The sequence below is a fragment of the Nonomuraea sp. NPDC049486 genome, assembly GCF_040676925.1.
Taxonomy (GTDB): Bacteria; Actinomycetota; Actinomycetes; order Streptosporangiales; family Streptosporangiaceae; genus Nonomuraea; species Nonomuraea ferruginea.
Genome location: NZ_JBFAPV010000006.1, coordinates 331,456 through 446,798 on the forward strand (window position 1 = coordinate 331,456; position 115,343 = coordinate 446,798).

The 115,343-nt window shown below is 73.4% G+C and carries 87 protein-coding genes (2 of these 87 only partly in view); 51 read left to right on the top strand and 36 right to left on the bottom strand.

Translation table 11 applies throughout. The features are described 5' to 3' along the window. Both AB0K05_RS20335 and AB0K05_RS20340 read right to left on the bottom strand, forming a co-directional pair. Positions 1–132 carry the beginning of a bifunctional polysaccharide deacetylase/glycosyltransferase family 2 protein gene (locus AB0K05_RS20335; protein WP_345483123.1) on the bottom strand. 1,962 nt of this gene lie to the left of the window's left edge, so only the first 132 of its 2,094 coding nucleotides appear in the window; the start codon lies at positions 130–132; its stop codon lies off the left edge, out of view. Positions 133–305: 173 nt separating this feature from the next. Further along, complete coding sequence (locus AB0K05_RS20340; protein ID WP_345483122.1) at positions 306–902, bottom strand: hypothetical protein; 597 nt, start codon at positions 900–902, stop codon at positions 306–308. Positions 903–1,140: 238 nt separating this feature from the next. Here AB0K05_RS20340 and AB0K05_RS20345 point away from each other — a divergent pair, with 238 nt between their 5' ends. Both AB0K05_RS20345 and AB0K05_RS20350 read left to right on the top strand, forming a co-directional pair. Beyond that, positions 1,141–1,809, top strand: a complete 669-nt coding sequence (locus AB0K05_RS20345; RefSeq protein ID WP_271278878.1) for a nitroreductase family protein — start codon at positions 1,141–1,143, stop codon at positions 1,807–1,809. 111 nt (positions 1,810–1,920) lie between these two features. Further along, the gene (locus tag AB0K05_RS20350; RefSeq protein WP_271278877.1) at positions 1,921–2,829 is read left to right on the top strand and encodes a hypothetical protein; all 909 of its coding nucleotides are present in this window, start codon (positions 1,921–1,923) and stop codon (positions 2,827–2,829) included. A 22-nt stretch (positions 2,830–2,851) separates the two neighbouring features. Here AB0K05_RS20350 and AB0K05_RS20355 read toward each other — a convergent pair whose 3' ends face one another. Continuing rightward, positions 2,852–3,847 carry a sulfotransferase gene (locus AB0K05_RS20355; protein ID WP_364230794.1) on the bottom strand — a complete coding sequence of 332 codons (996 nt, stop codon included), beginning with the start codon at positions 3,845–3,847 and terminating at the stop codon, positions 2,852–2,854. Positions 3,848–3,901: 54 nt separating this feature from the next. Between AB0K05_RS20355 and AB0K05_RS20360 the strand changes: the two genes are divergently transcribed. The 14 genes from AB0K05_RS20360 to AB0K05_RS20425 all read left to right on the top strand — a co-directional run bounded on the left by AB0K05_RS20360 (position 3,902) and on the right by AB0K05_RS20425 (position 15,878). Continuing rightward, on the top strand, positions 3,902–5,218 hold the full coding sequence (locus AB0K05_RS20360; protein ID WP_271278876.1) for a lanthionine synthetase LanC family protein: 1,317 nt from the start codon (positions 3,902–3,904) through the stop codon (positions 5,216–5,218). Positions 5,219–5,252: 34 nt separating this feature from the next. Next, positions 5,253–5,378: a hypothetical protein gene (locus tag AB0K05_RS20365; RefSeq protein WP_271278875.1), complete on the top strand. Its 126-nt coding sequence runs from the start codon at positions 5,253–5,255 to the stop codon at positions 5,376–5,378. After that, positions 5,375–5,893, top strand: a complete 519-nt coding sequence (locus tag AB0K05_RS20370) for an NAD(P)H-dependent oxidoreductase (protein WP_271278874.1) — start codon at positions 5,375–5,377, stop codon at positions 5,891–5,893. The genes AB0K05_RS20365 and AB0K05_RS20370 overlap by 4 nt, the downstream gene beginning before the upstream one ends. 74 nt (positions 5,894–5,967) lie before the next feature. Further along, entirely contained in the window at positions 5,968–6,897 is a 930-nt protein-coding gene (locus AB0K05_RS20375) for a sulfite exporter TauE/SafE family protein (protein WP_148031489.1), read from the top strand. A gap of 72 nt (positions 6,898–6,969) precedes the next feature. Then, positions 6,970–7,356 carry an Rrf2 family transcriptional regulator gene (locus AB0K05_RS20380; RefSeq protein ID WP_271278873.1) on the top strand — a complete coding sequence of 129 codons (387 nt, stop codon included), beginning with the start codon at positions 6,970–6,972 and terminating at the stop codon, positions 7,354–7,356. Positions 7,357–7,464: 108 nt separating this feature from the next. Beyond that, positions 7,465–9,090, top strand: a complete 1,626-nt coding sequence (locus tag AB0K05_RS20385; RefSeq protein WP_271278872.1) for a TIGR04028 family ABC transporter substrate-binding protein — start codon at positions 7,465–7,467, stop codon at positions 9,088–9,090. Next, positions 9,091–10,023, top strand: a complete 933-nt coding sequence (locus AB0K05_RS20390) for an ABC transporter permease (RefSeq protein WP_364230800.1) — start codon at positions 9,091–9,093, stop codon at positions 10,021–10,023. Further along, positions 10,020–10,817, top strand: a complete 798-nt coding sequence (locus tag AB0K05_RS20395) for an ABC transporter permease (protein ID WP_364230802.1) — start codon at positions 10,020–10,022, stop codon at positions 10,815–10,817. Before AB0K05_RS20390 ends, AB0K05_RS20395 begins: the two co-directional genes overlap by 4 nt. Then, a complete protein-coding gene (locus AB0K05_RS20400; protein ID WP_364230806.1) occupies positions 10,814–12,367 on the top strand; it encodes an ABC transporter ATP-binding protein in 1,554 nt (517 codons plus the stop codon). The genes AB0K05_RS20395 and AB0K05_RS20400 overlap by 4 nt, the downstream gene beginning before the upstream one ends. Continuing rightward, the gene (locus tag AB0K05_RS20405) at positions 12,364–13,356 is read left to right on the top strand and encodes a putative FMN-dependent luciferase-like monooxygenase (protein ID WP_271278868.1); all 993 of its coding nucleotides are present in this window, start codon (positions 12,364–12,366) and stop codon (positions 13,354–13,356) included. The genes AB0K05_RS20400 and AB0K05_RS20405 overlap by 4 nt, the downstream gene beginning before the upstream one ends. A gap of 68 nt (positions 13,357–13,424) precedes the next feature. Next, positions 13,425–14,063 (top strand): CMD domain protein, encoded by a 639-nt coding sequence (locus AB0K05_RS20410; protein ID WP_271278867.1) that lies wholly within the window; start codon positions 13,425–13,427, stop codon positions 14,061–14,063. 91 nt (positions 14,064–14,154) lie between these two features. Continuing rightward, the gene (locus tag AB0K05_RS20415) at positions 14,155–14,721 is read left to right on the top strand and encodes an alkylhydroperoxidase domain protein (protein ID WP_271278866.1); all 567 of its coding nucleotides are present in this window, start codon (positions 14,155–14,157) and stop codon (positions 14,719–14,721) included. Beyond that, on the top strand, positions 14,718–15,332 hold the full coding sequence (locus AB0K05_RS20420) for a VOC family protein (RefSeq protein ID WP_271278865.1): 615 nt from the start codon (positions 14,718–14,720) through the stop codon (positions 15,330–15,332). Before AB0K05_RS20415 ends, AB0K05_RS20420 begins: the two co-directional genes overlap by 4 nt. A 15-nt stretch (positions 15,333–15,347) precedes the next feature. Then, a complete protein-coding gene (locus tag AB0K05_RS20425; protein WP_271278864.1) occupies positions 15,348–15,878 on the top strand; it encodes an OsmC family protein in 531 nt (176 codons plus the stop codon). Between the two features lie 604 nt (positions 15,879–16,482). Here the strand turns inward: AB0K05_RS20425 and AB0K05_RS20430 are convergent. Genes AB0K05_RS20430 through AB0K05_RS20445 form a run of 4 tightly spaced genes read right to left on the bottom strand, consistent with a single transcriptional unit; the run spans position 16,483 to position 22,505 of the window. Then, positions 16,483–18,927 (bottom strand): hypothetical protein, encoded by a 2,445-nt coding sequence (locus AB0K05_RS20430; protein WP_271278863.1) that lies wholly within the window; start codon positions 18,925–18,927, stop codon positions 16,483–16,485. Then, positions 18,924–20,621 (bottom strand): ABC transporter permease subunit, encoded by a 1,698-nt coding sequence (locus tag AB0K05_RS20435; protein ID WP_271278862.1) that lies wholly within the window; start codon positions 20,619–20,621, stop codon positions 18,924–18,926. Before AB0K05_RS20435 ends, AB0K05_RS20430 begins: the two co-directional genes overlap by 4 nt. Beyond that, entirely contained in the window at positions 20,618–21,829 is a 1,212-nt protein-coding gene (locus tag AB0K05_RS20440; RefSeq protein ID WP_271278861.1) for a hypothetical protein, read from the bottom strand. Before AB0K05_RS20440 ends, AB0K05_RS20435 begins: the two co-directional genes overlap by 4 nt. Beyond that, positions 21,816–22,505 (bottom strand): ATP-binding cassette domain-containing protein, encoded by a 690-nt coding sequence (locus AB0K05_RS20445; RefSeq protein ID WP_148031502.1) that lies wholly within the window; start codon positions 22,503–22,505, stop codon positions 21,816–21,818. Before AB0K05_RS20445 ends, AB0K05_RS20440 begins: the two co-directional genes overlap by 14 nt. Positions 22,506–22,623: 118 nt before the next feature. On the opposite strand from AB0K05_RS20445, the gene AB0K05_RS20450 reads away from it, so the two are divergent. Continuing rightward, positions 22,624–24,951 carry a rhamnogalacturonan lyase gene (locus tag AB0K05_RS20450; protein ID WP_271278859.1) on the top strand — a complete coding sequence of 776 codons (2,328 nt, stop codon included), beginning with the start codon at positions 22,624–22,626 and terminating at the stop codon, positions 24,949–24,951. Positions 24,952–25,000: 49 nt separating this feature from the next. Here AB0K05_RS20450 and AB0K05_RS20455 read toward each other — a convergent pair whose 3' ends face one another. The 7 genes from AB0K05_RS20455 to AB0K05_RS20485 all read right to left on the bottom strand — a co-directional run bounded on the left by AB0K05_RS20455 (position 25,001) and on the right by AB0K05_RS20485 (position 34,543). Beyond that, positions 25,001–27,145, bottom strand: a complete 2,145-nt coding sequence (locus tag AB0K05_RS20455; protein ID WP_364230812.1) for a hypothetical protein — start codon at positions 27,143–27,145, stop codon at positions 25,001–25,003. Between the two features lie 567 nt (positions 27,146–27,712). Next, on the bottom strand, positions 27,713–28,531 hold the full coding sequence (locus AB0K05_RS20460) for a thioesterase family protein (protein ID WP_271280370.1): 819 nt from the start codon (positions 28,529–28,531) through the stop codon (positions 27,713–27,715). 150 nt (positions 28,532–28,681) lie between these two features. After that, positions 28,682–29,473 (bottom strand): carboxypeptidase-like regulatory domain-containing protein, encoded by a 792-nt coding sequence (locus AB0K05_RS20465; RefSeq protein ID WP_271280371.1) that lies wholly within the window; start codon positions 29,471–29,473, stop codon positions 28,682–28,684. 11 nt (positions 29,474–29,484) lie between these two features. After that, complete coding sequence (locus AB0K05_RS20470) at positions 29,485–31,863, bottom strand: aminotransferase class V-fold PLP-dependent enzyme (protein ID WP_271280372.1); 2,379 nt, start codon at positions 31,861–31,863, stop codon at positions 29,485–29,487. A 52-nt stretch (positions 31,864–31,915) separates the two neighbouring features. Next, entirely contained in the window at positions 31,916–32,929 is a 1,014-nt protein-coding gene (locus AB0K05_RS20475) for an NAD(P)/FAD-dependent oxidoreductase (protein ID WP_345483120.1), read from the bottom strand. Beyond that, positions 32,926–33,453 carry an isoprenylcysteine carboxyl methyltransferase family protein gene (locus AB0K05_RS20480; RefSeq protein ID WP_219546631.1) on the bottom strand — a complete coding sequence of 176 codons (528 nt, stop codon included), beginning with the start codon at positions 33,451–33,453 and terminating at the stop codon, positions 32,926–32,928. Before AB0K05_RS20480 ends, AB0K05_RS20475 begins: the two co-directional genes overlap by 4 nt. A 4-nt stretch (positions 33,454–33,457) precedes the next feature. Beyond that, on the bottom strand, positions 33,458–34,543 hold the full coding sequence (locus AB0K05_RS20485) for a 3-oxoacyl-[acyl-carrier-protein] synthase III C-terminal domain-containing protein (protein ID WP_271278592.1): 1,086 nt from the start codon (positions 34,541–34,543) through the stop codon (positions 33,458–33,460). A 173-nt stretch (positions 34,544–34,716) separates the two neighbouring features. On the opposite strand from AB0K05_RS20485, the gene AB0K05_RS20490 reads away from it, so the two are divergent. Then, positions 34,717–35,694: a UbiA family prenyltransferase gene (locus AB0K05_RS20490; protein ID WP_271278591.1), complete on the top strand. Its 978-nt coding sequence runs from the start codon at positions 34,717–34,719 to the stop codon at positions 35,692–35,694. A 19-nt stretch (positions 35,695–35,713) separates the two neighbouring features. Here the strand turns inward: AB0K05_RS20490 and AB0K05_RS20495 are convergent, their stop codons facing one another. Genes AB0K05_RS20495 through AB0K05_RS20510 form a run of 4 tightly spaced genes read right to left on the bottom strand, consistent with a single transcriptional unit; the run spans position 35,714 to position 40,074 of the window. Further along, positions 35,714–36,874 (bottom strand): NAD(P)/FAD-dependent oxidoreductase, encoded by a 1,161-nt coding sequence (locus AB0K05_RS20495; protein WP_271278590.1) that lies wholly within the window; start codon positions 36,872–36,874, stop codon positions 35,714–35,716. A 32-nt stretch (positions 36,875–36,906) separates the two neighbouring features. Next, a complete protein-coding gene (locus tag AB0K05_RS20500) occupies positions 36,907–37,803 on the bottom strand; it encodes a carbohydrate ABC transporter permease (RefSeq protein ID WP_271278589.1) in 897 nt (298 codons plus the stop codon). A 1-nt stretch (position 37,804) separates the two neighbouring features. After that, positions 37,805–38,734 carry a sugar ABC transporter permease gene (locus AB0K05_RS20505; protein WP_271278588.1) on the bottom strand — a complete coding sequence of 310 codons (930 nt, stop codon included), beginning with the start codon at positions 38,732–38,734 and terminating at the stop codon, positions 37,805–37,807. Then, positions 38,731–40,074, bottom strand: coding sequence for an extracellular solute-binding protein (locus AB0K05_RS20510; protein WP_271278587.1), 1,344 nt, complete (start codon positions 40,072–40,074; stop codon positions 38,731–38,733). The genes AB0K05_RS20505 and AB0K05_RS20510 overlap by 4 nt, the downstream gene beginning before the upstream one ends. A gap of 285 nt (positions 40,075–40,359) precedes the next feature. Between AB0K05_RS20510 and AB0K05_RS20515 the strand changes: the two genes are divergently transcribed. The 7 genes from AB0K05_RS20515 to AB0K05_RS20545 all read left to right on the top strand — a co-directional run bounded on the left by AB0K05_RS20515 (position 40,360) and on the right by AB0K05_RS20545 (position 48,868). Continuing rightward, positions 40,360–42,774 carry a glycoside hydrolase family 3 N-terminal domain-containing protein gene (locus AB0K05_RS20515; RefSeq protein ID WP_271278586.1) on the top strand — a complete coding sequence of 805 codons (2,415 nt, stop codon included), beginning with the start codon at positions 40,360–40,362 and terminating at the stop codon, positions 42,772–42,774. 2 nt (positions 42,775–42,776) lie between these two features. After that, the gene (locus AB0K05_RS20520; protein WP_219546636.1) at positions 42,777–43,790 is read left to right on the top strand and encodes a LacI family DNA-binding transcriptional regulator; all 1,014 of its coding nucleotides are present in this window, start codon (positions 42,777–42,779) and stop codon (positions 43,788–43,790) included. A gap of 294 nt (positions 43,791–44,084) precedes the next feature. Further along, on the top strand, positions 44,085–46,118 hold the full coding sequence (locus AB0K05_RS20525; protein WP_364230818.1) for a M14 family zinc carboxypeptidase: 2,034 nt from the start codon (positions 44,085–44,087) through the stop codon (positions 46,116–46,118). Between the two features lie 93 nt (positions 46,119–46,211). Beyond that, positions 46,212–46,733, top strand: a complete 522-nt coding sequence (locus AB0K05_RS20530) for a snapalysin family zinc-dependent metalloprotease (protein WP_364230820.1) — start codon at positions 46,212–46,214, stop codon at positions 46,731–46,733. A gap of 106 nt (positions 46,734–46,839) precedes the next feature. Further along, positions 46,840–47,985, top strand: a complete 1,146-nt coding sequence (gene manA, locus AB0K05_RS20535; protein WP_364230822.1) for a mannose-6-phosphate isomerase, class I — start codon at positions 46,840–46,842, stop codon at positions 47,983–47,985. An 87-nt stretch (positions 47,986–48,072) separates the two neighbouring features. Beyond that, positions 48,073–48,504 (top strand): Hsp20/alpha crystallin family protein, encoded by a 432-nt coding sequence (locus AB0K05_RS20540; protein WP_148031517.1) that lies wholly within the window; start codon positions 48,073–48,075, stop codon positions 48,502–48,504. Between the two features lie 49 nt (positions 48,505–48,553). Beyond that, the gene (locus AB0K05_RS20545; RefSeq protein WP_219546639.1) at positions 48,554–48,868 is read left to right on the top strand and encodes a MerR family transcriptional regulator; all 315 of its coding nucleotides are present in this window, start codon (positions 48,554–48,556) and stop codon (positions 48,866–48,868) included. Between the two features lie 14 nt (positions 48,869–48,882). Here the strand turns inward: AB0K05_RS20545 and AB0K05_RS20550 are convergent, their stop codons facing one another. Then, the gene (locus AB0K05_RS20550; protein ID WP_364230825.1) at positions 48,883–51,009 is read right to left on the bottom strand and encodes an alpha-galactosidase; all 2,127 of its coding nucleotides are present in this window, start codon (positions 51,007–51,009) and stop codon (positions 48,883–48,885) included. 121 nt (positions 51,010–51,130) lie between these two features. Here AB0K05_RS20550 and AB0K05_RS20555 point away from each other — a divergent pair, with 121 nt between their 5' ends. Then, positions 51,131–51,904, top strand: a complete 774-nt coding sequence (locus AB0K05_RS20555; protein WP_364230827.1) for a hypothetical protein — start codon at positions 51,131–51,133, stop codon at positions 51,902–51,904. On the opposite strand, the gene AB0K05_RS20560 is transcribed toward AB0K05_RS20555, so the two are convergent. The 7 genes from AB0K05_RS20560 to AB0K05_RS20590 all read right to left on the bottom strand — a co-directional run bounded on the left by AB0K05_RS20560 (position 51,861) and on the right by AB0K05_RS20590 (position 57,023). Then, a complete protein-coding gene (locus AB0K05_RS20560; protein WP_364230830.1) occupies positions 51,861–53,087 on the bottom strand; it encodes an FAD-dependent oxidoreductase in 1,227 nt (408 codons plus the stop codon). The two genes, AB0K05_RS20555 and AB0K05_RS20560, sit on opposite strands and share 44 nt — an antisense overlap. Further along, positions 53,084–53,641, bottom strand: a complete 558-nt coding sequence (locus AB0K05_RS20565; RefSeq protein ID WP_148031522.1) for a TetR/AcrR family transcriptional regulator — start codon at positions 53,639–53,641, stop codon at positions 53,084–53,086. The genes AB0K05_RS20560 and AB0K05_RS20565 overlap by 4 nt, the downstream gene beginning before the upstream one ends. Positions 53,642–53,726: 85 nt before the next feature. Next, positions 53,727–54,767 (bottom strand): PP2C family protein-serine/threonine phosphatase, encoded by a 1,041-nt coding sequence (locus tag AB0K05_RS20570; RefSeq protein WP_364230833.1) that lies wholly within the window; start codon positions 54,765–54,767, stop codon positions 53,727–53,729. Between the two features lie 211 nt (positions 54,768–54,978). Continuing rightward, positions 54,979–55,323, bottom strand: coding sequence for a TraR/DksA C4-type zinc finger protein (locus AB0K05_RS20575; protein WP_364230836.1), 345 nt, complete (start codon positions 55,321–55,323; stop codon positions 54,979–54,981). 57 nt (positions 55,324–55,380) lie between these two features. Then, a complete protein-coding gene (locus AB0K05_RS20580; protein ID WP_364230838.1) occupies positions 55,381–56,145 on the bottom strand; it encodes a rod shape-determining protein in 765 nt (254 codons plus the stop codon). Next, on the bottom strand, positions 56,142–56,582 hold the full coding sequence (locus AB0K05_RS20585) for a TraR/DksA C4-type zinc finger protein (protein ID WP_364230840.1): 441 nt from the start codon (positions 56,580–56,582) through the stop codon (positions 56,142–56,144). The genes AB0K05_RS20580 and AB0K05_RS20585 overlap by 4 nt, the downstream gene beginning before the upstream one ends. Before the next feature lie 81 nt (positions 56,583–56,663). Further along, positions 56,664–57,023, bottom strand: a complete 360-nt coding sequence (locus AB0K05_RS20590) for a hypothetical protein (RefSeq protein WP_148031526.1) — start codon at positions 57,021–57,023, stop codon at positions 56,664–56,666. Between the two features lie 392 nt (positions 57,024–57,415). Here AB0K05_RS20590 and AB0K05_RS20595 point away from each other — a divergent pair, with 392 nt between their 5' ends. The 4 genes from AB0K05_RS20595 (at position 57,416) to AB0K05_RS20610 (ending at position 62,410) form a co-directional block, all read left to right on the top strand. Continuing rightward, positions 57,416–57,763, top strand: coding sequence for a hypothetical protein (locus AB0K05_RS20595; protein ID WP_148031527.1), 348 nt, complete (start codon positions 57,416–57,418; stop codon positions 57,761–57,763). Between the two features lie 45 nt (positions 57,764–57,808). Further along, a complete protein-coding gene (gene secD, locus AB0K05_RS20600) occupies positions 57,809–60,067 on the top strand; it encodes a protein translocase subunit SecD (RefSeq protein ID WP_345483119.1) in 2,259 nt (752 codons plus the stop codon). A gap of 199 nt (positions 60,068–60,266) precedes the next feature. Next, positions 60,267–61,502: a PP2C family protein-serine/threonine phosphatase gene (locus tag AB0K05_RS20605; protein WP_364230844.1), complete on the top strand. Its 1,236-nt coding sequence runs from the start codon at positions 60,267–60,269 to the stop codon at positions 61,500–61,502. A 50-nt stretch (positions 61,503–61,552) separates the two neighbouring features. Continuing rightward, a complete protein-coding gene (locus AB0K05_RS20610; protein ID WP_364230846.1) occupies positions 61,553–62,410 on the top strand; it encodes an FRG domain-containing protein in 858 nt (285 codons plus the stop codon). Here AB0K05_RS20610 and AB0K05_RS20615 read toward each other — a convergent pair. Next, complete coding sequence (locus AB0K05_RS20615) at positions 62,341–63,141, bottom strand: alpha/beta hydrolase (protein ID WP_364230848.1); 801 nt, start codon at positions 63,139–63,141, stop codon at positions 62,341–62,343. The two genes, AB0K05_RS20610 and AB0K05_RS20615, sit on opposite strands and share 70 nt — an antisense overlap. 963 nt (positions 63,142–64,104) lie before the next feature. On the opposite strand from AB0K05_RS20615, the gene AB0K05_RS20620 reads away from it, so the two are divergent. The 8 genes from AB0K05_RS20620 to AB0K05_RS20655 are packed head-to-tail and all read left to right on the top strand — an operon-like array spanning position 64,105 to position 91,354. Next, positions 64,105–65,298 carry a thioesterase domain-containing protein gene (locus tag AB0K05_RS20620; protein WP_364230850.1) on the top strand — a complete coding sequence of 398 codons (1,194 nt, stop codon included), beginning with the start codon at positions 64,105–64,107 and terminating at the stop codon, positions 65,296–65,298. Between the two features lie 4 nt (positions 65,299–65,302). Continuing rightward, on the top strand, positions 65,303–71,074 hold the full coding sequence (locus AB0K05_RS20625) for an amino acid adenylation domain-containing protein (RefSeq protein ID WP_364230853.1): 5,772 nt from the start codon (positions 65,303–65,305) through the stop codon (positions 71,072–71,074). Next, complete coding sequence (locus tag AB0K05_RS20630) at positions 71,071–76,569, top strand: SDR family NAD(P)-dependent oxidoreductase (RefSeq protein ID WP_364230856.1); 5,499 nt, start codon at positions 71,071–71,073, stop codon at positions 76,567–76,569. Before AB0K05_RS20625 ends, AB0K05_RS20630 begins: the two co-directional genes overlap by 4 nt. Before the next feature lies 1 nt (position 76,570). After that, positions 76,571–76,765, top strand: a complete 195-nt coding sequence (locus AB0K05_RS20635; RefSeq protein WP_364230858.1) for an MbtH family NRPS accessory protein — start codon at positions 76,571–76,573, stop codon at positions 76,763–76,765. A gap of 13 nt (positions 76,766–76,778) precedes the next feature. Continuing rightward, complete coding sequence (locus tag AB0K05_RS20640) at positions 76,779–79,871, top strand: amino acid adenylation domain-containing protein (protein WP_364230860.1); 3,093 nt, start codon at positions 76,779–76,781, stop codon at positions 79,869–79,871. Next, a complete protein-coding gene (locus AB0K05_RS20645; RefSeq protein ID WP_364230863.1) occupies positions 79,868–86,203 on the top strand; it encodes an amino acid adenylation domain-containing protein in 6,336 nt (2,111 codons plus the stop codon). Before AB0K05_RS20640 ends, AB0K05_RS20645 begins: the two co-directional genes overlap by 4 nt. Then, positions 86,200–90,105: an amino acid adenylation domain-containing protein gene (locus AB0K05_RS20650; protein WP_364230866.1), complete on the top strand. Its 3,906-nt coding sequence runs from the start codon at positions 86,200–86,202 to the stop codon at positions 90,103–90,105. The genes AB0K05_RS20645 and AB0K05_RS20650 overlap by 4 nt, the downstream gene beginning before the upstream one ends. After that, complete coding sequence (locus tag AB0K05_RS20655) at positions 90,086–91,354, top strand: MFS transporter (protein ID WP_271279467.1); 1,269 nt, start codon at positions 90,086–90,088, stop codon at positions 91,352–91,354. Before AB0K05_RS20650 ends, AB0K05_RS20655 begins: the two co-directional genes overlap by 20 nt. 3 nt (positions 91,355–91,357) lie before the next feature. Here AB0K05_RS20655 and AB0K05_RS20660 read toward each other — a convergent pair whose 3' ends face one another. Together AB0K05_RS20660 and AB0K05_RS20665 are read right to left on the bottom strand one after the other, a co-directional pair. Then, positions 91,358–92,395, bottom strand: coding sequence for an LLM class flavin-dependent oxidoreductase (locus tag AB0K05_RS20660; RefSeq protein WP_271279466.1), 1,038 nt, complete (start codon positions 92,393–92,395; stop codon positions 91,358–91,360). A gap of 110 nt (positions 92,396–92,505) precedes the next feature. Further along, positions 92,506–92,838, bottom strand: coding sequence for a metalloregulator ArsR/SmtB family transcription factor (locus tag AB0K05_RS20665; protein WP_271279465.1), 333 nt, complete (start codon positions 92,836–92,838; stop codon positions 92,506–92,508). Between the two features lie 59 nt (positions 92,839–92,897). Here AB0K05_RS20665 and AB0K05_RS20670 point away from each other — a divergent pair, with 59 nt between their 5' ends. From AB0K05_RS20670 to AB0K05_RS20685, 4 genes are all read left to right on the top strand, one after another. Continuing rightward, positions 92,898–94,031: an NAD(P)/FAD-dependent oxidoreductase gene (locus AB0K05_RS20670; RefSeq protein WP_364230869.1), complete on the top strand. Its 1,134-nt coding sequence runs from the start codon at positions 92,898–92,900 to the stop codon at positions 94,029–94,031. A 110-nt stretch (positions 94,032–94,141) separates the two neighbouring features. Then, complete coding sequence (locus AB0K05_RS20675) at positions 94,142–95,539, top strand: FAD-dependent oxidoreductase (RefSeq protein WP_364230871.1); 1,398 nt, start codon at positions 94,142–94,144, stop codon at positions 95,537–95,539. Between the two features lie 33 nt (positions 95,540–95,572). Continuing rightward, entirely contained in the window at positions 95,573–96,889 is a 1,317-nt protein-coding gene (locus AB0K05_RS20680; RefSeq protein ID WP_271279462.1) for an MFS transporter, read from the top strand. After that, positions 96,886–97,305 (top strand): metalloregulator ArsR/SmtB family transcription factor, encoded by a 420-nt coding sequence (locus AB0K05_RS20685; RefSeq protein ID WP_271279461.1) that lies wholly within the window; start codon positions 96,886–96,888, stop codon positions 97,303–97,305. Before AB0K05_RS20680 ends, AB0K05_RS20685 begins: the two co-directional genes overlap by 4 nt. Positions 97,306–97,334: 29 nt before the next feature. Here AB0K05_RS20685 and AB0K05_RS20690 read toward each other — a convergent pair whose 3' ends face one another. The 3 genes from AB0K05_RS20690 to AB0K05_RS20700 form a co-directional block, all read right to left on the bottom strand. After that, a complete protein-coding gene (locus AB0K05_RS20690) occupies positions 97,335–98,081 on the bottom strand; it encodes an MBL fold metallo-hydrolase (RefSeq protein WP_364230874.1) in 747 nt (248 codons plus the stop codon). A 254-nt stretch (positions 98,082–98,335) separates the two neighbouring features. Beyond that, positions 98,336–98,509: a hypothetical protein gene (locus tag AB0K05_RS20695; RefSeq protein WP_364230877.1), complete on the bottom strand. Its 174-nt coding sequence runs from the start codon at positions 98,507–98,509 to the stop codon at positions 98,336–98,338. 46 nt (positions 98,510–98,555) lie between these two features. Further along, entirely contained in the window at positions 98,556–99,317 is a 762-nt protein-coding gene (locus AB0K05_RS20700) for an SDR family oxidoreductase (protein ID WP_271279458.1), read from the bottom strand. 136 nt (positions 99,318–99,453) lie between these two features. Between AB0K05_RS20700 and AB0K05_RS20705 the strand changes: the two genes are divergently transcribed. After that, positions 99,454–101,724, top strand: a complete 2,271-nt coding sequence (locus AB0K05_RS20705) for an ATP-binding domain-containing protein (RefSeq protein WP_364230879.1) — start codon at positions 99,454–99,456, stop codon at positions 101,722–101,724. Positions 101,725–101,782: 58 nt separating this feature from the next. Here AB0K05_RS20705 and AB0K05_RS20710 read toward each other — a convergent pair whose 3' ends face one another. Then, positions 101,783–102,232 carry a MarR family transcriptional regulator gene (locus AB0K05_RS20710; RefSeq protein WP_271279456.1) on the bottom strand — a complete coding sequence of 150 codons (450 nt, stop codon included), beginning with the start codon at positions 102,230–102,232 and terminating at the stop codon, positions 101,783–101,785. A 110-nt stretch (positions 102,233–102,342) separates the two neighbouring features. On the opposite strand from AB0K05_RS20710, the gene AB0K05_RS20715 reads away from it, so the two are divergent. Further along, the gene (locus AB0K05_RS20715) at positions 102,343–105,552 is read left to right on the top strand and encodes an efflux RND transporter permease subunit (RefSeq protein WP_364230881.1); all 3,210 of its coding nucleotides are present in this window, start codon (positions 102,343–102,345) and stop codon (positions 105,550–105,552) included. Positions 105,553–105,601: 49 nt separating this feature from the next. Here AB0K05_RS20715 and AB0K05_RS20720 read toward each other — a convergent pair whose 3' ends face one another. Continuing rightward, positions 105,602–106,291, bottom strand: coding sequence for a TetR/AcrR family transcriptional regulator (locus AB0K05_RS20720; protein ID WP_148031547.1), 690 nt, complete (start codon positions 106,289–106,291; stop codon positions 105,602–105,604). Positions 106,292–106,337: 46 nt separating this feature from the next. Further along, positions 106,338–107,333 carry an aldo/keto reductase gene (locus AB0K05_RS20725; protein ID WP_364230883.1) on the bottom strand — a complete coding sequence of 332 codons (996 nt, stop codon included), beginning with the start codon at positions 107,331–107,333 and terminating at the stop codon, positions 106,338–106,340. A 139-nt stretch (positions 107,334–107,472) separates the two neighbouring features. Between AB0K05_RS20725 and purB the strand changes: the two genes are divergently transcribed. Together purB and AB0K05_RS20735 are read left to right on the top strand one after the other, a co-directional pair. After that, complete coding sequence (purB, locus tag AB0K05_RS20730) at positions 107,473–108,903, top strand: adenylosuccinate lyase (RefSeq protein ID WP_364230885.1); 1,431 nt, start codon at positions 107,473–107,475, stop codon at positions 108,901–108,903. Then, positions 108,900–109,664, top strand: coding sequence for a GNAT family N-acetyltransferase (locus AB0K05_RS20735; RefSeq protein WP_364230887.1), 765 nt, complete (start codon positions 108,900–108,902; stop codon positions 109,662–109,664). Before purB ends, AB0K05_RS20735 begins: the two co-directional genes overlap by 4 nt. Before the next feature lie 55 nt (positions 109,665–109,719). On the opposite strand, the gene AB0K05_RS20740 is transcribed toward AB0K05_RS20735, so the two are convergent. Beyond that, on the bottom strand, positions 109,720–111,195 hold the full coding sequence (locus tag AB0K05_RS20740; RefSeq protein WP_364230889.1) for an aldehyde dehydrogenase family protein: 1,476 nt from the start codon (positions 111,193–111,195) through the stop codon (positions 109,720–109,722). Positions 111,196–111,308: 113 nt separating this feature from the next. On the opposite strand from AB0K05_RS20740, the gene AB0K05_RS20745 reads away from it, so the two are divergent. From AB0K05_RS20745 to AB0K05_RS20765, 5 genes are all read left to right on the top strand, one after another. Continuing rightward, positions 111,309–112,136, top strand: coding sequence for an IclR family transcriptional regulator (locus tag AB0K05_RS20745; RefSeq protein WP_261808545.1), 828 nt, complete (start codon positions 111,309–111,311; stop codon positions 112,134–112,136). A 173-nt stretch (positions 112,137–112,309) separates the two neighbouring features. Beyond that, a complete protein-coding gene (locus AB0K05_RS20750) occupies positions 112,310–113,647 on the top strand; it encodes an ABC transporter substrate-binding protein (RefSeq protein WP_364230892.1) in 1,338 nt (445 codons plus the stop codon). Then, positions 113,647–114,396: an ABC transporter ATP-binding protein gene (locus tag AB0K05_RS20755; protein WP_271279814.1), complete on the top strand. Its 750-nt coding sequence runs from the start codon at positions 113,647–113,649 to the stop codon at positions 114,394–114,396. Before AB0K05_RS20750 ends, AB0K05_RS20755 begins: the two co-directional genes overlap by 1 nt. Further along, a complete protein-coding gene (locus AB0K05_RS20760; RefSeq protein WP_364230895.1) occupies positions 114,393–115,124 on the top strand; it encodes an ABC transporter ATP-binding protein in 732 nt (243 codons plus the stop codon). Before AB0K05_RS20755 ends, AB0K05_RS20760 begins: the two co-directional genes overlap by 4 nt. After that, positions 115,124–115,343 carry the beginning of a branched-chain amino acid ABC transporter permease gene (locus AB0K05_RS20765; RefSeq protein ID WP_148031555.1) on the top strand. The gene runs 647 nt beyond the window's last position, so 220 of the gene's 867 nt are visible here — the first part of the coding sequence; it begins with the start codon at positions 115,124–115,126; its stop codon lies beyond the right edge, outside the window. The genes AB0K05_RS20760 and AB0K05_RS20765 overlap by 1 nt, the downstream gene beginning before the upstream one ends.

The following is a 115,343-nucleotide window of genomic DNA, read 5'->3' on the forward strand; positions in this document are numbered from 1 at the left end:
GCCTCGCTGGGGCCCGGTCTCGCCGACCACGTTCTTGACGAACCCGTCGAGCGTCAGCGCGCACCCCGCCAGCGCCACCCCGGCCAGCAACATCAGCCAGTGCCCCGAAGGCTCCACACCCCGCCCGGCCACCCGCCTCCTGCCCCGCCGCCGCCCACCCCGACGGACGTCACGCCCGTACGCCGGACCGGGCACCCGATCCGCCGCCTGCCCGATCGTCCTGCCGAGACCCGGGTCGTGTGCCTGCCCCCATCCGGGCGCGGGCGCGCTGTCCGGTTGTGGGACGGGGCGTCTGCGGCGGGGGGTCATGAGGGGGTTCCGGGGGTGGTGGGGTTCCGGGTCTGGGAGGGCTCGTCGCTGGAGTCCGGGGAGGGGGTCGCGGCGGGCTCCGGTTGCTGGGTGGGGGTGGTCTCGCCGGGGGGTGTGGTGTCGCGGGCCGTCTCGGGTTCCACGGCCACGCCCGTGTCCGGGGGCTCGGACGTACGGGACGGCCGCGCGGACGGTGAGGCGGGGCGGGCGGACGGGCTCTTGGCTCGCGTACGGGAGGGCGCGGCGGTGGTGCGCCGGCCGGAGGCGCGCGTGGGCGCTGACCGGGTCGGCGCCCGCCGGGACCTGGACCGGGAGAGGGACGGCTCCGGCTCGGCCTGCTCGCTGCCGGGAGCGGCGTCGTCGGAGGGCGTGCCGCCGGGCGGCGGGCTCGCGTGCCGGCTCGGCCAGCCGCCGGCCGGCAGCGGCGTGTCCGCGAGCACCGCGCCCACGAGCGTCACCGTCGCCGCCAGGGTGAGCGTGCTGACCAGGACCGCGCCCATCGTGAACCACCTCCTCCGCCGGCCGCTGTGGTCGACGAAGACCGCGCCGCTGGGCGGCGAGGGTTGCTCTCGGGCGGGGGTGAGGGGCGACATGGCCTGCTTCTGGGAAACCGGGGGGTGGGGACAGCTGATCATGTATAGACGATCATGCTGACGTCAAGTTGATGCTCGAACACAAGTTCGTAAAAATCAATCTATGTATAACCGTTGACCGACGCCGTCGTGGGCGACCGCGTGCGCGGCCTGTACGCCGACCCCGGCAAGATCCACCAGGTCGACCACACGGGCGAGCACTTCGCGCTGCGGACGTCGTTTTTGACAGGATGAGATCATGACGATCCTGCCGCTGAGCCCCGACGAGCTGCTCACCACCACCCGCAGCGTCCGCAAGCGCCTCGACCTGCGCCGGCCCGTGCCGGCGGAGCTCGTACGCGAATGCCTGGAGATCGCCCTGCAGGCGCCGAGCGGCGGCAACCGCCAGGGCTGGCACTGGATCGTGGTGACCGATCCCGGCCTGCGCGCCCGGATCGGCGACTACTACGGGCGTTCCGTACGCGCCTACCACGCGTCGGGGTCGTCCGCCGGGAAGCTGTTCCAGGACGACCCGGACCGGGCGGCGACGCAGCGGCGCATCTCCGACAGCTCCGCCTACCTGGGCGAGCACATGGGGGAGGTGCCGGTGCTGGTCATCCCGTGCATCGAGGTGCCCGGCGGCGGGTTCCCCGAGGGAAACCAGGCGGGGCTGTGGGGGTCGCTGCTCCCCGCCGCGTGGAGCTACATGCTCGCGGCGCGGGCGCGCGGCCTCGGCACCGCCTGGACCACCCTGCACCTGGCGTACGAGAGCGAGATCGCCGAGCTGCTCGGCCTGCCGGCGGAGGTCCGGCAGGGCGCCCTCATCCCGACCGCCTACTACACCGGCGACACCTTCAAGTCCGCCCCCCGGGTCCCACTCGACCAGGTGCTCCATCTGGACGGCTGGTCGCGTCCCGGGCCGTCCTGATCCCGCGCTCCGCGGCCGGTTCTATGGCAAAGTAATCGGAAATACATAGATTGGCCAAGGAGAGGGTGGATCCACATGAGCGCCTCCGGTACGGGGCCTAGTCTCGGGCGCATGCCGATCGATGAGAACGCCGCCGCAGCCTGGCTTCCCGACCCCGCCCGCTCGGTGGTCGCGGTCGTCCCGCCGGGCGCCGGCGACGGCCACTGGGCGGGTGCGCCCTGCGCGGTGGTCGCCGACGGGTTCGTCTACCTCGCCTACCGGCTGCGCAGGCCGGTCGGGGAAGGGCGCGGCCACGCCGTCGTAGTGGCGCGCTCCGCAGGCGGCGAGCGGTTCGAGACCCTGCTGACGATCACCAGGGACGAGATGGACGCCGAGTCCCTGGAGCGCCCGTGGCTGACGACGACGGAGGACGGGCGCTGGCGGCTCTACCTGAGCTGTGCCACCTACGGGAGCAAGCACTGGCGGGTGGAGGTGCTGGAGGCCGCGGCCCCGGCGGCCTTCGACCCCCGGCTGCGCGCCACGGTGCTGCCCGGCGACCCGAAGACCGGGGTCAAGGACCCGGTGATCGTCCGCCGGGGCGGCACGTGGCACCTGTGGGCCTCCTGCCACCCGCTGACCGGGCCGGGGGAGGAGGACCGGATGGTCACCGACTACGCCACCAGTGCCGACGGCCTGGCCTGGACCTGGCACGGCACCGCGCTGACCGGCCGTCCCGGCTGCTGGGACGCGCGCGGCGTCCGGGTGAGCGCGGTGCGTTTCACCGATGACGGCGTGCTCGCCTTCTACGACGGGAGGGCGAGCGCGGCGGAGAACTACGAGGAGCGCACCGGCGTCGCGGCCGGGACGGACCCGGCGGCGCTCACCCCGCTCGGGTCCGAGCCGTTCGCCGCCTCGCCGTACGCGGGCGGCGGGCTCCGCTACCTGGACGTGGTCGACCTGCCGGACGGCGGCGTCCGCCTCTACTACGAGTACACCCGCTCCGACGGGGCGCACGAGCTGCGCACCGAGCTGCGGCGCTGACCGGCGTGGCACCGGCCCATGATCAGCCGATCACCGGGCGGCCGTTGCGGGCCTGGCGCTGGCCGTCCGGCCGCACGCCGACCTGCCCGCCCGAACGCTCCCTGGGCCGCACCCAGTCGCCGAAGTCCTCGCCGGTGACGCGCTGCAGCAGCTCGATGTCGTCGGCGAAGCGCGGGATGAGCTGCTGCCGCTGCTCCCAGGTCAGCGGGCGGCGGGCGGCGGACCGCCGTTGCAGCAGGTGCTCCACCGGCTCCGTCAGCGCCCGCGCCAGCCCGTAGGGGAGCGCGCGGCCGGTGCGGGCCAGCGCCCGCAGGGCCGCGGAGAGCAGCAGGTGCCTGCCGCCCGCGTCCGGGTGCGCGGTCACGTTCTCCCTCGGCGCCTCGGTCAGCAGGCCCTGCTCCACGCCGAGGAAGGCGCAGATGCGGTCCAGCGTGTGCGCCGGCCGGTCGACCAGGTCGCGGTAGCGGAAGACCAGCACCTGCTCGCGCGGGAACAGGGTGAACAGATGGGCGAGCTGCTCGCCGTACCTGCCCAGCCGGACGTAGTGCCAGAAGTGTGCCCAGCCGTCCGCGACGCGCCGCTCCTCGGCGGCGCACGCGCGCACCACGTCGCCGATCGGCTCCAGCCCCGCCGACCACAGGTGGGTCCAGTTGGAGTGCGGCCGCTCCACCGGGTCGCGCAGGATCGCGATGAGCCGCGCGTGCGGGATCGCCGCGTGGATGCGGCGCTGCGCGTCCAGGTCGTAGAGGTAGAAGGGGGTCGCCTCGCCGCGCGCCGCGCCCGGCGGCGCGGCGGCGAACAGCGCCTCGTAGTCGGCTCTGCGCCACACGTGCTCCCGGTAGGTCTGCTGGTCGCCGGGCCCGCCGCGGTCCGGCGGCGGGCCGTCCGTGAGGAAGAACTTGGGTTCCTTCACGGGCGGCAGGTAGAGCCCGGGGTGCTCGCGGAGCGCGGCGTGCAGGGCGGTGGTCCCGGCCTTCGGAGCGCCGATCACCAGGAAGTCCGGCAGGGGCATCGTCATCGTCCTTCCGTCGGTAACCTTATTTTCCTACCAAAAGTATGGGATAATCTAGCCGTGAGCCTGGATGAGATGCGCCCGCAGAGAACCAGGGCCGACTCCCCGCTGACCGCCGCCATCTCGGCGGGCCGGTGGATCCGTTCCGCCGCCGTGGACGACGACCACGGCAGGCACTGGCTGGCCAACCCCGACGCGCGCGGCAGATCGGCCGTCACCCCGGAGCCGTCCTCCCTCTATTCGGGAGCGGCCGGCATCGTGCTGTTCTTCCTGGAGCTGGCCGCCGCCACCGGGCACGAGGCGTACCTGGAGGACGCCCGGGCCGGCGCCCGCAGGCTCGCCGCCACCTGGCGCGAGCAGCGCGACCCCACCCTGTACCACGGGCTGACCGGCACCATGGTCGCGCTCATGGAGGCCGGGTGGGCGCTCGGTGACGACCTGTTCGAGGTGGAGGCGGCGGCCATCGCCGACGAACTCGTCCGCAGAGGGCGCGAAGGCGGCGACGGCGTCGGCTGGTCCCGCGAGCCGGCCCAGCGCGGCGACGGCGGCATCGTCCTCGGCCTGCTGCGCGCCGCCGCCCACTTCGGCGCGCCCGCGTACGAGGAGGCGGCCGTCGAGGCCGGGCTGCGCATCGCCGCGCTGCCCGTGCCGGGCCACCGCTTCGGCGACTGCGCCGACCTGCCGCTGGACGCGGTCACGCCGGGCTTCCTGGCCGGCACCGCGGGCACCGCCTTCCTGCTCGCCCGCCTGTACGGGGTGACGGGGGAGGAGGTCTTCCTCCGGGCCGCGCGCCGGGGCGCCGGCTTCGTCCGCGAGCTCAGCGTCGTGACCGGTCAGTGCGCGGTCGTCCCGCACCACGTGCCGCAGGCCAGGCAGCTGCACTACCTCGGCTTCTGCTCGGGGTCGGCCGGCGTGGCGCGGATGTTCTACGAGCTGCACCGGGTGGACGGCGACCCGGGCGACCTGGAGTGGGTGGAGCGGCTCGCGAACGGCGTGGTACGGAGCGGAGTGCCGCGCCGCCGCACCGACGGGTACTGGAACGTGGCCTGCCAGTGCTGCGGCACGGCGGGCCTGGTCGAGCTCTTCGTCGGCCTGTGGGCGGCGACCGGGCGGCGCGCGCACCTGACCTTCGCCCGCTCGCTGGCCGACGACCTGATCAGCCGGGCCACCGACCACGACGGGCGGGGCTACCGCTGGTATCAGGCCTACCGGCGGCTGCGGCCCGCCGAGGTGACGGCCGACACCGGTTACCTGGTCGGCGGGGCCGGCATCGGGGCCGCGCTGCTCCATCTGGACGCCGTCGAGCACGCGCGGCGCGTCATCCTCCTCCCCGACAACCCGTTCCCCGCCATCCCGGTGCCGCCCGCGGCCCTATAGCTTCTATTCCATGTATTTCAGATAGGAATAACTCATGCCAGAGCACGACTACCCCGGCGACGTCCACTGGTACGACCTGCCGGACGACGAAGTGGAGCTCGACGAGGCCCCCGCGCCCCGGAGCCGGCTGAGTCGCCTCATCCCCTGGAGGGCCGCATGAGCCTCGTCGTCCTGGTCGGCAACCCCCGGGAGGGCTCCCGTACGCGCGGCGTGGCCGTCGAGGCCGCGCTGGCGGTCGGCGAGCGGGTCGAGCTGCCGGCGCCGCACGACGTCATCGACCTGGCGGCCCTCGGTCCACACCTGCTGTCGCCGATCCCGTCGGCCGACGTGGAGGTGGCGCTGGAACTGGTCACGGAGGCGAGCGTGCTGGTGGTGGCCAGTCCCACCTACAAGGGCACCTACACCGGCCTGCTCAAGGCGTTCCTGGACCGGCTCCCGCCCCGGGCCCTGGCCGGCACGGTCGCGCTGCCGCTGCTGGTCATGGGGGATCCGGCCCACTCGCTGGCGGTGGAGGTCCACCTGCGGCCGCTGCTGGTGGAGCTGGGCGCCACCGTGCCGACCCCCGGCCTGGCCGTGCTGGAGTCCCGGCTGCCCGATCTTCCGGAGATCCTCGCGGGCTGGGCGGAGCGGGTCGCCCCCCAAGCCAGTATCCAGTCCAAGAAAGTAGGGATTTAGGGCTTGACCGAGCCCCGTCCCTGCTTCAGGATTAACCCTACAAGTTAAGTAGGATTTATCGGAAAGGGTCGATCGTGCGAGCACTCCTCCTGCTCGGGCTGGTCGGTTTCGCCGCCCAGCTCGTCGACGGAAGCCTGGGCATGGCCTATGGCGTCACCTCCACCACACTGCTTCTGGCGATCGGCACCAACCCCGCCGCGGCCTCGGCGACCGTGCACCTGGCCGAGATCGGCACCACGCTGGCCTCGGGCATCTCCCATTGGCGCTTCGGCAACATCGACTGGAAGGTCGTCGGCAAGATCGGCGTACCGGGCGCGATCGGCGCGTTCGCCGGCGCGACGTTCCTGTCCAGCCTCTCGACCGAGGTGGCGGCCCCGGTCATGTCGCTCATCCTGCTGACCCTGGGCGTCTACATCCTGGTCCGCTTCACCGCCTACGGGCTGCCTCGGGGCAACCTGGGCAAGCCGCTGCGCAAGCGGTTCCTGGCCCCGCTCGGACTGGTCGCCGGGTTCGTGGACTCGACCGGTGGCGGCGGCTGGGGCCCGGTGGGCACCCCCGCCATCCTGGCCAGCGGCCGGCTGGCGCCGCGCAAGGTGATCGGGTCGATCGACGCCTCGGAGTTCCTGGTGGCGATCGCGGCCAGCGTGGGCTTCCTCGTCGGCATCGGCTCGGAGAACATCGACTTCGCCTGGGTGGCCGTGCTGCTGGCCGGCGGCGTGATCGCCGCGCCGATCGCCGCGTGGCTGGTCCGCCACATCCCGCCGCGCATCCTCGGCTCGGCGGTGGGCGGCCTCATCATCCTGACCAACGTGCGCACGCTGCTGCGCAGCGACTGGATCGACGCCTCCGGCGGCGTGCAGACCGTCGCCTACCTGGCCATCGCCATCCTCTGGGCCGGCGCGATCACCTACTCGGTGCGCGAGTACCGCAAGGACAAGGCCAACGAGTCGGTCGACGCGTACGAGGCCGAGCTCCGCAAGGAGGAGCCCACCGCCTCCGCCTGACCCACCGGACCGCCCGCAGGGCCCGGCCCCCGCCTCCGGGAGCCGGGCCCTTTCCGACCAGCACGGGAATCCATGAGAATCTCCGCACGCACCCAGTACGCCCTCGCCGCCATGATCGCCCTCGCGGAGGCCGGCGGCCCGGTGCACGCCGAGCGGGTCGCCGACTCGCAGGAGATCCCCCGCAGGTTCTGCGACAACATCCTGCTCCAGCTGCGCCGCGCCGGCCTGCTGCACAGCCAGCGCGGGCCCGACGGCGGCTACTGGCTCGCCCGGCCCGCCGCCGAGATCTCCCTGGCCGACGTCATCCGCGTGACCGAGGGGGTCGAGCAGGCCACCCGGCAGTTCCCCCGGGCGGCCGCGCCCCTGGACGCGATCTGGGCCCGCCTGCGCGACCACGAGAACTCCCTGCTCAGCGAGGTCACCCTCGCGGACGTCATGTCCCGGTCCGCGCCTTCCTAGAGCATCCACGCCCACTTACCCGGGGGCACCCCCATGGTTATTTCATGCTTTTCCAGTAGGTTATACTTGATTTTATCCCGTTTCGTTCCCTCGAAGGGCGATTTCCCCATGTCACGATCCAGACTGCGATCCACAGCCGTGGCCGGCGCCGCCATGCTCGCCGTCGTGGGGCTGCTCGGCGCCTGTGGCGGTGCGGGCCCCGCCGGGGCGGCCAGGGCGGCGGGCGAGCCGGTCTACGGCGGCACCCTCACCTACCTGGAGCACCAGCCGCCGACCTGCCTCTACCTGCCGGCCGCGGGCTTCTATCCCAACGGCGGCATCCTCAACCAGATCACCGACAAGCTCACCTGGCAGAACCCGGAAACCCTGGAGATCGAGCCGTGGATCGCCACCAGGTGGGAGGTCAGCGAGGACGCCACCTCCTACACCTTCCACCTGCGCGACGGCGTGACGTTCAGCGACGGCACCCCGCTCGACGCGGAGGCCGTCGCGGCCAACTTCGACGTGTACGGCCTCGGCGACGAGAAGCTGAAGCTCCCGGTGGCCGAGTTCGTCAACAACTACGAACGCAGCGAGGTCGTCGACCGGCTGACCGTGCGGTTCCACTTCGCCAAGCCCTCGCCCGGCTTCCTGCAGGGCACCTCCGTCATCGGCGCGGGCCTGGTCTCCAAGAAGACCATCTCGCTGCCGTACGAGGAGCAGTGCCAGCTCAAGAACATCGCCGGCTCCGGCCCCTTCACCGTCAAGCACCAGGTCGTCGACAAGGAGGTGCACCTGGCCGCCCGCGAGGACTACGACTGGGCGCCGCCCTCCTCCGAGCACCAGGGCCGGGCGTACCTGGACGAGATCAAGATAATCGTGACGCCGGAGGACAACGTACGCGTCGGCGCCCTCACCTCCGGGCAGGCCGACTTCGTGCGATACGTCCAGGCGTACGACGAGGAGACCGTCAAGAGCGCCGGCTTCACCATCTACGCCGAGCCCACCAGAGGCGTCAACAACGGCCTCTACCTGCGGCCGGGCAACAGCATCCTGAAGGACCCCGACGTCCGCCAGGCCCTGCTGGCGGGCACCGACGCCCGCGAGGTCGTCGACACCCTGTTCACGCCGAGCTACCCGGTCGCCACCTCGGTGCTCAGCCAACTCGCCCAGGGCTACGTGGACCTGTCGCCGCGGCTCGCCCACGACCCGGACAAGGCCAACGCGCTGCTCGACAAGGCCGGCTGGGCCCGCGGCGCCGACGGCGTCCGCGAGAAGGACGGCAGGAAGCTGCGGCTCGGGGTGTTCGTCGCCGGCCCGCAGCCGCTGTCGAAGCAGACGCTGGAGCTGATCGGCCAGCAGTGGGCCGAGCTCGGGGTCAAGCTGGAGATCCGCCCCGCCGACGCCGGCACCCAGGCCGTCGACATCAAGGACGCCGAGAAGACGCCCCTGCAGCACTCCATGGTGGGCCGCGCCGACCAGGACGTCATCAAGAGCCACTTCCACAGCGAGAACCGCGACGCCATCCTGTCCGACGACGAGAAGCTCGACCGGCTGCTGGCCGAGCAGTCCGCCGAGCCCGACGTCGCCGCGCGCAACGCCAAGGTCGGCGAGATCCAGCGTTACGTGATCGACCAGGCCTACGCCATCCCCCTGTTCGAGGAGCCGCAGGTCTACGGCGGCGCCCCGCACGTGCACGGGATCGCCTTCGAGGCCGTGGCCAGGCCCTGGTTCTACGCGACCTGGAAAAGCTAGATGACCAGATACGTCCTGTTCAGGGCAGGTCAGGCGGTCCTCGTGCTGTGGGCGGCCTTCACCGCCGCGTACGTCCTGCTGCGGCTGCTGCCCGGCGACTCCATCCTGATCAAGTTCCAGAACCCCGAACTGGGGCTGTCGCCGCAGCAGATCGCGGAGATCCGCGCCCACTACGACGGCGGCGCCTCCGCCCTGGCGACCTATCTCGACACCCTGTCCGGCTTCCTGCGCGGCAGCCTCGGCTACTCGATCGACACCGGCACGCCGGTGACCGAGCGGCTGGCCGAGGCGCTGCCGGAAACGGCCAAACTCGCCTCGGCCGGATTCGGGCTGGCGGTGCTCATCGCGGTCGCCATCGCCTTCGGGGCCGCCTCCAGCAGGTCCTCGTGGATCAGGGGCGCGCTGCTGTCGGTGCCGTCGCTGTTCGTGTCCGTGCCGGTGTTCTGGCTGGGCATCCTGCTCATCCAGGTGTTCTCGTTCCGGCTGGGCCTGGTGCCCGTCATCGGCGGCAGCGCGGCCCAGCAGCTCATCCTGCCGGTGCTGACCCTCGCGGTGCCCATCTCGGCGCCGATCGCCCAGGTGCTCGCCCGCGCCGTCGACCAGGTCAGGGCCCAGCCGTTCGTGCCCGTGGTGGCGGCCAAGGGCGCCTCGCGGCAGTGGATCCTGTGGCGGCACGTCGCACGCAACGCGACGCTGCCCGCCCTCACCATGGCGGGGCTCGTCTTCGGCGAGCTCATCGCCGGCTCCGTCGTCACCGAGACGGTGTTCGGCCGCAACGGCATCGGCCGGCTCACCGAGCAGGCCGTCAACGCGCAGGACACGCCGGTGATGCTCGCCGTCGTGGTGCTCGCCGCCGTCGTGTTCGTGCTCGTCAACCTGGTCGTCGACCTGCTCTACCCGGTGCTCGACCCGCGGCTGAAGGCGGCGCCGTGAACCGCGTCGGCCTCGGGCTCGCCGCCGCCTGGCTCGTGATCGCCGTCGCGCTGCTCTGGGCCGTCGTCCCGGGGCTGTTCACCGGCTACGACCCGATCGCGGGCGTGCCGGCCGAGAAGCTGCGGCCGCCGGGCGGACCGCACCTGTTCGGCACCGACCCGGTGGGCCGTGACCTGCTCGCCCGCGTGGTGCACGGCTCGGCGCACTCGCTGTCGGGAGCGTTCACCGCCGTCGCCGTCGGCCTCCTGCTCGGCACCCTGCTCGGGGTGCTGGCCGGCTCGGCCGGCGGGCTGGCCGACGACGCCATCATGCGGCTGGTCGACGTCCTGCTGTCGGTGCCGGGCCTGCTCCTGGCGCTCACGGTGATCATCCTGCTCGGTCCCGGCACGGTCAACGTGGCCATCGCGGTCGGCGTCGGATCGGTCGCGGCCTTCGCCCGCCTCACCCGGTCCGAGGTGGTACGGGTGCGCCGAACCGACTATGTGGAGGCCGCGTTCGGCAGCGGTGGACGCTACCCGGCCGTGCTCTGGCGGCACGTGCTGCCCAACTCGCTCGGGCCGGTCGTCGCCCTGGCCGCGCTGCAGTTCGGCCTGGCCATCCTCGCCATCTCCACGCTCGGCTTCCTCGGCTACGGCGCCGAGCCGCCCACCCCCGAATGGGGGCTGCTCATCGCGGAAGGACGCAACTACCTGGCGACGTCGTGGTGGCTGACCACGCTGCCGGGCGCCGTCGTGGTCGCCGTCGTGCTCGCGGCCGGCCGAATCAGCCGCTCGATCGGAAAGGACACCCCATGAGCCTGCTCGACGTACGCGATCTCGCCGTCTCCTACGACGGGCGGCGCGCGGTGGAGGGCATCTCGTTCACCGTCGATCCGGGCGAGGTCGTGGCCCTCGTCGGCGAGTCGGGCTCCGGCAAGTCGACCACCGCGCACGCCGTCATCGGCCTGCTGCCCGGCAACGCCACCGTCGACCGGGGGCGGATCCTGCTCGGCGACGCCGACCTGGCGACCTGGTCCGCGCGGCGGATGGAGGCGCTGCGCGGCGCCCAGATCGGCCTGGTGCCGCAGGACCCGGCCAACTCGCTGAACCCCGTCAAGACCATCGGCGCCCAGGTCGGCGAGGTCATGCGCATCCACGGACGGGGAGACCGGCGGGAGATCCGGCGGCAGGTCGTCGAGCTGCTCAACCGCGTCGGCCTGCCCGACCCCGAGACGCGGGCCCGCCAGTACCCGCACGAGCTGTCCGGCGGCATGCGCCAGCGGGTGCTCATCGCCATCGCGATCGCCCTGCGGCCCCGGCTCGTCATCGCCGACGAGCCGACCAGCGCGCTGGACGCCACCGTGCAGCGGCGCATCCTGGACCTCGTCGACGACCTGCGCGCCGAGTTCGGCACGGCCGTGCTGCTGGTGACGCACGACCTCGGCGTGGCCGCCTCCCGCTCCGACCGGCTCGTCGTGATGAGGGCCGGCCGCGTCGAGGAGCAGGGCCCCACGGCCGCCGTCCTCGCCGCCCCCGAGGCCGCGTACACGGCGAAGCTCCTGCGGGACGCGCCCGCCCTGTCCGTACGCGAGTACCGCGAGGCGGAGCCGGCCCCGCGCGAGCCCGCGATCGTGCTCCACGACCTGGTCAAGGAGTTCCGGCTCGGCCGGCGGCCGTTCCGCGCCGTGGACCGGGTCTCCTTCGAGGTGCCGCGCGGCACCACCCACGCGCTGGTGGGGGAGTCCGGCTCCGGCAAGACCACCACGGCGCGCATGGTGGTGCGCTTCACCGAGCCCACCTCCGGCACCGTGACGATCCCCGGAGCCGGCGAGGGCCGCCGGTTCCGCCGCCACGTGCAGCTCGTCCACCAGAACCCGTACGGCTCGCTCGACCCGCGCCAGTCCGTGGCCGAGATCGTCGCCGAGCCGCTGCGCAACTTCCGGCTCGGCGACCGCGCGGCCCGCGCTGCCCGGGTCGCCGAGTTGCTGGACCGGGTGGCGCTGCCGCGCGACCTGGCCGGGCGCCGGCCCAGGGAACTGTCGGGCGGCCAGCGCCAGCGGGTCGCCATCGCCCGCGCGCTGGCCGTCGAACCCGGCGTGCTCGTCCTCGACGAGGCCGTCTCCGCCCTCGACGTCACCGTGCAGGCCCAGATCCTCGACCTGCTCGAACAGCTCCAGCGGGACCTGGGGCTGACCTACCTGTTCATCTCGCACGACCTCGCCGTCGTGCGGCAGATCTCGCACACCGTCTCCGTCATGAGCGAAGGACGAATCGTGGAATCAGGCACCACCCGGCAGGTCTTCACCGAGCCCGGCGACCCCTACACCCGTGAGCTGCTCGCCGCGATCCCGGAGCCGGTGCGATGAGGCTCGGATTCTTCACCCGGCTGCTCGACGACGTGCCGCCGGGTGAGCGCTACCGGCTCGCCGCCGAGCAGATCCGGCACGCCGAGGCCGCCGGCTTCGACACCGCCTGGGTCGCCCAGCACCACTTCGACGGCGACGAGGGCGGCCTGCCCGCGCCCCTGGTCTTCCTCGGCCACGTGGCCGCCACTACTAGCCGCATCCGGCTCGGCACCGGCATCATCACGCTGCCGCTCGAACACCCGGTGCGGGTGGCCGAGGACACCGCCGTGCTCGACCAGCTGACCGGCGGCCGGCTCGAGGTCGGGGTGGGCAGCGGCGGCACGCCCGCGTCGTTCACCCCGTTCGGCCACGACAGCGCCGACCGGGCCGCCCTCTACGCCGAGCACCTCGCCGTGCTCATCGCCGCCTGGTCGGGCGCGGACCTGGGCGGCGGCAACCGGCTCTACCCGCCGGCGTCGCGACTGCCCGGCGCGGTCTGGGAGGCGACGTTCTCCGCCGCCGGCGGCGCCCGCGCGGGCCGGGCCGGGCACGGGCTCATGCTGTCGCGCACCCAGCCCAGGCCCGCCGACCGGCCGCAGGCGACCCTCGCGGAGATCCAGCGGCCCATCGTGGACGCCTACCACGACAACCTGCCGCCCGGCGCCGTCCCGCGGATCATGGCGTCACGGACCGCGTTCGTGGCCGACAGCAGGGCCGAGGCGCTGCGCTGGGCCGAACGCGGGCTCGGCCGCGGCAGGCTGCCCTTCGAGCTGCCGGACGGCGGCCTCGACACCCGGATCGCCGCCTTCGACGTGCACGTCGGCACCCCGCAGGACGTCATCGAAAGCCTGCGGGCCGACCCGACCCTCGACCGGGCGACCGACCTGGTCCTCCAGGTCCACTCGGTCGACCCGCCGCACCCTCTCATCCTCCGCTCCATCGAGCTCCTCGCGACCGAGGTCGCCCCGGCGCTCGGCTGGACCCCCGCCCAGGAAGCGAGCCGCACATGACCGCCGAACCACCCTTGAGCCCGCAGCCGCAGGTGAACACCGGGCCAAGCTTGAGCTTGGAGCCGCAGGTGACCATCGAGCCGCGCCTGAGCGGGGAGCCGCGCTTCGGCACAGAGCCACACATGATCACCGACGTCATCGACCATCTGGCCGGGGTCGCGCCCGGGTCGCCGCTCGACGGGCTGCGCCGTCGGCGGCCCGCCGCCCGTGAGCACGCCCAGCGCTCTTTCGACGCGTTGTTCGCGCCCGGCTCGGAGAGCGAGGTCAGGCTCGTCGAACGGGACGCGGTCGCGGCCTTCGTGGCCGGGCTGCACCGTGACGACCCCGCCGTCCGCTTCTACGCCGACCGGCTGGCCGAGCTGGCGCCTCGCCTGGCGGACACCGTACGGGCCGAGACCGCGGCCGGACTCACCACCGGACCGTACGGGATCGACCCCGCCCTGCCCGCCGACGGCGCCGAGGGACTCCGCTATCGCGTACGGAACCCCGGCGCGCTGGGTGTCCGCCTCACCGCGGCGTTCGAGCACACCCACCTGCTCGTGTTCCGGCCGCGCGAGGCGAGCCGGGAAGCTCTCGGCGCGCTGGAGAAGGCGGGCTGGAGCACCACCGGCATCGTGACACTCTCACAGCTCGTCGCCTTCCTCAGCTTCCAGATCCGGGTGGCGGCCGGGCTGCGTCTGCTCGGCCGTACGGAGGTGGCGGCGTGAGTGTCGTAACGAAGAACCGGGTCGATCGTGCGGGGGTGGCGGGCGTGGATGTCGTGACGCTGGAGCGGCTCGATCGTACGGAGGTGGCGGTATGAGCGGTTTCACGCTGGAGAGGCTCGGGTGGGCGCCGTGGCTGGCGCCGCTGAGCGCGGAGGAGCTGACCGACGAGCACCATGAGGCGCTGGTCGACCGGGCGCGCGCCGCGTCGCCGTACTTCCTGCTGCTCGCACGTGACCCGCACGTGCTGCAGGCGCGTACGCACACCGACAACGACATCTTCCACAACACCGACGGCGGGCTGCCGCGCGCCGAGCGTGAGCTGGCGGCCACCGCCACGTCGCGCCGCAACGGGTGCGTGTTCTGCGCGTCGGTGCACGCGCGGTTCGCCGCCCACTACGCCAAGCGGCCGGACGACGTGCGGCGGCTGCTCGACGAGGGCGTGCAAGCGCCGCAGGACGGCAGATGGCGGGCGATCATCGACGCCTCGGTGGCGGTCGCGGCCACCCCGGGCGAGTTCGACGTGGCCCACGTCGAGGCGCTGCGCGCGGCCGGCCTCGACGACCTGGCCATCAGCGACGTCATCCACGCCGCCGCGTTCTTCAACTGGGCCAACCGGCTCATGCTCTCGCTCGGCGAACCCGTCAAGGAGGACCGGTGACCATCGACCACCTCGTCTACGCGGTGCCCGACCTGAAGGAGGGCGTCGCCGCCTTCGCCGCGCTGACCGGCGTCGAACCGGTGGCGGGCGGCAGCCATCCCGGCGGCACGGCCAACCACCTCGTCGGCCTCGGCTCCGGCCGCTACCTGGAGATCATCGGCCCCGACCCGGACCGGCCGGGCGCCCGGCCGCGCGCGTTCGGCCTGGAGAACCTGCGTGAACCCCGCCTGGCCGCCTGGGCGATCAGGCCGGACGACCTCGACGAGGCCGTCCGGAGGGCGCGCGAGAAGGGCTACGACCCCGGCGAGGTCCAGCCGCTGTCCCGGCGCACCCCCGGCGGCGTCCTGCTGGAGTGGCGGCTCACCAGGCGGGACGTTCCGGCGGCGGTCAGGCCGGTGCCGTTCCTCATCGACTGGGGCGGCACCCCGCACCCGGCGGACTCCGGGCTGCCACAGCTGGAGCTGGAATCCCTGACCGCCTCCCACCCCGACCCGGACGCCCTCCGCCGCGACCTGGCCGCCGTCGGCGCCCCGCTCGACGTCGCACAAGGCCCCGAGCCCGCGCTCCGCGCCGTCCTCACCACCCCGCTCGGCCCCATCACCCTGCACTGAACCGGAAACGAGAGCATGAGCACCCTTCGCGAGTACCTGTCCCAGAAGCGCGCCGCCCTGCTGGCCCGCCGCGCCGCCCCGGCCGGCGGCCCGGTGCCCCTCCACGCGCATGTCACGGCCGAGGGCCGGAGCGGCGTGCGGCGCATCCGCATCCGCGACCACCGGATCCTCAGCGACAGCGGCCCCGACTTCGCCGGCTACGACCTCGGCCCCGGGTCACCGGAGCTGCAGGCGGGCGTGCTGGGCAGTTGCGTCACGCACATCTTCCTGATCAAGGCAGCCGAGCTGGAAGTGCCTCTGGACGCCCTGGAGGTGGACGTACGGGCCTCGTACGATCCCAGAGCCCAGCAACCGGGCGAGAGCGGCGTCCCGGTCCACCCGTACGACTTCCGCTACGAGGTGCTGATCGACTCGCCCGCCTCCGACGAGGAACTGGGCCGGCTGCACGCCGAGGTTGAGCGCGTGTGCCCCATACTCAACCTGCTCCGCGCCCCACAGCAGATCACCGGCACGATCGTACGATCACACCCCACCGCGGCGGCATGACCATCTCCCGATCGCCTCACCCAGACGGCACGCGACCGTGAGACCGGCACCCGCGCACCCCGAGCGCTGACCACGCCCCCGGAGCACCTGCCGGTCCAGAGGACCAGACGCGTTCCCGAACGCGACCGCGCCTGCTGATCCCGAGGATCAGGCGCGCCCCTTAGCGCGACCGCGCCTCCAGTCGCGCCTGCTGATCTGAGGGCTAAGGCGCGTTTCCGAGCATCACCGCGCCTGCGGAAGCGCTTGCTGGCCCCGAAGGTCCGGCGCGCCCGGCCCGGGCCGAGCGTTCGCAAGCGCTCGCGGACGTCCCCCGCTCGATCTGCCTCGCCTGCGGGAGAGCCTGCCTGTCACGAGGACCAGGCGTGCTCCTGAGTGCCACCACGCCTCCAGGCGCCTGTTGATCCAGAGGATCAGGCGCGTCCGGCCTGGGCCGAGCCCTCACGGGTGCTCGCGGACGCCGCCCGCTCGGTCTGCCTTCTCAGATCTCCTGTGCCAGTTTGTGGCTGTCGTAGGGCCCGATCGAGGTTCCGGTGTGTGCGGGTGTTTGTGGCTGTGGTGGGGCTCGCTCGAACTGTCCCCGCAGATGCCCGGCGACGGTAGGGGGTCACGATGGGGCTGGCGGATGGGGTTCGGGTGGTTGGAGGCGGTTGCGGATCTCGGTCACCTGCCGGGGTTCGGCGATCCCGTCCCATGGCGCGAGAGCCGCCAGGCCCGCCGCGCGGTGCGTCGCCGCCTCGGCGCGGCAGAGGGCGGCCAGTTGCAGGTGGGCGAGTGCCGTGGTGAGGCCTTCCGGTGGCAGTCGCGGCTCGGCTTCCCGCAGGAGCGCGACCGCTTCCCGTTCCAGCGCGGCCGCCTGGGCCGGCAGGGCGGACGCCTCCTCCAGCACCGCCACGGCCTCACGTTCCAGCCGCGCCGCCCGGTCCGGGTGCGCCGCCGCCTCCCGTCTGAGCCGCGCCGCCTCTCCGGCCAGCGCCGCGGCCCGGTCCGGGAGGGCGGCCGCTTCCGCCGCACAGGCCGTCGCCCGCTGCACCCGGCAGCGGGCCCGGCCGATGTCGTCCGCGGTCCGCTCGTACAGCCGCTCGGACTCCTTCCAGTGCTTCATGGCGTCCCGAGCGTGGTCCAGCTGCCAGTGGGCGAGCCCCAGCAGCTCGTGGGCGTGCGCCCGCGTGCGCTCGTCGGCGCTCTGCTCGGCCTGGTGCAGCGCCTCGAACAGGACGGCCCGCGCGTCCGCGTACAGGCGCCGCGCCTCACCGCCGTCCAGCGGCTGGGCGCGGCGCATGAGCAGCGCGGCCACGTTGACCAGCCTGATCGCGTGGCCGGCCGTGTCACCGTGGGCGAGCGCCTGACCGTACTGGACCAGGGCGGACTCCACGGCGGTGAACTCGTCGCCGGAGGCGAGCAGGATCGTCGCGTGCGTCAGGTGCAGCTCGGGCGGCCACGCCTCGACCGCGCCCCACGCCGCCGCGGCCCGGTTGAAGTGCTGGCGCGCCTTCTCCGGATTGCCGAGCGTGATCAGCGCCTTCGCCTGGCGCAGCTCGGCCGCCGCCCGTACGCGCTCGTCGCCCAGCTCCCACGCCGCCCAGGCGAGCAGGGCGGCGGCCCGCAGCCGGTCCTCGTGCCGCTGCTCCAGCGCGAACCAGGCCTCCAGCGCCGCGCCGATGCGGCCGAGCGCGCGTGCGGTCTTGCGTACGGGCTGCTCGCGGGCCAGCACCTGCAGCAGCACCCGGTCCTCGGCGGCGAACCAGGCGCCCGCGCCCGGATCGTCGGGCAGCAGGGAGGCGTACGCCTCGGCCTGGGCGGCGAAGTGCTCGACCAGCCGCCGCCAGGCCGCGTCGTCGGCCGAGCCGCTGTCGTGGAACGCGCCGATCACCCGGACGCGCGTCATGCGCACGTTCTCCACCAGGCCGCGCCCGGACAGCTCGGCGATGGCGTCGTCCGCGGACGGCACGCCGAGCAGGGCGGCCGCCGCCCGGTGGTCGACCTCGGCCACCGGCAGGCCCGCCAGCAGCACGAACAGCCGCTTGGCGGCCGGGTCCACCCCCTGCATGCTGCGCTGGAGCACGAACCCCAGCCTCTCGTCCACCGGCAGCCGGCTCAGGTCGTCGACCAGGGCGGCGAGCGTCACGCCCGGGTTCCGCTCCAGCCACCGGCCGAGCTTGACGATCTCGGCGGGGCTGCGCACGCACGCCTCCACCAGTGACCGCAGCGCCAGGGGGTCGCCGGTCACCCGGTCGTCGCGGACCTGCGCGGCCAGCAGCGCCTCCCCGTCCTCCGCAGAGAGCGGGCCCACCTGGACCGGTTTGATGTGCTGGGGCAGCTCTCCGGCCAGCTCGCCCGCGATCACGATGTGCGCGTCCGGCACCCGGGGCGGCAGCCACGCGACCTGGCTCCAGGTGCTCACGTTGTCGAGCAGCAGCACCCGGTCCCTGCCGGAGAGCGCCTCCTTGATCAGCGGCGCGGCGTCGTGCGGCTCCTGGATCAGGCCGGGCTGGCTGCCGAGCGCGCGCAGCACCCGCTGGGCCACGCTCAGCTCGGTCTCCGGCCGGTCCCGGTCGGGGCCGCGCACGTCCACGTACCGCTGCCGGCTCTCCTCCGGGGCCAGCTCCCAGGCGGCGTGCACGGCCAGCGTGGACGTGCCGGTGCCGGTCCCGCCCTGCACCACCACGACGCCGCTGTCGTGCGACCGGTCCACCACCTCGCGCACCTTGTCCCCCCGCCCGAGCAGCGGCTCCACCCGGTCAGGGAAGGACATCTGCCCGCCGACGGGCAGCGGCGGCGGCGTCTCGCGGGCGCGCAGGCGCCGGGTGAGGTGCGTGCCGAGCCCCGCCACGACGGGCGCGACGATCGCGAGCGGGATGAGCAGCGGCGCGGGGAGCACCGCCACCACGGCGTCGATCGCCTTCCCGCGTAACTCGTCCTGCAGGAGGAGCACCAGCTCACCGGCCGTCACCAGCCCGGACAGGCCGAGCTCGGGCAGGTGCGCCCGCGCCTGCCGGGAGGTGCGGTCCAGCCAGAAGCGCAGCCGCTCCTTACGCGACATCCCGGTCATGCGCGCACCCCGCCCGTCAGCCCGCGGTACAACAGGCGCCTGGTGACGATCACCAGGGCCACCGGCACGGCGGTCGCGATCACCGACTGGGCCGCCAGCGTCCCTGCCGTGCTCATGAAGTGGCGATTCTGCTCCAGCAGGATCAGCGGCAGATGGTCGCCCGCCGGCCAGTTGAGCAGCAGCCCGACCAGCGTGTCGTTCCACACCAGCACGAACGCCAGCACCCCGGCCAGCACCACCGACGGAGACCCCTCGCGCACCGCGTGCACGAGCGCCCACCGGTGCCGGGCCATCACCGGCGCCCGCACCCGCGCGAACCCCCGGTGCAGCACCAGCACGGCCAGCGGGATGACCAGCGCCGCGTGCACGGTGACCAGCGCCAGGGTGGAGCCGACCAGCCGGCTGAGGGACTCCTGCAGCGGCACCGCGAACGCCTGCGGCGGCAGCGCCGCCAGCGCCACCGCCACCAGGAGCACCGGGCGCCAGGCCCTGCGGGGCACCAGGTGCTCCTGCGCGAGCACGTACGCGGCCGGGACCGCGGCCAGCAGCACCAGCGCGACCACCACCACGGTGCGCACCAGCGTCGTCAGCAGGGCGCCGGTGAACCCGCTGTCGGCGAGCGCGTCCCCGTACGAGCGGAGGTCGGCCTGGATGTGCCACCATCCCGACACGGCCGCCGCCTCCGGAGCGCGCAGCGAGGTGAGCACGAGCACGACGAACGGCAGCAGCCAGAGCGCCGCCAGCGGCCCCATCAGCAGCCGCCGGCGCGAGCGCCGCCCGTGCGGGACGGCCCGCTGTTCCGGCCAGGTCACCTGCCGGCGCAGCCCGGCCAGCGCGGGCAGCGCGAGCAGCCCGACCAGCACCGACAGCAGCACGGCGAGCGCGGCGGCGGGCCCGGTGCCCAGGTCGCTGTGGTGCCGCCACCAGAACTGACCGCCGGGCTCCACCCACGGCTGCATCGAGCCCGGCGCCCCCATCAGCACCAGGTCGAACACCCGGGCCGCGGCCACCACCGCCAGCAGGTACGCCAGCGACGCCGCCCCGGCCAGCGACGGCAGCACGATCGACCAGATCTGGCGGCGCCGCTCCAGGCCGAACGCCTGCGCCATCCGCAGCAGGCTCGCCGGCATCCTGGCCAGCGCCTCGTGGAAGACCAGGAACGCCACCCCCGACCACTGCCACAAGAACGCCAGCCCCAGCACCAGCCAGATCCAGCCGAGCCCGAGGAAGGCCACGTCGGCGCCGAACGCCGCCAGCACCGCGTTGACCGCGCCCCGCTGCGGGTTGGTGTCGAACAGCAGGCGGAAGATCGCGCCGGTGGTGAGCGGCGAGACCACCGCCGGCAGCACCAGGACGACGCGGAGCACGCCGCCGAGCCGTCGGCCGACGTCACGTGCCAGCCAGGCGAGCCCGAACCCGGCGGCGCACACCAGCACGGCCAGCCCCAGCCACACCAGCGAGTTGCCGAGCGCCCGCAGCACGTCGGGGTCGGTGAGCACCCGGTAGTGGCCGAGCCCGTCCGACAGGCTGATCAGCACCGTGGCGGCCAGCGGCGCGAGCAGCACCCCCGCCGCGAGCAGGACCGCCAGGAGCAGGTAGCGGGCCGCCCGCCAGCGGCCGATCCCGTGCTGGGCGGCCGGGGCCCGGGTGTCGTGGTGCGGCGCCACCTCGTACAGGAACGCGTCCTCGCTCACGCCGCCCCCTTGCGGGCCGTCGCCACCAGCCGGGCGGCCGCCGCGGCGGCGGCCGCCGCCGGACGCTCCCGCGTCACGGTCGCCGCGGTGAACAGGTCGGTGAGTATCAGCCACAGCCCTCGCCCGTCGCCCCCGGCGAGCGGGCCGGTCAGCCGGTCGGACAGGTCGTACCGGGCGTTCCGCGCCTGGACGAGCTCGCCCGCGGGTCCCCGGAGCCCCGGCGGGGACACCTCCGGCGGGATGTGCGGAGCGAGGAACCCGCCCTCGCCGGCCCACGCCTCCAGCGCAGCGGGCCGTTCGGGGCCCGTCAGCCAGGTGACGAACGCGGCCGCGTCCGGGTCGCCCGCGTTCAGCGCGAGCGCCACGTCCCCGCCCACGACCAGCGGCGGCCCGGCGGCGGCCGAGGCGGCGGGGAAGCGGAAGTGCGCGGCCGTCACGCCCGCCGCGCCGTAGCGGGCGATGACGGGCCAGGCGAAGTCGGGCGCGGCCACCAGATCGGCGGTGCGGTAGGTGAACACGTCCAGGATCGAGTCGTGGAACTGCAGGGTCAGCGCCCGGCGGCCCTGCTCCGCGGTCATGCCGGCCTGCCAGACGGCCGCCAGCAGCTCCAGCGCCTCCGCCACCTCGGCGGACCCCCACAGCTCCGCCTGGGAGCCGAGCCCGGGGTACGTGCCGGGGCTGCGGGCCAGCAGCACGTTCTCGAACCAGTCGCTGAGCATCCACCCGTCGGCCGCGCCGATCGACAGCGTGCCCCGGGGCCGCGTCCACGCGTCGAGCGTCTCGGGAAGCGGGAGACCGTGGTCGTCGCGGTGCCAGACCAGCGACTTGTGCGCGATCTTGAACCAGGCGCCGAGCACCCGGCCCGGCACCGGCGACACCAGCCGCCGCCAGAACTCCGGCTGGGGCGGCGGGTCCTCCAGGGGCCTGATCCCGGCCCGGATCCCCGGCTCGTACAGCATGCCGAGCCGGGGGATGACGGCCACGTCCGGCGCGACCTCCGTCGACGGCCCGCGCAGCAGGGCGGCGATGTTGTCGCCCGCCGAGTAGACGGTGACCGTCCGGTGCGGGTAGTCGCGCGCCACGGTGAGGAACCGGCGTAACTCGTCGCCGCTCCACACCACCGCGACCCGCAGCGGCCTGGTCCCGGCGCACCCGGCGGCCAACCCGGCGGCGGGGATCGCCGCGAGGAACCGTCTACGGCTGAGCACCCGCCACCTCCTCGTCGGTCACGTCCCAGTCGGTGACATCCCAGAACAGCGTGGGAGGCGCGAGGCTCGCCACGCGGGTGCGGTCGTCGGTGATCACCAGCACCGCCAGCCCGGGGTCGGCGCTCAGCGCGGCGCTCACCGCCGCGTGGCACGGCCCGAACCCGGTACGGTCCTCGATCACCACCACCTTGACCGGGCGGTGCCGGCACAGCACCCGGGTCAGCGCGACGGCCAGCCGCTCGTCGTGCGCCAGCTCGTGCGGCCGGGCGTGCAGGAATCCCTCGATCTGCGTCCGCCTGGCCATGTACGCGACCCGGCCCTGGACCCGGGCGCTGGCCCGCTCGTCGAAGGAGGTGAGCACGAGGTTCTTCTCGACGGTCAGGTGGGGGAGCAGCCCCGCGCCGGCGGGCACCAGCCCGATCTCGCGCTCCCACGTCGCCTGCGTGACCTGCTCGCCGCCGATGGTGATCACGCCGTCGTGGCCCCAGGACAGGCCGAGCAGGAAGTCGGCGACCAGGTCGGCCTCCTCGGCGTCGTGCGCGACGAGCACCGCCGTCTGCCCGGACCGCACGGCCAGCGGGTCGGGCGTCAGGCCGCGCGGCCGGCCGTCGGCCTCCCAGTGAAGACCTTTCACCCGTACGAGCGGCTCCCGGGCACTGCTCTCTGTCCCGTCCACCAATTGACATTTACCCGAACGAAATCCAAGGGAGAAGCCGAACAGCGATTCCTGCGGAAAAGTCGCCGCGAGGAATCCCGCTCTTGACAAACGGTTGTTATATCGATTCAATCCGGGCATGTCTCCCCCCAGCAGCGCCCGCCGGTTCCTGGCGGCCGCCTCCGCCGCCCTGCTCTCGCTGACCCTCGCCGCCCAGCCCGCCGAGGCGGGCCGCGACGGTCATGGCCGCCACGGCGGCGTCCAGCTCGAACGCCTCGACCGCGGCCTGGTCGCGGTCCCGACAGGTCAGGGCGTGTTCCTGAGCTGGCGGTTGCTCGGTGACGAGGTCACCGGGCACGGCCGGTGGGGCATGACCGGCACCGACTTCCGCGTCTACCGCGACGGCCGGCCGATCGCCACCGTCACCGACAGCACCAACTATCTCGACAGCGCGGGCACCGCCACGTCCTCCTACCGGATCGCCCCGATCGTCAAGGGGCGGGAGGGGCCGCGCGGCCCTGCCGTGACGCCGTGGGTTGAATCGTTTCACGATCTTCCCTTGAAGAAGCCCGCCGACGGCGTCACCCCGGCCGGCGAGGCGTACACGTACTCCGCCAACGACCTGAGCGTCGGCGACGTCGACGGGGACGGCCAGTACGAGTACGTCGTCAAGTGGGACCCGTCCAACTCCAAGGACGTCTCGCAGCGCGGCTACACCGGCAACGCCTACATCGACGCCTACGAGCTCGACGGCACCCTGCTCTGGCGGCTCGACCTGGGCGTCAACATCCGCGCGGGGGCCCACTACACCCAGTTCCTGGTCTACGACTTCGACGGCGACGGCCGCTCGGAGGCCATGCTCAAGACCGCGCCCGGCACGAAGGTCACCCGCTACGGCCGCGACGGCCGCGTGCTGTCCGAGCGCCACATCACGATGCCCAAGAAGGACGTCAGGGCCGGATACTCGCACGCCGACGACTACCGCAAGAGCGCCGCCGGCTACTTCGACCACCTCGTCGAGATGTTCCAGGGCTGGCACGAGCACCCCGAGGTGGTGGCCGGGCGCTGGCCCGCCACGCTGGAGCAGGCGTTCGGCATCGAGCCCCGGCACGCCTACCCGCTCTCCCGCGAGTCGGCCGCCGACCTGGCGACCTACTTCGTGGACGTGTACGCGCCCGCCCGCAGTGGCAACAACCGGTTGCGGGAATTCGAGGGCTTCATTCTCACCGGCCCCGAATACCTCTCCGTCTTCGACGGCGCCACCGGCAGGGAACTGCAGACCATTCCCTACAAGCCCGGCCGCGGCGACGACGGCCTCCTGTGGGGCGACTACGCCATGGCCAGGGTCGAGCCGGGCAACCGCGTCGACCGCTTCCTGTCCGCCGTCGCCTACCTCGACGGCGATCGCCCGTCGGCGGTCTTCGCCCGCGGCTACTACACCCGCTCCACGCTGGTCGCCTACGACTGGGACGGCAGGCGGCTCAAGGAGGCCTGGTACGTCGACAGCGGCCACGTGCCGATGGACAACCCGTTCAACGCCTCCCCGCACGGCGTCGACGGCACCGACCCCGAGTACGCCACCCTCACCACCCAGGGCTTCCACTCGCTGAGCGCCGCCGACGTGGACGGCGACGGCAAGCAGGAGATCGTGTACGGGGCCGCGACCATCGACCACGACGGCGGCCTGCTGTACTCCTCGTTCGCCGAGGGCCCGCCCGGCAGCGCCGTCCCCGGCCAGAACGTGCGGCTCGGCCACGGCGACGCCATGCACGTCGCCGACCTCGACCCGGACCGCGAGGGCCTGGAGATCTGGACGGTGCACGAGGGCGGCCAGTGGGCCCCGTACGGCTGGGCCATGCGCGCCGCCGCCACCGGCGAGGTGCTGTTCGGCGGCTACAGCGGCGTCGACACCGGCCGCGGCATGGCCGGCGACATCGACCCCGCCGTCCGCGGCCTGGAGGCGTGGTCCTCGATGCCGCCGGACCAGGCCATCGACGCCGGCCTCTGGTCGGCCCGCGGCGACCACCTGGGGAGGAACGTGCCCGGCACCAACATGAGCATCCGCTGGGCGGCCGACATGACCACCCAGGTCGTCAACGGCACCGCCACCACCGTGCTCCAGACGCCGACCATCGACGACTGGAAGCGCGGCACCCTGCTCACCGCCGAGGGCACGCTCACCAACAACTGGACCAAGGGCAACCCCGGCCTGGTCGCCGACGTGCTCGGCGACTGGCGCGAGGAACTGCTGGTGCGCACCGCCGACAGCACCGCCGTACGGATCTACCTGAGCACGGAGGTCACCGACCGCAAGCTGTACACGCTGATGCACGACCCGCAGTACCGCGTCGAGGTCGCGCGCCAGCAGACCACCTACAACCAGCCTGCCTACCCGAGCTTCTACCTCGCCTCGGACATGGACTGGTCGAAGGTGCCGATCCCGCGCATCCGCACCCCGCGCAAGTAGGGGAAGCGACCCCTCCGCCGGCCTGGCGACGGCCGGCTGGGGGGTGACATCAGCGGCCGGCCTCCTGCTCCGCCTCGCCCGCCCGGCTCCGGTACGCGATACCGGGCCGTGCCGGGACCAGGCGCAGGGTGCCGGCACGCCGGGCCGACCGGGTCCACACGGTTCCGGCGGGCAGGAGGTCTTCGAGGGCGGCGCGGTCGCGCAGCGGCGCGAACCGGACCACGGCGGTGGGCGCCGAACCGAGGTCCAGCAGGGGCAGGTCCTCGGCCGCGCAGAGCTGCCACATGGTCGCGTGCGCGTCGGCCCCGGCGGCCGCTATCAGCTCGGGCAGTTCCTCCTCGGGTAGGGCGGCCGCCTCCCCGTCCCGCTCGCGGGCGAACGGCGGTGGAGCGTACACCCCGTGCTCGGACGCGTGCGCTTGCCAGACGGCGAGCAGCTCGGTGGTCACGACGCGGGCGCACTCGGCGTGCTCGGCGGTCGAACCCGCCGCCAGGTCGCGCACCCGTGGCGCCATCGCCCGCTCCACCAGGTCGGCGAGACAGCGCTCGATCCGGGGGTCCGGCCGGGGCATGACCTGCGCCGAGGAGACGTGGTTCCGGATCACCGCGGAGACCTGTTCGAGCGCCGCGCCCACCCGGGCCGCCGCGTCGGCGGTGGCGGCCCGCGCCCCCGCCCGCGCCCAGTCCCCGGCGGCGGCGGTGGCGACGGCGAGCAGGTCGCCGACCGCCCGCTCCGCCGAATCCAGCCCGCGATCCCGGGCCCAGGCGCCGGCTCTGGACCGCCATGAGGCGCGCGCGGCCCCGAGCGCCAGGGTCAGCGCCGCGACGAGCAGCGGCGCCCAGACCTCCGGCGGCAAGGGCGCGGGAATCGCCCTGATGGTGATCACCGTCCCGCACACCACCCCCGCCGCCCCCGCCGCCGCATTCGCGACGAGCGCGCCGGCCCGGGCGCCGAGCCGTCCGCCAGGACCACGCGTCACGGTGAGCGCCACCAGCAGGGTCCAGAGCGCCGCCATCAGCACCCCACCGGCCGGGCCGAAGGGGGCGAACGTCGCGAGCGCGGCCGTCACCAGCCCGATGGCCGGCAGCCACCTCTGCGGCTCCGGCATCGGCAGAGGACGGAGCAGCCGGGTCAGGAGCTCGTCGGGGCAGGCCCGGCGCAGGTCGGGGAGACGGGCTCCGCTGCCCGCCGGCGTCAGCCTCTCCTGCCACCCGTCCAGGCCGCCGATGAGCACGGGCAGGGACGCTCCCGCCCGCAGCCCGCGGGTCAGGTAGCCGCTGATGGCGTCACGCGCCACCGCGGGCTCGAACTCCTCGAAGCCGGGGAGGACGACGCCGGCCCGCTCGATCGCCTCCTGCTGACGGGTGGTGAGGCCCGTGGTGGTGTGCGCGGCGGAGAGAAGGTCTTCGAGCCGCGCCCGCAGCGCTTTCAGGTGGCGGCCGGCGTCGGCCGCGACCGCCTCGGCGCCGGGGGCGCCGGTGAACAAGGAGGCGCCGTCGATCAGCTCGCCGGCCACCGCGGTGGCCTCGGCGACGGCAGTCCTGGCCTCGTCGGCGGCGACCGCCAGCGGCCCGCCGGAACGGAGCCGGATCGGCCGGCTCTGTCCGTGCTCCTCGCCGCAGGAGATCTCCGGTGCCCGGCCTCTGCCCGGCGCCAGGATGCGGGCGGCGGCCGAGGCCATGGCCGGCTGGAGATCGCCCGCGTCGCCGCTCGGTCCCACCAGCCGCAGGCCGGGGTTGGCGATCAGGTCCGGCGTCCGCCGGACGCGGCTGAGGGTCCCGTGGAAGACCTCCGGCTGGGACAGGACGTCGAGCAGCCGGAGCAGCTCGGTCTCCGGCCCGTGACTCCGCTTCCTGCGCGTGGCGGGAGCCGCGGCGGCGAGCTCCCAGTCGATCCCGCACGGGTCCGGCACCCAGATGATCCCCGCGCCCTGAGCGAGGTTGCCCGGCACCTCCAGTCTCGGGGGGTTTCCGTCGATCGGCCCGACCGCGACGCACAGCAGTTCGTCCGTGTACCCCGAGGACGTCAGCGTCTCGTACGCGCGCTGATGCGCCTTCAGCGCCCGGGCGTCGTCGACCAGCAGGAGCAGCCGGAGATCGGGTTGCTCCTCGCCCGACAGCAGCGCCCCGGCCCTCGCGACCGCCTCCTCGCCGGTGGTGGAGCGCAGGTCGAGCCGGATCACACAGCGGTTCACGAGCCTCCTCCCGGGCGGCGGCACGCCCCGTAGAGAAGATGGGCGATCGTCGGCGTCAGGGCCACGGGTCCGCGGGATGCGCGACAGGTCCTGTGTCGCACGCCTGCATTCATAGAGGAATTCCTCAGGTGAATCCCCGGCACGTGGAATGTCGGGGGATGGTCATCCGGCCGCGAGTAAGAGACGCCCTCGCCTCTGTACGGGTTCTCGCACTGGCCAGTTTCGGACACTTCCAGACGGAAAGTTGTCGTTTTGTAACCATCCGATTTATCGTGATTGTGGCAAATGCTTGATATATCCGAATTGTGTCAAGGCGGACGTGAAGGGCGCGCGCGAGATACGGCGCCCCACATCGCTGGATCTCCATCCAGGATGGGAAATAGCGGATATCGGCCAGATATGTGCCACGCCGTAGCGGTGATCGTCCCCGAATATGAGCGACGCCGACTCAGGTGACGCCATCCCCATGTATCGCCGCCGGCGGATCCGAGAGCGAGAGGGCTCGCGAAATTCGCCGACGGCGGGGGCTGCCCAAGGAGAAGCACGCAGCAGCATGCGTGACACCGATTACGGGAGCATGGCGAGTTGCCGGCCCTGGGCGACGAGGACGCCTTTGGTGTCCCAGATCTCGAAGTCTTCTTCGTGGTATCCGTTGATCAGGTGACGCGTGGTGGCGCGACAGGCGAGCCAGCCAGGAGCGGGCCGGGCCCGTAGATGCGCGGTCAACTCGAGCGTGGCGGAAGCGAACTCGCCGACGGCCAGCACGGCCGGAGGTGCGGCATCCAGCAGCAACGGCAACGCGTCTGGATCGGCGTGGCGGCCGTCCCGGAAGCGCATCCAGAACTCTATTCCGGCATGCTCGGCGGGCTTCCCCTGCCACCAGCCGGGCACCTCGGCGAACCGGAACTCCACACGTTCGGTGATGCTGACACCGTCCAGCGACTTGCCGCCGAGCGGATCGACGCAGTCATCCGGGTCCGGGAGGACCGGCGGCTCGCCGGTGACGAGCGTACGCCCGTCGGCCTGGTCGAGGGTGCCGAAGGTGGCCGTCGCCCGCAGTCGTTCCTTACCCTCCTGCGACAGCACGACCTGGCCCGTGGCGACACGCCGCCCGGTCCGGATGATCTCGGTGCGCAACTCCGCCGGTCCGATGACCGCGGGGCGCAGGAAAAAGGCGGAGCCGACGAGCACATCGGGGAACGGCATCTCCTGCTTCAGCGCACGCAGACACATCGCCATCAGGTAACCACCGTTCGGACCACCGCCAAGCGCATGCCAGCGATCAGTGACGATGCCCGCATATCGGTTGGCGGCCACGAAATCGGTGCGGGAATCGACATCGAACGCGGACAGGGATGGTGCTGTCATCGTCTCCTCCGGGGTCATGCGGTGCTCCGGGTCATCGCGAGCAGTAGTGATCGCTCCCTCGGCCATTTTCTTGCGCACTCCCCGCAAGGGCGATGACCTGGCAGGTAAAGCGCCCCTCAGGTGAAATGACGCCGGACGGCGGCATGGGCGGAGTCCGGAAGTGACAGGTCAGAGCTTCAGTTCGAGCTGGATCCAGTAGACGCTGGAGATGTACTGGGAGAAGTCCGCGACGATCTCGGGCGCGTACGCGTCCTGACCGCGGAGCCGCACCTGCAGCGGGCGTCCCTCGTAGGACGCCGAGACGCGGTAACGGGCGATGGGGACGTCCACCAGGCCGGACCCGTCAGGGGTGCGGACCGCCCTGCGGGTGATGACCTGACCCTGCGAGCCGTCCAGCAGCGTGCTCTCGGGCGTGAGCGTGAGCTCGACCTTCTCGTCCTCCAGGAACGCTTCCGGGTTCCGCGGGTCGGTCATGTCCAGGTGGAACAGGACCGACCCGCCGTAGTGGCCCAGGCCGTCGGCCTTCTCGCCGGTGAGCTTCCAGGTGAAGTCCCTGATCGCACCGGTCGGGCCGGCGAACGAGGAGTCGTCGTCCGGCGACAGGTCGACCTGGTACGAGGTGCCGTTGTGCTCGACCGTCATCGAGGCCGTCACGTGGAACGTGGCCGCGATGTCGGTCTCGACCCGGTAGCGGCCGTCGGCGTCGGTCGACACGATGAGGTTGCTGTTGTAGAGCAACTGGTTGTCGGCCACGACTTTGGCCCCCTGGACCGGCCTGCCGTCGGCGCCCACGACCCTGCCCTTGAGCACCCCCGGCTCGACGCCCATGCGATCCCCCTCTTCCCGCGCGGTCTCGGCCGGCTCTCCCGCCCGCGTGTCCGCGGTCATCGGGGCCATGGGTGTGATCACGCAGCCGCTCAGGCACACCAGCAGAGCGCCCACCGGCACCAATCTCCTCATGGCGGGCCAACCTAGATCATCTGACTTGCAACCGACTTGGAACTCACCGCCGGAGCCACGCACCCGGCGGGCAGCGCGAACCAGCGCAGCCGCTCCGCGTCTCCGGGCAGCCGCGCCTGGCTCGCGTCCGGCTCGTCCGGAAGGGCCGCGAGCAGCTCGCGCGCCCGCGCCAGGTAGCCGGCCAGCGCGTCCTCCCCGGCCCGCGCACCCGGGACCGGCCGCTCGCCGGAGCGGAACACCAGGTCGGACAGGCTGACGGCGGGCTCGGCCGCCTCGCGGTGCCGCCACAGCCCGGTACGGAGGTCGAACCGGTAGTGGGGGAGCAGGCGCCGGCCCCGGGAGGCGACCAGGTCGACGGCGTCGACGACGTAGTCCGCCACGGTGTCGGACATGAAATAGGCGAAGGTGACCCGCGCCCAGCCGGGCTTGACCCCTTCGTACCCGTACCCGATCTGGTCGCGCAGCTCCGCCGACCGGCCGGCGCCGATGCCCAGCAGCCGGTGCCCGTACGGGCCCGCGCAGGAGCAGCCACCGCGCGCCTGGACGCCGAACAGGTCGTTCAGCACGGCGACCACGAAGTTGTGGTGCAGGTAGAGCCCGTCTCCCGCGCGGACGCGCAGCGAGAAGATCGGCAGCCTGCGCGCGGGCCCGTCGCCCAGGATCTCGATGTCCGGGTTGCGCCGCCACCGCTCCAGCGCCCGCTCCCGGAGGCGCTCCTCGCGCTCCTGGACGAGGCCGGTGCCCACGGCCTCCTTGAGCGCGAAGACCAGCCCGGCGCGGATCGACTCGACGATCCCCGGCGTGCCGCCCTCCTCCCTGGCGACCGGATCGTCCAGGTAACGGTGCTCGCCGGGGCTCACGTAGCGCACGGTGCCGCCGCCCGGCGTGGTCGGCACCCGGTTGCGCACCAGGTCCCGCCGGACGACCAGCACCCCCGGCGTCTGCGGGCCGCCGGGGAACTTGTGCGGCGACAGGAAGATCGCGTCCTTGTGGTCGGTCCGCCCCGGCGCGCTCGCCGCCATCCGGATCGGCACGTACGGCCCGGCCGCGGCGTAGTCCCAGAACGACAGCGCGCCGAACTCGTGCAGCAGGGCGGAGACCGGTTCGGTGTCGGACAGGATGCCGGTCACGTTGGAGGCGGCCGAGAAGCTGCCGATGAGCAGCGGCCGGTCCGCGTGCCGCACCAGCTGGGCGCGGAGCTCGCCGAGATCGATGCGGCCGTCGCGGTCCTGGCCGATGGCGACGGTCTCGGCTCCGGACTCGCGCCAGGGCAGCTCGTTGGAGTGGTGCTCGTACGGCCCGACGAACACCACCGGCCGGCCGCCCGCGCGGGTGGCGCGGTCGCGCAGCTCCAGGATGGCGACGAGCTTGTTGGCGGCCCCGGTCGCGCCGGAGCCGCAGAACAGGACCACGTCGTCCGGGCCGGCGCCCACGGCGTCGTGGATGATCCGCCGGGCCTCCTCCCGCAGCCGGGTGGTCTGCAGGCCGGTGCCGGAGCTCTCGGTGTGCGTGTTGGCGTAACGCGGCAGCACCCGGGCCCTGATGAAGTCCTCGATGAAGTCCAGGGACCGCCCGGAGGCGGTGTAGTCGGCGTAGGTGATGCGGCGCGGCCCGTACGGGCCGTCGAGGACCTCGTCCTCGCCGATGACGCCGCCGCGGATGCGCTCCAGCAGTCCCGGGTCCACGGCGGTTCCCGTGGCCGGGCTCCCGGCGTGGGCCGCCCGGGTCTCGACCCACGTCGTGCGGCAGGCGGCCACCAGAGTGCCGTCCGGCTCGTACAGCCCGGCGGAGGCGAACAGCTTGCGGCGCTCCCTGCCGTCGCGGCGGGCGACGACCACGTACGTGACGCCGGCCCTGACCGGGCGGCGCAGCCGCGCGGTCATCCTGCCGAGCAGCGCGGCGCCGCCCGGTGCGAGATGCGTCCAGCCGGTGGGGCAGTCGAGCGCCGCCCACACCGACGCGGGCGGCAGGACCTCCTGTCCGCCGGTCAGCTCCGGGTCGGCGAACCAGGTCGCGGCGAAGATCTCCGGATCGGCCGTCGGGCCCGGATGGACGCGCAGCCCGTCCTCGCGCAGGCCGCACACGAAGCAGCCGGGGAACGGGTGGCTCCGGTGGCCGGGGAAGCGCCGCTCGGCCTCCGCCGCGGCGCGCAGGGACACGGCGGGCGGCGGCACCGGGTCCCCGGCGGCGGGTCTGGCCTCGGCCAGCAGCCGATCTCCCGCGAAGAGCCCGAGCCCGTCCGGCGCGTGCGCCACCCGTAACGGCGTCTCGACCGGCGCCGGGGCGCGCAGCGTCACCTCCACCGGCCCCGTCGCGCCCAGCTCGCCCGCCAGCAGGCCGGAGAGCCATCCGCCGTTCACCACCCCCGGAGGACCACAGAACCGGCTCATAACGCTAAAAGTGCATATATCAGCCATAAGGGCAGAATGGACCGACCCGGTTTCAGGCCAATAGCCGGACGATTGACGTGAACACCCCCGGCAGCCCCCGCGCCGCCGGGACCACCAGCCGCGCCGTGGCCGGCCGCCGCGCGACCTGCACCAGCGCGCCCGTCAGCAGCCGGTGGGTGCGCGACAACCGCCGCCACGCGCCCTCGTACTCCTCGGGCCGGTCCTCCGCCAGACAGCGGGCCAGGATCTCCGCCGAGCGCACGGCCAGCGACACCCCCTCACCGGTGAGCGCGTCCACGTACCCGGCCGCGTCGCCCACCAGCAGGACGCGCCCGGCGCGCCGCGCCCGCGCCCGCTGGCGGAACGGCCCCGCGCCGCGCACCGGCGTCACGGCGGGCCCGCGCAGCCGCTCGGCCAGGGCGCCGAACCCCGCCAGGTGCTCGTCGTACGTGCGCCGCGCGGAGCTGAGGATCGCCACGCCCACCAGGTCGTCACCCACCGGGGTGACGTACGCCTCGCCGTGGCCCGACCAGTGCACCTCCACGAAGTCGGTCCACGGCGCCACCCGGTAGTGCCTGCGCAGTCCGTACCGCCGCACTCCGCCGGGCGGCGCGTCCAGCCCGAGCGACCGGCGCAGCGGCGAGTGCAGCCCGTCGGCGGCCACCAGCCAGCGCGCCCGCAGCCCGGCGGCCTCGACCCCGTCGCCGTCCTGGACGGCGTGCGCGATCCGGCCGGTGACGGTCTTCACGCCGAGGTCGGCGGCCCGCCGGGCGAGCGAGGCGTGCAGGGCGACGCGCCGCGCGCCCAGCCCCATGGCGGGGCCGAACGTCGCGCGGACCCCGCGCCGGTCGTCCAGGTAGTGGATGCCGCGCAGCGGACGCCCCGGCACCGTCACCCCCATCGCGGCCAGCGCCGCCACGCCGCCGGGCATGACGCCCTCGCCGCACGCCTTGTCGACCGGGCCGGCGCGCGGCTCGACGACGACCGCCTCCATGCCGAGCAGCGCCGCGTGGATGGCCGTCGCCAGCCCCGCCGGGCCGCCACCGGCGACCAGCACGTCGATCACGTGGCGGGCCGCCCGGCCGGCATGAGCGCCGCGTTCTCGGTGCGGATGCGCACCGTCAGCAGCGCCGCGTTCAGCACGGTGAACACCAGCGCCGTCACCCACGCCGTGTGCACCAGCGGCAGCGCGAACCCCTCCACGACCACCGCCACGTAGTTCGGGTGACGCAACCAGGTCAGCCGGTACGGGCCGCGCGTCACCAGCGGCAGCCCCGGCACCACGATCACCTTGGTGTTCCAGCGCGGCCCGAGCGCGGTGATGCACCACCAGCGCAGCCCCTGCGCGGCCACCACCAGGACGAGCATCGGCCAGCCGAGTTCCGGCAGGAACGGCCGCCCGGCCAGCCACACCTCGAGCGGCGCCCCGGCCAGCAGCGCCGTGTGCAGGAGCACCATCCACGGGTAGTGGCCGCGGCCGGTCTCGACGCCGCCGCGCGCCATGCTCCAGGCGGCGTTGCGCTTGGAGACGACCAGCTCGGCCAGCCGCTCCAGGCCGACCAGCAGGATGAGGACGAGATACCAGGTCATGGGGTCACCAGCGCAGCAGGACGAGTTCGGAACAGAAACCGGGGCCCATCGCGATGAGCACCCCCCACGTGCCGGGCTCCGGCCGCCGCGTGGCGAGCGTCTCGCCCAGCACGTGCAGCACCGAGGACGACGACAGGTTGCCGTGGGCCGCCAGCGAGCGCCAGGTGACGTCGAGCGCGCCCGGCGGCAGGTCGAGCACGTCCGACACGGCCTCCAGGACCTTCGGGCCGCCCGGATGGCACACCCAGGCCGTCACCTCGCCGGCCGTCACCCCGTGATCGCCGAGGAACGCGTACACGTCGTCGGCCAGATAGCGGCGCACCACCTCCGGCACGCCCGCGTCCAGCACCACCCGCAGACCGTCGCCGCCCACCTGCCAGCCCATGACATGCTCCGAGTCCGGATACAGATGACTGCGAGTCGCCACCACGACAGGCCCGGCCGCCGTGTCACTCGCCGGGTCGTCCGTCTCGTCCGGAGCGCGCCCGTCGCCGCAGGCTACGACCGCCGCGGCGCCGTCGCCGAACAGGGCGCTGGCGACCAGGCCGGCGGGGGAGCCGTCGCCGCGCTGCACGGTGAGCGAGCACAGCTCCACCGACAGCAGCACGGCCACGTGGTCGGGCCAGCCGCGCAGGTAGTCGTGCAGCCTGGCGATCCCGGCCGCGCCCGCGACGCAGCCCAGCCCGAAGACCGGCAGCCGCTTGACGTCGGGCCGCAGACCCAGCGCGCCCACCAGCCGGGCGTCGATCGACGGCACGGCGATGCCGGTCACCGACGTGAACATGATCATGTCGACGTCGGACGGGACCAGCCCGGCGCCGTCCAGCGCCGCGCGGACGCTCTCCCGCCCCAGCTCGACCGCGGCGGTCACGTACGCGTCGTTGGCCGCGCCGAAGCCGTCGAGCTTCTCGTAGTCCTCGATCGGCAGGGCCAGGTTGCGGTACTCGACGCGGGCGCTGCGGTGCAGCCGGTCGAGCAGGCGGCGGTCGGCGTCCGGAGGCAGGCAGACACGGGCCGCCATGTCGGTCAACTCGGCCTGTGCGTATCGATTCGGGGGAAAGGCGCAGCGAACTGCGGCGATATGGGTCATGGAGGGCTCCCCTGGGCGGGCGGCCGAAAACACTCGTCGATGCCACGGTTCCCCCCAGGTTGATCTGCTAAGCCCAGCGGGCGGTCTTCCCTGTAGATCGGCCGGTCAGGCCCGGTCAATTCGTCACCCGCCGCGAGCGCCTGCCGAAGGGATCTCCCGAGTAACATCGGCCTGTGACGGACGACGGGCGCCGGATGATCGCCGGGCTGGCGCGCGGCTGCCATCCCGGGCCCACCGTGGCGGTCACGTCACTGGTCACCGCGCTCGCCGCCGCCGCCGGGCACGGCGCGGCCGGATGCCTGCTCGTGGGTCTGGCGGTGCTGTCGGGCCAGCTGTCGATCGGCTGGTGCAACGACGCGGCCGACGCCGGGCGCGACGTGGCGGCGGGGCGTGCGGACAAGCCGGCGGTCGACGGCACGATCACGCCGCGTGCCCTCTGGATCGCGGCGGCGGTGGCGCTGGCGTGCTGCGTGCCGCTCTCGTTCGCCTCGGGGCCGCTCGCCGGCTCCGCGCATCTCGCCGGGGTGCTCGCGGCGTGGGCGTACGACCTGGGGGTGAAGGCGACCCTGCTGTCGTGGGTGCCGTACGCGGTGGGGTTCGGGGTGCTGCCCGCGTTCGTGACGCTGGGGCTGCCGGGGGAGCCGTGGCCCGCCTGGTGGGCGACGGCGGCGGCGGCCCTGCTCGGGGTGGGCGCCCACCTGGCCAACGTGCTGCCGGACCTGGCGGACGACCTGGCGACCGGCGTGCGGGGCTGGCCGCAGCGGCTCGGCGCCGCCCGCCTGCGCGCCCTGCTCCCGCTCCCGCTCCTCGCCGCCACCTGCCTGCTCGCCTTCGGCCCCTCCACCACGACCCCTCCCACCGCCGAACCTCCGGCTGCCACGGGCCACTCCGCCGTGCTCTCGGACGGCTCGTCCCCATCGGCACCGGCAAGCACGGATCCGTCCGCCGACGAAGCGGACGGTCCGGCCTTTCCCGGCCTCGCCCGTACGAGCCCCATGGCCTGGATCGCGCTGGCCACGGCCGTCGTCCTGACGGCTGCCGGGCTTCTGCTGGGCCGCAACCACCCCCGGGTGCCGTTCGCGGCGGCCGTCGCGGTGGCGGGCGTGGACGTGGCGCTGCTGCTGACCGGCGGTGCCTCCCTCACCGGCTGATGGCGGGCGGATACAACTGTCAACGGCCGCGTCGGTGGTGGCGGACGGTGTCGCGCAGCCAGCGGGAAGCCACCGCGTACGCCAGCGGGACGGGCACCGTCCCCGACCCCAGCCCCACCTCCACCAGCAGGTCGAACACTTCCTTGCGGTGGGCGGCGGTGGCGATGGCGGCGTCGATGAACCCCGGCGACTGCGCCAGCCGGGCCAGCACGTCCGTGGTCCGCAGGTGCCGCCCCAGGGCCGCGCGCAGGCCGCGCCGGTAGACGGGCAGCGGGTCGCCGGGCGCGTCCGAGGCCGCCTCGCCGGCCAGCCGCCCCGACAGCAGCGCGTAGTAGATCCCCTCGCCGGTCAGCGGGTTGATCAGGCTCGCCGCGTCCCCGGCGAGCAGCACCCGCCCGGCACCGGGAGCCGGCCGGCCGGTGGACAGCGGCAGGTGGTGGGCGCGCAGGTCGCGGGCGGGCCGGTCGGGCAGCAGCTCGGCGAGCCTGCCGTGCAGCACCTGCCGCCCCGGCAGCCCGGTGGCGTGCAGCCGGGGCAGCAGCATCCCGAACCCGACGTTCGCGGTGCCGTCGCCGATGGGGAACGACCACGCGTACGCGGGCCAGCCCGCCCGCTGCATGGCGATGAGCTGCACGTCGTCCTCGTCGGGGACGTCCGCGTACCCGCGCACGGCGATGGCGGTGTGCCGCTCCGGCGTGACCGGGAGCCCGATCAGCCGCCGCACCGCCGAGTTGGCCCCGTCGGCCGCGACCACGACCCGCGCCCGGATCCGGCCGTCGATCACCACCACCGGCCCGGCTTCGGCCAGCTCCCTGACCCGGTGGCGCCGCACCTCGGCCCCGGCCGCCCGGACCGCCTCGACCAGCCGGGCGTCGAAGACCCGGCGCGGCACCACATGGTTGGGCCGCGCCGCGGTCGCCGACACCCGCGTGCCGCCGGGGGAGACCACGGTCAGGCGGGGCGTGGGCCGGTAGTCGTCGATCAGCCCCGGCACGCCCAGCCTGGCCAGCTCGTCACGCCCGTGGGCCGCGATGCCGTCGCCGCACGCCTTGTCCCGGGGGAAGTCCGCCTTGTCGAGCACCAGCACCCGCGCGCCGGGCCGCCGCCGCAGCGCGCCGAGCGCCGCCGCGGAACCGGCGGGCCCGGCGCCCACGACCACGAGATCCCACACGTCCTCCATGGGAGGACTCCTGCCCCGGCGCGGGACTCAGATCACTTGCCGAACCCCGCCGTCAGGCCGCTCAGCAACTGGCGGCGGCCCACCACGTACAGGATCAGGATCGGCAGCGTGGTCAGCACGACCGAGGCGAGCACCGCGGGCACGTTGACGCTGTACTCCCCCTGGAACGACCAGAGCGCGAGCGGCAGCGTCCGCTTGTCGGGGCTCTGCGTCAGGATCACCGGCAGCAGGAACCCGTTCCAGATCTGCAGCGCGTTGTAGATCGACACCGTCACCACGGCCGGCCGGGTCAGCGGGAAGGCCAGGCGCCAGAGCGTGGTCTGCTCGCTCGCGCCGTCGAGCCGCATCGACTCGAACAGCTCCTTCGGCACGTCCCGGATGAAGTTGGCCAGGACCAGCACCGACAGCGGGATCGCGAACGCGATCGACGGCAGGATGAGCGCCAGCAGGCTGTCGTAGAGATGCAGCCTGATGATGATCAGGTAGATCGGGATGATCGTCGCCTGCAGGGGGATGGCCAGGCCCATGAGGAAGAGCCAGTTCACCGACTTCAGGAAGCGGTTGGTGCTCGCCCGCACGATCGCGTACGCGGCCATGAACGAGAACAGCACCGCCGGGACCACCGAGCCGACGGCGACGATGAGGCTGTTGAGGAAGTACAGCGGGAAGTCGGACTCGATGACCAGCTGGTAGTTGTCCAGCGTCGGCGCGGTGGGCGGCGCCATCGGGTTCGACAGGTAGTAGTCGCTCTGGGCCTTGAAGCTGGTGATGACCACCCAGTAGATCGGGATGATCACGATCGCCAGCCAGAGCCACGAGATCGTCCCGCCGATCCAGTTCTTGGTCTCGCGCAGCCTGGGCCTGCGGCGGCGGCGACCGGACGGCCGCATCACCGTCCGCCCCGGCTTGTCGGACAGCGTGGTCGCCATGTCAGGCCCCTTCCAACTGGCTCGCACTGCCGTCGCGCCCGCCGAGCCTGCGCAGCACGAGCGCCAGGGCCAGGCCCACCAGGACGAGGATGACGGCGATGGCGCTGGCCGGGCCCATCAGGTTGGCCTGGTATCCCCGCTTGTACATGTCGAGCGCGAGCACCCTGGTCGCGTCGCCGGGCCCGCCCGCCGTCAGCACGAAGATCAGGTCGAAGAGCGTCAGCGAGCCGACCACCATGAGGGTCGAGGACGTGATGATCGTGTACTTCAGCTGAGGCAGGGTGATGCTGAAGAACTTGCGCACCCGCCCGGCTCCGTCGAGCTCCGCGGCCTCGTACATCGAGCGCGGGATCTGCCGCACCCCGCCCTGGTAGAGCAGCGAGTGGAACGGGATGAACTGCCAGGACACCACGAAGATCACCACGCCGACGGCGAGGGGGCCCTCGCCGAGCCAGTCCTGCGCCAGGAAGTCCAGGCCCAGGCCGGCGCCGAGCCCGAAATTCGGGTCGAGCAGCGCCTTGTACGTGATCGCGATGGCGGCCGAGCTGAGCAGCAGCGGGATGAAGTACAGCACGGCGATCAGCGCGCGGTAGCGCTGATGGCCCGCCAGGAACACCCCGATGAGGATGCTGGCCGGCGTCTGCACCAGCCACGACAGGGCCATGATGAGAAACGTCACCCACAGGGCGTGCGGCAGCCCGGGATCGCTCAGCACCGCGCTCCAGCTCGTGAGCCCGCTGAAGGAGATGTCCTGGCTGAGCCCGTCCCACGTGGTGAAGCTCAGCGCGAGCACCCCGAGCAGGGGGATCACGCCGAAGGCGACGAAGACGAGCAGGGCGGGGACGGCCAGCCACACCAGGGAGCCGCTGCCGCGCACGCGGGTCGCGGCGGGCGGTCTCCCTCGGGGTGGAACGGTGACGATCGTGCTCACTTGCCGATGACCGCGTTCATGTTGGTGGCGAACTCCTGCGGCCCGATCGACAGCTGGAACAGCTTGGCGATGTTGTCGAGCAGCACCTCGGCGGCGGTCGGGCTGAGCGCCTGGTCCCACGACTGCTGGAAGACCTTGGCGTTGTTGGCGATGCCGACGACGAAGTTGAGGAAGTCGGCGTCCTCGGAGCCGGTGAAGAACTTCTCCGAGCCCTTGATCACGGGAACCGCGCCGGTGCCCACCCACTCCTCGGCCGACTTGTCGCTGATGACCTCGGTGGCGAAGAACTTCTTGGCGATCTCCTTCTGCTCGGCCGTGGCCTTGGCGGAGATCGACATGTACTGGCCGGGGTTGCCGACGGTGTTGCCGGGGTCGCCCTTGCCGCCGTCGATCGGCGGGAAGTTCATGTAGCCGAGGTTACCGCCGGAGACGAAGTCGCCGCCGTCCTGCTTCATGCCGCCGTACGTCCAGCCGCCGTGCACCATCATCGCGGCCTTGCCGGTGTAGAGCAGCGCCTGGTCGGCGTTGGAGTCGGCGGTGATGGAGGAGAAGCCCTTGATGAAGCCGTCGGCCTTGATCAGGTCCTGCATCTTGGTCAGCGCGTCGATGGCGACGGGGTTGGACCAGGCGTCCTTCTCCGCGTCGAACACGGCCTGGAACACCTCGGGGCCGCCCATGCGGTCGAAGAGGAACTCCAGCCACATCATGTTGGTCCAGCGCGACTGCCCGCCCAGCGAGAACGGCGCGATGCCCTTGGCGTTGAACTTGGGCACCAGGTCCATGATGTCGCCCCAGCTCTGGGGCGGCTCGGCGCCGATCTTCTCGAAGGCGCGCTTGTCGTAGTACAGGACGATCGGCTGCATCGTCTCGCAGGGGATCGCGTAGATCTTGCCGTCGACGGTCGCCGCGCCGAAGGACGAGGGGAACAGCTTGTCCTTGACGGCCGCGTTCTCGTCGAACCACGAGGTGAGGTCCTCGACCTGGCCGGCCTGCACGTAGCTGCGCAGACCGCCGCCGCCCCAGCCCCAGATGATCGTGGGCGCCTCGCCCGCGCCGATCGCCGTCTTGATCTTGGTCTTGAAGGCGTCGTTCTGGAAGGTCGTCCCCACGATCTTCCCGTTGGGGTTGGCCTGGTTGAACCGCTCCATGGTCCGCCTGCGGACGCCTTCCTGCGGCTCCGTCGACAGATACCAGTAGCTGGCGGTGGCGCCACCACCGCCACCGCCGCTGGTGCTCGTGCTGCCGGGGCCGGAGGTGCCGCAGGCGGCGAGCGCGGCTCCCAGGGGCAGGCCCATGGACAGGGCGAGGAAGTTGCGGCGAGACGTTGTCCTGGATTCCACGCTGATCTCCGTACTCGAACGCCGGGGGATGGTGCCGCGGCTCCACAGTGTCGAAACATTTTCGAAACGACCGCGTGGCACGCCAATCTAGATTTCGGCCGAAGGGGTGTCAACCTCTCCCCGCACGAAACTCCCTCTCGGCAAGAGCGAGACGAGTGGGATACGCTCGCACGGGCGCCACGCTGGGTGATCTGGAGCCGAGAGCGCTCCCACGCCACCCCCGCGCAGCGCGTCCGAAATGTTTCGAAACTTTGCGGCAAGAGCCGCCTCTAAGGAGAGCGATCAATGACGGCTCTAGATCGGCCGGCGGCGGGCCAAGCCCTCCGTCCCTGGCAGGATCCCGCGCTTCCGGTAGGGGAGCGGGTGGACGCCCTGCTGGCGGAGATGACGGTGGAGGAGAAGGTCGCGCAGCTCGGCAGCCGGTGGGAGGGCAACACCATGGGTGAGCCCGTCTCCGCCCCCGATCCGGGCGACGGCGGCACCGGCAACGTGGCCCCTTTGCAGGACGCGTTCGCCGCGTCGAACACCTCCCCCTTCCAGGAGGCGGTCCGCCACGGCATCGGCCATCTGACGCGGGTGCACGGCAGCCGCCCGGTGAGCCCCGCCGAGGGCGCCGCCGAGGTGGTCCGGTTGCAGCGTGAGGTGATCGCGCAGTCCAGGCTGGGCATCCCGGCGCTGGTCCACGAGGAGTGCCTGACCGGTTTCACCACCTACGGCGCGACGGTCTACCCGGCGGCGATCGCCTGGGCCGCCACGTTCGACCCCGAGCTGGTGGCCCGGATGGGCGCCGCGATCGGGCGCGACATGCGCGCCCTCGGCGTGCACCAGGGCCTGGCGCCCGTGCTGGACGTGGTCCGCGACTACCGGTGGGGCCGGGTCGAGGAGACGATGGGCGAGGACCCGTACCTCGTCTCGATGATCGGCTCCGCGTACGTGCGCGGGCTGGAGGGCGCGGGCGTCATCGCCACGCTCAAGCACTTCGCCGGCTACTCCGCCTCGCGGGCGGCACGCAACCACGGCCCGGTGCCGATGGGCCGGCGCGAGCTGATGGACATGATCCTGCCGCCCTTCGAGTCGGCCATCGAGCTGGGCGGCGCCCGCTCGGTGATGAACTCCTACTCCGACGTCGACGGCGTCCCCGCCGCCATCGACCCGTGGCTGCTGACCGAGGTGCTCCGCGACGACTGGGGGTTCACCGGGACCGTCGTCTCCGACTACTGGTCGATCCCGTTCCTGGCCACCATGCACCTCGTGGCCGCCGACGCCGGCGAGGCCGGGGTCCAGGCGCTCACCGCCGGCCTCGACGTCGAGCTGCCCGACACCCTCGGCTTCGGCCAGCACCTGGCCGAGCGGGTGCGCCGCGGCGAGCTGCCCGAGGAGCTGATCGACCGGGCGGTGCGCCGCCTGCTCACCCAGAAGGCGCAGCTCGGGCTGCTCGACCCGGACTGGACACCGCAGTCCTCGGTGACCGGCGCCGAGACCGTCGAGCTGGACTCGCAGGCCAATCGGGAGCTGGCCCGCGAACTGGCCGAGAGGTCCGTCGTCCTGCTCGACGCGGGCAGCGCGCTGCCCCTGCTCGGCGAGGGCCGCACCGCCCCGCGCCGGATCGCCGTCGTCGGGCCGTGCGCCGACGACCCGCGCACGTTCATGGGCTGCTACGCCTTCCCCAACCACGTGCTGCCCCGCTACCCCGGACTCGGTCTCGGCATCGACGCGCCGAGCGTGCTCGACGCGCTCCGCGCCGAGCTGCCCGGCGCCGAGATCGCCTACGAGCGCGGCTGCGACGTGCGCGACGGGGACCGCTCCGGGTTCGCCGCCGCGGCCGCCGCGGCCCGCGACGCCGACCTGTGCGTGGTCGTCGTCGGCGACCTGGCCGGCATGTTCGGGCAGGGCACCTCGGGCGAGGGCTGCGACGCCGACGACCTGCGCCTGCCCGGCGTCCAGGAGGACCTGGTGACCGAGCTGGCCGCCACCGGCACGCCGGTCGTCGTGGTCGTCGTCTCCGGCCGCCCGTACGCGCTCGGCGAGATCCACCCCAGGGCGGCCGGGCTCGTCCAGGCGTTCATGCCCGGCGAGGAGGGCGGCGCGGCCATCGCGGGCGTGCTGTCCGGCCGCGTCCAGCCCGGCGGCAGGCTGCCGGTGCAGATCCCGCGCACCCCCGGCGGCCAGCCGCACACCTACCTGCAGCCGCCGCTCGGCGCCGACAGCGACGGCATCAGCAACCTCGACCCGACCCCGCTCTTCCCCTTCGGGTACGGGACCTCCTACACCTCCTTCGAGCTCGGCGAGTTCCGGATCAGCGACACCGAGGTGCCCACCGACGGCGAGTTCACCGTCTCCGTCCGGGTCCGCAACACCGGCGCCCGCGCCGGGGACGAGGTCGTCCAGCTCTACCTGCACGACATGCTCGCCCAGGTCACCCGGCCGGTGCGGCAGCTCGCCGGGTTCGCCAGGGTCCGGCTCGAACCGGGGGCCGCCGCCGACGTGCGCTTCCGCGTGCACGCCGACCGCACCGCCTTCACCGGCCGTGACCTGCAGCGGATCGTCGAGCCCGGCGACATCGAGGTGCTCGCCGGCACCTCGGCCCGCGACCTGCCGTGCGCCGGCACCGTCCGGCTCACCGGGCCGCTGCGGGCCGTCGGCCACGACAGGCGGCTGTTCACACCGGTGGACGTGCACCCGGCGGGGGATCGGGACTAGCCGTGCCGGCCAAGCGCGCCACGCTCGCCACGATCGCGGCCGCCGCCGGCGTGTCGGTCGCGACCGTCTCGAAGGTGCTCAACGGCCGCAGCGACGTCGCGCCGGCGACCCGCTCGCTGGTGCTGTCGGCGCTGCGGCAGCACGACTACGTGGCCCCGCCGCCCCGGCGCGACGAGACCGCGGGCACCGTCGAGCTGCAGTTCGACTCCGACCTGAACGCCTACTCCAACGAGATCATCCAGGGGGCGGTGCGGGCCGGCGGCGAACTCGGCGTGTCCGTCGTGATCAGCATCCGCAAGGGCTCCGAGCGCACCAGCAGGTGGGCCAGGGAACTGGCGGCGACCGGCCGGCGCGCGCTGGTCGCCGTCACCAGCGAGCTGACCGCCGCCCAGCTCGCCGCCCTGGCCGAGGCCGGCCTGCCCCTGGTGGTGATCGACCCGCTCAACCTGCCGCGCACCCGCGTGACCAGCGTCGGGTCGACCAACTTCGCCGGCGGGCTGGCCGCCACCCAGCACCTGCTCTCCCTCGGCCACCGGCGCATCGCCTACCTGGGCGGCCCCGCCACGGCGGCGTGCAACCAGGCGCGGCTGCACGGCTACCGCGCCGCCATGGAGGCCGAGGGCGTGGCGGTGCGCCAGGAGTACATCCAGCACCGCAGGTTCCGCTACGGCGACGGAGTGGAGGCCGGCGCCTGCTTCCTCGCCCTCCCCGAACCGCCGACCGCGATCTTCGCCGGCTGCGACGAGACCGCGTTCGGCGTGATGGAGGCCGCGCGGGCGCGCGGCCTGCGCGTCCCCGACGACCTCAGCGTCGTCGGTTTCGACGACACCCAGATAGCCCGCATGGCCTCACCACCGCTGACCACCGTCCGCCAGCCGCTCCGCGAGATGGGCGGCGTGGCCCTCCGGCGGGCCCTGCGCCTGGCCGCCGGCGAACGGATCGACTCCCACCACATCGAGCTCGCCACCGAACTCGTGGTACGCGGCTCGACCGCCCCCGCCGCACCCCGGCAGTAGCCCTCATGCCAGTCCTGGGCGTCGTCCAGCGCGAGGTGGCCCAGGACGACGTCCAGGTACGCGAGAGCGGCTGAGCCGTGGTGGAGGCTCCGGCTCGCGCCGGACAGCGCGACGAACTCCTCGGCGTCGTCCGCTCTGACGCGCCGCACGGTGACGCGGGAATGTCCAGACACCCGCCCATTGTGCTGGGGCGAGATCGATCAGCGCAGTACCCTCGCGACGGAACCTTGGGTCTTGCCGGAGTCGCCGGTTCGGCCTTCAATGACGGCCATACGGCGATCACCGGAGGAACCGATGCGTGGCTCACGGGCGTCCGCAGTTGTCCTGGCGATGGTGCTCACGACGTTCGTGGCCGCCGAGCCGTCGCTCCCGGCGGTCGCCGGCCCCGCCGATCCGGAGCCCGCCTCGCTGGTGACGCTCACGGTGCCCGACCGGGCCGCGCTGGAGCGGCTGGTGGGCTCGGGCGCCGACCTCACCGGACGGGTGCGGCCGCAGCCCGACGGCAGCATCCGCGTCGACGCCGTGGTCACCCCCAGCCGGCTGGCCGAGCTGCGCCCGCTCGGCGCCACCCTGGCCACCGGCACCCCGGCGCCCGCCCCCGAGGACCGCGGCGGCACGAAGGACCGCATCGTGGTCGAGCGGGCGGTGTGGTTCCAGTCCCGCGACGGCTACTTCCTGTCGGTCGAGGCGTCCAGCAGCGCCGGCGCCGACGCCGCGCTCACCGTGACTTGGAAGGGCAAGGGCGGCGCGACCGGCCAGGTCGAGATGGTCCCGTACGTGGACGCCGGCGCCTATCTGGGCCACCAGTTCAGCGTCCCGGTGCCCGCCGGCGTCAGGCCGGACCGCGTCACCATCACCTCCGCCGCGGGCGGCGTGGCGGAGGCGCGGGTCGGGGAGTGGCCCGACGGCGAGCGGCCCGACCGCGACCGGCCGGGCTACCAGAAGGACTTCATCACCCAGTACATGCCGCCCGCGCAGCTCAACGCCCGGGTCAAGGACCTGCACCGCCGCTTCCCCGCCCTCACCGAGATCATCGAGCTGCCCCACCTGACCAACGGCTACCGGCGCCACGCTCAGGCCCTGATCGGCACCCCGCCGGGCGCCGCCCTCGTGGTGACCTCGCGCGCGTACGGGTCGGAAGGCGGCAACGACCTGGCCGTGGAGCTGTCCGACCCCGGCGCGGCCGACCGGCCGCTGGAGGTCGTCGTGGACGGCAAGCAGGTCAGGGTCAGCCTGGCCACCGACGGCTCCGGCACTCCGGTGAGCACCGCCGCCGAGGTCGCCGCCGCGATCACCGGCGCGCCGGGCAGCCCGGTGACCGCCGCCACGTACCGGACCGACCCGGGCGCGGGCGTCCTGGCGCCCGCCCCGCTCACCCAGCTCAGCGACTTCCTCGGCGCGCCCGCGGACGTGTCGCGGGAGCCGTGGCGGGTGCTGGCGCTGCGCATCGGCACGCACCGGGACGGCTCGCGCACCGGCGTGCTCGCCTACGCCCAGGAGCACGCCAGGGAGTGGGTGACGCCGCTGGTCACCATCGAGGCGGCCGAGCGGCTGCTGCGCAACTACCCGCGCGACCCGGCCACCAGGAAGCTGCTGCGCCGCGCCGACATCTTCATCGTCCCGACCGTGAACCCCGACGGCGCCAACTACTCCTTCTACGACTTCAACGCCCAGCGCAAGAACATGACCAACCACTGCCCGGCCGCCCAGTCCGACCCGGCGCTGCGCAACACCTGGGGCGTGGACGTCAACCGCAACTACGCGGTCGGTTCGCTGTTCGACGGCTACTTCGGCGCCTCGGCCAACTGCCAGAGCGGCACCTACGCCGGGCCCGGCGAGCACTCCGAGCCGGAGAGCCGCAACGTGATCTGGCTGGCGGAGACGTACCCGAACATCCGGTTCGCGCTCAACGTGCACAGCTACGGCGGCTACTTCATGTGGCCGCCCGGCGCCTACCGGCTCGACGGCCGCGTCACCCTGCCCAGGCCCAGCCGTCAGCAGGAGGCGTACTTCCTGCGCTCGGCCCGCACCATCCTGGAGGCCATCGCCGCCGAGCGCGGCACCGTCACCTGGCCGCAGCAGACCGGGCCGGTCACCGACGTGCTCTACTCGGCCGCGGGCAACTCCGCCGACGAGCTCTGGTACGACCACGGCGTCTACGGGTGGGACTTCGAGGTCGGCAGCGACCTGTGGAACCCGCGGACCGGGGCCTGGGAGGGCGTCGGCTTCCAGCCGCCGTTCGCCGAGGGCCACGCCGAGGCCATGGAGTTCGCCGCCGGCCTCATCTCCCTCATCGGCGTCGCCGCCGACTACCGAGAGGACCGGTGAACCCATACCGCGGTGATAGGGGCAAAGTGCCTTGTCCCCGGACGATGCCGTCGCGTCTACCGTGACAGCACCCCCACTGTCCGAGGAGACACGATGCCAAGACCCCTCCGTCTCGCGCTCTCTCTCATCCTCACCCTGGCCTTCCTGCTGGCCACCACACCCGCGCAGGCCACCGCCCTAGTCAGGGTGCTCCGCTACGACGCCAGCCGGGCGGCGGAGTTCCGCGGCGCGGTCGACCAGGCCGCGCAGATCTGGAACGCCAGCGTCGCGAACGTCCGGCTCGTCGCGGGCACGCCGGCCGACTTCGTCGTCGTCGCCGACGACGGCTGGCCCCGCGCCCAGCCGACCAGCCTGGGCCGGGGCCGGATCTGGATGGGCCGGCAGGCCACCGACCAGGGCTACCACCCGGTCCGCATCGCCGCCCACGAGATCGGCCACATCCTGGGCCTGCCCGACCGGCGCACCGGCCGCTGCACCGACCTGATGTCCGGCTCCAGCGCCCCCGTGAGCTGCACGAACGCCAACCCGAGCGCCGCCGAGCGGGCCGAGGTGGACCGCAACTTCGCCGGCAGCACCCCGCAGGCCGAGTTCGGCAGGCTGTACGTGGACCGCTGAGCCCGGCCGTGACCGGGGCGTACGACCGGCCCGGCGACGCGGCCCGCTGATCGATCGTCCCTAGACTGGTGCCGTCCCGCAGCCCCGTCCCAGAGGAGCAGACGACGTGACGGCACCGATGCGGCTGGCGCCGGTGATCCAGCCCTACGCGTGGGGGTCGCCGACCGCCTTCCCCGAGTTGTTCGGCACCCCCGCGACCGGCGAACCGCAAGCGGAGATGTGGATGGGCGCCCACCCGGCAGCCCCGTCCACCGTGGGCGGGGTCCCGCTCACCGAGCTGATCGCGCGTGACCCGCTGGGCATGGCCGGGGCGTCCGGCCCCGGCCTGCCCTACCTGCTCAAGGTGCTGGCGGTGGCGGGCCCGCTGTCGCTGCAGGTGCACCCGACGGCCGAGCAGGCGCGGGCCGGGTTCGCCCGCGAGGAGGCCGCCGGGGTGCCGATCGGCGACCCGGCGCGCACCTACCGCGACCCGTTCCCGAAGCCGGAGATGGTGTGCGCGCTCACGCCGTTCCACGGGTTCTGCGGCTTCCGCGCGCCGGACGAGGCGGCGGACCTGCTGGAGAGCCTGGACATCCCCGAGACGGGCCGCTGGGTGGAGACCCTGCGCGCCCGCCCCGCCGGTGAAGCGCTCCGCGAGGTCTTCCAGGACATGCTCGGCGACGCCTCCAAGGACGCCCGCGAAGCGGTGGAGCACGCCCTGACCGGCGCGCCCTCCGGGCCCGCAGGCCGGCTCGCGGTGTACGCGGAGCTCGCGCGCGCCTATCCGGGGGACCCGGGCGTGGCCGCCGCGCTGCTGCTCAACCACGTACGGCTCCAGCCCGGCGAGGCGATCTTCCTCGGCGCCGGGGTGCCGCACGCCTACCTGGGCGGCGTCGGGGTCGAGATCATGGCCAACTCCGACAACGTGCTGCGCTGCGGCCTGACCGGCAAGCACCGCGACGTGCCCGAGCTCATGCGGATCGTCGACTTCACACCCGCGCCGCCGCACCGGGTCCGGCCGTCCGCGGACGACGGGAGGCATGGCTACCACCCGCCGGCCACCCAGTTCGTGCTCGTGCGCCACGACCTCGCCGAAGGGGCCGCGCACACCGTGCCGGGCGGGGTCCCGCAGATCCTGCTGTGCACCAGTGGCCACGCCGTCGTAGGCGGGCTCACACTGGGGCCCGGCGAGTCGGCGTTCGTCCCGGCGAACGCCCCGGAGCTGACGCTGACGGGGGAGGGGACCGTGTTCCGCGCCCTGCCCGGCGGCTGACGCGGAGGCGGTTGCCTTCTCGTGGAGTCTGACGTAACCTGCAAGTGTAGTTGGAGGTTAGCGCCTAGCCAGCGAGGAGGTTCAGACATGCTCCTGACGACCGTCGACCCGTTCCTGCAGGAGTTCGAGCGCCAGTTCGACCGGCTCACCCGTCAGGCCTTCGGCGCCGGCGGAGCCGTCATGCCGATGGACGGCCTGCGCCGCGACGACGACGTGGTGCTCCGCTTCGACCTGCCGGGCATCGACCCCGGCTCGATCGAGGTCACCATCGACCGGGGTGTCCTCAGCGTCAGCGCCCACCGTGAGGAAGAGACCGGAGCCGACGAGCGTCTCTTCGTCCGCGAGCGTCCCATGGGCGCGTTCACCCGCCGGATCTACCTGTCGGAGCACCTCGACAGCGACAAGATCGACGCCGCCTACGCGGACGGCGTCCTGACCGTGCGGATCCCCGTCCTCGAGCGCGCCAAGCCGCGCAAGGTCGAGATCCAGCGCGCGGACGTCAAGGCCATCAGGCGCTGACGCCGCACCGCGCGGGGGCGGCTCCCCGCCCCCCGCCCCGGAGGAGGCCATGATGTCCCAGCTGCCGATCGACGACGATCACGCGCCGCTCTACACGCTCGGGCAGGTGGCCGACATGCTCCGGGTCCAGCAGGCGTTCCTGCGCCGTCTCGACCAGCACGACGTGATCAGCCCCCGGCGCTCCCCGGGTGGCCAGCGGCGCTACTCGCGCCGCGACATCCTGGTCGTACGCCACGTCATCGGGATGACCGACCAGGGGATGACGCTGGTCGCCGTCCGCCGCATCCTCGAACTCGAGGCCGAGCTCGATCGGCTCCGCGAGGAGCTGGCGGAGGAGCGGCGGCGGCAGAGCCGGCCGGACTGACCGCCGGTCGCCCGTCACACCGCCGTGAGGTGGATCAGCACCGCGTCGTCCGGAGACAGCGACGGGATCCCGATGCCGGACACGCCCAGCGCCCGCCCGGTGAGCACGTGCTCGCCCGTGACCCAGACCGGGTCGCCGTTCCGCGGCCGGGAGCGCACCGGCGTCAGCGGGCGGACGCGGTAGGCGGTGCCGGGGTCGAGCCCCGGCAGCCGTAGCAGGCCCGGTGGCCAGGTGACGGGCAGCGCCAGCATGGCGACGGCGAAGATCGCCTCGGAGCCGTCACCGGCCACCACCCCGTGCGCCTGGAAGCCCTCCGGCGCCTCGTCCAGCCGCACCGCCGTCCCGGTGTGCAGCAGCTCCCGGTGCCGCTTGTGCAGCTCGATCCAGCCGGCCACCTCGGCCAGCTCGGTCTCGGTCAGCGTGGTGAGGTCCCACTCCAGCCCGAAGTGGCCGAAGAACGCGGTCACCGCGCGGAACGGCAGCGCGTGGACGCGGCCGGTGGTGTGCGAGCGGGGCGCGCCGACGTGGCTGCCGATCAGCTCCGGCGGCAGCAGCTGCGCGGTCCAGCGAATGATCTGCTGCCGTTCGGTCGAGTCGATGCAGTCGCTGGCCCAGACCCGGTCGGTGTGCTCCAGGACGCCCAGGTCCACCCGGGCGCCCCCGGACGAGCAGGACTCGATCTCCAGCCCCGGACGGGCCGCGCGGATCTCGGCCAGCAGCCGGTAAAGGGCGAGCGTCTGCTCGTGCACCGCGGGCCTGCCGGTCTCCGCCCAGCCCGCGTCGACCAGGTCGCGGTTGTGGTCCCACTTGACGTAGTCGATGTCGTACTCGCCGATCAGGGCCAGCAGCCGTTCCTTGACGTAGGCGTACGCGTCCGGGTGCGCGATGTTGAGCACCTGCTGGTGACGGGCGGTGGGCGGCAGCCGGTCACCGGCCCCCATGATCCACTCGGGGTGGGCGCGGGCCAGGTCGGAGTCCGGGTTGACCATCTCCGGCTCGAACCACAGCCCGAACTCCATGCCGTGCGCCCGCACCCGCTCCACCAGAGGCTTGAGCCCGCCGGGCCACACCTCAGGGTCGACGTACCAGTCGCCGAGCCCGGCCCGGTCGTCGCGCCGGCCCCTGAACCAGCCGTCGTCCAGCACGAACCGCTCCACGCCGATCCGGGCCGCCCGGTCGGCCAGCTCGGTCAGCCGGTCCAGGTCGTGGTCGAAGTAGACGGCCTCCCACGTGTTGAGCACCACCGGCCGCGGCGCCGGCGGATGGGACGGGCGGGCGCGCAGGAAGCCGTGGAAGCGGTGCGCGGCCTCGTCGAGCCCGCGCCCGTACGCGGCGTACATCCACGGCCCCGGGTACCACTCGCCCTCGGCGAGCACGACCTCGCCCGGCAGCAGCAGCTCGCCGCCGCCGAGGTGGGTGCGGCCGGTGTGGACGCGTTCGGCGTAGGAGAGGTGGTTGCCGCTGAACGCGACGTGCACCCCCCACACCTCGCCGCGCCGGAAGCCCGCGTCCGGGGTGGTGGCGAACAGCACGGTCGCGGCGTCGGCGCCGGTCCGGCCGTGGCGGCCCTCGCGCAGGTGGGTGCCGACGGTGATCGGCCGCCGCTGCGGGACCCGTTCCTTGGACCAGCGGCCGGCCTGGTCGAGCAGGTCGGTGGCGACGGCGGGCACCGGCAACGCCAGGTGCAGCGCCTCCAGCGTGTACGGGTCCGCGTGGTCGTTGCGCAGCCCGGCCCTGGCCCGCAGCAGCCCCGAAGGGTGCAGCTCGACGGTGAGCGACAGCGTGAGCCGGGCGCGCGGGTCGGCGGCCTCCGCGGTGAGCGCCCGCACCCCGCCGCCCTCTTCGAGCCCGTACGTGACGGCGGTGAAGGCGGGCGACCAGTCGCGCCCCGCGCGGTGACCCCGCAGGCCGGGCATGCCGGTCCAGCCGGTGCGCGCCTCGGGGACCAGGCCGGTGCGTACGGGGACGTCGGAGGTCAGGTCGAGGCGGGGCCGCAGCGAGGAGGCCAGCGCGGCCAGCGCCCGGTCGTCGAGCGGGCCCAGGTCGGGCCCCCAGTGCAGGATGGCGGGCAGGGCGTCGGAGGGGCATTCGATCACCACGGAGACCCCGGAGGCCCTGAAGTGGTGGATGACAGGCTCCATGCGCGTCTTTCTGGGTGAGGGGACAACGCTCGGCTCGATCGTTTCACACGGCCCCGAGACGTCCCCGTGATGATCGTCTGCGAGGATGCCCCGATCCCGTACTGATCATGAAGGACATCCGATGAAGCGTGCCATAGCCGCGCTGGCGGGCGCCGCCGCCCTCCTCGCCGCCGCCCCCGCCCACGCGACCGCCCCGGCCGACCCCGTGAAGGTCCTGCAGAAGCGGCTGGCCAAGGGCACGGGGCTGAAGTTCACCGACACCATCTCGTACATCGACCTGGAGGGAACGACGGCGGCGCTGCGCCGCACCGGGAAGCTGACGCTGGACCGGAAGGGCGCCGCCGCCGTCGAGGTGCGTGCCCGCACCGTGAAAAACGACGCGGACCACCTCGGAGGCATCGTGGACGACGAGCGGGTGATCGCCGTCGGCAAGCGGACCTACGTCAAGGGGGGCATCCTGTCCCGCAGCGCGCCGGAGGGCAAGACCTGGGTCAAGCTCCCCCGCGCCTCTCTCGGCCTGGGCGGTCGATACAGCCAGACGATCAACCCGGCCGAGCCCGCCACGCTGAAGGCGCTGATCACCTCCGGCGAGAAGTCCGGGCGCACGTACACCGGCAAGATCAGCGAAGGAGAGCTGTGGAAGATCTCTTCCTGGTTCCGGCTCTCCAAGGTGATCAAACCCACGGATCCGGAAGTGCTGGAGTACCGGCTCACGCTGAGCGCGGGCGAGCTTCCCCAGAGGCTCGTCACCACCTTCCCCGCCGCGTCCGGACCGTGGCGGCGCAGCCACAACGGCGGCGAGACGATCAGCGTCGACACCCGCTACACCGGCTGGGGGAGCAAGGTGCGCATCAGCGCTCCGGCCAGGAGCCAGGTGCATGAGGTGAAGCGCTGAACAGCTCGTGACCTCCGGGGCCGAGCCTGCCCGCCAGCAACCGGCCCGCGCCCGGCAGCGCGGCCAGCCGCAGCAGCCAGTCGCGGGCCGCGATCCGGCCCCGGCTCGGCGGCGCCATCCACTTGACGAACCGGCGGCCGAACCGCTGCACCCGCGCCACGGGCCCGCGCATCCGCGTCTCGTAACGCGCCGCCGCGGCGGGCACGTCCGCCAAGGGCCCTCCGCCGGGCGCCGCCGCGGCGGGCACGTCAGGCCCGCCACCGGTCAGTTCCTCCGCGAGCACCCGGGCCGCCGCCATCGCCAGCGACGCCCCGTGCCCGGCGAACAGCGACACCGCCTGGCAGGCGTCGCCCAGCAGCACCACCCGGCCCCGGCTCCAGGCGTCCATCTCCACCTGGCTCACCTGGTCGTAGTACAGCTCCGGCGGGTCCGGGCAGTGCGGCAGCACCCGGGGCAGGATCCAGCCCAGGTGCCCGTACCGCTCACGCAGCGCGGCAGCGGGGGCGGCGGGCCAGGCCGGATCGGGCTCGCGGTGCAGGAACAGCATCGCGAGCCGGCCGCCGCGCAGCGCGTACGCGCCCGCCATCATCCCGGGAACGGTCAGCATGCGGTAGCGCACGCCCACCCGCCGGCTCAGCTCCTCGTCGTCGAGCGAGTACGCGGCCACGTGGTGGCCCAGGTAGCGCACGAACCGCTCCCGCGGCCCGAAGACCAGCTCCCGCACCCGCGAGTGCACGCCGTCGGCGCCCACCAGCAGGTCGGCGTCCCGCCACGTCCCGTCGGAGAGCAGGACGCGCACGCCGCCTGAGCCCTGCTCCACCGCGTCCACGGTGAGTCCGTACCGCACGGGCGAGCGCACCCGGTCGGCGACGGCCCGCGCCAGATCGCCCCGGAGCAGGCTGGTCACCCCGTACGCGCCGGGCGGCAGCGTCAGCCGGCTGGTGGTGCGCCCGTCCCCGTCCACGTAGCCGAGCTCGTTCACCTCGTAACGCAGCTCGCGCAGCCTCTCGCTCAGCCCCATCCGCGCGGCCACCTCGGCACCCGGGCCGTAGAAGTCGATCATGTAGCCGCCGTCGCGGAACGACCCGGCCCGCTCCACCAGCTCCACGTCCCACCCGGCCCGCTCCAGATGCCAGGCCAGCGTCAGCCCCGCGATGCCGGCGCCGCACACCACCGCTCTCATCGCGTCCCCTCCCGCACCAGGGCCAGCAGCGGCGCGGCCAACCGGTCCGGATCGAGGGCGGGGTCGAGCGCGCGATGCAGCACGATGCCGTCCATCGCCGCCGCCAGCACGGCCGCCACCGCGTCCGCGTCGCCCTCGTGCCCCCGCTCGCGCAGCCACGCCGCCACGACCGTCCGGAACCCGCCGACCTGCCCGCGCAGCCGCTCCCGCAGCTCCGGGATCCGGGTGGCGGCCAGGTAGAGCTCCGCGACCAGCAGCGACGCGGGGTCGGTGCCCGGATAGCGGCCCAGCTCGGCCATCATCCAGCGCACCCCGTCGCCGAGGTCGGCGTGCCGCGCCAGGCCGCCCGCGAACTCCTCCAGCAGCCGCCCCGTCACCTCCGTGCCCGCCTCGGCCAGCAGGTCCGTCACCGACGAGAAGTGGTAGTGCACCACCCCCGGCGCGACCCCCGCCCGCTCGGCCACCATCCGCGTGGACACCCCTCCCCAGCCCGCCTCCACGATCAGTGGGACGGCCGCGTCGAGCAGCCGCCGCCTCGTCGGAACCGCTGTCATACACCCTCCTTTTGGACGAACGCCTTGGACGACTGTCCAACACACTACGCGCGAAGGCCCGGTAAGGTCCAGCGAAGGGATCTACTCAGGGGAGATGGCGGCGCAGCAGCAGCATCGCGGCGTCGTCCGGCAGCGGGCCGCCGACGTGCTGGATCAGGTCGGCGCGCAGCGCGTCGAGGGCTTCCTGCGGCTCACCGGCCAGCAGGAGCCCGGTGCGGTCGGTCAGCGGGTAGAAGTCGCCGGTGCGGTTGCGCGCCTCGATCACCCCGTCGGTGAACAGCAGGATCTGGTCGCCCACGCCGAACGCCACCCGGTGCGGCTTGGGCCGGTCGGTCGCGAGCGCTCCGAGCCCCAGCGGCAGGCTCTCCTCCGGCGGATCCACCGTGATGATCTTCCCCTCGCCGCGGATCAGCAGCGGCGCGGGATGCCCGAAGTTCAGCAGCGAGATCTCCTCATCGTGCACCTCGGCCAGGATCGCCGTCACGAACGTCTCCGCGCTCAGGTGGCGGCCCAGGCTGGCCTCCAGCCGCTCGCCCACCTCGGTCAGCTCGCTCATGTCGTACGCGGCCTCGCGGAAGGCGCCGAGCACCCACGCGGCGGTCTCCACCGCGGTCAGCCCTTTGCCCTGCACGTCGCCGATCAGCAGCCGCACCCCGTGCGGTGTCGTGACCACCTCGTACAGGTCACCGCCGATCTGCGCCTCCGCCGCCGCCGACGTGTACGACAGCGCGATCCGCAGGTCGGCGGCCCGGCGCGGCACCGGCCGCAGCAGCACCCGCTGGGCGGCCTCGGCGACCAGGCGCACGTTGGCCAGCTCGCGCTCGCGTCGCAGCCGCAGCCGGCTGACGATCATGCTGGCCGCGGTGACGCCCGCGACCGTGGCGATGGTGATGTTGTTCTGCCGGGTCAGCAGCGTGCCCTGGTATTGAGCCAGGGGCACGCACAGCGCCAGCGCGGCCACGCCCACGAAAGCGGTCCTGCGCACGCTCCCGTACACGGAGGCGAACGTCGGGCCCAGCGTCAGCAGCGGGAGGAAACCCAGATCGCGGCCGGCCATCAGGTCGGTCACCGCCACCGCTAGCAGCACGGCGAACGGCAGGTAGCGCAGCACGACCTGCGATCTCACCGGAGCCCCTCGCCCCGTCGCCGCCCAGTCCCGACCCGCGCTCCCAGCACTTTCCTCCCCGAGCGTGCACGAACTCCCGGCCGTGAGACGTCAACGGCGCGCCGAGACAATCATGGCCGATCAAGGCGGTTTCGTTACCGACCGTTTCCCAATCGTAAGTCTTGCCTGCCGCGCGCCCCGGGAAAGACGCGCGGCTATCTGGACCGGATGCTCAGCGGGTTTCGTGCCGCTGACGGCAGGGCACGCAGTGCCGGGTCAGCGGCCTGATCTTCAACCGCTCGAACGGGATGCTGGTGCCGCAGTCGGCGCAGCGGCTGTAGCTGCCGTCCGCCAGCCGCTCCAGGGCGTCGCGGATCTCGGTGATGGTCCGCTCGGTGGCGGCCAGGTCGGCCAGCACGCCCTGCTTGGAGCCGTCGTCCGTGCCACCGCCTCCCTCCACCAGTGCCCGGAGCTCGTCCAGCCTGGAGGCGCGCCACATGAGCTGGCTCTGCAGGTTCTCGCTGATGGTCTGGACCTGGACTTCGCTGAGCATGACGTGCTCGTCGTGCTGGGTCATGGAATGCGTCCTTACGTGAGAGAGAGGTGTTCGTAGCTGCGGAAGAGGGGACGGCGCTCAGGCCGTGGGAAGGGCGAGCAGCGCCGCCATGGGAGGCAGGCACAGCCGCGCCAGCCCGCGCACGGTGGCGTGCGCGGGTTCGGGGGCGCTGCTCACCGTCATGCGCAGCCTGGAGCACAGGCGCCCCGCCAGCCCGGCTTCCGCCGCGCCGCCGCCGGTGAGCATCAGCCCGCCCTCGCGCGCCGCCGGGCGCAGCCGGGCCGGCAGGCGGGCCAGGAGTTCGGCCGCCATCTCGGTGACGCGGTCCTGGACGTGCGCGGGCAGCGACCCGTCGCCATCGGCGGGCAGCTGGACGGCGACGGCGTCGGTGACGGCGGCGTCCCTGATGACCACCGCCTCGATGATGCCCGCGCCGACGTCCATCAGAAGCCGCGGGCGCGGGCCGGTGATGTCCAGGCCGCTGCCGAGCGCGGCGGCCAGCGGCTCCTCCACCACGGTCGCCGCACAGCCTGCGGCCCGCTCGACGATGCCGGTGACCGTGGCCCGCTCGGCGGGCGAGGCGGTCACCGGCACGCCCACCAGCACCCGGCCGGGCGTCCGCGCGCCCTCGGGCAGCGCGGTGCGCAGCACCTGGTCGACCAGCCGCGCGCAGGCGGCGACGTCGGCGACCAGGCCGTGCCTGACCGGCCGGGGGGAGCCGGGCACGCCGGACGGCTCGTCGACGATCGACGGGTGGCCGAAACCGATCAGGCGGATCCGCGCGGTGCCGAGATCGACCGCGGCCCTGTCGTCCAGCCAGGAAACGCGGCCGTTCCCGGTCACGTCCCGTGCCCCGCCTCGTCTCCGGCTCCAGGTCCCGGCGGGACGGCCGCCTCGGGCCGGCTCCGCTCCGGGACTCCCGCGGGGGCCGGGCGCGGCGCCGGGATCTCGGTGGCGCCGGAGGGCCCCTGCTGCTCCCTGGTGCCGGCGCAAGCGAGGCAGAGCTGCTCGTGCGGGATGCGGCGCAGCACACCGTACGGAATGAAGGCGCCGCAACGCACACAGGTGCCGTACAGGCCGCGGTCCATCCGGGCGAGCGCCGACTCGATCGCGGCGCTCTCCCGGCGGGCGAGCCCGGCCAGCGCCGCGGAACCCGCCGTCACGGCGGCCGACAGGTCGGCGCGAGCGGCGGCGAGCCGCTCCTCCAGCAGGTCGCGCAGCTCCTCAAGCCGCGCACGGTGCTGGTCGTAGTCCTGCATGAGTGTCTGCAATGAAGCCATGAGGCATCGCTCCTAGCCTGAGAGATCCGGCGCGTACGCCGAGGAGGCCCCGCGCCGCGACAGCACGGGGAGGGAGGATCTCTAGACGGGCGGCGGGCTCCGGGAGCCGGCCGCGCGATGACCCGGCTGCTGGGGGCCGCGGATGGCGGCCGAGCCCGCTTCCGGCCAGGACGGGGCGTGCCTGACGGACACCGTCTCGGCACGCTGGCGCGCCGGCCACAGGCGGGGCAGGTGCTCGGCCCTGACCTGCTGGTGCGGCAGCGTCGACACCGCCGTCACCTCCGACCCGGGCGTCATCACCCCCGCGGTCTGGACGCGCTGCTGCACCGGGTGGACCCCGGCCCAGCGAGGCGTGGAGGCGACCATGACCAGGGCAAGCAGCAGCAGGCCCACCACCGCGAGAAACGGGGTGGAGCCACGTGTGATGCTCCGGGTCGCCATGAGGCCGACCATAGCTCACTTTCCTGGTGGAAGCACCGGTCAAAGTCGCCTGATCAGGGTGGCGTCCGCACTCTGGAACGGGCCCGGGAAAGCACCCCTGAAAGGCGCCGATACCGGCGAGGCGTCCGGTGCTGGGGCGGGCACGCCGTAGGGTGGAGGCTTACGCGCGTGAGTGCCTTCGCGGCGCGCGTGTGCCAGCATGGAGATCGGATCCAGCCGTCCGGTCGCGTACCGCCGGTGGACGGGACGATCCCGCTGATCGTCCCGGTAAGATCATCGTCACCGATGGCGGCGGCTGCGCAGCGGGGAAGCCGCGTTCCGTGCGGCCCGGCCGGATCTCCGGCGTCCACACCGCAAGCACGTCAAGATCAAGGCAGCGACGAGGAGGGACCGTGCGCACCAGGGTGCCCGCAGCGCTCCTCCTCATGCTGTCGTGGTTCCTGCCCGCCCCCGCCCACGGACAGGTCGTCCAGGTCGTCACCGCGCAGGGGGTGACCCAGCAGGCCCAGCAGGGCAGTCACCACCCGGGCGCGCGCAAGTCGCCGCTCCCGCCGTCCACCGCCCAGGCCCGGACGATCTCGTACGAGATGAGCGGCGGCGCCGCCCTGCTCCCGCCCGGCCCGCCGCGTCCGTCGCTGCACGCCGCAGCCGCCGAGCGGCCGCACGCCTGCGCGGGGTTCACCGCCGCCTGCCAGGAGACCACCCCCGCTCGCGCGCCCCCTTCCTCCACGGCGCTCTGAGAACACCTGGTCCCTTCTTTCCTCTCAAGCCCGTGGAGGCTTCCCATGTCACGTGCGCCGCTCTGGCGCGCACTGGCGGCTTTCGCCGTCATCGCGACCTCATTGGTCCTCGCCCTCACCATGGCGCCGCGGCTCGGCCTCGACCTGCGCGGCGGCACCCAGCTCGTGTTCGAGACGCGCGACTCGCCCACGATGAAGGCCGACTCCGAGGCCACCGACCGCGCCCTCGACGTGCTCCGCCGGCGGGCCGACGCGCTCGGCGTCGTCGACCCCACCCTGGTCCGCTCCGGCGAGCAGCGCATCATCGTCGAGCTGCCCGGCGTGCTCGACCCGGAGCAGGCGGCCGAGGTCATCGGCAAGACCGCCCAGCTGTCCTTCCACGCCGTGAAGGGAGTGGCCCAGGAGGGCGAGAAGGCGGAGAACGGCGAGATCGTGGTCGCCGACGAGAGCGGCCAGCGTCTCAGGCTCGGCCCGCCGGTCATCAGCGGTGACGGCGTCAGCGACGCCAACGAGCGCAGCGACCCCCAGCAGGGGCCGGGCTGGTGGGTGAGCGTCCAGTTCCGCGACGCCGCCGCCTGGCAGAAGCTCACCGGGGAGGTCGCCTGCTTCGAGGCGGGCGACCCGCGCCGGCGGCTCGCGATCCTGCTCGACAACGAGATCATCTCCTCCCCGCAGCTCGACCCGTCCATCGCGTGCCGGGCCGGCATCCCCGGCGGCGGCACCGACATCACCGGCGACTTCACCCTTGAGGAAGCCCGCGAGCTCGGCGTGCTGATCAAGGGCGGCGCGCTGCCCGTTCCGATGGAGCTGGTCGAGCAGCGCACGGTCGGCCCCACGCTGGGCGCCGACGCCATCGAGGCCAGCGCCAAGGCCGGCGTGGTGGGTCTGCTTCTCACCACGCTGTTCATCGTCGTCATCTACCGGATGGTCGGCCTCGCGGCCGCCCTCGCGCTGGCCTGTTACGGGCTGATCTCGTACGCGGCGCTGGTGGCGATGGGCGCCACGCTGACCTTGCCGGGCCTGGCCGGTTTCGTGCTGGCGATCGGCATGGCCGTGGACGCCAACGTGCTGGTGTTCGAACGCGCCAGGGAGGAGTACGCGGGAGCGCCCAAGCGGGGCCTGCGCCATGCGCTCGACCGCGGGTTCAAGATGGCCTGGAGCGCCATCGCCGACTCCAACATCACCACCCTGATCGCCGCCGGGCTGCTGTTCTGGCTGGCCTCCGGGCCGGTCAAGGGCTTCGGTGTGACCCTCGGCATCGGTGTGCTGGCGTCCCTCGTGTCGGCCATGCTCATCACCCGCGTGTTCACCTCGCTGATCATCGACCGGATGGGCCCGCGCGTGTCCGGCCTCGGCTCGGTCGGGCGGGTCAGGACCTGGCTGACCAAGCGCGACCCGCAGGTCATGGCCCGCAAGACGCTCTGGCTGGGCATGGCGGTGGTGGTGACCGTGGTCTCGCTCGCCGGGCTGTTCGCCCGCGGGCTCAACTTCGGCGTCGAGTTCACCGGCGGCCGGCTGGTCGAGTTCTCCACCTCCACCCCCATCACGGCCGACACGGCCAGGCAGGCGGTCGCGGACGCGGGCTTCCCGAACGCGGTGGTGCAGGCTTCCGGCCCGGACGTCTCCGTAAGGGCGGGCGAGCTGGAGATCGCCGAGGTCAACCGGATCCAGGAGGCGCTGGGCGAGGTCGGCGGTGAGGTGAACAAGAGCCGCGACGAGTTCATCGGCCCGAGCCTCGGCGAGGAGCTGCGCCGCAACGCGCTGATCGCGCTCGGCGTGGCGATCGCCGCCCAGCTCGCCTACCTGGCGTACCGGTTCCGCTGGACGTTCGGCACGGCCGCGGTCTCCGCGCTGGTGGTGGACGTATCGGTGGTGATCGGGCTGTTCGCCTGGCTGGGCAAGCCGATCGACGGCGTGTTCCTGGCCGCGATGCTCACCGTCGTGGGCTACTCGGTCAACGACAAGGTGGTGGTCTTCGACCGGGTCCGGGAGCTGTGGGCACTCAACCGCAAGGAGCCCCTGGCCAAGTCGGTGAACGGGGCGATCCTGCAGACGCTGCCCCGGACGATCAACACCGGTCTGGGCGCGCTGTTCATCCTGATGGCGCTGGCGGTGTTCGGCGGCGACTCGCTGCGCGACTTCGCCATCGCCCTGGTGACGGGTATCATCGTCGGCACGCTGTCGTCGTCGTTCGTGGCCGGGCCGCTGGCCATCACGCTGGGCCGGTTCGACAAGCAGCCGCCGCCGGAGCCGCCGCAGCCGCGTGTCAAACGAGCCCGCGAGGGCTCGGGCGCGGTGCTGTGACGAGCCCGTGAGGACAAGGGACGCGCCGGCGGTTCGCCGGCGCGTCTCTTGCTTTCCGGGGTGATGACCCAGGTCAGAGCCCGGCCACCCCCTCCATGCGACGCGTTTGCGGATGTTTGCCGCCGCCTTTGACCGGCGGGACACGGCAACCGCGAATAATGGCCAGCAACCATAAAGGCGAAATGGGGGGCGAAATCCGATGAGCGGCCCTCGTGATGTCCGGAATGCGCTGAGCGGGCTGCTGCGGGACGGGCAGCAGGCCACGCTGGAGGACCTGCCGAACCTGGCCGCCCGCCACGCTCCGCAGGTGGGTGTCCGGCAGTGCCTGATCTACCTGGCCGACTTGCAGCAGAGCACGTTGCGGCTGCTCGCCGAGCGGGACGGGCCGTACGGCCACCCCGGCGCGCCGGACGACGTCACCGAGGACAAGCCGCCCGACGACCTGCGCATCGACGCCACCTACGGCGGCCGGGCCTTCCAGGAGGTGCGCATCCTGCGCAAGCCCTCCGAGCGCGGCATGGAATGCTGGTGGGTGCCGCTGCTGAACGGCGCCGAGCGCCTCGGCGCGCTCCGCGTCCTCGTCGAGCGGCCGGGCGACGTGGCCGAGGAGGACGTGCTCGACCTGGCCCAGTTGCTGGCTCTCCTGGTCGCCGGCCGGCGCTCCTTCAGCGACTCGTACACGCGCCTGGTGCGCTCGCGGCGGATGAACGTAGCCGCCGAGATGCTCTGGCATCTGATGCCGCCGCTCACCTTCGCCAACGCCGAGGTGACCATCGCGGGAGTGCTGGAGCCCGCCTACGAGATCGGCGGGGACGCCTTCGACTACGCGCTCGGCGACGAGATCGTCCACCTGGCCATCTTCGACGCGATGGGCCACGACGTGGCCGCCGGGCTGGCCGCCAACCTGGTCATGGCCGCCAGCCGCAACCTGCGGCGCGACGGCGCCTGCCTGGCCGCGACCAGCGAGGGCATCGAGAACATGCTGCTGCGCGAGTTCGGGGAGACGGCCCGGTTCGTCACCGCGATCATGGCCGACTTCGACCTGCGCACCGGCATGCTGTCGTGGGTGAACCGCGGCCACCACCCGCCGGTGCTCATCAGGGCCGGCCGATGGGTCACCACGCTGGACTGCCCGCCGACGGCCCCGTTCGGGCTCGGCCTGGAGCTTCCCGCGCAGGTCTGCCACGAGCAGCTCGAACCCGGCGACCGGCTGCTCATGTACACCGACGGCATCGTCGAGGCGGGACGCCACCGCGGCGAGCAGTTCGGGATGGAGCGGTTCGTCGACTTCATCCTGCGGCACTCCTGCGCCCGGCTGCCGGTGCCGGAGACGCTCCGCCGGCTCATCAAGGACGTCATGGACCACCACGAGGGCCGGCTCCAGGACGACGCCACGGTCCTGCTCACCGAGTGGCACGGCCGCGCCGGCGCGTAACGTCGCAGGTCATCGGTGTCAACCGGCTGCCTCGGGGCAGCGGTGCGGGGATGAGGTCGCACGAGGTGTCGTCGTGGCGGGAGCTGGACGACGCGATCTGCGAGGCCAGCAGGCCGCGCGGCAGCGCCCACGTGCATCCGACGCTGGTCTTCCGCGGGCTGGCCCGGAGCACGGACGCGCACGTGTCCAGCCTGTCGCGGCTGCGCGGCGACTACGCCGCCCTGGAGCGGCACCTGGTGCGCAACTTCCGCAAGTACGCCCACCGCGCCACGCCGGGTGAGACCGTGTGGGACTGGCTGGCGCTCGGCCAGCACCACGGGCTGCCGACCCGGCTGCTGGACTGGACGTTCTCGCCGCTGGTGGCCCTGCACTTCGCGACCGCGTCCTGGCCCGAGGAGGACGGGGCGCTGCTGGCCGTCGACTGCGAGCGCGCGCACCGGCTGCTGCCCGGGCCGCTGCGCGAGGAGCTGGAGCGGGAGGGGGCGCTGGTGTTCACCACCGAGATGCTCGCCCGGGTGGCGGGCGACCTGGACGGGTTCGGCCGGCTGGCCGGCGACCGGCCGTTCCTGACGTTCTTCGAGCCGCCGTCGCTGGACGAGCGGGTCGTCAACCAGTCGTCAGTGCTGTCGGCGACCTCTTCCCCCGCCTACCAGGTGCAGGAATGGCTGGCCGGGCATCCGGACCTGTGGCGGGGCTGGCTGCTCCCCGCCCGGGTCAAACTGGAGATCAGGAACCGGCTGGACCAGGCGGGCATCACCGAGCGGGTGCTGCTGCCCGGCCTGGACGGGCTGGCCGCCTGGCTGCGCCGCTACTACACGCCCGGCGAGGCCGACCGGGGCTACTCCGAAGACGGCAGCACCACGGCCGGCGGTTCCGCCCACCGGGAGGAAGGCCGCACGGGGGCGTAGGAGTCGGCGAGGGCGGCCGCCTCCGCGATCAGCGAGGCCGTCATCCCGCCATGCTGGAACGGGAACACGTGCGCCCCCGGCACCGTCACCGACCGCCCCAGCGGGGCCGTGATGGCCAGGCCGTCGGCCCAGGTTTTCGGGCACATGTGGTCGCGCGCGCCCCGGACGACCAGCACCGGGCAGGAGATCTTGCCGATCAGGTACTCGGGGAAGTCGGACTGCGCCGAGCGGACGCACCGCAGCACCTCGGCCGGCCCGCCCCGCAGGTAGTACGGCAGCGTGACGGGCAGCACGCTCAGCGGCTCGCGCACCACCGTGCGCAGGAAGGGCCGCGCCGCCCGCCGCAGCGTCCGCTGGCGTGGCGGGAACGTCGGCCCGAGCAGCACCAGCGACCTCACCAGCGCCGGGTGCGCGGCCGCGACCCGCAGCGCGACCTGGGCGCCGCTGGAGTGCCCCGCGAGCACCACCGGCCCGTCGGGCACCGTCTCCAGCCAGTCGCCCACGGCCTCCGCCACGGCCGGCACCTCGGCCGCGCACGGCCTCGGCGGCCGGTGCCCGAACCCCGGCACGTCCAGCAGGAACGCGTGCGCCCACGAGGCGCAGCCGGCCAGCGTGTCCTTCATGTAGCCGACGGCGCCCAGGCCGGGCAGCAGCACGACCGTCTCGCCGCGGCGCCCCACCTCCAGGCTCCGCATCCGGCGGTCACCCACGTCGTCCCAGCGCTCGCGCATCCGCAATCCACCCACACGCGACGCCCTACCGGAATCGAGCCCGTTCAAACTTGGGTGAATTGTTTTCCGGCGGCTCCGAGGCGGGGCGCATTCATATTGATAGGGATTTTCTCGGGGAAATGTGGGGGAGGGATTTCGAGGCTTTCTTACTGGATGTGTTGCAACCAAGGGCCGTCCTTGTCATGATGTCGTGCCCGGTCGCGGTTCCCCGTGTTTCCGGTCCCCGGGGAACGGTGCCGTCGGCCTGCTCGTAGCGACTACGGCCGATATTGCTCGAACAGCTTTCTCGCCTTGACAAGCTCCTATTCATGTGGGCCGGAAAGCGGTGTGGAATCGCGCCGATGGTGGTGGCCGGATCGCCGGACCGTGGCCGCCGGGGCCGGGATCTGACGAAAAAACGCGCGAGCCGGGAATTCTTGTCACGGGGCCGGCCGCTCTGAGGCTCGGGGGGCCTCCGGCTCGCCGTGCGGAAGCTCACCGACGGCTGGGCGCAGCAGTGAATCACCCTATAGAGGCAGATTTGGAGATAAAGGCGGATATAGCGGACAGCGAGGCCCGGAATCGGTCCGCCGTATTTGGTTTCGGTCGCATTCGGCCGCCTCGCACGCGCGCCTATCATCCCAGGGCTGCCTGGGCAATATTTCCCCGGGTCTGATTTTTGTCGCGTCGCATGGCGGAAGAGCGTTAATCGCGGCGTTGACTCCTCCTCTCAACCTGGATATAAGAGTTCTTGTCGCACTACCGCGTTACATCGCACGAAATGTAGTGACCCTTCGTAGTAATTCCCCATTTGCTTAGTTGTTCCGAGGCATTTGTCGAGGAGCGCCGTAACATGGCGATTGACGGCCTGCACATCGAGCGACGAATCCATCACACTCCGACTACTTGCGCCGCTCCCCGCCGGGGAGGTGCTGGACGATCGCCGGCTTCTTGACGGCGGCGCAGCGGACCCCTCATCCCACGGTGCCCGCTCCCGCCCGCACGCTCTTCTGCCTGCCCTACGCCGGAGGAGGCGCGAGCGCTTACGGAGGTCTCCTCCGCGAGCTCGCCGGCCTCACGGTGACCCCCATCCAGCTCCCCGGCCGCGAGAACCGCATCGCCGAGCCGCCGGCCTTCACCGTGGGCGAGATCGCCGACGAGATCGAGCCCGCCACCGGCGCCCCGTACGCGCTGTACGGGCACAGCATGGGCGCGCGGCTCGCCTTCGAGGTGGTGCGCGAGCTGCGCCGGCGCGGCCTGCCGCCGCCCTCGCGCCTGTACGTGGGCGGCGCCCACCCGCCGCACCGCAAGGTCCCGCTCGCCGCCACCGCCGACCTGCCCGACGAGGCGTTCATCGACCAGCTCGTCCGCCGCTCGGGCGCGCTGCCCGAGCTCAAGCACGTGCCCGAGCTGCGCGAGCTGCTGCTGCCCGTGCTCCGCGCCGACTTCGCCTGGATCAAGAGCTACCGGTACGAGCCGGAGCCGCCCGTCGACACCCCGATCGTCGCCTTCACCGGCCTGGACGACGGCGAGGTGGGCGCGGCGGACATGCTCGGCTGGGCCCGCCACACGACGGCCGGCTTCCGCCTGCGCACCCTCGCGGGCGGTCACCTGTTCGTCAAGGACCGGCCCGGCGACCTGGCGGCCCTCATCGCCGCCGACCTCGCCGGCGTCCATCCCCTCCCTGACCTGGGCGAGGTCCACCTCTGGCTGGGCGGCGGGCCGCTTCCGTACGGCGAGCACGGGGACGCCGGGCTGACCGTCGCCACCTGCCAGGCGGCCGGCCTCGTCCTGACAGCGGTCACCCGCGCCCCGACCGTGGGCGTGGCCCTCACGCACCCGGCCGGGCCGGTCGACGCGGCGAGGTGGCTGAGCGCCGCGGAGCGGGAGCAGGTCGAAGGGGCCGCGGAAGAGGACCGGCGGTGGCTCGAACTGCGGGCCGTCACCGCGAAGCGGGCGCTCGCCGCCGCGGCCGGTCCCGGCGCCGACCCGACGGCCGCCGGGTTCCCCGATCTGGCCGATCCGGCGCCGTGGCGGGCCTCGGAGGGCCGGCTGTCCGGCTGGTGGGTCGTCCACCTGCCGGTGCCCACCGCCCGGGGCGAGGCGCCGGCCGCCGTGGCCGTGGCGTACGACCGGGTGCGGCTGAGATTCGACACGCTGCCCGACCGGGCCGGATGACGGGGTGAACGTGACCACCGCGACGCTGCTCCACGAACTCGTCACCGCCCAGGCCGCCCGCACTCCTGACGCGCCCGCGGTGCGGCAGTGGGACACGAGCCTGACCTACCGCGGGCTCACCGCTGCGGCGGGAGCGCTGGCACACCGGCTGCGCGAGCTGGGCGCCGGTCCGGAGACGCGGATCGGCGTGTGCGGGCGGCGCACGCCCGAACTGCTGGTGTCGGTGCTGGGAGTCCTGATGTCCGGCGCCGCGTACGTCCCGCTCGACCCGTCGCACCCGCGCAAGCGGCTGGAGACCGTCATCGGCGACGCCGGGATCACTCTGGTGGTCGCCGACCAGGCGGGCCGCGGCGTCCTGCGCGACCTCCCCCTCCGCCTCGTCGCCCCCGCCCAGGGCGAGCTCCCGCCCCCGGAACCGGCCGCCGCCGCGGAGGGCTCCGCGGCGTACGTGCTCTACACCTCCGGATCCACCGGGCGGCCCAAGGGGGTCGTGGTGAGCCACGCGTCGGCGGTGGCGTTCGTGACCATGGCGGGCGCGTACTTCGGCCTGGACGCGTCGTGCCGCTCCATCGGGTTCGCGGCGCTCGGGTTCGACGTGTCCGTGCTCGACATCTTCGCGCCGCTCGCGCGGGGCGGGTGCGTCATGCTCACCGCCGACGAGGACCGGGTCGATCCCGTACGGCTGCAGCGGTTCCTGGAACGGCACCGGGTCACCTGGGGCACGATCCCGCCCGCGCTGCTGCCGCTGCTCGACCCCGACCGGCTGCCGGCGCTGCGCGACCTGCTCACCGCGGGCGAGCCGGCCGGGCCCGAGCAGGTGGCGCGGTGGTCGCGGCCGGGCCGCAGGCGGTTCCACAACTGGTACGGGCCGACCGAGACGACCGTGTGCGTGGTCGGCACCGAGCTCGACGGCGACTGGGACCGGCCGTTGCCGATCGGGCACCCGCTGCCGGGCTGCACCGCGTACATCCTCGACGACCTGCTCCGGCCGGTCCCGCCGGGCACGCCCGGCGAGCTGTGCGTCGGCGGGCCGCAGCTCGCCCGCGGCTACCTGCACCGGCCTGGGCTGACGGCCGAGAGGTTCGTGCCGGACCCGTATGGCGAGCCCGGCGCGCGGCTGTACCGGACCGGGGACCGGGTGGTGCTGGACGCGGAAGGCCGGATCGGCTTCATCGGCCGGCTGGACCGGCAGGTGAAGGTCCAGGGGCAGCGGGTGGAGATCGGCGAGATCGAGGTGGTGCTGCGCGCCCACCCCGAGATCCGCCAGGCCGTCGTGGACGCCGGCACCGGAGCGGGCGGGCTGACGGAACTGGTCGCGTACCTGACCCCGCAGGAGGCCCCGGACCTGGAACGGGTGCGCGCCCACTGCCTGGACAGCGTGCCCGCGTACATGGTCCCCACCCGGGTGCTGCGCCTGCCCGCACTCCCGCTGACACCGGCAGGCAAGGTCGACCTGGCCGCCCTGCGCACCCTCGGCGACCAGCACACCCACCCCTCCAGCCCTGAGGTCACCACGGAGGAATCCGGCCACCGGCACGCCCACGAGGAAACCGCCAGCACGCATCGAACGGCCCCGCCCACCGCCCGCGACGGCGAGCCTCGGACGGCCCATCGCGCGGCCGGCGATGGGGAGCATCGGACGCCCTCGCCCGTGGCCGACCAGCAGACGGCTCCTCGCGAGGGCGAGCGTCGGACGGCCCGTCGCGCGGCCGGGGATGGGGAGCATCGGACGCCCTCGCCCGTGGCCGACCAGCAGACGGCTTCTCGCGATGGCGAGCGCCGGTCGGCTCCTCGTGTGGCGGACGGCGAGCACGGGGCCGGTTCGTCTGCGGCCCGCGACAGCGATCACCTGGGCGGGGGTGAGGTGATGGTGCGGGAGGTGGCCGGGGCCTGGGGGGAGGCGTTCGGGGGTGCGGAGCCGCTGGCGGACGACGACTTCTTCGCCCGCGGGGGCCACTCGCTGCTGGCCATGCGGCTGACCGCGCTGCTGAGGACCCGGCTGGGCCGGGAACTGGCCGTCGAGGACGTGCTGGCGGGCAGGACCGTGGCCGGGATCGCCCGCCGGGCCGCGGCGGCGCCTCCGCTGCGGGAGGAGCCGCCCGGCGACGGACCGGCGGCGCTGTCGGCGGTGCAACGGCGGATGTGGTTCGTGGAACGGCTGGCCCCCGGCACGCCGGCGCACAACATCGCCATGGCCCAGCGGCTCACCGGCCCGCTGGACGTGGCGGCGCTGCGCCGGGCGCTGGCGTCGGTGGCCGAAAGGCACGAGGTGCTGCGCTGGCGGGTGCCCCAGACGGGCGGCGTCCCTTCCGTGACGGTCACTCCGCCCGGCCCGGTGCCGCTGCCCGTCGAGGACGTGACCGACGCGGAGCTGCGCGAACGGCTGCAGGCCGAGGCGCGGCTGGCGTTCGACCTGGCCGAGGGGCCGCTGTGGCGGGCCAGGCTGCTGCGGCTCGCCCGGGACGAGCACGTGGAGGAGCACGTGCTCGTCGTCACCGTCCACCACCTGGTGTTCGACGGCTGGTCACAGAAGGTGCTGTACGAAGACATCTCGCGCGCGTACCGGCAGGAGGCGTTCCCGCCGCTGCGCGCCACCTACGGCGGGTACGTGGACTGGCTCGGCAGGCGCGACGGCGAGGCGGACCTGGCCTGGTGGAGCGGGCACCTCGACGGCGCGCCCACGGTGCTGGACCTGCCGCGCGACCATCCGCGCCCGCCGGTGCAGACGTTCGACGGCGAGTCCGTCACCGCCGAGGCGGGCGCCGGGGTCAGCGCCGCCGTGCGGGAGCTGGCCGCCCGGCTCGGCGGCACCCCGTACGCGGTGCTGCTCGCCGCCTACGGGCAGGTCCTGCGGCGGCTGTCCGGCCAGCCCGACCTGATCGTGGGCACCCCCGTCGCGGACCGCCGCGACCCGGCGCTCGACCCGGTGGCCGGGTGCCTGGTGCAGGTGCTGCCGGTGCGGCTGCGGGTGGACGACGGCGCGCCGTTCTCCGCGCACGTCACCCGCTGCCAGGAGGCGCTGTCGGGTGCGCTGGCCCACCTGGACGTGCGGCTGGAGCGGCTGGTGGACCGGCTCGGGCCGGGCCGCGACCTGTCGCGCAACCCGCTCGTGCAGGTGTTGTTCAACATGTACGACTTCACCGAGCCGCGGCTGGACCTGCCCGGCGTCGCGGCGGCCCCGCTGCCTCCCGGGCTGCCCGGCTCCTTGTTCGACCTCACCCTGTACGTGGGGGAGCGCGACGGGTGCTATGTGCTGCAGGCCGTCTACAACCCCAGACTGTTCCGCCGGTCGCGCGTCGACGCGCTGCTGCACGGCTACCTGCGCCTCCTCACCGACCTCACCGCCGACCCGGCGCGTCCCGTACGCGAGTCACGCCTGCGCCCCCGTCCTGGACGAGGTGACGAAGGGCCGCTCCCGGACCCGGCTGAGGTCAAGCCGCTGACCCTTGCCGGGGCGGCCAGCGCCGGTGGCGTGGAGGTGGCGGCGACGGCGGGGGCCCAGACCGGGGTGGTGGGCGTCGGTGATGTGGCCGGGGCGGCCGAGGTTCAGGGCGGGGAAGCCTTCCGCGACGGGGGAGCGTCGGCGGGGGCGCAGGGCGGTCACGGGGTGTGGGGCGGTGCTTCGCCGGATGTGAGTACGGGGCTCATGGATGCATCCGGGGCGGTCCGGCTGCCGGATGGGACTGCGGTGCTGTCCGGATGGGACGGGGCCGGGGTGGTGGAGCGGGTGCTCATGCAGGTGGCCGGTGGGCCCGAGCGGGTGGCGGTCAGCGGCGAGGACGGCGAGCTGACGTACGCGGACCTCTCCCGGCTGGCCGATGCGGCGGGCGCGGCCGTGCGGGCGGGGGAGACGGTGGCGATCCTCGCCGAGCGTACGCGCGAGCTGCCGGCCCTGATGCTGGGCGTGCTGGCGGCGGGAGCCCGCTGGGCGGTGCTCGACACGGCGCTGCCGCCCGCCCGGCTCGCGGCCCAAGCCCGCGCGGCCGGCGCGACCAGCATCATCGCCTGCCCCGGCATCCAGATCCCGCCCGACCTGGCATGGCTCCCTCCAGCAGGAGAACCCCGTACCCCCGCGAACGGTGAGGAAGGGCCAGCCGCCCTGGCAGCCCGGAATCTGACCGGTGAGGAAGGCGCCGCGGGTCCTGGCGTCCTTGACGGGAACGGTGAGGGGGAGTCGGTCGATCTTGCGGCTCGGAAGCTGCTCGGTGAGGGAGAGGCGGGTTCCGACGTCCTGAACGGGAGTGGTGACCGGGTAGTAGCGGTCACGAACGGGAGTGGTGACGGGGCGGAAGCGGCCATGAACGGGAGTGGTGACAGGGCGGAGGTGGGTTCGGGGCAGGGTGGGACGGCCTGTCGGGTGGTGGCGATGGAGGAGCGGGGGTATCTGGCGTTCACGTCGGGGACCACTGGGGAGCCCAAGCCCGTGCGGACGCCGGAGCGTCCGCTGGCGCGCTTCCTCGACTGGTACCCGCGCGCGTACGGCCTCACCGGGGACGACCGGTTCGCGCTCCTGGCCGGGCTGGCGCACGACCCGCTGCTGCGGGACGCGTTCACCCCGCTGGTGCTCGGCGCCACCCTGCACGTGCCGGGCCCGGACCTGGTGCGGGACCCCGCCAAGCTGGCCGGATGGCTGCGCGGGCGAAGGATCACCGTCGCCCACCTCACCCCGCAGCTCGCCGCGCTCATCGCCGCCGCCGGGGTCCAGCTGCCCGATCTGCGGCTGGTGCTGTTCGGCGGCGACCGGCTCACCCACGCCGACGCCGCCCGGTTCCGCCGCGTCGCCCCGGACGCCCGCCTGGTCAACGCCTACGGCACCACCGAGACCCCGCAGGCGCAGGCGGTGCACGAGATCGGCGACCCGCCCGACCACGGCGACCCGGTTCCGGCCGGGCACGGCGTGGACGGCGCCGAGCTGCTCGTCCTCGACGCGGCCGGCGCGCCCGCGGCCGTCGGCGAGCTGGGCGAGGTCGTGGTCAGGAGCCGCCGCCTGGCGGAGTCGTACCTGGACGAGACCCTCACCCGGGAGCGGTTCGCCCGCGAGCGGGACGGCGAGACGGCCCGCTATCGCACCGGCGACCTCGGCCGCTACGACCCGGACGGCCGCGTCGTGCTCGCCGGCCGGGCCGACGGGCAGGTGAAGATCCGCGGCTACCGGGTGGAGCTCGGCGAGGTCGAAGCCGCCCTCCTGGCCCACCCCGGCGTGCGGGCCGCCGCAGCCACGGTCGCCGAGCGGCCGGGCGGCCGGGTGCCGCTCGCGTACGCGGTCACCGACGGGCCCGCCGTCGGCCAGGCCGAGCTGCGCCGCCACCTGGCCGCGAGCCTGCCCGGTTACGCGCTGCCGGCCGAGCTCGTCCTGCTGCCCGCGCTCCCGCTCACCCCCAACGGCAAGGTGGACCGCGCCCGGCTGCCCGCCCCGCCGCCCCGCCCCGCGCCGGCGAGCGGCCAGGAGCCCGCCACCGGAACCGAACGCCTGGTCGCCGGCGTCTGGCGCGAGGTGCTCGGCCTGCCCAGCATCTCCGCCGGCGCGAACTTCTTCGAGATCGGCGGGCACTCGCTGGCCACCGCGCAGGTCCAGGCCCGCCTGGCCGCCTCGCTCGGCCGCGAGGTGCCGATCGTCGACCTCTTCCGCTTCCCGACCGTACGAGATCTGGCCGCGCACCTCGACGGCGAACGCCGTCCGGCCGGCTGGGACCGAGCCGCCCGGCGGGTCGCCGCGCGGCGGGCACGATCCTCACCCCACCGGCCACAGCAGCCCAGACAGGAGAGCAACGAATGAACCACGAAGAAGGCAACGGGGTCGAGCCGATCGCGGTCGTCGGGCTGGCCTGCCGCCTGCCGGGCGCCGAGGACGTGCCCGCGTTCTGGCGCAACCTGGTGGACGGGGTGGAGTCCGTGAAGTTCCACACCCGGGCCGAGCAGGAGGCGATGGGCGTGCCCGCCCACCTGCTCGACGATCCGATGTTCGTCCCGGCGGCCTCCGTCGCCGACGACTACGGCGCGCTGGACGCCGCCTTCTTCGGCATGTCGCCGCGCGAGGCGGAGCTGCGCGACCCGCAGCAGCGCATGTTCCTGGAGCTGGCCAACACCGCGCTGGAGGACGCCGGCTACGACCCGGCGCGCTACCCCGGCGAGATCGGCGTGTACGGGGCGATCGGCTCCGACGAGTACCAGTGGCTGTACGTGCGGCCCAACACCGAGGTGTTCGCCTCCGTGGGCAACCTGGCCGTCTACACCGGCAACCACCCCGACTACCTGGCCACGCTCGTGTCGTACAAGCTCGACCTGCGCGGCCCGTCGCTCACCCTGCACACGGCCTGCTCGTCCTCGCTGGTGGCGCTGCACGTCGCCTGCGAGGCGCTGCGCGCCGGCGAGTGCGACATGGCGCTGACCGGCGGCGCGTCGCTGGAGCTGCCCGCCGAGTGGGGCTACCTGTACCACCAGGACGGCATCTACTCCCCTGACGGGCACTGCCGGGCCTTCGACGCGTCCGCGCAGGGCACGATCTGGGGCGGTGGCGGCGGCATGGCCGTGCTCAAGCGGCTGTCCGACGCGATCGCCGACGGCGACCACGTCCGCGCCGTCGTCATCGGCAACGCGATCAACAACGACGGCGCCACGAAGGTCGGTTTCTCCGCGCCCAGCGCCGAGGGCCAGGCCGCGGCGGTCTCGCAGGCGCTCGGCGTTGCCCAGATCGACCCGCGCACCGTCACCTACGTCGAGGCGCACGGCACCGGGACCTCGCTCGGCGACCCGATCGAGGTCTCCGCCCTGGCCGGCGTGCTCGGCGCGGCCTCGGAGGAGACCGGCTGGTGCGGCATCGGCTCGGTCAAGACCAACATCGGCCACCTCGGACCGGCCGCGGGCATCGCCGGCTTCATCAAGACCGTGCTCGCGCTGGAGCACGGCATGATCCCGCCCAGCCTCAACTACGAGCGGCCCAACCCGCGCATCGACTTCGAGTCCGGGCCGTTCCGGGTCAACGCCACCCTGACCAAGTGGGAGACGAACGGCCACCCGCGCCGCGCCGGCGTCAGCTCCTTCGGCATCGGCGGCACCAACGCGCACGTCGTCGTCGAGCAGGCGCCGCCCGCCCCGCTGCCGACCGCCCGGCCCCGCCCCGCCCACCTGCTGCAGCTGTCGGCCCGCACCCCGGCCGCGCTCGACGCCGCCGTGCGGCGGCTGGCCGGCCACCTGGAGGACCGGGAGGTCTCGCTCGCCGACGTGGCGCACACGCTGCGCACCGGGCGCAAGCAGCACAAGCACCGGGCAGCCGTGGTCGCCGCCGACCCCGCCGACGCGGTCGCCGCCCTGCGCGACTCACGCCGGGTGACCAAGGCCAAGGCGGGCACGCCCCGGGTGGCGTGGCTGTTCTCCGGCCAGGGCGCCCAGTACGCCGGCATGGGCGCCGGTCTCTACCGCACCGAGCCGGTGTTCGCCGCCGCCGTGGACGAGTGCGCCGCGCTGCTCCGCGACGAGCTCGGCCTGGACCTGCGGACGCTGCTGTTCCCCGGCGACGACGAGCGGGAGGCCGCCGACGAGCGGCTGCGCCAGACGGAGCTGGCCCAGCCCGCGCTGTTCACCGTCGAGTGGGCGCTGGCCCGGCTGTGGTCGTCGTGGGGGATCGAACCGGCCGCCATGATCGGCCACAGCATCGGCGAGTACGTGGCCGCCGCCGTCGCCGGCGTCTTCCCGCTGCCGGACGCGCTGCGCCTGGTCGCCACCCGCGGCCGCCTCATGCAGTCGATGCCGCCCGGCTCGATGCTGGCCGTGCGCCAGGACCACGAGGAGGTCCGCCGCACCCTGCCGGACGGGCTGTCCGTCGCCACCGTGAACGGCCCGGGCACCTGCGTCGTCGCCGGCCCGGCCGAGCTGGTCGAGCGGTACGCGGCCACGCTGGACGAGGCCGAGGTCCAGCACACCGCGCTGCGCACGTCGCACGCCTTCCACTCGGCGATGATGGACCCGATCCTGGGCGACTTCCACGCCGCCGTCGCCGCCGCCACCCGCGACGCGCCCAGGATCCCGTTCCTGTCGAACGTCACCGGCGCCTGGATCACGCCCGAGGAGGCCACCGACCCCGGCTACTGGACCCGCCACCTGCGCGAGGCGGTCCGGTTCGGCGACTGCGTGGCCGCGCTCGCCGCGGAGGGCGAGTGGCGGATGCTCGAATGCGGTCCGGGACGCCAGCTCGCCGGCCTGGCCAGGACGCAGCTGCCGCGCACCGCGCCCGCCCCGCTGCCCAGCCTGCCAGGACCCGCCGACACCAAGTCCGACCTCGAGGTCCTGTACGCGGCCGCGGGCACGCTGTGGGCCGCGGGCGCGCCGCTCGACGTCACCGCGATCACCGAGCCCGCGCGGCGCGTCCCGCTGCCCGCCTACCCGTACGAGCGGACCCGCCACTGGGTGCCGACCGCGGTCGACCCCGAGCTGATCTACCCGAGAGCCGCGCGGACCGGGGCGCTGCCGCAGGAGGAGCGCTTCTCGGTGCCCGCCTGGCGGCAGGCCCCCGTCACCCCCGTCCCGGCGGACTCCCTCGCCGGCGCCCGCTGCCTGGTCTTCGCCGGGCCCGGCGGGGTGCCGCTCCTCGACGCCCTGCGCGCCGCCGGCGCCGACGCGGTCCAGGTCGTCCCCGGCACCGCGTACGGGGTCGCCCCCGACGGCACGGTCACCGTCAGGCCCGCCGAGCGCGAGGACTACGAGGCGCTGATCGCGCAGACCGGCGTCCCCGCCAGGATCGTGCACGCCTGGCCCCTCGACGGCACCCCCGCCGAGGGCATCGCCGCCACCGACGCCGCCCAGGACCTGGGGTTCTTCAGCCTGCTCGGCCTCGTCCAGGCGCTCGCCCAGGCCGACCGGGACGGCGGCGTCCATCTCGACATCGTCACCAGGGGCACCCAGGGAGTCGTCGGCGGGGACGTCACCAGGCCCGAGCACGCCACCGTCGCCGGCTTCACCGCCGTCGTCCCGCTGGAGGCCCGCTGGCTGACGGCCCGCCACGTCGACCTGGAGGAGGGCCCGTACGACCCGGCCGCCGTGCTCGCCGAGCTGGCCGCCGAGCCCGGCGAGCCGCCCGAGGGCGAGCCGCCGTCGCCGGTCGCGCTGCGCGCCGGCCGCCGCTGGCTGCGCGGGCACACCCGGGTGCCGCTGCCGCCGCAGGCCGACCCGCTGCGCCGGCACGGCGTGTACGTCATCACCGGCGGGCTCGGCGGCATCGGGCTCACCCTCGCCGAGGACCTGGCCGGTCGGGCGCAGGCCCGGCTCGTCCTGCTCGGCCGGTCGGGGCTGCCGCCCCGGGAGGAGTGGGACACCCTCGACGGCGCCCCCGACCGGGTCCGCCGCGCCGTCGCCGCCGTGCGCCGCATGGAGCGGGCCGGCGCCGAGGTGGTCGTGCTGGCCGCCGACGCCGCGGACCCCGGGGCGCTGCGCCGCGCCAGGACCGAGGCGCTCGACCGGTTCGGCCGCATCGACGGCGTGGTGCACGCGGCCGGGGTTCCCGGCGGCGGCATGGCCGAGGTCAAGGAGCGGGCGGCGGCCGAGGCCGTGCTCGCCCCGAAGCTCGCCGGCACGCTGGCGGTGCGCGAGGTCTTCGGCGACCTGCCGCTCGACTTCGTCATGCTGTGCTCGTCGGTCACCGCCGTGGCCGGCGGGTTCGGCCAGGTCGACTACTGCGGCGCCAACGCCTTCATGGACGCCTGCGCGCACGCCTGGCCAGGCCGGGCGGTCTCGGTCAACTGGGGCGCCTGGCTGGAGGTCGGCATGGCGGCCGAGGTCGCGGCCCCGGCCGCGTTCCGGGCGCTGCAGCGCGGCGACCGGGTCACCAGGATCGACCACCCGGTGCTCGGCCACCGCCACGAGAGCGCCGGTCGCCGGCCCTGGTACGCGGCCACGCTCTCCCCGTCCACGCACTGGCTGCTCGACGAGCACCGGGTGGCGGGCGTGCCCGTCATGCCCGGCACCGGCTACCTGGAGACGGCGCGGGCCGCGTTCGAGGCCGCCGTGCCGAGCCCGGGCCCCGGCCACGCGATCGAGCTGCGCGACGTCGCGTTCGTCGCCCCGCTGCCCGTCGCCGACGGCGCCGCCGCCGAGCTGCGGGTGCTGCTCACCCCGGCGGGCGACGGCATGGACTTCGAGGTGGTCAGCGTGACCGGCGGCGAGGCCACGCAGCACGCCCGCGGCTCTGCCGCCTGGGTCACCGGGGAGCCGCCGCCGTCGGACCTGGCGGGCGCCCGGCAGCGATGCGTGTACGGCGGCGAGGACGGGCCGAGCCCGTTCGCCTCCGCCTCCGGCCTGGTCACCTTCGGCCCCCGCTGGAACAGCCTGCGCTCGGTGAGCCAGGGCGGGGACGAGCGGCTCGCCCGCCTGGAGGCGGGCCCCGACGTGGCCGCCGACCTGGACCGGCTGCCGCTCCACCCGGCGCTGCTGGACGAGGCGACGGCGTTCATCTCTGTCGCGTCAAGCTCCGTCTCCGGCGGCCACAGCTACCTGCCGCTCGGATACGGCCGCGTCACCGTGCACGCGCCGCTCCCGGCCCGCCTGTGGAGCCACGCCCGCCACCGCGACACCGGCGGCGGCGAGGTGCTCGCCGCGGACCTCACCCTGTACGACGACGCCGGCGAACCGGTGGTCACCATCGCCGACTTCGTGCTGCGCCGCATCGACAAGGACGCCGTCACGCGGACCGTCGGCGAGGGAGCCCGCCGGCAGGCCGAGGACACCGCCGTCGACGAGGAGTCGGCCGCCGCCGGCCAGGCGCTCGACGTGGACGGCGCCAAGCGCGGCATCAGCCCGGCAGAAGGCGCCGAGGCGTTCCGCCGGCTGCTCGCCGCGAACCTCGGCCCGCAGGTCGTGGTCAACGCCACCGACCTGGCCGAGTACGTCGCCGGCGTGCGCGAGCTGACCCAGGACACGGTCGCCGGCGAACTGGACGCCGCCGCCGCGGCGGGCGGCGCCGACGAGCTCCCCGACGACCACGTCGCGCCGCGCAACGAGCTGGAGAGCACGCTCGCCGGCCTGTGGGGCGAGGTGCTCGGCGCCCGCCGGGTCAGCGTCGAACAGGACTTCTTCGACCTGGGCGGCAACTCGCTCGTCGCCGTCCAGCTCATCGCCCTCATCAGGAAGAAGGTCGGGGTCCGGCTGCCGATGCGCAGCCTCTTCCAGGTGCCGACCGTGGCCGGCATGGCCGCGCTCGTGGAGGAGCTGCGCGGCAAGCAGCAGGCCCCCGCCACCGGCACCACCACCATCAGCAGGCTCCCCCGGACGGAAAGGCGCTGACATGCGGGACGGCCAGTACAAGGTCGTGGTCAACGACGAGGAGCAGTACTCGATCTGGTTCGCCGAACGCCCCGTCCCCGACGGCTGGCGGGAGACCGGGTTCGAGGGCGCCAAGCAGAGCTGCCTCGACCACATCGAGCAGGTCTGGACCGACATGCGCCCGCGCAGCCTGCGCGAGGCCATGGACCAATACTAGGAGGACACCGGCCGTGACCGGCACCTACGTCTTGCCTGCCTCGTACGCCCAGGAACGCCTGTGGTTCCTCGCCCGGCTCGACCCGGACGCGCCCGCGCACCACGTCAACGCGGTGATCGAGCTGCCCGGCCGGAGCGACCCGGAGCGGTGCCTGGACGCGCTGCGCCAGGTCGTCCGGCGGCACGAGACGCTGCGCACGTCGCTGGCGACCGAGGACGGCGACCTGGTCCAGGTCGTCCAGGTGGACCTGCCGGTCACGCTGCCCTGCACCGACCTGCGCGGCCTGCCGCCCGAGCGGGCCGAACGCGAGTTCCGCGCCCTGGCCCTGGCCGAGGCGCGCAGGCCGTTCGCCCTGGACCGGCCGCCGCTGTGGCGGGCGCGGCTGGTCCGCATGAGCGACGAGCTGCAGCGGATCGTGCTGGTCGTGCACCACGCGGTGTTCGACGCCCGCTCCGGCGTCGTCTTCACCAGTGAGCTGAAGGAGATCCACGACGCGCTCGGCCGGGGCCGCGAGCCGGACCTGCCCGAACTGCCCATCCAGTACGCCGACTACGCCGCCTGGCAGCGCGAGCACCTCGCCGGGGGCGTGCTCGCCGGCCAGCTCGGCTACTGGCGCGAACGCCTGGCCGGACTGCCCGGCGACACCGGCCTGCCCACCGACAGGCCGCGCCCGGCCACCCGCGGCCACGCCGGCGACGAGTACGCCCGCACCCTGCCCGGGGACCTCGTCGACGCGCTGGAGGAGCTGGCCAGGCGGCGCGGCGCCACCCTGTTCATGGTGCTGCTGGCCGGGTTCAAGGCGCTGCTCGCCCGCTACGGCGGCCAGGACGACGTGGTGGTCGGCTCGCCGGTCGCCGGCCGGGACCTGCCCGAGTTCGAGCCGGTCATCGGCATGTTCGTCAACACGCTGGTGCTGCGCACGGACCTGTCCGGCGACCCGTCCTTCGACGAGCTGCTGGACCGGGTGCGGGGCACCGTCCTGGAAGCGCTGGACCACGCCGACGTGCCGTTCGACCGGCTGGTGGAGGCGCTGCGGCCGGCCCGCGACCCCAGCCGCACCCCGCTGTACCAGGTGGGCTTCAACCTGCTGCCGATGGACGCGCGCGGCCAGTTCCCCAACGGCACCGCCCAGCACGACCTCGGCCTCGACGTGGTCAGGACCCCTTCCGGCGCGGGCCTCTACTTCGAGTACAGCACCGAGCTGTACGACGCGGACACGGTGGCGCGGATGGCCGAGGCGTACCGGCTCGTCCTGGAGGCCGCCGTCGCCGACCCGGGCATCCGGGTGTCGCGGCTGCCGCTGATGACGCCCGAACGGGAACGGCGGCTGCTCACCGGCTGGAACGCCACCGCCGCACCGTACCCCGCCGGGACCCTGCACGAGCTGGTCGCCGAGCAGGCCGCGCGCACGCCCGACGCGGTCGCGCTCCGCGACCTCGCCGGCGGCACGCTCACCTACGCCGAGCTGGACGAGCGCGTCCGCGCGCTGGCCGGGCGGCTGGCGGCGGCGGGCGTGGGCGCCGAGACCTGCGTGGCGCTGTGCCTGCCCCGCGACGCCGAACTGGTGGTGGCGCTGCTGGCGGTCCTGCGGGCGGGCGGCCACTACCTGCCGCTGGACCCGGCGTACCCGGCGGAACGGCTGTCGTACATCCTGGCCGACTCCGGCGCGCGCCTGCTGATCACCACCTCGCGCCTGGCCGGCGACCTCCCCGCCGACCGGCCGCCGGTGTTCCTGCTGGACCGGCCGCCGGAAGGGCCGCCCGCGACGCCGGTACGGGTGGGTCCGGACAATTTGGCCTACCTGATCTACACCTCCGGCTCGACCGGGCGGCCCAAGGGCGTCGAGGTGCCGCACCGGGGGGTCGTCAACCTGGTCACCGACGTGATCCGCCGGGTCGGCGGCGGCAGCGCGCTGCTCATGACGTCGCTGTCCTTCGACATCGCCGCGCTGGAGATCTTCACGCCGCTGCTGTCCGGCGGCACCCTCGTCGTCGCCCCCGACGACACCTCCCGCGTGCCCCGTCAGGCCGGTCGCGCCGCCGAAGGGGTGGACCTGGTGCAGCTCACCCCCTCGGTGGCCGGCCTGGTCGCCGGGCACCTGCCGCCCGGCCTGCCGCGCCTCATCCTCGGCGGCGAGCCCCTGCCGCCCGACCTGGCGGCGCGGCTGCTGAAGGTGGCCGGGGAGCTGTGGAACTTCTACGGCCCGACGGAGACCACCATCTGGTCCACCGCCTACCGGGTGCCGCGTGACGCCACCACGATCCTCATCGGCACGCCGGTGGCGAATACGTCGGTGTATGTGGTGGATGGGGGGTTGTGTCCGGTTCCGGTGGGGGTGCCGGGTGAGTTGCTGCTGGGTGGGGTGGGGGTTTCTCGGGGTTATCACGGTCGTGCGGGGTTGACGGGGGAGCGGTTTGTTCCGGATCCGTTCGGTGGTGGTGGGGGGCGGTTGTATCGGACGGGGGATTTGGTGCGGTGGTGTGCGTCGGGGGAGTTGGAGTATCTGGGGCGTGTTGATGATCAGGTGAAGGTGCGGGGGGTGCGGGTCGAGCCGGATGAGGTCGCGGCGGTGCTGGGGGAGTGTCCGGGGGTGGGCCGCGCGGTGGTGGTGGTGCGTGATGACGCTCCGGGTGGTCGTGGTCTGGTGGCGTATGTCCAGCCTGGTGCGGGTTCGGGGGTTGATCCTGGTTCGTTGAGGGGGTTTCTGCGGGCGCGGTTGCCGGAGGCGATGATCCCGGCCGCGTTCGTGACGGTGGACGGCTTCCCGGTGCTGCCGAGCGGCAAGCTCGACCGCAACGCGCTCCCGCCGCCGCACCCCGGCACCGCCCCCGCCTTCGTGCCCCCGCGCACCCCCGCGGAGGAGACGCTGGCCGCCATCTGGTCCGACCTGCTCGGACGGGACCGCGTCGGAGCGCGCGACGACTTCTTCGAGCTCGGCGGCCACTCCCTGCTCGTGGTCCGCCTCATCGCCCGGATCTCCGACGAACTGGGCGTGGAACTGCCGCTGCGCCGCTGCTTCGACGCCACCACCGTCGAGGAGCAGGCGCTGGCCGTACTCGAGCACGCGCTCGGGACCGATCTGGAGCTTCTTGAGGAGGAGCGGTGAGCGACGCCGAAGGGATCCGCGAGCGCCTGGCCGCGCTCAGCCCGGACCAGCGGGCCGCACTCGAGGCCCGCCTCCTCGGCCGCCGCCGGCCGAGCCCGCCCACTCCGGCGATCCCGCACACCGACCCCCGGCTGGGCGCCCCGCTGACCGAGGCGCAGCGCCGGCTCTGGGTCGTCGACCAGCTCGACCCCGGCAACCCCGCCTACACCCTGTCCTGGGCGTACCGGATCGACGGCCCGCTGGACGCCGCCGCGCTGGCGGCGGCGTTCGACGCGCTCGTGGACCGCCACCCCGTACTCGGGTACGTGGTCACGCTCAAGGACGGCGAGCCCTGGCAGGCGCCCGGCCCCGTCAGGCCCGCGCTCACCGTCGAAGACGTCACCCCCGCCGAGGCGGACGCGGCGGCCCTCGGCGAGGCCAGGCACCGGTTCGCCCTGGACACGGGCCCCCTCACCAGGGCCCGCCTGCTCCGGGTCGCCGAGCGGGAACACCGCCTGATCCTGACCCTGCACCACATCCTGGCCGACCGCTGGTCCGTGGCGATCCTGCTGCGCGACCTGCTGGCGCTGCACGCCGGCGACCCGCTCCCTGCGGCGCCGACCGGCTACGCCGCCTACGCCACCTGGCAGCGGTCCCGCCCCGCCGGCGGGGACGGCGACCTCGCCCACTGGCGCGAGACCCTCGCCGGGCTGCCCGACGTGCTCGACCTGCCCGCCGACCGGCCCCGCCCGCCCGTCCGCCACAACGCGGGCCGCAGGCTGCCGTTCGACCTGGACCGGCCGACCGCCGACGGGGTGCGCGCGCTGGCGGCCGGACACCGGGCCACCCCGTTCATGGTGCTGGCCGCCGCCGTGCAGACGCTGCTGGCCCGCTACACCGGCCAGACCGACATCCCGATCGGCACGCCCGTCTCGGCCCGCCCCGACCCGTCGCTCGACGACACCGTCGGCCTGTTCCTCAACACCGTGGTGCTGCGCGGCGACCTGTCCGGGGACCCGAGCTTCACCGAACTGGTGGAGCGCACCCGGGAGCGGGCGCTGGGCGCGTTCGAACACGCGGCGCTGCCGTTCGAGACCCTGGTGGAGGAGCTGTCGGCGGGCCGCGACCTGTCCAGGAACCCGCTGTTCCAGGTGATGCTCGCCTACCAGAACACCCCGCCGCTGCCCGGCGGCGCGCGCGGCCTGCGCCTGGAACGGCTGGACGTGCGGCCCGGCACCGCCATGTTCGACCTGGACCTCATCGTCGAGGAACGCCCCGACGGCCGGCTGCTGTGCGTGCTTGACTACCCCACCGACCTGTTCGACGACGACCGGATGGCCCGCCTGGCCGGCCACCTGCGCACCCTGCTGGCAGCCGCCGTCGCCGATCCCGGCCTGCGCCTGTCGGAGCTGCCGCTCATGCCCGCCGACGAACAGGAGCGCACCCTGCGGGCAGGCGACGGCCCGGCTCTCCCGTACCCGGAACGCGGCGTGCACGAGCTGGTCGCCGAGCAGGCCGCCCGCACCCCGGACGCGCCCGCCGTGGCCGACGCGCACGGCCGCGTCCTGACGTACGCGGAGCTGGAGGCGAAGGCGGCCCGCCTGGCCGCGCGGCTGCGGCGGCTCGGCGTCGGCCCCGAGACCCGGGTGGGCGTGTGCCTGCCCCGCACCCCGGACCTGGTCGCCGCCCTGCTCGGGGTGCTCAAGGCCGGCGGCTGCTACGTCCCCCTGGACCCCGGCTACCCGCCGGAGCGGCTCGCCGGGATCCTCGCCGACTCGGGGGCCGCGCTCGCCGTCACCACCGCCGCACTCCAGGCCCGCCTCCCCGACCGGCCCGGCCGCCTGCTGCTCGAAGACCTCCCCGCGGACGGGGAGGAGTTCGGTACGGGCGCGCACCCGGACCAGGCCGCCTACCTGATCTACACCTCCGGCTCGACCGGCCGGGCCAAGGGCGTCGTGGTGCCGCACCGCGGCCTGGTCAGCCTGCTGGGACACGTCCGCGAGGCGCCCGGCCCGGCGGCGGGGGAGCGGTACCTGTTCCTGACGTCGGTGTCGTTCGACATCGCGATGATCGAGATCTTCGGCCCGCTGGTCACCGGCGGGACCGTCGTGGTGGCCTCCTCCGCCGAGATCGAGCGGGTGCACCGGCTCATCGGGGACGTGCACACCGTCCAGGCCACCCCGTCCATGCTGGAGGGCCTGCTGCCCGCGCTCGCCGCCCGCGTCCCCCGGATCATCTCCACGGGCGAGGCGCTGCCCGCCGGGCTCGCCGCCCGGCTCCTGAAGGTGACGGACGAGCTGTGGGACCTGTACGGGCCGACCGAGACGACCGTGTGGTCCACCGGGCACCGGGTCACGGGCGACGCAGGCGGCTCCATCGGCACGCCGGTGGCGAATACGTCGGTGTATGTGGTGGATGGGGGGTTGTGTCCGGTTCCGGTGGGGGTGCCGGGTGAGTTGTTGCTGGGTGGGGTGGGGGTTTCTCGGGGTTATCACGGTCGTGCGGGGTTGACGGGGGAGCGGTTTGTTCCGGATCCGTTCGGTGGTGGTGGGGGGCGGTTGTATCGGACGGGGGATTTGGTGCGGTGGTGTGCGTCGGGGGAGTTGGAGTATCTGGGGCGTGTTGATGATCAGGTGAAGGTGCGGGGGGTGCGGGTCGAGCCGGATGAGGTCGCGGCGGTGCTGGGGGAGTGTCCGGGGGTGGGTCGTGCGGTGGTGGTGGTGCGTGATGACGCTCCGGGTGGTCGTGGTCTGGTGGCGTATGTCCAGCCTGGTGCGGGTTCGGGGGTTGATGCCGGTTCGTTGAGGGGGTTTCTGCGGGCGCGGTTGCCGGAGGCGATGATCCCGGCGGCGTTCGTGACGGTGGACGGCTTCCCGGTGCTGCCGAGCGGCAAGCTCGACCGCAAGGCCCTCCCGCCGCCCCCGCCGGAAGAGGCCCGAGAGCAGCGGCCGCCGCGTACGCCGGAGGAGCACACCTTGCACGCCGTCTGGACCGGCCTGCTCGGCAGGGACCGGATCGGCGTGGACGACGACTTCTTCACCCTCGGCGGCCACTCCCTGCTGGCGATGCGGCTCGTGGTCAGGATGCGGGAGGAGTTCGGCGCGCGGGTGACGCTGCGCCGCTGCTTCGAGACGCCGACCATCGCCGGGCTGGCCCCCCTGCTGACCTCGGCGCACGCCGCCTCCATCCCCGCGGCCGACGGGCCTGTGGAGCCGTCGCACGCCCAGGCCCGCCTGTGGTTCCTGGACCAGCTCGAGCCCGGCAACCCCGCCTACAACGTGGCCTGGGCCGAACGCCTGACCGGCCCGCTCGACGTCGAGGCGCTGGCCGCCGCCTTCGACGACCTGGTGGACCGGCACGACGCCCTCCGCCTCGTCATCACCGGCGCCGACGGCGAACCGCACCTCCAGGAGGGCACCCGCAGACCCCGCCTGGCCGTCCGCCCCCTCCCCGCTCCCGGCGGGACGGACGAGGACGAGATCGGGCGCCGGGAGGCCCGCCACCGGTTCGACCTCGCCACCGGCCCCCTCGCCAGAGCCGTCCTCGTCAGGCGGAGCCGCGAGGAGCACGACTTGTTCCTGACCCTGCACCACGTGAGCGCCGACCGGTGGAGCCTGTCGATCCTGCTGCGCGACCTCATGGAGCTCTACCGGGCCCGCGTCACCGGCACCCCGCCGGACCTGCCCGCCCTGCCCACCCGCTATCGCGACTTCGCCGCCTGGCACCGCCGCCGGGCCGGCGAACGTACGGACGATCTCGCGTACTGGAAGGACATCCTCGCCGGCCTGCCCGCCACCCTGGACCTGCCCGCGGACCGGCAGCGGCACGGGCCGGCGGGCATGGCGGGCCGCAGGCTGACGTTCGGCATCGACGCGGACACCGTCGCCGCGGTCCGGGAGTTCGCGGCGGAGCGGCAGGCGACGCCGTTCATGGTGCTGCTGGCGGCGCTGCAGGCGGTGCTGGCCCGCTACACCGGCCGCGACGACATCCCGATCGGCACGCCGGTGTCCGGCCGGGCGCACCCGGACGTCGAGGAGCTGGCCGGACTGTTCCTCAACACGCTGGTGCTGCGCGGCGACCTGTCCGGCGACCCCGGCTTCGGCGAGCTGGTCCGGCGCACCAGGGAACGGCTGCTCGACGCGCACGACCACGCCGAGCTGCCGTTCGAGGTGCTGGTGCGGGAGCTGGCCGAGGAGCGCGACCTGGCCCGCAACCCGCTGTTCCAGGTGATGCTCGCCTACCAGAACGTGCCGCCCGCCCCGCCGGAGGCGGCCGGGGTGTCGCTGCGCACCCTGGACATCGACCCCGGCGTCACCCAGGCGGACCTGCACCTGGTGATCGAGGAGGCCGGTGACGGGCTGACGGGGGTGCTGCACTACGCCACCGACGTGTTCGACCACGACCGGATGGAGCGGTTCGCGGACCACTTCCGCGCCTTCCTCACCCGGGCGGTGGCCGCGCCCGGGCGTCCCGTGAGCGAGGTGCCGCTGCTCACGCCCGGAGAGCTGGAGACGGTCCTGCGGGCCAACGACACCGCCACCCCGTACGAGAGCGCGACGCTCGCCGGCCTGCTGGCGGACCAGGCGGCGCGCACCCCCCACGCCCCCGCCGTGCGCCACGGGGAGGAGTGGCTCACCTACGAGCAGTTCACCGCCCGGGTCGACCGGCTGGCCCGCACGCTGCGCGCGCTCGGCGCCGGACCCGACCGGGTCGTCGGCGTGTGCCTGGAACGCGGGCCGGACCTGGTGGTCGCCGTGCACGCGGTGATCGCCGCCGGCGCCGCCTACCTGCCGCTGGAGCCGGACCACCCGCCGGCCCGGCTCGCCGCCATGCTGTCCGACTCCGGCGCCCGCCTCGCGATCACGAGCACCACCCACCACGCCCTCCTGCCCTCCGGCATCACCCCCGTCCTCCTCGACGCGATCCCCCTCACGGAGCCGGCCCCCGACACGACTCCTGAGGTCCATCCGGACGCGCTCGCGTACGTGATCTTCACGTCGGGATCGACGGGACGTCCGAAGGGCGTGGGGGTGTCGCACCGGGCGATCGTCAACCGGCTGCGGTGGATGCAGGACGCCTTCCCGCTCACCGGCGAGGACCGGGTGGCGTTCAAGACGCCGTTCTCGTTCGACGTGTCGGTGTGGGAGCTGTTCTGGCCGCTCATCACCGGCGCCGGAATGGTGGTCGCCGACCCCGGCGGGCACGCCGACCCCGGCTACCTGACCCGCCTGTTCGGCGCCGGGGACGTCAGCACCGTCCACTTCGTGCCGTCCATGCTCGACGCCTACCTCGACGAGCCTGACCTGCCGCCGCTGCGGCGCGTCATCTGCTCGGGCGAGGCGCTGCCCCCGGAACTGGCCGCGCGCTTCCACGAGCGGATGCCCGGTACGGAGCTGCACAACCTGTACGGCCCCACGGAGGCGGCCGTGGACGTCACCCGGCACGCCTGCGAGCCGGGTGAGACCGTGATCCCCATCGGCGGGCCGGTCGCCAACACCCGCCTGGAGATCCTCGACGAGCGCATGAACCGGGTGCCCGTCGGCGTCCCCGGCACGCTGTGGATCGGCGGCGTCCAGCTCGCCCGCGGCTACGTCGACCGTCCCGCCCTGACCGCCGAACGGTTCGCGCCCGACCCGCACGGCCCGCCAGGCGGCAGGCTGTACGACACCGGCGACCTGGCCAGGTGGCGGCCCGACGGCGAGATCGAGTACCTGGGCCGCGCCGACCACCAGGTCAAGATCCGCGGCATGCGGGTCGAACTGGGCGAGATCGACGCGGCGCTGTCGGCGCTGCCCGGCGTCCGCGCCGCCGCCGCGCGGGCCGTCGCCGATGGGGCCGGCCTGCGACTGGCCGGATACGTGGTGCCGGACCCCGGCGACCACGACCCGGCGCGGTGGCACGCCCTGCTGCGCGAGCGGCTGCCCGGCCACCTGGTCCCCGCAACCCTGACGATCCTGGACGCGCTGCCGCTCAACCGCAGCGGCAAGCTCGACCGCGACGCGCTGCCCGACCCGTCCGCCCCCGACCCGTCCGCCCACGCCGACCCGGAGGGCGAGGCCGAACGCGCCGTCGCCGCCGCCTGGCAGGGCGTGCTCGGCCTCGCGAGGGTGTCGGCGCACGACAACTTCTTCGCCGTCGGCGGCGACTCCATCCGCAGCCTCAAGGTGGTCTCCCGGCTGCGCGAGGCGGGCTACGCCGTACGGCTGGAACAGCTGTTCCTGCACCAGACGGTCAGAGAGCTGGCCGCCCGGCTGGAACCGGCCACGCCGGCCGCCGAACCGCGGGCCGCGGCGCCGTTCGGCCTGCTCGACCCCGAGGACCTGGCACGGATGCTGGAAGGCGAGGCGCGATGACTGTCACGACCGGGGCCCGGGGCCTGGAGGACGCCTACCCCCTGGCCGCTCTCCAGGCGGGCATGCTCTACCACAGCGCCTACGAGCCGGACGCGGCCACCTACCACGACCTGACCACGATCACGCTGCGCGGCCGGTTCGACCGGGAGGCGTTCGAGGCCGCCCTGGCCGAGGTGACCGCCCGGCACCCGGTGCTGCGCACCTCGATCGACATGACCGGGTTCAGCGAGCCGCTGCAGTTCGTGCACCGCTCGGCCACACTGCCGTTCGCCGTGACCGACCTGTCGGGCGTCCCGGACGCGGACGAACGGGTGGCGCGCTGGGCCGAGGAGGAGAAACGGCGCCCGTTCGACTGGTCGCGGCCGCCGCTGGCCCGCGCGCACGCGCACCTGCTGCCCGGCGAGCTGTTCGCGTTCAGCCTGAGCTTCCACCACGCCATCCTCGACGGGTGGAGCGTGGCCACGCTCGTCACCGAGCTGTTCCGCCGCTACCACGCCCGCCTGGCCGGGGAGCCGCTGCCGGTGACCCCGCCCGCCGCGGCCTTCCGCGACCTGGTGGCCCGCGAGCGCGCCGTCGTCGCCTGCGCCCAGACCCGTGACTTCTGGCAGGCCCGGGTGGACGACGCGCCGGACACGCGGCTGCCGCGGCTGCCCGAGCACCGGGACGGCGACGGCGTCGAGGTGCTGCGGCTGCCGCTGGAGCCCGCCCTGCTCGCCCGCGTGACCGACGTGGCCCGCGAGCTCGCCGTCCCGGTGCGCACCGTCATGCTGGCCGCCCACCTGCGGGTGCTGGCGCTGGTCACCGGCGAGGACGAGGTGATGACCGGCCTGGTCACGCACAGCCGCCCGGAGAGCGAGGCGGGCGAGGAGGTGCTCGGCCTGTTCCTCAACACGGTGCCGCTGCGCCTCGACACGGCCGCGCCCACCTGGGGCGAGCTGGTGCGCCGGGTGTTCGACGCCGAGGTGGCGCTGCTGCCGCACCGGCAGTTCCCGCTCTTCGAGATCCAGCGGCTGTCCGGGCGCTCGCCGATGCTGGACGCGCTCTTCGACTACCGCGACTTCCACGTCTACCGCGGCATGCCCGGCGCCGAGATCGTCGGCCAGGAGTTCTTCGAACAGACGGACCTGCCGTTCACCGCCGCGTTCACCCGCTCGCGCGAGCACGGCGGGTTCGACCTGGTCATCACCTACGACCGGGCCCAGTTCGGCGCGACGCAGATCGCCCGTATCGGCGGCCATTACCTGACGGCCCTGCGCCTGGCCACCACGAGCGCCGCCGATCCGCGCCGGGCCGATCCGTTCCTGACGGCGGACGCCGGGGAGATCGGCCGGTGGAACGCCACCGCGCGGCCGTACCCGGAGGCGACCCTGCCGGAGCTGTTCGCCGCGCAGGCCGCCCGCACCCCCACCGCGCCGGCCGTCTGCTACGACGGCACCTGGATCACCTACCGCGAGCTGGCCGCCCGCGCCCGCGCCGTCACCGCCCGGCTGGCCGCCGCCGGCGCCCGTCCCGGCGCCGTGGTCGGCCTCCACCTGGACCGCGGCCCCGGCCTCCTGCCCGCGCTGCTCGGCGTCCTCGGCGCCGGCGCCGCCTACCTCCCGCTGGAGCCCGGCCTGCCACCGGAAAGGCTGGCCCACATGATCGAGGACGCCTGCGCCCGCATCGTCCTCACCGACGGCGACCCGCCGTCGTCCGACGCCGGTCTGCCCGCCGGGGTGGTGGCGCTGCCTCTCGACGGTCCCGCCCCCGACACGACTCCTGAGGCCGCCGTCCATCCGGACGCGCTCGCGTACGTGATCTTCACGTCGGGGTCGACGGGACGTCCGAAGGGGGTGGGGGTGTCGCACCGGGCGATCGTCAACCGGCTGCGGTGGATGCAGGAGACCTTCCCGCTCACCGGCGAGGACCGGGTCCTGCACAAGACGCCGCTGTCGTTCGACGTGTCGGTGTGGGAGCTGTTCTGGCCGCTCATCACCGGCGCCGGGATGGTCGTCGCCGAGCCCGGCGCCCACCGCGACAGCGCCCGCCTGGCCGCCCTCGCCGCCGGGCACCGCGCCAGTGTGGCGCATTTCGTGCCGTCGATGCTGGAGGTGTTCCTGGACGAGCCCGAGCTGCCGCCGCTGCGGCGGGTCATCTGCTCGGGCGAGGCGCTTCCCCCGGAGCTGGCCGCGCGTTTCCACGAGCGAATGCCCGGCACGGAGCTGCACAACCTGTACGGCCCCACGGAGGCGGCCGTGGACGTGACCTGGCACGCCTGCCAGCCGGGCGAGACCGTGATCCCCATCGGCGGGCCGGTCGCCAACACCCGCCTGGAGGTGCTCGACGCCGAGGGCCGCCGGGTGCCGGTCGGCACGCCGGGCGAACTGTGCCTGGGCGGCGTCCAGCTCGCCCGCGGCTACGTCAACCGGCCCGCCCTGACCGCCGAACGCTTCGTACCCGACCCGTACGGCCCGCCCGGCACGCGCCTGTACCGCACCGGGGACGTGGCCCGCTGGCTGCCCACCGGCGAGATCCAGTACCTGGGCCGCACCGACTTCCAGGTGAAGATCCGCGGCCAGCGGGTCGAACTGGGCGAGATCGAGTCCCTGCTGACCGCCCACCCGTCCGTACGCGCCGCCGCCGTCGTCCTGCGCGGCGAACGCCTCGTCGGCTACGTCGTCCCCTACACCCCCGCCGACCCCGCGCAGCCCGAGGATCCCGGTGCCGAGCTGGCTGCCGCGTTACGGCGGCATCTGCCCGATCACATGATCCCGTCGGCGTGGGTGCGGCTGGCCGAGCTGCCCGTCACCACCAGCGGCAAGCTCGACCGGGCCGCGCTGCCCGAGCCCGGCGAGGCAGGGCGGCCCCCGTACCTGCCGCCGCGCGACCCGTTCGAGGCCAGGCTGGCCACCGCCTGGGAGGAGACGCTCGGCGTGGACTCCGTCGGCGTGCACGACGACTTCTTCGCCCTCGGCGGACACTCGCTCCTGGCGCTGCGGCTGACCATGCGGCTGCGCAAGGAGCTGGGCCGCGAGGTGCCGCTGCAGGCCGTGCTCACCGCCCCCACCGTGGCCCTGCTGGCCGCCGAGCTGCGCCGCCCGCACGACAACGACGGCGTCCCCGAGCGGATCGTGCCGCTGCGCCCCACCGGCGACCGGATCCCGATCTTCCTGTTCCACGCGCTGGGCGGCCAGGTGTTCCGCTACCTGCCGCTCGCCCGCCACCTCGGCGCCGACCAGCCCGTGCTCGCCGTCCAGGCCGCCGGGCTCGCCCCCGGCGAGGAGCCGCACAAGACGCTGGAGGAGATGGTCGACGACTACACCGAGCACCTGCTGCGGGTCCGCCCTCAGGGCCCCTACGTGCTCGGCGGCTACTGCATCGGCGGCAACATCGCGCTGGAGACCGCCCGCCGGCTGCGCGAGCGCGGCGAGCGGGTGCCGCTGGTGGTGCTGTTCTACTCCGACGCCGCCGAGCCGGTGCTGCGCGCCTCGCTGGAGGACGACGCCGTGCTGCTCACCCACGCCCTGGCGGGCGGCAGGGTCCAGGTCGACCTGGACGAGCTGCACCGGCTGGACCCCGACGAGCGGCTGCTGGCCGTCATCGACGCCGCCGCCCGCGCCGACACCCTCCAGCCCGACGCGGCCGACCTGCGCCAGGCGCGCCGTTTCGTCTCCGTCTTCCGCGCCAACGCGCACGCCGTCGGCTACTACCGGCACGCCCCCTACGACGGTGACGTGCTGCTGTTCTCGCCCGCCGCCGAGGGCGTGCCGCCCGACGACATGGGCTGGCGCGACGTCGTGACCGGGCGGCTGCGCATCTCGCCCATCCACGGCGAGCGCTTCACCGTCATGTACGAGCCGCGGGTCGCGCGGGCGGCCGCCGAGGTAAGGAGCAGCATCGACAATGGCCTCACCGACGACTGACCGCGCCGGCACCCTGTGGCGCAATCCGGACTTCCTGAAGTTATGGGCGGGTGAGAGCCTGTCCCTGGTCGGCTCTCAGGTGACGGTGCTGGCCATGCCCGTCGTCGCCTACCTCCTGCTGAACGCCTCCGTCGCCGAGATGGGCGTGCTCGGCGCGCTGGCCCGCCTGCCGATGGTGCTGTTCTTCGTCGTCGGCGTCTGGGTGGACCGGATGCGGCGCCGGCCCGTGCTGATCTGGAGCGACGTGATCCGCGCCGCCATGCTCTGCACCGTGCCGCTGCTGTTCGTGATGGACATGCTCACGCTCTGGTGGCTGTACGTCGTCGTCCTGGTGATGGGCGTGTTCGGCGTGCTGTTCGAGATCGCCTACCGGTCGTACCTGCCGCTGCTGGTGGCGCCCGAGCATCTCGGCGACGGCAACAGCAAGCTGCAGCTGAGCGACTCGGTGTCCAAGGCGGTCGGGCCCAGCCTGGCCGGGGTGCTGCTGGCGGCCCGCTCCGCGCCGCTGATCATCCTGGTCGACGTCATCAGCTACGTCGCCTCGGCGCTGTGCCTGATCTTCATCCGCAAGAAGGAGGACCCGCCCCCGCCGGACAGCGGCGGCAGCATGATCTCGGCGATCCGGGCCGGGTTCGGTTTCGTGATGAGCCAGCCGATCATCCGGCCGCTGGCGATCGCCAGTGCCGTCTACTCCTTCTTCGACATCGGCATCCTGCAGACCCTCTACATCCCGTACGTGCTCGGTGTCGTGGACCTGCCGGCCGCGGTGGTCGGCGGGGTGCTCGCGGTCGGCGGGATCGGCGCGGTGGCGGGGGCGTGGCTGTCGGTGCGGCTGATGAAGGGGTTCGGGCCGGGGCCGACCATGTTCTGGTCCACGGTGATCGGCAACAGCGCGCTCATCCTGGTGCCGCTGGCCGGCGGGCCGCTGTGGCTGGCGCTCGGCACGCTGGGCCTGTCGCAGCTGCTGGTGGGGCTCTGCACGCAGATCTTCGTGGTCAACAACATCACGGTGCTGCAGTCGGCCGCGCCGCGCGAGCTGGTCGGCCGGGTGATCGCCACCATCTGGGCGATGGGGCTGGTGCCGGCGCCGGTGGGCGCGCTGGTGGCCGGGCTGCTCGGGGAGGCGTTCGGGATGCGGCCGGTGGTGCTGGTGGCGGCGGTGATCGGGGCGCTGGTGCCGATGGTGGTGCTGTGGCGGTCGCCGATCCCGAAGATGCGCGAGTTGCCCTCGGCTCCCGTCGGGAGCTGAGGGTCACGCGGCGAGTTCCGCCAGCCAGGCGAGCTGCTCGGCGCGGTCCTCCAGGGTGGGCGCGTTCAGGCCGACGATCAGCCTGGTCGCGCCCGCCTTGCGGTAGGCGGTCAGCCGCTCGCGCACCCGCTCAGGGGTGCCGCACAGGGTGAGGGCGTCGACCAGGTCGTCCGGCAGCTCCTCCACGGCCGCGCCCAGGTCGCCGTCGAAGTAGGCGTCCTGGACCCGCCCGGCGGCCGGCCCGAAGCCGAGCCGGTGCGCCAGCCGGTTGTAGAAGTTCACCCCGCGCGTGCCCATCCCGCCCAGGTACAGCGCCAGCATGGGCCGCACCATGTCGCGGGCGTAGTCGGCGTCGTCGTCGACCATGGCCATCACCATGGGCGAGACCTCGACGCGGGAGGCGTCGCGCCCGGCGCGGGCCGCCCCGGCACGGACGTGCTCCAGGGTCTCGGCCACGTGCTCCGGCGGGAAGTGGATGGGCAGCCAGCCGTCGGCGATCTCGCCCGCCAGCCCGGCCGCCTTGGGGCCCATGGCGGCCAGGTGGATCGGCAGCGGCCGCTGCACCGGCGCCGCCTGCATGGTCAGCTCCTTGCCGCGGCTGCCGGGCAGCGGCAGCGTGATCTCCGGCCCGTCGTGCCGTACGGGGCGGCCGTCGAGCGCGGCGCGGACCACGGCGACGTAGTCGCGCAGGTGGGCCAGCGGCCGCCGGTAGGGGTGGCCGTGCCAGCCCTCGGCCACCTGCGGTCCCGAGGCGCCGAGCCCGAGCAGGAACCGGCCGTCCGACAGGCGGTCCACGGTGGCCGCGGCCATGGCGGCGGCGATGGCGGTGCGGCCGGTCGCCTGGAGCACCCCGGTGCCCAGGCGGATCCGCTCGGTCCCGGCCGCGAGCCAGGCCAGCGTGGTGGCCGGGTCCACCCCGTACCCCTCCGACGCCCACACCGAGTCGTAGCCGAGCCGCTCGGCCTCCCGGACGAGCGAGAGCTGGGCCTCGTGGGTGGCCGCGACGGGCCCGAGGGTGCCGATGCTGAATCCGAGTCGCACAGTCGCCTCCTCCAAGAATGCCGATCTTGCCCCACTTTCTCCCATCCAGGCGGGTGACGCCAGCGGTGCGCCCTTGCGACCGCCGTGCCCCGTCGCCTCGTGACAGGTGGTCAGCAGCAGAATCGCAGGTAGTCCCGCAGGTCGCCGAGGATGCGGGCGACGCCGTCGCGGTCGCCCCGGTACAGCACTTCCTTGCCGGCGCGGCGGGAGGTGACGACGCCGCCGCGGCGGAGCAGGGCGAGTTGCTGGGAGGCCGCGGACTGGCTGATGCCGGCGCGTTCGGCGACCTGGTTGACCGACAGTTCGGCCCCTTGGGCGAACAGCAGCATGATCTGCTGGCGTCCGGGGTTGCCCAGGGCCTTGAGGAAGTCCTGGGCGGCCTGCGGCAGCTGCGGGACGCACGTGGCGCCCGCCGTCGTGGCTGGTGATGTGGTCTCGGCCATGGCTCCTCCCTACCGTCCCCGCACTCTACCCTTATACCGACTTATTGACATATTAGAAAATGACGGTACGTTCTGGCGGCATGCCGATCGACAACGACCGCCTTCTGATCATCGGAGCCGGGCAGTCCGGCCTGGCCGCCGCGCATGCCGCACTGGAGCTGGGGCTGCGGCCCGTGCTGCTGGAGGCCTCAGGCCGGGCGGCCGGGTCCTGGCCGCGCTACTACGACAGCCTCGCCCTGTTCTCGCCCGCCCGCTACAGCAGCCTGCCCGGCTTGCCCTTCGACGGCGATCCCGAGCGCTACCCGCGCCGCGACGAGGTGGTCGTCTACCTGGAGCGCTATGCCGCCGCCCTGGTCGAGCGCGGTGCCGAGCTGCGCACCGGCGCCCGTGTCGATGCCGTGCGTCCCACCGGTGAGCCCGACGGGACCGGCTTCCTCGTACGCCTGACCGGCGGGGAGGAGCTGGCCGCCCCGGCCCTCGTCGCGGCCAGCGGCTCCTTCGGCCGCCCGCACCGGCCCGCCCTCCCGGGTCTGGGCGCCTTCACCGGCCCGGTGCTGCACGCCGCCGACTATCGCTCGCCGGCCTCGCTTCCCGGCGAGCACGTCATCGTGGTCGGAGTGGGCAACTCGGCGGTCCAGATCGCGCACGAGCTGGCCGCCGAGCGCCGGGTGACGCTGGCCGGCCGCGCGCCGATCCGCTTCGTCGAGCAGCGCCCGCTCGGCCGTGACCTGCATTTCTGGTTTCGCGTGACCGGGTTCGACCGGCTGCCGCTGGCCCGTGCGGAGGCTCCGCCCGCCTCGCCGGTGCTCGACGACGGCCGCTACCGCCGGGCGCTGCGCGAGGGCCGCTACGCGCGGCGGACGATGTTCGCCCGGCTCGACGGCGATCGCGCGGTCTGGCCCGATGGCCGGAGCGAGCGCGTCGACGCGGTGCTGCTGGCCACCGGCTACCGGCCGAACCTGCCCTACCTCGCCGGCCTGGGCGCGCTGTCCGCCGGCGGGCGCCCGCGCCAGCGCCGCGGCCTGTCGCTGACCCACCCCGGCCTCGGCTACCTGGGCCTGGAGTGGCAGCGTACTCCCTCCTCCAACACCCTTCGCGGGGTCGGCGCCGACGCCCGTCGCGTCGTCGCCGCGCTGGCCCGCCATCTCCGCGGAACCCGCCGGCGCGTGAGCGGACCGCTTCCGGGGTACTGATTAGATGTAGCTCTAATTTGACATTGCTCTAAGTTGTCCGCCAAGCTACTTAGACAATCGTCAAAACAGCGCGGACCGTCGCGGCCCGCGGAACCATGAGGAGAAGCACCATGAGCGGATGCTGCGGTCCCACCGCCGTCGAACTCCAGCCGAGTGCGCAGGCCGTGCGGTCCGACGACCTGCCCGTCGCGGTCGTCGGCGCGGGCCCGGTCGGGCTGGCCGCGGCGGCCCACCTGGCCGAACGGGGCCTCGATTTCGTGGTGCTGGAGGCCGGTGAGCAGGCGGGCGCCTCGGTGGCCCAGTGGGGACACGTGCGGGTGTTCAGCCCGTGGAAGTACAACATCGACCCAGCCGCCCGCCGCCTGCTGGAGGCCGATGGCTGGAGCGCCCCCGACCCCGAGTGGCTGCCCACCGGGGCCGAGCTGATCGACGACTATCTCGCGCCGCTGGCCAAGCTCTTCGGCGACCGGATCCGTACGGGCGCGAAGGTGAGCGCGATCAGCAGACTCGGCTACGACCGGGTCCGCACGGCGGGCCGCGAGCGGGCGCCGTTCCTGATCCGGCTGGCCGGCGGCGGCGAGCTGCACGCCCGCGCGGTCGTCGACGCCTCCGGCACCTACGCCACCCCGAACGTGCTCGGCGCGTCCGGCCTGCCCGCCCACGGCGAGGCCGGCGCGGCGGATCTGGTCGACCACGCGCTGCCTGACGTGCTCGGCGCCGATCGCGACCGGTACGCCGGCAAGCATGTCCTGGTGGTCGGCGCCGGGCACTCGGCCGCCACCACGCTGCTCGCGCTCGCCCAGCTCGACGACACCCCGATCACCTGGGCCATCCGCGCAGGCGACGCCGGCCGTACCTACGGCGGCGGCGAGGCGGACGCGCTGCCCGCCCGCGGCGCGCTCGGCACCCGCCTGCACGCCCACGTCACCTCCGGCCGCATCCGCCTGCTGACCGGCTTCTTCACGCACGCCGTCGAACGCGACGGCGCGCGGGCGCGGGTGATCAGCCGCGATCCGTCCGGCGCCGAGCAGGCCGTCACCGCCGACCGGATCGTGGCCGCCACCGGCTACCGCCCCGACCACGCCATCGCGAGCGAGCTGCGCCTGGACCTGGACGCGGTCCTCGGCTCCACCCGGGCGCTGGCGCCGCTGATCGACCCGAACGCGCACTCCTGCGGCACCGTGCCGCCGCACGGCGCCGACGAGCTCGCGCACCCGGAGGACGGCTACTACGCGGTGGGGGTCAAGAGTTACGGCCGCGCCCCCACCTTCCTGCTGGCCACCGGTTACGAGCAGGCCCGCTCGGTCGTCGCCGCGCTGGCCGGCGACTGGGAGGCCGCCCGGGACGTGCGGCTCGACCTGCCCGAGACCGGCGTGTGCTCCTCCAGCCTGGCCGAGGCCCAGGAGCAGCGCCTCGGCCTGGCCACCGGGATCAGCGGCGGCCTGCTGGGCAGTCCGCTGCCGCTGGCGACCGCCGGAGCCTCGCAGGGCGGCGGCTGCTGCGGCTGATCCCCGACGACCGCCTCTTTCCAAGGAGCGCTTATGCCGGCCGTCGATCCTCTCTCCGCCGCCTCGGCCGGCGGAGAGAGCGGTGCCCGCCCCGCGCCCGGCCGCGGCCTGGGCAGGGGGTGGCCCCTGGTGGCGGCGCTGGCCCTCACCCAGACCCTCGGGTTCGGCGTGCTGTACTACAGCTTCTCGGTGCTGCTCACGCCGATGAGCCGCGACCTGGCCGCCGACCCGTCGCGGGTCTCGCTCGCGCTGACGGTCTCGGTGCTCATCGCGGCGCTGGGCGCGCCGGTGGCGGGCCGCTGGCTGGACGCGCGCGGCGGCCGCGCCCTGATGACGGCGGGCTCGGTGCTGGGCGCGGTCTCGCTGCTGGCCTGGTCACAGGTGCGGACCGTGGCCCAGTTGTACGCGGTGTTCGTCCTCATCGGCGTCGCCGCGGCCATGGTGCTGTACGAGGCGGCCTTCGCCGTGATCGTCGCCCGCTTCGCCGCCCCGGCCCGCGCCACGGCGCTGCTCGCGGTCACCGTGGTGGCGGGGTTCGCCTCCTCCATCTTCATGCCGGTGACCGGCGCGCTGGTCCAGGCGTACGGCTGGCGCCAGGCCCTGATCATCCTCGGCGTCGTCTACGGCGCGGCGGCCATTCCGCTGCATCTCCTGGCCGTGGGCCGTCCCCGGACGGGGAAGCCTTCGGCGTCGGACACGAGTGACTCGGCCCAGGCCGGGGCCGGCGAGCGGGCGGCGCTGGTGCGCGCCGCCACCCGCCAGGCGGCCTTCTCGTTGCTGGCCGCCGCTTTCACCCTGCACAGCGCCGGCACGGCCACCATCTCGGTCCTGCTCATCACCTACCTGATCCACCTCGGCCACCCGCCGCTGCTGGCCGCCGGTGTGGCCGGGCTGCTCGGCGTGCTGTCGGTCACCGGACGGCTGATCACCACCGGGCTGCAGCGCCGCCTGCCCGCCGCGCTGATCGCCGCCGCCATCTTCGCCCTGCAAGCCGTGGGCGCCGCCGCGCTGCCGCTGATCGGCGCCACCACCGCGGGCGCCGTCGCCGCGGTGCTGATGTTCGGGCTCGGCTTCGGCGTCGCCACCATCACCAAACCGCACCTGCTGACCGAACGCTACGGCACCACCGCCTACGCCAGCCTGTCCGGCCGCCTGGCCCTGCCCGCCACCCTGGCCAAGGCCGTGAGCCCGGCCGCAGCCCTGGCCCTGGCCCAGGCCGCCGGCTACGGATGGGTCATGACCGGCGTCGCCCTCACCTGCCTGACCGCCGCCGCGGCGCTGACCCTCTACCACCGCCTATCATTTAGACGAACATCGAAACACCAGTCAGGCCCGGAGGCTCCCGCATGACCGCCACCACCCTGCCCCTCGCCCGCGGCAGCCAGGACGCTCAGGCCGGGACGTGCTGCGCGCCGATCGCCCGCCGGCCGCTCAGCGAAGGCGACGCCGCCGAGCTGGCCGTCCTGCTCAAGGCGGTGGCCGATCCGGTCCGGCTGCGCCTGCTGTCCATGATCGGCTCCCACGCCGGCGGCGAAGCCTGCGTGTGCGACCTGACCGACGCCTTCGACCTGACCGCGCCCACCATCAGCCACCACCTGAAGGTGCTGCGCACCGCCGGCCTGATCGGCAGCGAGCGGCGCGGCACCTGGGTCTACTACTGGATCATCCCCGAGACGGTGAACAAACTGGGCGCCCTGTTCGCCCCGCTGACCGAGCCCGGCTCCCGCTCCGATCGTCCGGCGGACCTCACGGTCACCCCGACCTGAGCCCCCGAGCACCGGCCCTCGCTCGTTGATCAGTTCCACCCGAGTGGGACAGTGAGTCCTTCCTCGGCCGCCAACACCTCACCGCCGAACTCCTCGCGGGCGGCGGCCACGGAGGCGGCCCGGTCGTTGCCCGGCCAGAAGTGGGTGAGCATCAACCGGCGTGCGCGTGCGCGTCGGGCCCAGTGACCGGCCTCTGTGGAGGCGAGCAGATTGCGGGTGGGGCGGTCGGCCTCGCCGTCGCGGTCGGTGGCCTCGACGATGAACAGGTCGGCGTCGCGCCCGAGCTCGGCGAGCGCGGGAGTCGGACCGGTGTCACCGGTGTAGGCCAGGACGACCCCGTCGGCCTCCAGGCGGATGCCGGCGTTGGGCACATAGTGCGGCAGCGACAATCCCGTGAGGGCGAACGGCCCCACCCGGTGACCGCCCGGCAGCGGACGCACGTCGAAGACCGCGTGGAGGTCGGCGTCGGGCTCCAGCCCGCCGATCCGGTCGAGCACGCCCGGCGGGCAGTACAACGGCAGCCGTGGGCCACCGGGGTCGCCGTAGAAACGCATCCGGAACAACCCGTGCAGGTCGACGCAGTGGTCGGGGTGCTCGTGGGTGACGACGACCGCGTCCACCGCGCCGTCCGGCCAGTGCGCGAGCAGGCGCGGCAGCGTGGCGTAGCCGAGGTCGAGCAGCAGCCGGTAACCGTCCCAGTCCACCGCGAACCCGCTGCAGGCACGGCCCGGCTCGGGGAACGCACCACAACTGCCGAGGACGGTCACCTGTCGCATCCGTACAGGATGCCAGTCCCCTGTGACGGTCGTGGAACGGCGAAGGCCCCCGCCGGGTCGGCGGGGGCCTTCAGCCATACGTGTGCGTACCGGTGTGCGTGTCGCCTCTCGGCGAAAGGCTCAACGCGGCTCCAGCCGTACGGTAGTCCGCGAAGGCGATAGGTGAGGCCCGGGGACACTGGGCACACCGGCCACGAGTCATGTAACCACCGGGAGGCCGCGGATGTTCCCGCGCGGCCGGCCGGTGAAGGAAGTCACCGGTCGACGGCGTAGGTCGACTGGACGACGCCCGCGCCGAGCACCCGCGTGGACCGGTGGGTCAGCGCGACGTCCTCCTCCAGCGGGCTGAGGGTGCCGTCACCGGTCAGGGCCCGCAGGATGAGCGCCCCGTTGTAGGCGACCTGCACGGCGCGGGCCGGCGCGGGCACGTCGGTGGCCGGGGCACTGAATGATCTACTTTGTAAAGGCGCCGGGTCAGTGGACCGAGAAGCCGCCGTCGACGTACAGCAGGTGGCCGGTGACGAACGCGGCGGCGTCGCTCGCCAGGAACACCGCGGCGCCCGCGAAGTCCTGGGGGACGCCGTTGCGGCCGGCCATGTGACGGGCGGCCATCTGCTCGACGCGGCCGGGGATGGCCTGGGCGGGCTCGGTCAGCGGGGTGAGGACGAATCCGGGGATGATCGTGTTGACCGACACTCCCTGGGCGGACCATGCCTCGGCCTGGGAGCGGGTGAGGCCGGCGAGCGCGGCCTTGGCGGCGCCGTAGACGCCGCTGTCGCCGAAGGCGCGGACGCTCTGCTGGGAGCCGATGTTGATGACGCGGCCCCAGCCGCGTGCGGCCATGAGCGGCCCGTAGTGCTGCCCGAGCAGGTAGGGGGCGGTCAGGTTGACCGCGATGGTCTGCGCGTAGTCGTCCTCGGTCAGCTCGGCCATGGGCTTGCGGATGTTGTTGGCCGCGTCGTTGACCAGCACGTCGATGTGGCCGGCCTGCTCGCACACGCGGCGCACGGCCTCGCGGTCGCCGAGGTCGGCCACGATCGTGGAGGCGGTGACGCCGTGTCCGCGCAGCCGTTCGGCGGCCCGGTCGAGCCCGGCCTTGCCGCGGGCGACGATCACCACTTCGGCGCCGGCGCGGCCGAGCGCCTCGGCGATGGCGTAGCCGATGCCGGAGCTGCCGCCGGTGACCAGCGCGCGCCGCCCGGCGAGGGAGAACAGGCTCTGCAGGTAGTCAGGCATGATCGGCAAGCTAGCACGCGGCCCGGCGGAGGCGGTCGGCAGGGAGGCGTTGCCGCGCACGCCGACGGGAGGTAAGCTCGACTGCTTGACATCTAAGACAGTCTTCACACATCTCCCGTAAGGAGTATACCACTTGATGGATAATCGTCAAGATGCTCTCGCCGCGGCCCTTGACACCGAACAGCGGGTCGTGTCGGACCTCTACGGCAGGCTCGACTCCGCCAGGGAGCGGGCGGAGTCGGCGCTGCGCGCCGTGCACGCCCGGGGCGGCGGCACCCGCCAGGCCATGGTCGAGCGCGAGGCGCTGGCCACGTCGCAGGCCCGCCGCCTGGCGCAGCTGAACGGGGTGGAGCGCGGGCTGTGCTTCGGCCGGGTCGACGACCGCGACGGCCGGAGCGTCTACGTCGGCAGGATCGGCCTGCGCGACGAGGAGGGCTCGGCGGTGCTGATCGACTGGCGGGCCCCGGCCGCGCGCGCGTTCTACCTGGCCACCGCCACCGACCCCGGCTCGCTGGTGCGGCGCCGCCATCTGCACCTGCGGGGCCGCACGGTCACGGGGCTGGACGACGAGGTGTTCGACCTGGAGGGGATGAGCGACGGCGAGCGCCGCACGCTGGTGGGGGAGGCGGCGCTGCTGGCGGCGCTGCGCCGGGGCCGCACCGGCCGCATGGGCGACGTGGTGGCCACCATCCAGACCGAGCAGGACCGGGTGATCCGCGCCTCGCTGCAGGGCGCGCTGGTGGTGCAGGGCGGGCCGGGCACCGGCAAGACGGTGGCGGCGCTGCACCGCGCCGCCTACCTGCTCTACACCCACCGCGACACGCTGGAGCGGCGCGGCGTGCTGGTGGTCGGCCCGAACGCGATGTTCCTGCGCTACATCGGCCAGGTGCTGCCGTCGCTGGGGGAGACGCAGGTGGTGATGGCGACGCTCGGCGAGCTGTTCCCGGGGGTGCGCGCGACGGCCGCCGACCCGCCGGCGGCCGCGGTCGTCAAGGGCGACATCCGGATGGCCGGGGTGGTGGCCGCGGCGGTGCGCGATCGCCAGCGGGTGCCGGACGGCGAGCTGGTGGTGGAGCTCGACGGGTTGCGGCTGCGGGTCCCGCACGAGACCTGCGCCCGGCACCGGGCGCGGGCGCGCGCGGTGCGGCTGACGCACAACATGGCACGCAAGCTGTACGTGACGGAGATGCTCAAGGAGCTGGCCAGGGCCGAGGCGCGGGCGCTGGAGGAGGGGCTGCGCCTGGCGGAGATGGAGCTGGAGGACCCGGAGCTGGCCGGGCCGCTGGACCTGGAGTCCGACCTGGACGAGATCGACCTGGCGGTGGCGTCGGAGCGGCTGTGGGCGCAGCCGGAGGTGCGGGAGGCGATCGACGCGCTGTGGCCGGAGCTGACGCCGTCGCGGCTGATCAGTGAGCTGCTGTCCTCGCCGGCGACGCTGGAGGCGCTGTGCCCGCCTGACCTGGACTGGCGGGCGCTGGTGCGGCCCGCCGGCGCCGCCTGGACGGCCGGTGACGTGCCGCTGCTCGACGAGGCGGCCGAGCTGCTGGGCCAGGACGACTCGGCGGCACGGGCGGCGGGCCGCCGCGCTGAGGAGGACCTGCGGGAGCGTCACCTGTTCGCCCGGGAGGTGCTGCAGACCACCGGCGTGCTGGAGGAGGGCATCTTCGAACGGGCCGACGTGCTGGCCGAGCGGCACGCCGACGACGGGTCCGAGCTGACGACGGCCGACCGGGCGGCGCGGGACCGCACCTGGGCGTACGGGCACGTGATCGTGGACGAGGCGCAGGAGCTGTCGGCGATGGCCTGGCGGCTGGTGATGCGCCGGGTGCCGGCCAAGTCGCTCACGGTGGTCGGCGACCTCGCGCAGACGGGTTCGGCGGCCGGGGCCCGCTCGTGGGGCGAGGTGCTGGATCCGTACCTGGAGGGCCGCTGGCGGGAGGAGCGGCTGGAGGTGAACTACCGCACCCCGGCCGAGATCATGGAGGTGGCGGCGGACGTGCTGGCGGCGATCGACCCGTCGCTGACGCCGCCGCGCTCGGTGCGCGACGGCGGCGCGCCTCCCCGATCGGTGCGGGCGGGGCTCGCGGACCTGCCGGAGCTGGCCCGCGAGGAGCTGGCGGCGATCGGCGAGGGCCGGGTGGGCGTGGTGGTCCCGGACGCGCTGTACGGGCGGGCGGCAGCGCTGTTCCCCGGGCAGGACCTGGACGCGCCGGTGACGGTGCTGACGGTGACGAGGGCCAAGGGGCTGGAGTTCGACGCGGTGATCGTGGCCGATCCCGCCGCGATCCTGGCCCAGTCGCCGAACGGGGCGCAGGACCTGTACGTGGCGATCACGCGGGCGACGCGCCGGCTGACGGTGGCCTGCGAGGGTGAGCTGCCGCCGTCGCTGTCCCGCCTGACCACTTGATCTACATTGTAAAGGCGCCGGGCGGGGGTCGTGATCTCCCGTACGGGGGGAACCCCCGCTACGACGCCCGATGCAGCTCGGCGGCGGCTTCGTGGAGGCGGACGGTCACGTGGTGCAGGCAGCGGAGCGTCTCGGTGTCGAGGTGGTTCATGATCCGGCGGTACTGCTTGAGGCCGGCGTCGTTGATCTCCTCGATGAGGGTGCGGCCGGCGGGGGTGAGCTCGACGCGGCGCACGCGCCGGTCGTGCGGGTCCTCGTGGCGGCTGACCAGGCCGTGGGCGACCAGGCGGTCGACGAGGCCGGTGACGGTGCCGAGGGTGACGCCGAGGTTGTGGGAGAGGTCCTGGCCGGTGGCCGAGCCGTTGGCGGCGACGAGCATGATGACCTTGAGCTGGCGCATCGTGAGGTTGGAGGAGAACAGCGGCGACTGGTGGCGGGCGAGGGCCCGGCCGAGGTCGCGCTGGATCTGCATGATCTGGTGGATCAGATCGTCGCGTTCGTCGTTCACGTACACCTCTCGATTTCCTGAGAAGGTTATCAGGAACGTCGTGCGACGTTAAATATTCGTCCAAGGCGAAGTGTTAGTCTGGGGCCGAAATCTTGAAGGGAACCGACTCCATGACCGCACTCGCCCGGTTGAGCCTTGCCAACCGCAGTCTAGTGATCTTGATCGCGGTCGTGCTCAGCGCCTTCGGCCTGTTCACGATCCCGCAGCTGAAGCAGCAGTTGCTGCCGTCGCTGAGCTTTCCCGGCGCCTTCGTGGTGGCGGCTTATCCGGGCGCGTCGCCGGACATCGTGGAAGAACAGGTCACCGAACCCCTGGAGGACTCCTTCCAGGGGCTCGACGGCATGGAGTCGATGACCTCGACGTCGAAGGAAGGGCTGGCGCAGATCCAGGTCGCCTTCGAGTACGGCACCGACGTCGACGCGGCGGTCAGCCGGATGCAGCAGGCGGTCAACCGGATCGGCGGCCAGCTCCCGGCGAACGTGGAGCCGCAGGTCGTGGCGGGCAGCACCGACGACATCCCGGTGCTGGTGCTGGCGGTGGGCGACGGCGGCGACCCGCGGGAGATGGCCGACAAGCTGCGCGGCATCGTGCTGCCGGAGCTGCGGGCCGTCGACGGCGTGCGCGAGGCGCAGGTGACCGGCACCCGCGACGAGGTCGTGACGATCACGCCGGATCTGGGGAAGATGGCGCTGGCCGGGGTGTCGGCGGCGCAGATCCCCGAGGTGCTGCGCGCCAACGGCACGCCGGTCCCGGCCGGTTCGCTGGTGGAGGACGGCACGTCGCTGACCGTCCAGGTCGGCACGCGCGTCGAGTCGGTCGAGGACATCCGCGACCTCTACCTCACGCCCGCGCAGCCGCAGGCCCAGGCCCAGCCGCAGCAGCAGCAGGCTCAGAACGCGCAGCAAGCGCAGCCGCAGGCGCCGCAGCAGGCCGTGCAGCAGCGCGCGCCGAAGCCGGTCAAGCTCGGTGACGTGGCGACCGTGGAGCGCGGCCTGTCCGACGCCACCACGATCACCCGCACCGACGGCCACACGAGCCTGGGCGTGTCGGTCACCATGGTGCCCGACGGCAACGCGGTGGCGATCTCCCACGAGGTGCGGGAGAAGCTGCCCGAGCTGACCCGCGCGCTCGGTGACGGCTCCGACACCGCGATCGAGGTGGTCTTCGACCAGGCCCCGTACGTGGAGGAGTCGATCGAGAACCTCACCACCGAGGGCATTCTCGGTCTGGTGTTCGCGGTGCTGGTCATCCTGGTGTTCCTGCTGTCGGTGCGCTCCACGCTGGTGACGGCGGTGTCGATCCCGCTGTCGGTGGTGATCGCGCTGCTGGTGCTGTGGCTGGGCGACTACTCGCTCAACATGCTGACGCTGGGCGCGCTGACGATCGCGATCGGCCGGGTGGTGGACGACTCGATCGTGGTGCTGGAGAACATCAAGCGGCATCTCAGCTACGGCGAGGCCAGGCGGTCGGCGATCCTGACGGGCGTGCGCGAGGTGGCGGGCGCGGTGACGGCGTCGACGCTGACCACGGTGGCGGTGTTCGCGCCGATCGCGATCGTCGGCGGCATGGTGGGCGAGCTGTTCGCGCCGTTCGCGATCACGGTGACGGTGGCGCTGCTGGCCTCGCTGGTGGTGTCGCTGACGGTGGTGCCGGTGCTGGCCTACTGGTTCCTCGGGACGCGCGGGCTGACGCCGGAGGAGGCCAGGGCGCAGCGGGAGAAGGCGGAGGCCAAGGAGCTGCGCTCGCCGCTGCAGCGCGCCTACCTGCCGGTGCTGCGTTTCGCCACCCGCTTCAAGGTCGTGACGCTGCTGATCGGCGTGGTGGTGTTCGCCGGCACGATGGGGCTGGCGGGCAGCCTGCAGACGAACTTCCTGGACTCCTCGGGCCAGGACACGATCTCGATGAGCCAGCGGATGCCGGTGGGCACCGACCTGAAGACCACCGACAAGGCGGCGGCCAAGGTCGAGGAGGTGCTGGAGCAGGTCGACTCGGTCGAGTCCTACCAGGTGAACGTCGGCGGCGGCAACGCCATGATGGGCGGGACCGGGGGCGGCGCCGACCGCGCCTCCTACTCGATCACGATCAAGGACGGCAGCGACACCCCGGCGGTGGAGCAGGAGCTGCGTGACCGGCTGGCCGAGGTGTCGGGCATCGGCGAGGTGACGGTGGGCGGCGCGTCGGCCGCGGGGTTCTCCTCCGACAGCGTCCAGGTGATCGTGCGCGCCCCCGACATCGGCGCGCTGCGCTCGGCCGCCGACGCGGTGACGGGCGCCATGGGCCAGGTGGAGGGGCTGCGGGACGTGTCCTCGAACCTGGAGACGAGCGCCCCGCGGATCGAGGTGCGGGTGGACCGGGAGAAGGCCGCCGCGCGCGGCCTGACCGAGGCGCAGATCGGGCAGACGGTGGCGCAGGCGTTCCGCGGCGCCCCGCTGGGCCAGCTCACGCTGGACGGCCGGGCGAGCGACCTGGTGCTGCGCGTCGGTGACGCGCCCGACGACGTCAAGGCGGTGCGCGACCTGCGGCTGCCGACGGCGTCCGGGCTGGTGAAGCTGTCGTCGGTGGCCGAGGTGGAGAAGGTGGACGGTCCCACCCAGATCACCCGGATCGACGGTGAGCGTTCGGCCACCGTCTCGGCCAAGGCCACGGCCGCCGACCTGGGCAGCGTCACCGCCGAGCTGACGCGCGAGCTGGACGGACTGGGCCTGTCGGCCGGTGCCGCGTACGAGATCGGCGGCGCTTCGGCGGACCAGGAGGAGGCGTTCGCGGACCTGGGGATGGCGATGCTGGCGGCGATTGCCATCGTCTTCATGATCATGGTGGCGACGTTCCGTAGCTTCGTGCAGCCGCTGATCCTGCTGGTGTCGATCCCGTTCGCGGCGACCGGCGCGGTGGGGCTGCTGGTGGCCACGGACACGGCGATGGGCGTGCCGGCGCTGATCGGCATGCTGATGCTCATCGGCATCGTGGTGACGAACGCGATCGTGCTGATCGACCTGATCAACCAGTACCGCGCCCAGGGCATGGGGATCGTGGAGGCGGTCGTGGAGGGCGGCCGGCGGCGGTTGCGGCCGATTCTCATGACGGCGGTGGCGACGATCTGCGCGCTGGTGCCGATGGCGCTCGGCGTGACGGGTCACGGCGGGTTCATCTCGCAGCCGCTGGCGATCGTGGTGATCGGCGGTCTGATCAGCTCGACGTTGCTGACGCTGGTGCTGGTGCCGACGCTGTACACGATGGTGGAGCGGGGCAAGGAGCGGATGCGGCGCACCCCGCCGGAGGCGAGGCCGGAGCCGAAGGTGCTGGAGACGGCGGCGCCCTGACGGGCGTGTCCGCCCGTGCGGCCCGGTGCCGTGCGGGCGGATGCCCCCGCTAGCCGCTCGTGGCGATGCGGTCGAGCCAGTCGGCCAGCAGGGCGCGTTCCGGCGCGTTGAGCGCGGTGGTGCGGGGCAGCACCGCGCGCAGCGCGACGGCGGCGGCGACCGGCCCGCCGTCCGGCGTCGCGCCGGGCGGCGGGCCGGTGGTGATGGTGGCGATGACCGAGTCGCGGGCGGTCGCCGACAGGGCCGGGTCGCGCTGCTCCTCGGGCATGGAGATGAGGGTGAGGGTGATCCCGCGGCCGGCGGCGTGCACGAGGAGGGCGGCGCGTTCCTCGGTCATGGCGAGCCGGCCGGCCTCGGCGATGCGGTGGATCATGCCGGAGAGGATCTCCGACGCCTGGCGGGCGGCGGGTGACTCGCCGGGGCGCGGGTCGCCGTAGATGAGGCTGTAGAGGGCGGGGTGCGCCAGGCCGAAGCCGACGTGCAGGTCCCAGCCGCGGCGCAGGTCGGCGACCGGGTCGTCGGTGACGGGGTTGTCCTTCTTGCTGCGCAGGTAGGTTTGGAAGCCGTGGCCGGCCACGGCGTCGAGCAGGCCCTGTTTGTCGCCGAAGACGCGGTAGATCGCCGGGGCCTGCACCCCGGCGGCGGCGCTCACGGCGCGGGTCGAGACCGCGTCGCGCCCGCCCTCGGTGAGCAGGGCCGAGGCGGCTTCGATGATGCGGTCCCGGTGCGTCTTCGCCATGTTTCCGATGGTAACAGAATGATGTTATCGATTTGGCCCGTGCCGGTCAGCGTTCGCTGTCCAGGTGGGCCATCGCCGGGGCGGCGTAGCGCGCGCCGGAGGCGGCGCCGGCGGGCACCGCGCGCTCGATGTCCGCCAGGTCCTGCTCGGTGAGGTGGACGCCGGTGGCGGCGAGGGATTCGGCCAGCCGGGCCCGGGTGCGGGCGCCGACGAGCGGCACGATGTCCTGGCCCTGCCGGCTCACCCAGGCGATCGCGGCCTGGGCGGTGGTCACGCCCTTGCGTTCGGCGACGCCGCGCAGGGCCTCCGCCAGTGCCAGGTTGCGCTCCAGGTTGTCGCCCTGGAAGCGCGGGCTGGCGGTGCGGAAGTCGCCGGAGGCGAGGTTTCTGTCCGGGGTCCAGTGGCCGCTCAGCAGGCCGCGCGACAGCACGCCGTAGGCCGTGACGCCGATGCCGAGCTCCCGCGCGGTGGGCAGGATCTCGGCCTCGATGCCGCGTGACAGCAGTGAGTACTCGATCTGCAGGTCGCTGATCGGGTGCACGGCGGCGGCCCTGCGCAGGGTGTCGGCGCCGACCTCGGACAGGCCGATGTGGCGGATGTATCCGGCCTGGACCAGCTCGGCGAGCGTGCCGACGGTCTCCTCGATGGGCACCTCGGGGTCGAGCCGGGCGGGCCGGTAGACGTCGATGTGGTCGGTGCCGAGCCGTCGCAGGCTGTAGGCGAGGAAGGTCTTGGTCGCGGCCGGGCTGGTGTCGTAGCCGAGCCAGCCGCCGTCGGGGCCGCGCAGCGCGCCGAACTTGACGCTGATCACGACGCGGTCGCGGTCGCCGCCGCGCAGGGCGTCGCGCAGCAGCAGCTCGTTGTGGCCCATGCCGTAGAAGTCGCCGGTGTCCAGCAGTGTGACGCCCGCTTCGAGGGCGGCGTGGATGGTGGCCAGCGACTCCTTCTCGTCGGCGGGGCCGTAGAGGTCGGACATGCCCATCAGGCCGAGCCCGAGCTCGGACACGACCGGCCCGGTGACGCCGAGGGTGCGCGTGTTCATGAGGTGTCTCCCTGAATGTTTTCACTGTTAACAGATATGACGGTATCACCGATAAGTTATCGTTGATACCGTAAGGGTGTGATCGCCGATACCGGCCTGTGCGGTACGGGCCGCGCACCTGCCCATACACTTGTCCAACGTGACTTCCAAGCCTCGCATCCCTGACGTCCTGGCAGCCCGTTACGCCTCGCCGGAGCTGGCCCGCCTGTGGTCTCCCGAGCACAAGGTGATCGCCGAGCGGCGGCTGTGGCTGGCGGTGCTGCGCGCGCAGGCCGAGCTCGGCGTGGCGGTGCCCGAGGGCGCGGTCGCCGACTACGAGAAGGTCGTCGACAGGGTCGACCTGGAGTCGATCGCGGCGCGCGAGCGGGTGAGCCGCCACGACGTCAAGGCGCGCATCGAGGAGTTCAACGCGCTGGCCGGGCACGAGCAGGTCCACAAGGGCATGACCTCCCGCGACCTGACCGAGAACGTCGAGCAGCTGCAGGTCCGCGACAGTCTCCTGCTGGTGCGCGGCCGCGTGGTGGCGCTGCTGGCCCGCCTGGCCGAGCTCGCCGCCCGTCACGAGGCGACCGTGCTGGCCGGCCGGTCCCACAACGTCGCCGCCCAGGCCACCACCCTCGGCAAGCGTTTCGCGGGCGCCGCCGACGAGCTGATGGTGGCCTACCGGCGGCTGGAGGAGCTGATCGCCCGCTACCCGCTGCGCGGAATCAAGGGCCCGGTCGGCACCGCCCAGGACATGCTCGACCTGCTCGGCGGCGACCACGCCAAGCTGGCGGAGCTGGAGGAGCGCGTCTCGGCCCACCTGGGCTTCGAGCGCCGGCTGACCAGCGTCGGCCAGGTCTACCCGCGCTCGCTGGACTTCGAGGTCGTCACCGCGCTCGTCCAGCTGGCCGCCGCGCCGTCCTCGCTGGCCAGGACGATCCGGCTGATGGCCGGCCACGAGCTGGTCACCGAGGGCTTCAAGGAGGGCCAGGTCGGCTCGTCGGCGATGCCGCACAAGATGAACACCCGCTCGTGCGAGCGGGTCAACGGCCTGGCCGTGGTGCTGCGGGGTTACGCCTCCATGGTGGGGGAGCTGGCCGGCGACCAGTGGAACGAGGGCGACGTGTCCTGCTCGGTGGTGCGCCGGGTGGCGCTGCCGGACGCGTTCTTCGCCTTCGACGGCCTGGTGGAGACGATGCTGACGGTGCTGGAGGAGTTCGGCGCCTTCCCCGCCGTGATCTCCGCCGAGCTCGACCGCTACCTGCCGTTCCTGGCGACGACCAAGATGCTCATGGCGGCGGTCCGGGCCGGGATGGGGCGCGAGCGGGCGCACGAGCTGATCAAGGAGCACGCGGTGGCGTCCGCGCTGGCGATGCGCCGGAGCGGCGGCGCCAACGAGCTGCTCGACCGGCTGGCCGCGGACGAGCGGTTCCCGCTGGACCGGGCGGCGCTGGATGCGCTGCTGGCCGACCGGGTGTCGTTCACCGGCGCCGCCGCCGGCCAGGTGCGGGAGGTCGTCGAGCAGGTGGGCCGTGTGGTGGCCGAGCACCCGGAGGCGGCCGCGTACCGTCCGGGCGCCATCCTGTGATCCACGAGCTGGCTTCGCTCGCCGGGTTGCGGGCCGCGTGCGGTGACGACGACCTGGTGGTGTGGAACGCGCAGGACCTCGGCGGCGGCGGGCCGGCGCGGGCGTGGGCGTCGGGCGGAGCGGTGGTGTCCGCCGCGCCCGGGGTGTCGCGCCACGACCGGCTGGCGGTGTGGGGGGAGGCCGCCGACGCGGTGGAGCTGGTCCGGCACGCGCTGGCCGAGCTGGGCCCCTCCTACCGGCCGTGGGGCGAGCGGGAGCTGCTGGCGCAGGTCGTGGCGAAGCTGGACGGGCTGGAGGTGGGCGGCGTGTTCTCCTGGATGAGCCTGGCCGGCCGGCCTGGGCCGGGTTTTCCGTCCGGTCCGCCCTTCGCGACGGAGGTGGGCTGGTTGCCGGCAGAGGCCGAGGGGGAGGTTGCCGCGCTGCTGGCGGTGGACGCGCCGGACTCCTACGCGGCTCCCGGGATGCCGGGGGTGCGCCGGTGGGCGGGGGTGCGGGTGGACGGGGTGCTGGCGTCGGTGGCGGCCGACGCCTGGCCGGCTCCGTCGGTGGGGGTGCTGGCGGGGGTGGCGACGGCGGCCGCGTTCCGGGGGCGGGGGCTGGCCGAGCGGGTGTGCGGGTGGGTGTCGGGGGAGCTGGTGGCGTCGTACGGGCGGGCGGCGCTGATGGTGGACGACGACAACGCCACGGCCATCGCCGTGTACGAGCGGCTCGGGTATCGGATCAGGCCGGTGCTGTCCTCGTACATGAAATCTACAATGTAAAGGGCGCGGGCGGGTGCGGAAACCGCACGTTACCAACCCCAGAAACCACCGACGGTCAGAAGGGGTAGGTGCGGGGTTCGTCCCGTACGGTGACCCACTGGGTCTCGCAGAACTCCTCGGCGGCGAAGCCGAGGCCGAACCGTCCCCAGCCGCTGTCCTTGACGCCGCCGAAGGGCATCTGCGGTTCGTCGTTGACGGGCTGGTCGTTGACGTGGACGATGCCGGCTTCCAGGGTGGCGGCCAGGCGTAGTCCGCGCCGGCTGTCGCCGGTGATGATGGAGGCGGCGAGGCCGAGGTCGGTGTGGTTGGCGCGGGCGACGGCTTCTTCGGCGGAGTCGACGGTTTCCACGACGACGACGGCGCCGAAGGTCTCGCTCTGGGCGATCTCGGCTTCGTCGGGGACGTCGGTGAGGACGGTGGCGGGGTAGCAGGGGGGTGCGGGTTCGCCGCCTGCCAGGACGCGGGCGCCGAGTCCGACGGCTTCTTTGACGCGCCGGTCGAGCAGGGCGAGGGCCCATTCGTTGATGACGGGGCCGATGACGGTGGCGGGGTCGGCGGGGTCGCCGGTGGGGAGTCGGGCGGCGCGGGCGGCGAAGCGTTCGGTGAAGGCGTCGGCGAGGGGGCGTTCGACGTAGATGCGGCGGGCGCACATGCAGACCTGGCCCTGGTGGATGAAGGCGCCGTAGACGGCGGCGTCGACGGCGTGGGTGAGGTCGGCGTCGGCGGCGACGATGAGGGGGTTCTGGCCGCTGAGTTGCAGGACGACGCGTTTGAGGTGGCGGCCGGCTTTTTCGGCGAGGCGTCTGCCGGTGGGGGTGGAGCCGGTGAAGTTGAGGCGTTTGACGAGGGGGCTGGCGAGGAGGGTGTCGCCGACGGCGCCGGCTTCGCCGGGTGCGTGGGTGATGACGTTGAGTGCTCCGGCGGGGAGTCCGGCTTGGTGGAGGATTTCGGCCCAGAGGGTGCCGCCGGTGTAGGGGGCTTCTTCGGAGGGTTTGAGTACGACGGTGTTGCCGAGGGCGAGGGGGCCGGTGATGGCGCGGCCGGAGAGGGTGAGTGAGGCGTTCCAGGGGGCGATGGCGGCGACGACGCCGACGGGTTTGCGTACGGCCATGGCTTGGGTGCCGTCGGTGTCGGAGGGGAGGAGTTCGCCTGCGGGGCGGTAGGCGAGGTTGGCGGCTTGGCGGAGGAGTTTGACGGCGAAGTCGAGTTGTACGGTGCCGAAGTGGTGGCCGCAGCCGGTTTCTGCGGCGAGGGCGGCGAGGACGTGGGTGGCGCGTTGTTCGAGGAGGTCGGCGGCGTTGAGGAAGACGCGCTGGCGTTCGGCGGGGCGGGTGCGGCTCCAGGTGGGGAAGGCGTGGTGGGCGGCGGTGATGGCGCGTTCGGTGTCTTCGGCGTCTCCGGCTGCGGCGTGGCCGAGGATGTGGCCTGACCAGGGGGATCGGTTGGGGTAGGTGCGGCCGGTGGTGGCGGGTGTCCAGGTGCCGGCGATGAAGTGTGTGGTGTTTGCGGTCCAGGGTTGTGCCGCGGCCATCGAGTCCCCGATCTTCTTGCTCGTTGTTGCCGGCCGTTAGCTTTCCGGTGGTGGGGGCGGGCTGTCCACAACGGTTCGGATGGTTAGAACGTTGGGGTCGTATTCTGGCACGCGTGGCTGATGATGGTTCTTCTCGTGGTCGTGCGGCGGCTGGTTCTTCGGCGTTCTCGGTGTCTTTGGAGCGGGGGCTGAGTGTGCTGTCGGCGTTCGGTGGTGATCGTTCGGTGCTGGGGATCGCGGATCTGGCGCGGGCGGTGGGGTTGAACAAGAGCACGACGTATCGGTATGTGGCGACGTTGGTGAAGCTGGAGTATCTGCGGCAGGACCCGGAGACGAAGAAGTATTTCCTGGGGCCGCGGGTGGTGGATCTGGGTTTCGCGGCGATCGATTCGATGGAGTTGACGAAGGTGGCGGGGCCGGTGTTGCAGGCGCTGGCCGATGAGACGGGGTTCACGGCGAGCATGGGGCTGTGTGACGGGCCGGACGTGGTGTATGTGGATCGGCGGCGGAGTGCGCGGCGGAGTTCGCTGGCGATGGATCTGAATCTGCATGTGGGGTCGCGGTTGCCGGCGTACTGCACGTCGATGGGGAAGGTGTTGCTGGCTTTCCGGGATCCGGTGGCGTTGCGGCAGACGCTGGATCGGATCGACATGGCGCGGCGGGGTCCGAAGACGATCACGAACAGGGAGCAGTTGGTGGCTGCGCTGGCGAAGGTGCGGCAGAGCGGGTGGGCGGTGAACGACGAGGAGCTGGCGCCGGGGTTGCGGTCGTTCGCGGCGCCGGTGCGTGATCGTTCGGGTGAGGTGGTGGCGGCGGTGAACGTGGCGGTGCATCTGACGATGGCGCCGGCGGCGGTGGAGTCGCTGGCGGGGCGGTTGGAGGGGCCGTTGCGGCGTACGGCGGCGGAGATTTCGCGGCGGTTGGGTTACCGGCCGGAGTAGGGGCGTTCGGGGGAGGCAAATCGCGTTCGGGTGGTTCGAACGCTGTGTTGCTCTGGTGTGGGCGGGACCGTACGGTCGGCTCAACTTCCGCCACCGGAGGTCCGTGCCGTTCCCCGGCCAGCTGGTGGCCGGGTGAGACATCCCCCAGAGCAACTGCGGCGTGTCCAGGTTCAGTGCTGCCTGCGCGCCGTCGAAACGAGGAGTTTGGCGTGAGTGACATCCCCACACGCGGCCTGGATCGGCGTTCTTTCCTGAAGGCGGCGGCGGCTCTCGGCGGTACGTCCTTGGTGGGCGCCTGCGGAGGGCTGAAGGGCGCCGGTAGTTCGTCGTCGGATGTGCTGAAGATCGGTTATGTGAGTCCGCAGACGGGTCCGCTGGCGGGGTTCGCCGCCGCGGACAATTTCGTGGTGCAGCAGATCCAGGACGCGTTGCGTAACGGTTTCACCGCCGGTGGGCAGAAGCGCCGGATCGAGATCGTCGTCAAGGACACGCAGTCGAATCCGAACCGGGCGACCGAGGTCACGCGTCAGCTGATCAACAGTGACAAGGTGGATCTGATCGTCGGTTCCTCCACTCCGGACACCACGAATCCGGTCGCCGACCAGTGTGAGGCGAACGGGATCCCGAACGTGACCACGATCGCTCCGTGGGAGGCGTGGTTCAACGGCCGGGGCGGCAAGGATGGTGAGGGGTTCACGTACACGACGCTGTTCTTCTTCGGCATGCGGGAGTTCGCCGACTGTTTCATCCCGATGTGGGAGCGGGTGGATCCGTCGAACAAGAACGTGGCGGCGTTGTGGCCGAACGACACCGATGCGAACGCCTTCCGGCAGGGGCTCGGGGCGATGATGAAGGAGTCCGGTTACACGCCGGTCGACGGTGGCGCCTATCAGAACGGGGCGGCGGACTTCACGGCGCAGATCGCCACATTCAAGGAGTCGCGGGCGGAGCTGTTCACCTGCACGCCGATCCCGCCGGACTTCCAGACGTTCTGGAAGCAGGCGCGGCAGCAGGGTTTCCGGCCGAAGCTGGCCACGGTGGCCAAGGTGATGTTGTTCCCGTCGGAGGCGGAGGCGCTGGGGCAGCTGGCGGCCAACATCGCCACGGACTTCTGGTGGAGTCCGGCGCATCCGTACACCTCGACGCTGGACGGCAGGAGCGCCAAGCAGCTGGCGGACGACTTCGCGGCGTCGACGGGCAAGCAGTGGACGCAGGCGCTGGGGTCGGTGTATTCGCTGTTCGAGATCGCGGTGCAGGCGTTCAAGGAGGCGAGCGATCCGAAGGATCGTGACGAGGTGGCGTCGAAGCTGCGCGGGATGAAGATCGAGTGCATGAGCGGGAAGCTCGACTTCACGGCGGGGCCGCAGCCGGGCATCGCGATCCAGCATCCGGTGGGCGGGCAGTGGCGCAAGGGTGAGAAGTTCCCGTGGGATGTGGTGATCGTCGACAACACGCCGAACAAGGATGTGCCGGTCGGCGGCGACCTGCTGCCCACGAACCAGGGCGACTGATGGCGGCGCCGCTGCTGCGTCTGGACGGCGTCGCCAAGAGTTTCGGTCAGGTGGTCGTCGCCCGTGACCTGAGTTTGTCGGTGGAGCCGGGTGAGGCGCTGGGGATCGTGGGCCCGAACGGGGCCGGCAAGTCGAGCCTGTTCGCCATGATCTCGGGGGATCTGCGCCCGGACGGCGGCACGGTGTGGCTGGACGGGCGGGATGTCACGGGTGCGGCGCCGCATGCGCGCACGCGTGCCGGGATCGGCCGTACGTTTCAGGTGCCGCGGCCGTTCGAGCATTTGACGGTGTTCGAGAACGTGCTGGTGTGCGCGCATCAGGGGGCGGGGCTGCGGGGCAGGCAGGCGCAGGCGCACGCGATGGGCGTGCTGGAGCGCGTCGGCCTGGCCGAGCTGGCGAACACTGCGGCGGGGCGGCTGGCGTTGTTGCAGCGTAAGCGGCTGGAGGTGGCGCGGGCGGTGGGCACCGGGCCGCGGCTGCTGCTGCTGGACGAGGTCGCGGGCGGGCTGACCGAGCCCGAGGTGGCCGAGCTGGTGGCGGTCGTCAGGGAGTTGCACGCCGGCGGGCTCGGTGTCGTGTGGATCGAGCATGTGGTGCACGCGCTGGTCAAGACGGTCGGGCGGATGATCTGCCTGGCCGGGGGTGACGTGGTGGCCGACGGTGAGCCGTTGCGGGTGCTGGCCGACCAGCGGGTGCGTGAGCTCTACCTGGGCGCCGGTCCCGAGGCCGGTGCGGAGGAGGGGTCGTGACGCTGTTGTCGGTCCGGGATCTGACCGTCCATCACGGGCAGCTGCGCGCCGTGGACGGTGTGAGTCTGTCCGTGGACGAGGGTGAGGTGCTGGCGATCATCGGCGCCAACGGCGCGGGCAAGTCGACGTTGCTGCGCGCGCTGGCCGGGCTGAACGCGCCGTCGTCGGGGACGGTGGAGCTGGCGGGGCGTGACATCACCCGGATGCCCGCGCACAGGCGGGTGGTGGCGGGCGTCGCGCTGGTGCCGGAGGGCAGGCGGCTGTTCCGCTCGTTGACGGTGGAGGAGAACCTGCTGGCGGGCGCGTACCGGGGGCGGCCGGGACCGTGGACGATGGCGGCGGTTATGGAGCTGTTCCCGTGGATGGCCGAGCGGCGCGGGCAGAACGCCGCGCAGTTGTCGGGCGGTGAGCAGCAGGCGGTGGCGATCGGCCGGGCGCTGCTGTCCAATCCTGACCTGCTGCTCATCGACGAGTTGTCGCTGGGGCTGGCGCCGGTGGTGGTGCGCCGCATCTACGAGGTGCTGCCGGGCATCGTCGGCGCGGGCACGACGGCGCTGATCGTCGAGCAGGACGTCTCGCAGGCGATGCGGGTCGCCGACCGGGTGCACTGTCTGCTCGAAGGCCGTTCGGTGCTGCAGGGCCGGCCGGCGGAGCTGACCGGGGAGCAGGTCGAGCACGCGTACTTCGGGATCGGGGCGGCGGAGCCCGCACAGGAGGGACGTCACTGATGGGCTGGGTCAACGCCGTCGTGCAGGGTTTGCTGCTCGGTGGCCTGTATGCGCTGTTCGCCACCGGGTTGTCGTTGATGTTCGGTGTGATGCGGATCGTCAACCTGGCGCACGGCGATCTGGCGGTCGTGGCGTCGTTCCTGGCGCTGGCTCTGGTCAGCGGGACGGGGCTGCCGTTGTGGGTGGTGATCGTGGTGACGGTGCCGTTGTTCGCCGCGC

Bases quoted from the DNA above. Each gene is read 5' to 3' on its own strand.
- AB0K05_RS20655 (WP_271279467.1), top strand. From the start codon at position 90,086: ATGGCCTCACCGACGACTGACCGCGCCGGCACCCTGTGGCGCAATCCG.
- AB0K05_RS20430 (WP_271278863.1), bottom strand. From the start codon at position 18,927: ATGACCGGGATGTCGCGTAAGGAGCGGCTGCGCTTCTGGCTGGACCGC.
- AB0K05_RS20675 (WP_364230871.1), top strand. From the start codon at position 94,142: ATGAGCGGATGCTGCGGTCCCACCGCCGTCGAACTCCAGCCGAGTGCG.
- AB0K05_RS20705 (WP_364230879.1), top strand. From the start codon at position 99,454: ATGGATAATCGTCAAGATGCTCTCGCCGCGGCCCTTGACACCGAACAG.
- AB0K05_RS20555 (WP_364230827.1), top strand. From the start codon at position 51,131: ATGAAGCGTGCCATAGCCGCGCTGGCGGGCGCCGCCGCCCTCCTCGCC.
- AB0K05_RS20630 (WP_364230856.1), top strand. From the start codon at position 71,071: ATGAACCACGAAGAAGGCAACGGGGTCGAGCCGATCGCGGTCGTCGGG.
- AB0K05_RS20575 (WP_364230836.1), bottom strand. From the start codon at position 55,323: ATGACCCAGCACGACGAGCACGTCATGCTCAGCGAAGTCCAGGTCCAG.
- AB0K05_RS20650 (WP_364230866.1), top strand. From the start codon at position 86,200: ATGACTGTCACGACCGGGGCCCGGGGCCTGGAGGACGCCTACCCCCTG.
- AB0K05_RS20495 (WP_271278590.1), bottom strand. From the start codon at position 36,874: ATGGAGGACGTGTGGGATCTCGTGGTCGTGGGCGCCGGGCCCGCCGGT.
- AB0K05_RS20370 (WP_271278874.1), top strand. From the start codon at position 5,375: ATGAGCCTCGTCGTCCTGGTCGGCAACCCCCGGGAGGGCTCCCGTACG.
- AB0K05_RS20390 (WP_364230800.1), top strand. From the start codon at position 9,091: ATGACCAGATACGTCCTGTTCAGGGCAGGTCAGGCGGTCCTCGTGCTG.
- AB0K05_RS20465 (WP_271280371.1), bottom strand. From the start codon at position 29,473: ATGAGGAGATTGGTGCCGGTGGGCGCTCTGCTGGTGTGCCTGAGCGGC.
- secD (WP_345483119.1), top strand. From the start codon at position 57,809: ATGTCACGTGCGCCGCTCTGGCGCGCACTGGCGGCTTTCGCCGTCATC.
- AB0K05_RS20615 (WP_364230848.1), bottom strand. From the start codon at position 63,141: ATGCGCGAGCGCTGGGACGACGTGGGTGACCGCCGGATGCGGAGCCTG.
- AB0K05_RS20415 (WP_271278866.1), top strand. From the start codon at position 14,155: ATGAGCGGTTTCACGCTGGAGAGGCTCGGGTGGGCGCCGTGGCTGGCG.
- AB0K05_RS20425 (WP_271278864.1), top strand. From the start codon at position 15,348: ATGAGCACCCTTCGCGAGTACCTGTCCCAGAAGCGCGCCGCCCTGCTG.
- AB0K05_RS20400 (WP_364230806.1), top strand. From the start codon at position 10,814: ATGAGCCTGCTCGACGTACGCGATCTCGCCGTCTCCTACGACGGGCGG.
- AB0K05_RS20550 (WP_364230825.1), bottom strand. From the start codon at position 51,009: ATGGAGCCTGTCATCCACCACTTCAGGGCCTCCGGGGTCTCCGTGGTG.
- AB0K05_RS20460 (WP_271280370.1), bottom strand. From the start codon at position 28,531: ATGACCCCGGAGGAGACGATGACAGCACCATCCCTGTCCGCGTTCGAT.
- AB0K05_RS20740 (WP_364230889.1), bottom strand. From the start codon at position 111,195: ATGGCCGCGGCACAACCCTGGACCGCAAACACCACACACTTCATCGCC.
- AB0K05_RS20635 (WP_364230858.1), top strand. From the start codon at position 76,571: ATGCGGGACGGCCAGTACAAGGTCGTGGTCAACGACGAGGAGCAGTAC.
- AB0K05_RS20385 (WP_271278872.1), top strand. From the start codon at position 7,465: ATGTCACGATCCAGACTGCGATCCACAGCCGTGGCCGGCGCCGCCATG.
- AB0K05_RS20755 (WP_271279814.1), top strand. From the start codon at position 113,647: ATGGCGGCGCCGCTGCTGCGTCTGGACGGCGTCGCCAAGAGTTTCGGT.
- AB0K05_RS20470 (WP_271280372.1), bottom strand. From the start codon at position 31,863: ATGAGCCGGTTCTGTGGTCCTCCGGGGGTGGTGAACGGCGGATGGCTC.
- AB0K05_RS20340 (WP_345483122.1), bottom strand. From the start codon at position 902: ATGTCGCCCCTCACCCCCGCCCGAGAGCAACCCTCGCCGCCCAGCGGC.
- AB0K05_RS20355 (WP_364230794.1), bottom strand. From the start codon at position 3,847: ATGACGATGCCCCTGCCGGACTTCCTGGTGATCGGCGCTCCGAAGGCC.
- AB0K05_RS20540 (WP_148031517.1), top strand. From the start codon at position 48,073: ATGCTCCTGACGACCGTCGACCCGTTCCTGCAGGAGTTCGAGCGCCAG.
- AB0K05_RS20350 (WP_271278877.1), top strand. From the start codon at position 1,921: ATGCCGATCGATGAGAACGCCGCCGCAGCCTGGCTTCCCGACCCCGCC.
- AB0K05_RS20405 (WP_271278868.1), top strand. From the start codon at position 12,364: ATGAGGCTCGGATTCTTCACCCGGCTGCTCGACGACGTGCCGCCGGGT.
- AB0K05_RS20530 (WP_364230820.1), top strand. From the start codon at position 46,212: ATGCCAAGACCCCTCCGTCTCGCGCTCTCTCTCATCCTCACCCTGGCC.
- AB0K05_RS20525 (WP_364230818.1), top strand. From the start codon at position 44,085: ATGCGTGGCTCACGGGCGTCCGCAGTTGTCCTGGCGATGGTGCTCACG.
- AB0K05_RS20515 (WP_271278586.1), top strand. From the start codon at position 40,360: ATGACGGCTCTAGATCGGCCGGCGGCGGGCCAAGCCCTCCGTCCCTGG.
- AB0K05_RS20380 (WP_271278873.1), top strand. From the start codon at position 6,970: ATGAGAATCTCCGCACGCACCCAGTACGCCCTCGCCGCCATGATCGCC.
- AB0K05_RS20500 (WP_271278589.1), bottom strand. From the start codon at position 37,803: ATGGCGACCACGCTGTCCGACAAGCCGGGGCGGACGGTGATGCGGCCG.
- AB0K05_RS20685 (WP_271279461.1), top strand. From the start codon at position 96,886: ATGACCGCCACCACCCTGCCCCTCGCCCGCGGCAGCCAGGACGCTCAG.
- AB0K05_RS20345 (WP_271278878.1), top strand. From the start codon at position 1,141: ATGACGATCCTGCCGCTGAGCCCCGACGAGCTGCTCACCACCACCCGC.
- AB0K05_RS20585 (WP_364230840.1), bottom strand. From the start codon at position 56,582: ATGGCTTCATTGCAGACACTCATGCAGGACTACGACCAGCACCGTGCG.
- AB0K05_RS20605 (WP_364230844.1), top strand. From the start codon at position 60,267: ATGAGCGGCCCTCGTGATGTCCGGAATGCGCTGAGCGGGCTGCTGCGG.
- AB0K05_RS20680 (WP_271279462.1), top strand. From the start codon at position 95,573: ATGCCGGCCGTCGATCCTCTCTCCGCCGCCTCGGCCGGCGGAGAGAGC.
- AB0K05_RS20665 (WP_271279465.1), bottom strand. From the start codon at position 92,838: ATGGCCGAGACCACATCACCAGCCACGACGGCGGGCGCCACGTGCGTC.
- AB0K05_RS20365 (WP_271278875.1), top strand. From the start codon at position 5,253: ATGCCAGAGCACGACTACCCCGGCGACGTCCACTGGTACGACCTGCCG.
- AB0K05_RS20545 (WP_219546639.1), top strand. From the start codon at position 48,554: ATGATGTCCCAGCTGCCGATCGACGACGATCACGCGCCGCTCTACACG.
- AB0K05_RS20565 (WP_148031522.1), bottom strand. From the start codon at position 53,641: ATGACAGCGGTTCCGACGAGGCGGCGGCTGCTCGACGCGGCCGTCCCA.
- AB0K05_RS20690 (WP_364230874.1), bottom strand. From the start codon at position 98,081: ATGCGACAGGTGACCGTCCTCGGCAGTTGTGGTGCGTTCCCCGAGCCG.
- AB0K05_RS20700 (WP_271279458.1), bottom strand. From the start codon at position 99,317: ATGCCTGACTACCTGCAGAGCCTGTTCTCCCTCGCCGGGCGGCGCGCG.
- AB0K05_RS20725 (WP_364230883.1), bottom strand. From the start codon at position 107,333: ATGAACACGCGCACCCTCGGCGTCACCGGGCCGGTCGTGTCCGAGCTC.
- AB0K05_RS20610 (WP_364230846.1), top strand. From the start codon at position 61,553: ATGAGGTCGCACGAGGTGTCGTCGTGGCGGGAGCTGGACGACGCGATC.
- AB0K05_RS20450 (WP_271278859.1), top strand. From the start codon at position 22,624: ATGTCTCCCCCCAGCAGCGCCCGCCGGTTCCTGGCGGCCGCCTCCGCC.
- AB0K05_RS20590 (WP_148031526.1), bottom strand. From the start codon at position 57,023: ATGGCGACCCGGAGCATCACACGTGGCTCCACCCCGTTTCTCGCGGTG.
- AB0K05_RS20480 (WP_219546631.1), bottom strand. From the start codon at position 33,453: ATGACCTGGTATCTCGTCCTCATCCTGCTGGTCGGCCTGGAGCGGCTG.
- AB0K05_RS20720 (WP_148031547.1), bottom strand. From the start codon at position 106,291: ATGGCGAAGACGCACCGGGACCGCATCATCGAAGCCGCCTCGGCCCTG.
- AB0K05_RS20715 (WP_364230881.1), top strand. From the start codon at position 102,343: ATGACCGCACTCGCCCGGTTGAGCCTTGCCAACCGCAGTCTAGTGATC.
- AB0K05_RS20485 (WP_271278592.1), bottom strand. From the start codon at position 34,543: ATGACCCATATCGCCGCAGTTCGCTGCGCCTTTCCCCCGAATCGATAC.
- AB0K05_RS20560 (WP_364230830.1), bottom strand. From the start codon at position 53,087: ATGAGAGCGGTGGTGTGCGGCGCCGGCATCGCGGGGCTGACGCTGGCC.
- AB0K05_RS20670 (WP_364230869.1), top strand. From the start codon at position 92,898: ATGACGGTACGTTCTGGCGGCATGCCGATCGACAACGACCGCCTTCTG.